General features: G+C 45.2%; 108 protein-coding genes, 2 riboswitches and 1 other annotated feature (2 of these 111 only partly in view). Of the genes, 90 read left to right on the forward strand and 18 right to left on the reverse strand.

Going from position 1 to position 115,343, the window contains the following annotated elements; all coding sequences use genetic code 11:
- The 6 genes from ACSQ8O_RS08925 to ACSQ8O_RS08950 all read left to right on the forward strand — a co-directional run.
- Positions 1-17, forward strand: the 3' end of a protein-coding gene (locus tag ACSQ8O_RS08925) for a response regulator (RefSeq protein ID WP_056609356.1). It extends 358 nt beyond the left edge of the window; only the last 17 of its 375 coding nucleotides appear in the window; its start codon lies off the left edge, out of view; the stop codon is at positions 15-17.
- 59 nt (positions 18-76) lie between these two features.
- A complete protein-coding gene (locus ACSQ8O_RS08930; RefSeq protein WP_436241276.1) occupies positions 77-1,840 on the forward strand; it encodes a diguanylate cyclase in 1,764 nt (587 codons plus the stop codon).
- 113 nt (positions 1,841-1,953) lie between these two features.
- A complete protein-coding gene (nikR, locus tag ACSQ8O_RS08935; RefSeq protein WP_436241277.1) occupies positions 1,954-2,478 on the forward strand; it encodes a nickel-responsive transcriptional regulator NikR in 525 nt (174 codons plus the stop codon).
- A 55-nt stretch (positions 2,479-2,533) separates the two neighbouring features.
- Complete coding sequence (locus ACSQ8O_RS08940; protein ID WP_436241278.1) at positions 2,534-2,938, forward strand: DUF2203 domain-containing protein; 405 nt, start codon at positions 2,534-2,536, stop codon at positions 2,936-2,938.
- Between the two features lie 10 nt (positions 2,939-2,948).
- Positions 2,949-4,604, forward strand: coding sequence for a copper resistance CopC/CopD family protein (locus ACSQ8O_RS08945; protein WP_436241279.1), 1,656 nt, complete (start codon positions 2,949-2,951; stop codon positions 4,602-4,604).
- A 38-nt stretch (positions 4,605-4,642) separates the two neighbouring features.
- Positions 4,643-4,828, forward strand: a complete 186-nt coding sequence (locus tag ACSQ8O_RS08950) for a hypothetical protein (protein WP_436241280.1) — start codon at positions 4,643-4,645, stop codon at positions 4,826-4,828.
- A 93-nt stretch (positions 4,829-4,921) separates the two neighbouring features.
- On the opposite strand, the gene glsA is transcribed toward ACSQ8O_RS08950, so the two are convergent.
- Together glsA and ACSQ8O_RS08960 are read right to left on the reverse strand one after the other, a co-directional pair.
- Positions 4,922-5,875, reverse strand: a complete 954-nt coding sequence (gene glsA, locus ACSQ8O_RS08955; protein WP_436241281.1) for a glutaminase A — start codon at positions 5,873-5,875, stop codon at positions 4,922-4,924.
- Between the two features lie 24 nt (positions 5,876-5,899).
- Positions 5,900-6,820, reverse strand: coding sequence for an aldo/keto reductase (locus ACSQ8O_RS08960; protein ID WP_436241282.1), 921 nt, complete (start codon positions 6,818-6,820; stop codon positions 5,900-5,902).
- Positions 6,821-6,941: 121 nt separating this feature from the next.
- Between ACSQ8O_RS08960 and lepB the strand changes: the two genes are divergently transcribed.
- Entirely contained in the window at positions 6,942-7,484 is a 543-nt protein-coding gene (lepB, locus tag ACSQ8O_RS08965) for a signal peptidase I (protein WP_436241283.1), read from the forward strand.
- Between the two features lie 44 nt (positions 7,485-7,528).
- On the opposite strand, the gene ACSQ8O_RS08970 is transcribed toward lepB, so the two are convergent.
- Positions 7,529-9,076 carry an MDR family MFS transporter gene (locus ACSQ8O_RS08970; RefSeq protein ID WP_436241981.1) on the reverse strand — a complete coding sequence of 516 codons (1,548 nt, stop codon included), beginning with the start codon at positions 9,074-9,076 and terminating at the stop codon, positions 7,529-7,531.
- Between the two features lie 126 nt (positions 9,077-9,202).
- Positions 9,203-9,631, reverse strand: a complete 429-nt coding sequence (locus ACSQ8O_RS08975) for a MarR family winged helix-turn-helix transcriptional regulator (protein WP_056609374.1) — start codon at positions 9,629-9,631, stop codon at positions 9,203-9,205.
- A 531-nt stretch (positions 9,632-10,162) separates the two neighbouring features.
- Here ACSQ8O_RS08975 and pheS point away from each other — a divergent pair.
- From pheS to ACSQ8O_RS08995, 4 genes are all read left to right on the forward strand, one after another.
- A complete protein-coding gene (gene pheS, locus ACSQ8O_RS08980; RefSeq protein ID WP_436241284.1) occupies positions 10,163-11,197 on the forward strand; it encodes a phenylalanine--tRNA ligase subunit alpha in 1,035 nt (344 codons plus the stop codon).
- A 25-nt stretch (positions 11,198-11,222) separates the two neighbouring features.
- On the forward strand, positions 11,223-13,715 hold the full coding sequence (gene pheT / locus ACSQ8O_RS08985; protein WP_436241285.1) for a phenylalanine--tRNA ligase subunit beta: 2,493 nt from the start codon (positions 11,223-11,225) through the stop codon (positions 13,713-13,715).
- Between the two features lie 94 nt (positions 13,716-13,809).
- Complete coding sequence (gene zapA, locus ACSQ8O_RS08990) at positions 13,810-15,933, forward strand: cell division protein ZapA (protein WP_436241286.1); 2,124 nt, start codon at positions 13,810-13,812, stop codon at positions 15,931-15,933.
- 12 nt (positions 15,934-15,945) lie between these two features.
- The gene (locus ACSQ8O_RS08995) at positions 15,946-16,494 is read left to right on the forward strand and encodes a CvpA family protein (RefSeq protein WP_436241287.1); all 549 of its coding nucleotides are present in this window, start codon (positions 15,946-15,948) and stop codon (positions 16,492-16,494) included.
- Between the two features lie 209 nt (positions 16,495-16,703).
- Here ACSQ8O_RS08995 and ACSQ8O_RS09000 read toward each other — a convergent pair whose 3' ends face one another.
- Positions 16,704-17,129: a hypothetical protein gene (locus ACSQ8O_RS09000; protein ID WP_436241288.1), complete on the reverse strand. Its 426-nt coding sequence runs from the start codon at positions 17,127-17,129 to the stop codon at positions 16,704-16,706.
- Between the two features lie 174 nt (positions 17,130-17,303).
- The gene (locus ACSQ8O_RS09005; RefSeq protein WP_056609386.1) at positions 17,304-17,672 is read right to left on the reverse strand and encodes a phage holin family protein; all 369 of its coding nucleotides are present in this window, start codon (positions 17,670-17,672) and stop codon (positions 17,304-17,306) included.
- Positions 17,673-17,913: 241 nt separating this feature from the next.
- Here ACSQ8O_RS09005 and ACSQ8O_RS09010 point away from each other — a divergent pair, with 241 nt between their 5' ends.
- The 34 genes from ACSQ8O_RS09010 (at position 17,914) to ACSQ8O_RS09175 (ending at position 51,823) form a co-directional block, all read left to right on the forward strand.
- The gene (locus ACSQ8O_RS09010; protein WP_436241289.1) at positions 17,914-20,274 is read left to right on the forward strand and encodes an endonuclease MutS2; all 2,361 of its coding nucleotides are present in this window, start codon (positions 17,914-17,916) and stop codon (positions 20,272-20,274) included.
- A gap of 92 nt (positions 20,275-20,366) precedes the next feature.
- Positions 20,367-21,047, forward strand: coding sequence for a PspA/IM30 family protein (locus ACSQ8O_RS09015; protein ID WP_056609392.1), 681 nt, complete (start codon positions 20,367-20,369; stop codon positions 21,045-21,047).
- Between the two features lie 118 nt (positions 21,048-21,165).
- The gene (locus ACSQ8O_RS09020) at positions 21,166-21,585 is read left to right on the forward strand and encodes a DUF350 domain-containing protein (protein ID WP_056609395.1); all 420 of its coding nucleotides are present in this window, start codon (positions 21,166-21,168) and stop codon (positions 21,583-21,585) included.
- A gap of 138 nt (positions 21,586-21,723) precedes the next feature.
- On the forward strand, positions 21,724-22,224 hold the full coding sequence (locus ACSQ8O_RS09025) for a hypothetical protein (RefSeq protein ID WP_056609397.1): 501 nt from the start codon (positions 21,724-21,726) through the stop codon (positions 22,222-22,224).
- A 124-nt stretch (positions 22,225-22,348) separates the two neighbouring features.
- Positions 22,349-23,575, forward strand: coding sequence for an MFS transporter (locus tag ACSQ8O_RS09030; RefSeq protein WP_436241290.1), 1,227 nt, complete (start codon positions 22,349-22,351; stop codon positions 23,573-23,575).
- Positions 23,576-23,638: 63 nt separating this feature from the next.
- Positions 23,639-24,559: a cysteine synthase A gene (gene cysK / locus ACSQ8O_RS09035; protein ID WP_436241291.1), complete on the forward strand. Its 921-nt coding sequence runs from the start codon at positions 23,639-23,641 to the stop codon at positions 24,557-24,559.
- 199 nt (positions 24,560-24,758) lie between these two features.
- The gene (locus ACSQ8O_RS09040; RefSeq protein ID WP_056609404.1) at positions 24,759-25,250 is read left to right on the forward strand and encodes an Lrp/AsnC family transcriptional regulator; all 492 of its coding nucleotides are present in this window, start codon (positions 24,759-24,761) and stop codon (positions 25,248-25,250) included.
- 15 nt (positions 25,251-25,265) lie between these two features.
- Positions 25,266-26,468 carry an aminotransferase class I/II-fold pyridoxal phosphate-dependent enzyme gene (locus ACSQ8O_RS09045; protein ID WP_056609406.1) on the forward strand — a complete coding sequence of 401 codons (1,203 nt, stop codon included), beginning with the start codon at positions 25,266-25,268 and terminating at the stop codon, positions 26,466-26,468.
- 68 nt (positions 26,469-26,536) lie between these two features.
- Positions 26,537-26,803, forward strand: a complete 267-nt coding sequence (locus ACSQ8O_RS09050; protein WP_436241292.1) for an aspartyl-phosphate phosphatase Spo0E family protein — start codon at positions 26,537-26,539, stop codon at positions 26,801-26,803.
- 63 nt (positions 26,804-26,866) lie between these two features.
- Entirely contained in the window at positions 26,867-27,394 is a 528-nt protein-coding gene (locus tag ACSQ8O_RS09055) for a hypothetical protein (RefSeq protein WP_173110834.1), read from the forward strand.
- 24 nt (positions 27,395-27,418) lie between these two features.
- Positions 27,419-27,571, forward strand: a riboswitch (cobalamin riboswitch).
- Between the two features lie 154 nt (positions 27,572-27,725).
- Positions 27,726-28,742, forward strand: a complete 1,017-nt coding sequence (locus ACSQ8O_RS09060) for an ABC transporter substrate-binding protein (RefSeq protein WP_436241293.1) — start codon at positions 27,726-27,728, stop codon at positions 28,740-28,742.
- Positions 28,742-29,779, forward strand: coding sequence for a FecCD family ABC transporter permease (locus tag ACSQ8O_RS09065; protein WP_436241294.1), 1,038 nt, complete (start codon positions 28,742-28,744; stop codon positions 29,777-29,779). Before ACSQ8O_RS09060 ends, ACSQ8O_RS09065 begins: the two co-directional genes overlap by 1 nt.
- A 5-nt stretch (positions 29,780-29,784) precedes the next feature.
- Positions 29,785-30,561 (forward strand): ABC transporter ATP-binding protein, encoded by a 777-nt coding sequence (locus ACSQ8O_RS09070; protein ID WP_436241295.1) that lies wholly within the window; start codon positions 29,785-29,787, stop codon positions 30,559-30,561.
- A gap of 23 nt (positions 30,562-30,584) precedes the next feature.
- Positions 30,585-31,721 carry a nicotinate-nucleotide--dimethylbenzimidazole phosphoribosyltransferase gene (locus tag ACSQ8O_RS09075; protein ID WP_436241296.1) on the forward strand — a complete coding sequence of 379 codons (1,137 nt, stop codon included), beginning with the start codon at positions 30,585-30,587 and terminating at the stop codon, positions 31,719-31,721.
- Between the two features lie 26 nt (positions 31,722-31,747).
- Positions 31,748-32,308, forward strand: a complete 561-nt coding sequence (cobU, locus tag ACSQ8O_RS09080) for a bifunctional adenosylcobinamide kinase/adenosylcobinamide-phosphate guanylyltransferase (RefSeq protein WP_436241297.1) — start codon at positions 31,748-31,750, stop codon at positions 32,306-32,308.
- A gap of 32 nt (positions 32,309-32,340) precedes the next feature.
- Entirely contained in the window at positions 32,341-33,339 is a 999-nt protein-coding gene (cbiB, locus tag ACSQ8O_RS09085) for an adenosylcobinamide-phosphate synthase CbiB (protein ID WP_436241298.1), read from the forward strand.
- On the forward strand, positions 33,315-34,136 hold the full coding sequence (cobS, locus tag ACSQ8O_RS09090; protein ID WP_436241299.1) for an adenosylcobinamide-GDP ribazoletransferase: 822 nt from the start codon (positions 33,315-33,317) through the stop codon (positions 34,134-34,136). The genes cbiB and cobS overlap by 25 nt, the downstream gene beginning before the upstream one ends.
- A 39-nt stretch (positions 34,137-34,175) precedes the next feature.
- Complete coding sequence (gene cobD, locus ACSQ8O_RS09095) at positions 34,176-35,282, forward strand: threonine-phosphate decarboxylase CobD (RefSeq protein ID WP_436241300.1); 1,107 nt, start codon at positions 34,176-34,178, stop codon at positions 35,280-35,282.
- Positions 35,275-36,867 carry a cobyric acid synthase gene (locus ACSQ8O_RS09100; RefSeq protein WP_436241301.1) on the forward strand — a complete coding sequence of 531 codons (1,593 nt, stop codon included), beginning with the start codon at positions 35,275-35,277 and terminating at the stop codon, positions 36,865-36,867. The genes cobD and ACSQ8O_RS09100 overlap by 8 nt, the downstream gene beginning before the upstream one ends.
- 1 nt (position 36,868) lies before the next feature.
- Positions 36,869-37,438: a cob(I)yrinic acid a,c-diamide adenosyltransferase gene (locus ACSQ8O_RS09105; RefSeq protein ID WP_436241302.1), complete on the forward strand. Its 570-nt coding sequence runs from the start codon at positions 36,869-36,871 to the stop codon at positions 37,436-37,438.
- Positions 37,435-38,376, forward strand: a complete 942-nt coding sequence (locus ACSQ8O_RS09110) for an RluA family pseudouridine synthase (RefSeq protein WP_436241303.1) — start codon at positions 37,435-37,437, stop codon at positions 38,374-38,376. Before ACSQ8O_RS09105 ends, ACSQ8O_RS09110 begins: the two co-directional genes overlap by 4 nt.
- A gap of 127 nt (positions 38,377-38,503) precedes the next feature.
- Entirely contained in the window at positions 38,504-38,869 is a 366-nt protein-coding gene (locus tag ACSQ8O_RS09115) for an arsenate reductase family protein (RefSeq protein ID WP_436241304.1), read from the forward strand.
- A 7-nt stretch (positions 38,870-38,876) separates the two neighbouring features.
- Entirely contained in the window at positions 38,877-39,977 is a 1,101-nt protein-coding gene (locus tag ACSQ8O_RS09120) for a site-2 protease family protein (protein WP_436241305.1), read from the forward strand.
- 31 nt (positions 39,978-40,008) lie between these two features.
- Positions 40,009-41,184 carry an aminotransferase class I/II-fold pyridoxal phosphate-dependent enzyme gene (locus ACSQ8O_RS09125; protein WP_436241306.1) on the forward strand — a complete coding sequence of 392 codons (1,176 nt, stop codon included), beginning with the start codon at positions 40,009-40,011 and terminating at the stop codon, positions 41,182-41,184.
- Between the two features lie 88 nt (positions 41,185-41,272).
- Positions 41,273-42,439 (forward strand): DNA sulfur modification protein DndB, encoded by a 1,167-nt coding sequence (locus ACSQ8O_RS09130; RefSeq protein WP_056609438.1) that lies wholly within the window; start codon positions 41,273-41,275, stop codon positions 42,437-42,439.
- The gene (locus ACSQ8O_RS09135) at positions 42,439-43,614 is read left to right on the forward strand and encodes a DNA sulfur modification protein DndB (protein WP_436241307.1); all 1,176 of its coding nucleotides are present in this window, start codon (positions 42,439-42,441) and stop codon (positions 43,612-43,614) included. Before ACSQ8O_RS09130 ends, ACSQ8O_RS09135 begins: the two co-directional genes overlap by 1 nt.
- A 184-nt stretch (positions 43,615-43,798) precedes the next feature.
- Positions 43,799-43,990 (forward strand): hypothetical protein, encoded by a 192-nt coding sequence (locus ACSQ8O_RS09140; protein ID WP_056609441.1) that lies wholly within the window; start codon positions 43,799-43,801, stop codon positions 43,988-43,990.
- A gap of 173 nt (positions 43,991-44,163) precedes the next feature.
- Positions 44,164-44,394, forward strand: coding sequence for a DUF7667 family protein (locus ACSQ8O_RS09145; RefSeq protein WP_235550349.1), 231 nt, complete (start codon positions 44,164-44,166; stop codon positions 44,392-44,394).
- Positions 44,395-44,475: 81 nt separating this feature from the next.
- Complete coding sequence (locus ACSQ8O_RS09150) at positions 44,476-47,718, forward strand: phospholipid carrier-dependent glycosyltransferase (protein ID WP_436241308.1); 3,243 nt, start codon at positions 44,476-44,478, stop codon at positions 47,716-47,718.
- A gap of 166 nt (positions 47,719-47,884) precedes the next feature.
- A complete protein-coding gene (gene ssuE / locus ACSQ8O_RS09155) occupies positions 47,885-48,427 on the forward strand; it encodes an NADPH-dependent FMN reductase (RefSeq protein WP_436241309.1) in 543 nt (180 codons plus the stop codon).
- A gap of 134 nt (positions 48,428-48,561) precedes the next feature.
- Entirely contained in the window at positions 48,562-49,437 is an 876-nt protein-coding gene (locus tag ACSQ8O_RS09160; protein ID WP_436241310.1) for a 5'-3' exonuclease, read from the forward strand.
- 183 nt (positions 49,438-49,620) lie between these two features.
- Positions 49,621-50,961 carry an ABC transporter substrate-binding protein gene (locus tag ACSQ8O_RS09165; protein ID WP_056609450.1) on the forward strand — a complete coding sequence of 447 codons (1,341 nt, stop codon included), beginning with the start codon at positions 49,621-49,623 and terminating at the stop codon, positions 50,959-50,961.
- A 186-nt stretch (positions 50,962-51,147) separates the two neighbouring features.
- Complete coding sequence (locus ACSQ8O_RS09170) at positions 51,148-51,375, forward strand: hypothetical protein (RefSeq protein ID WP_436241311.1); 228 nt, start codon at positions 51,148-51,150, stop codon at positions 51,373-51,375.
- Positions 51,338-51,823: a GH36 C-terminal domain-containing protein gene (locus ACSQ8O_RS09175; RefSeq protein ID WP_436241312.1), complete on the forward strand. Its 486-nt coding sequence runs from the start codon at positions 51,338-51,340 to the stop codon at positions 51,821-51,823. Before ACSQ8O_RS09170 ends, ACSQ8O_RS09175 begins: the two co-directional genes overlap by 38 nt.
- 80 nt (positions 51,824-51,903) lie before the next feature.
- On the opposite strand, the gene ACSQ8O_RS09180 is transcribed toward ACSQ8O_RS09175, so the two are convergent.
- The gene (locus ACSQ8O_RS09180) at positions 51,904-52,752 is read right to left on the reverse strand and encodes an AraC family transcriptional regulator (protein WP_056609465.1); all 849 of its coding nucleotides are present in this window, start codon (positions 52,750-52,752) and stop codon (positions 51,904-51,906) included.
- 176 nt (positions 52,753-52,928) lie between these two features.
- Between ACSQ8O_RS09180 and ACSQ8O_RS09185 the strand changes: the two genes are divergently transcribed.
- Positions 52,929-54,413 (forward strand): tagaturonate epimerase family protein, encoded by a 1,485-nt coding sequence (locus ACSQ8O_RS09185; RefSeq protein WP_436241313.1) that lies wholly within the window; start codon positions 52,929-52,931, stop codon positions 54,411-54,413.
- 61 nt (positions 54,414-54,474) lie between these two features.
- Here the strand turns inward: ACSQ8O_RS09185 and ACSQ8O_RS09190 are convergent, their stop codons facing one another.
- Both ACSQ8O_RS09190 and ACSQ8O_RS09195 read right to left on the reverse strand, forming a co-directional pair.
- Positions 54,475-54,786 (reverse strand): hypothetical protein, encoded by a 312-nt coding sequence (locus ACSQ8O_RS09190; protein WP_436241314.1) that lies wholly within the window; start codon positions 54,784-54,786, stop codon positions 54,475-54,477.
- Positions 54,787-54,838: 52 nt separating this feature from the next.
- Entirely contained in the window at positions 54,839-55,132 is a 294-nt protein-coding gene (locus ACSQ8O_RS09195) for a DUF3055 domain-containing protein (RefSeq protein ID WP_056609472.1), read from the reverse strand.
- Between the two features lie 204 nt (positions 55,133-55,336).
- On the opposite strand from ACSQ8O_RS09195, the gene ACSQ8O_RS09200 reads away from it, so the two are divergent.
- Entirely contained in the window at positions 55,337-56,350 is a 1,014-nt protein-coding gene (locus tag ACSQ8O_RS09200; protein ID WP_436241315.1) for an HRDC domain-containing protein, read from the forward strand.
- A 65-nt stretch (positions 56,351-56,415) separates the two neighbouring features.
- Positions 56,416-56,677: a binding site (T-box leader), on the forward strand.
- 61 nt (positions 56,678-56,738) lie between these two features.
- The gene (gene tyrS / locus ACSQ8O_RS09205) at positions 56,739-57,995 is read left to right on the forward strand and encodes a tyrosine--tRNA ligase (RefSeq protein ID WP_436241982.1); all 1,257 of its coding nucleotides are present in this window, start codon (positions 56,739-56,741) and stop codon (positions 57,993-57,995) included.
- Between the two features lie 87 nt (positions 57,996-58,082).
- Here tyrS and corA read toward each other — a convergent pair whose 3' ends face one another.
- Together corA and ACSQ8O_RS09215 are read right to left on the reverse strand one after the other, a co-directional pair.
- Positions 58,083-59,021 (reverse strand): magnesium/cobalt transporter CorA, encoded by a 939-nt coding sequence (gene corA, locus ACSQ8O_RS09210; protein WP_171630035.1) that lies wholly within the window; start codon positions 59,019-59,021, stop codon positions 58,083-58,085.
- 303 nt (positions 59,022-59,324) lie between these two features.
- Complete coding sequence (locus ACSQ8O_RS09215) at positions 59,325-59,552, reverse strand: hypothetical protein (protein ID WP_056609479.1); 228 nt, start codon at positions 59,550-59,552, stop codon at positions 59,325-59,327.
- Positions 59,553-59,794: 242 nt separating this feature from the next.
- A riboswitch (SAM riboswitch) is annotated at positions 59,795-59,921 on the forward strand.
- 114 nt (positions 59,922-60,035) lie between these two features.
- Between ACSQ8O_RS09215 and metA the strand changes: the two genes are divergently transcribed.
- The 9 genes from metA to ACSQ8O_RS09260 all read left to right on the forward strand — a co-directional run bounded on the left by metA (position 60,036) and on the right by ACSQ8O_RS09260 (position 71,470).
- Positions 60,036-60,980 (forward strand): homoserine O-acetyltransferase MetA, encoded by a 945-nt coding sequence (gene metA / locus ACSQ8O_RS09220; RefSeq protein ID WP_056609483.1) that lies wholly within the window; start codon positions 60,036-60,038, stop codon positions 60,978-60,980.
- A gap of 36 nt (positions 60,981-61,016) precedes the next feature.
- Positions 61,017-62,186 (forward strand): aminotransferase class I/II-fold pyridoxal phosphate-dependent enzyme, encoded by a 1,170-nt coding sequence (locus ACSQ8O_RS09225; RefSeq protein WP_436241983.1) that lies wholly within the window; start codon positions 61,017-61,019, stop codon positions 62,184-62,186.
- Positions 62,183-63,361, forward strand: coding sequence for a trans-sulfuration enzyme family protein (locus ACSQ8O_RS09230; RefSeq protein ID WP_056609485.1), 1,179 nt, complete (start codon positions 62,183-62,185; stop codon positions 63,359-63,361). The genes ACSQ8O_RS09225 and ACSQ8O_RS09230 overlap by 4 nt, the downstream gene beginning before the upstream one ends.
- A gap of 136 nt (positions 63,362-63,497) precedes the next feature.
- Complete coding sequence (gene mqnC / locus ACSQ8O_RS09235; RefSeq protein ID WP_056609487.1) at positions 63,498-64,634, forward strand: cyclic dehypoxanthinyl futalosine synthase; 1,137 nt, start codon at positions 63,498-63,500, stop codon at positions 64,632-64,634.
- 439 nt (positions 64,635-65,073) lie between these two features.
- Positions 65,074-66,021: a putative sporulation protein YtxC gene (locus tag ACSQ8O_RS09240; protein ID WP_436241316.1), complete on the forward strand. Its 948-nt coding sequence runs from the start codon at positions 65,074-65,076 to the stop codon at positions 66,019-66,021.
- A 357-nt stretch (positions 66,022-66,378) separates the two neighbouring features.
- On the forward strand, positions 66,379-68,313 hold the full coding sequence (gene thrS, locus ACSQ8O_RS09245; RefSeq protein ID WP_056609491.1) for a threonine--tRNA ligase: 1,935 nt from the start codon (positions 66,379-66,381) through the stop codon (positions 68,311-68,313).
- A gap of 207 nt (positions 68,314-68,520) precedes the next feature.
- Positions 68,521-69,171, forward strand: coding sequence for a 3D domain-containing protein (locus ACSQ8O_RS09250; RefSeq protein WP_436241317.1), 651 nt, complete (start codon positions 68,521-68,523; stop codon positions 69,169-69,171).
- A 316-nt stretch (positions 69,172-69,487) separates the two neighbouring features.
- Positions 69,488-71,011 (forward strand): methyl-accepting chemotaxis protein, encoded by a 1,524-nt coding sequence (locus ACSQ8O_RS09255; RefSeq protein ID WP_436241318.1) that lies wholly within the window; start codon positions 69,488-69,490, stop codon positions 71,009-71,011.
- Positions 71,012-71,089: 78 nt separating this feature from the next.
- Complete coding sequence (locus ACSQ8O_RS09260) at positions 71,090-71,470, forward strand: hypothetical protein (RefSeq protein WP_436241319.1); 381 nt, start codon at positions 71,090-71,092, stop codon at positions 71,468-71,470.
- A gap of 45 nt (positions 71,471-71,515) precedes the next feature.
- On the opposite strand, the gene ACSQ8O_RS09265 is transcribed toward ACSQ8O_RS09260, so the two are convergent.
- A complete protein-coding gene (locus ACSQ8O_RS09265) occupies positions 71,516-72,805 on the reverse strand; it encodes an ammonium transporter (protein ID WP_436241320.1) in 1,290 nt (429 codons plus the stop codon).
- A gap of 282 nt (positions 72,806-73,087) precedes the next feature.
- Here ACSQ8O_RS09265 and liaF point away from each other — a divergent pair, with 282 nt between their 5' ends.
- From liaF to ACSQ8O_RS09380, 23 genes are all read left to right on the forward strand, one after another.
- The gene (gene liaF / locus ACSQ8O_RS09270) at positions 73,088-74,131 is read left to right on the forward strand and encodes a cell wall-active antibiotics response protein LiaF (RefSeq protein ID WP_436241321.1); all 1,044 of its coding nucleotides are present in this window, start codon (positions 73,088-73,090) and stop codon (positions 74,129-74,131) included.
- Positions 74,132-74,140: 9 nt separating this feature from the next.
- Positions 74,141-75,181 carry a HAMP domain-containing sensor histidine kinase gene (locus ACSQ8O_RS09275; RefSeq protein ID WP_436241322.1) on the forward strand — a complete coding sequence of 347 codons (1,041 nt, stop codon included), beginning with the start codon at positions 74,141-74,143 and terminating at the stop codon, positions 75,179-75,181.
- Positions 75,178-75,828: a response regulator transcription factor gene (locus tag ACSQ8O_RS09280; RefSeq protein WP_436241323.1), complete on the forward strand. Its 651-nt coding sequence runs from the start codon at positions 75,178-75,180 to the stop codon at positions 75,826-75,828. Before ACSQ8O_RS09275 ends, ACSQ8O_RS09280 begins: the two co-directional genes overlap by 4 nt.
- Positions 75,829-75,930: 102 nt before the next feature.
- Entirely contained in the window at positions 75,931-76,344 is a 414-nt protein-coding gene (locus tag ACSQ8O_RS09285; protein WP_436241324.1) for a YugN family protein, read from the forward strand.
- Positions 76,345-76,482: 138 nt separating this feature from the next.
- The gene (locus ACSQ8O_RS09290; protein ID WP_436241325.1) at positions 76,483-78,069 is read left to right on the forward strand and encodes a S1C family serine protease; all 1,587 of its coding nucleotides are present in this window, start codon (positions 76,483-76,485) and stop codon (positions 78,067-78,069) included.
- A 115-nt stretch (positions 78,070-78,184) separates the two neighbouring features.
- Entirely contained in the window at positions 78,185-78,874 is a 690-nt protein-coding gene (locus ACSQ8O_RS09295; RefSeq protein ID WP_056609510.1) for a response regulator transcription factor, read from the forward strand.
- Between the two features lies 1 nt (position 78,875).
- Positions 78,876-80,366 carry a sensor histidine kinase gene (locus ACSQ8O_RS09300; RefSeq protein ID WP_436241326.1) on the forward strand — a complete coding sequence of 497 codons (1,491 nt, stop codon included), beginning with the start codon at positions 78,876-78,878 and terminating at the stop codon, positions 80,364-80,366.
- 46 nt (positions 80,367-80,412) lie between these two features.
- A complete protein-coding gene (locus ACSQ8O_RS09305; protein WP_436241327.1) occupies positions 80,413-81,369 on the forward strand; it encodes a 4-hydroxy-3-methylbut-2-enyl diphosphate reductase in 957 nt (318 codons plus the stop codon).
- A gap of 36 nt (positions 81,370-81,405) precedes the next feature.
- Positions 81,406-81,945: a DUF2062 domain-containing protein gene (locus ACSQ8O_RS09310; protein ID WP_436241328.1), complete on the forward strand. Its 540-nt coding sequence runs from the start codon at positions 81,406-81,408 to the stop codon at positions 81,943-81,945.
- A 154-nt stretch (positions 81,946-82,099) separates the two neighbouring features.
- The gene (aroF, locus tag ACSQ8O_RS09315; RefSeq protein ID WP_173110941.1) at positions 82,100-83,143 is read left to right on the forward strand and encodes a 3-deoxy-7-phosphoheptulonate synthase; all 1,044 of its coding nucleotides are present in this window, start codon (positions 82,100-82,102) and stop codon (positions 83,141-83,143) included.
- Between the two features lie 239 nt (positions 83,144-83,382).
- Positions 83,383-84,807, forward strand: coding sequence for a type I glutamate--ammonia ligase (glnA, locus tag ACSQ8O_RS09320; RefSeq protein WP_236289511.1), 1,425 nt, complete (start codon positions 83,383-83,385; stop codon positions 84,805-84,807).
- A 94-nt stretch (positions 84,808-84,901) separates the two neighbouring features.
- On the forward strand, positions 84,902-85,459 hold the full coding sequence (locus ACSQ8O_RS09325) for an NADPH-dependent FMN reductase (protein WP_436241329.1): 558 nt from the start codon (positions 84,902-84,904) through the stop codon (positions 85,457-85,459).
- A 125-nt stretch (positions 85,460-85,584) separates the two neighbouring features.
- On the forward strand, positions 85,585-86,913 hold the full coding sequence (locus ACSQ8O_RS09330) for a DUF1800 domain-containing protein (RefSeq protein ID WP_436241330.1): 1,329 nt from the start codon (positions 85,585-85,587) through the stop codon (positions 86,911-86,913).
- 11 nt (positions 86,914-86,924) lie between these two features.
- Complete coding sequence (locus ACSQ8O_RS09335) at positions 86,925-88,157, forward strand: DUF1501 domain-containing protein (protein ID WP_436241331.1); 1,233 nt, start codon at positions 86,925-86,927, stop codon at positions 88,155-88,157.
- 45 nt (positions 88,158-88,202) lie between these two features.
- Entirely contained in the window at positions 88,203-88,694 is a 492-nt protein-coding gene (locus ACSQ8O_RS09340) for a mismatch-specific DNA-glycosylase (RefSeq protein ID WP_436241984.1), read from the forward strand.
- A gap of 71 nt (positions 88,695-88,765) precedes the next feature.
- On the forward strand, positions 88,766-89,854 hold the full coding sequence (gene serC / locus ACSQ8O_RS09345; RefSeq protein WP_436241332.1) for a 3-phosphoserine/phosphohydroxythreonine transaminase: 1,089 nt from the start codon (positions 88,766-88,768) through the stop codon (positions 89,852-89,854).
- Between the two features lie 592 nt (positions 89,855-90,446).
- A complete protein-coding gene (nrdI, locus tag ACSQ8O_RS09350) occupies positions 90,447-90,806 on the forward strand; it encodes a class Ib ribonucleoside-diphosphate reductase assembly flavoprotein NrdI (protein ID WP_056609533.1) in 360 nt (119 codons plus the stop codon).
- Positions 90,793-92,877, forward strand: a complete 2,085-nt coding sequence (gene nrdE / locus ACSQ8O_RS09355) for a class 1b ribonucleoside-diphosphate reductase subunit alpha (protein WP_436241333.1) — start codon at positions 90,793-90,795, stop codon at positions 92,875-92,877. The genes nrdI and nrdE overlap by 14 nt, the downstream gene beginning before the upstream one ends.
- Positions 92,878-92,898: 21 nt before the next feature.
- Positions 92,899-93,885: a class 1b ribonucleoside-diphosphate reductase subunit beta gene (gene nrdF / locus ACSQ8O_RS09360; RefSeq protein WP_171630010.1), complete on the forward strand. Its 987-nt coding sequence runs from the start codon at positions 92,899-92,901 to the stop codon at positions 93,883-93,885.
- A 132-nt stretch (positions 93,886-94,017) separates the two neighbouring features.
- Positions 94,018-94,647, forward strand: coding sequence for a YhbD family protein (locus ACSQ8O_RS09365; protein ID WP_436241334.1), 630 nt, complete (start codon positions 94,018-94,020; stop codon positions 94,645-94,647).
- Positions 94,648-94,659: 12 nt separating this feature from the next.
- Positions 94,660-95,340: a polymer-forming cytoskeletal protein gene (locus tag ACSQ8O_RS09370; RefSeq protein WP_436241335.1), complete on the forward strand. Its 681-nt coding sequence runs from the start codon at positions 94,660-94,662 to the stop codon at positions 95,338-95,340.
- 25 nt (positions 95,341-95,365) lie between these two features.
- Positions 95,366-96,106 (forward strand): hypothetical protein, encoded by a 741-nt coding sequence (locus ACSQ8O_RS09375; RefSeq protein ID WP_436241336.1) that lies wholly within the window; start codon positions 95,366-95,368, stop codon positions 96,104-96,106.
- A 56-nt stretch (positions 96,107-96,162) separates the two neighbouring features.
- Positions 96,163-97,713 (forward strand): MDR family MFS transporter, encoded by a 1,551-nt coding sequence (locus tag ACSQ8O_RS09380; protein ID WP_436241337.1) that lies wholly within the window; start codon positions 96,163-96,165, stop codon positions 97,711-97,713.
- Positions 97,714-97,781: 68 nt separating this feature from the next.
- On the opposite strand, the gene ACSQ8O_RS09385 is transcribed toward ACSQ8O_RS09380, so the two are convergent.
- Positions 97,782-98,495, reverse strand: coding sequence for a response regulator transcription factor (locus ACSQ8O_RS09385; RefSeq protein WP_056624673.1), 714 nt, complete (start codon positions 98,493-98,495; stop codon positions 97,782-97,784).
- Between the two features lie 144 nt (positions 98,496-98,639).
- On the opposite strand from ACSQ8O_RS09385, the gene trmL reads away from it, so the two are divergent.
- Both trmL and ACSQ8O_RS09395 read left to right on the forward strand, forming a co-directional pair.
- Positions 98,640-99,104: a tRNA (uridine(34)/cytosine(34)/5-carboxymethylaminomethyluridine(34)-2'-O)-methyltransferase TrmL gene (gene trmL, locus ACSQ8O_RS09390; protein ID WP_436241338.1), complete on the forward strand. Its 465-nt coding sequence runs from the start codon at positions 98,640-98,642 to the stop codon at positions 99,102-99,104.
- A gap of 194 nt (positions 99,105-99,298) precedes the next feature.
- Positions 99,299-99,553, forward strand: a complete 255-nt coding sequence (locus tag ACSQ8O_RS09395; RefSeq protein ID WP_056624765.1) for an AbrB/MazE/SpoVT family DNA-binding domain-containing protein — start codon at positions 99,299-99,301, stop codon at positions 99,551-99,553.
- A 410-nt stretch (positions 99,554-99,963) separates the two neighbouring features.
- Here ACSQ8O_RS09395 and ACSQ8O_RS09400 read toward each other — a convergent pair whose 3' ends face one another.
- Genes ACSQ8O_RS09400 through ACSQ8O_RS09415 form a run of 4 tightly spaced genes read right to left on the reverse strand, consistent with a single transcriptional unit; the run spans position 99,964 to position 104,977 of the window.
- Positions 99,964-101,037, reverse strand: coding sequence for a phosphodiester glycosidase family protein (locus ACSQ8O_RS09400; protein ID WP_436241339.1), 1,074 nt, complete (start codon positions 101,035-101,037; stop codon positions 99,964-99,966).
- The gene (locus ACSQ8O_RS09405; RefSeq protein ID WP_056624663.1) at positions 101,037-101,468 is read right to left on the reverse strand and encodes a hypothetical protein; all 432 of its coding nucleotides are present in this window, start codon (positions 101,466-101,468) and stop codon (positions 101,037-101,039) included. The genes ACSQ8O_RS09400 and ACSQ8O_RS09405 overlap by 1 nt, the downstream gene beginning before the upstream one ends.
- Before the next feature lie 52 nt (positions 101,469-101,520).
- Positions 101,521-103,149: a response regulator gene (locus ACSQ8O_RS09410; protein WP_436241340.1), complete on the reverse strand. Its 1,629-nt coding sequence runs from the start codon at positions 103,147-103,149 to the stop codon at positions 101,521-101,523.
- 1 nt (position 103,150) lies between these two features.
- Complete coding sequence (locus tag ACSQ8O_RS09415; protein WP_436241341.1) at positions 103,151-104,977, reverse strand: cache domain-containing sensor histidine kinase; 1,827 nt, start codon at positions 104,975-104,977, stop codon at positions 103,151-103,153.
- Between the two features lie 172 nt (positions 104,978-105,149).
- Between ACSQ8O_RS09415 and ACSQ8O_RS09420 the strand changes: the two genes are divergently transcribed.
- The 5 genes from ACSQ8O_RS09420 to ACSQ8O_RS09440 all read left to right on the forward strand — a co-directional run bounded on the left by ACSQ8O_RS09420 (position 105,150) and on the right by ACSQ8O_RS09440 (position 110,863).
- Positions 105,150-106,019: a carbohydrate ABC transporter permease gene (locus tag ACSQ8O_RS09420; protein WP_056624762.1), complete on the forward strand. Its 870-nt coding sequence runs from the start codon at positions 105,150-105,152 to the stop codon at positions 106,017-106,019.
- Positions 106,019-106,855 (forward strand): carbohydrate ABC transporter permease, encoded by an 837-nt coding sequence (locus tag ACSQ8O_RS09425; protein WP_171629999.1) that lies wholly within the window; start codon positions 106,019-106,021, stop codon positions 106,853-106,855. Before ACSQ8O_RS09420 ends, ACSQ8O_RS09425 begins: the two co-directional genes overlap by 1 nt.
- 159 nt (positions 106,856-107,014) lie before the next feature.
- A complete protein-coding gene (locus ACSQ8O_RS09430; protein ID WP_436241342.1) occupies positions 107,015-108,337 on the forward strand; it encodes an ABC transporter substrate-binding protein in 1,323 nt (440 codons plus the stop codon).
- 104 nt (positions 108,338-108,441) lie between these two features.
- Positions 108,442-109,671 carry an MFS transporter gene (locus ACSQ8O_RS09435; RefSeq protein ID WP_436241343.1) on the forward strand — a complete coding sequence of 410 codons (1,230 nt, stop codon included), beginning with the start codon at positions 108,442-108,444 and terminating at the stop codon, positions 109,669-109,671.
- Positions 109,672-109,912: 241 nt separating this feature from the next.
- Entirely contained in the window at positions 109,913-110,863 is a 951-nt protein-coding gene (locus ACSQ8O_RS09440) for an NAD(P)/FAD-dependent oxidoreductase (RefSeq protein ID WP_436241985.1), read from the forward strand.
- 239 nt (positions 110,864-111,102) lie between these two features.
- On the opposite strand, the gene ACSQ8O_RS09445 is transcribed toward ACSQ8O_RS09440, so the two are convergent.
- Complete coding sequence (locus ACSQ8O_RS09445; RefSeq protein ID WP_436241344.1) at positions 111,103-111,816, reverse strand: DUF2161 domain-containing phosphodiesterase; 714 nt, start codon at positions 111,814-111,816, stop codon at positions 111,103-111,105.
- 120 nt (positions 111,817-111,936) lie between these two features.
- Between ACSQ8O_RS09445 and ACSQ8O_RS09450 the strand changes: the two genes are divergently transcribed.
- The 3 genes from ACSQ8O_RS09450 to ACSQ8O_RS09460 form a co-directional block, all read left to right on the forward strand.
- The gene (locus ACSQ8O_RS09450) at positions 111,937-113,235 is read left to right on the forward strand and encodes a sn-glycerol-1-phosphate dehydrogenase (protein ID WP_436241345.1); all 1,299 of its coding nucleotides are present in this window, start codon (positions 111,937-111,939) and stop codon (positions 113,233-113,235) included.
- A 413-nt stretch (positions 113,236-113,648) separates the two neighbouring features.
- Positions 113,649-115,034 carry an alpha-glucosidase/alpha-galactosidase gene (locus ACSQ8O_RS09455; RefSeq protein ID WP_436241346.1) on the forward strand — a complete coding sequence of 462 codons (1,386 nt, stop codon included), beginning with the start codon at positions 113,649-113,651 and terminating at the stop codon, positions 115,032-115,034.
- Positions 115,035-115,047: 13 nt separating this feature from the next.
- On the forward strand, positions 115,048-115,343 hold the 5' end (the start) of the coding sequence (locus tag ACSQ8O_RS09460) for an MATE family efflux transporter (protein ID WP_436241347.1). Its footprint extends 1,087 nt past the window's final position; the window shows 296 of its 1,383 coding nt (coding positions 1-296); it begins with the start codon at positions 115,048-115,050; its stop codon lies off the right edge, out of view.

The raw sequence follows: 115,343 nt of genomic DNA on the forward strand, positions 1-115,343 counted from the left end.
AGCTCTTGCAACGCTAGGTTGGATATAGATTCGCTAGGATCAGTTAGATTAAGCTTATAAAGGGTGATTGTCTGCTATGAGCCACAGAAATATAGAGAGATCCAAAGATTCAGCTTCTGAATCCGATCGTGATGCAAGAATCCTTAAACAAGGAAGAAAGCTGTTTATTCGTGAATATGATAAGCAACTGCAGCAGTTGCAGTCCTTGCTGACAGCGGTTCAGATGAAGCCAATCCTTGAGGATTTGCAACAATGCTATCGGATTGCACATACTCTCAAAGGTAGTGCGCCAGTCTTTGGTTATTTAAGAATTGGTAAATTAGCAGAAGACATCGTGCGGAAATGGGAATGGACCCTAGCCATTGAGAAGCAGGACAATGAGTTGCTTCTTTCGACGAGTCCTGTACATGAAAGCATTGAACGAACGGTTGAATTATTGCTTGAGTTGAAAATGGAATTGGATATCGGTTTAACGGAAATTCAGATGGATGAGGAAAAGGATCCTGTTACAGGCTCCATGCTTCGAACGCTCAAAAGTCGTATTTTACTTGTTGATGATGACGATGCGCTTCGATCTTATTTGACTAGACGATTGCAACTTGATGATTGTGTCGTTGATGAAGCTGCTGATGTGGAGTCAGCGAAAAGATTACTGCGTGAGCATACGTATGATCTTGTTACCTTAGACCTTATGATGCACCCTCAGTCAGGCTATGAGCTATTTGACTTTCTCAAAGAAGATCCTACTCTGAAATGGCTGCCGCTTATCGTACTATCCGGTCGTGATGATATCAGCGATAAAGTTCGTTGTTTCCATTTAGGGGCGGATGATTATGTGACGAAGCCATTTCAATATGAAGAATTGGCGGCGCGCATCTATGGACTCCTCAAGCGGACACGGAATTTCGAACAGTTGGCCTTCCGAGACCCGCTGACAGGTGTGTTTAATCGCCGTTATTTTGATCTGCAGATTGGATTAGAGTTACAGCGTATCGAGCGCTATCCAGCGCCAATTTCTCTCGTGTTTATCGATATTGACAGCTTCAAAAACGTCAATGATACGTATGGACATCACGTAGGGGATTTGGTGCTCCAAGGCTTGGCTCATTTGATGCAAGTCAATCTGCGTTCGACAGATTTATTGGCACGTTTTGGTGGCGAAGAGTTTGTAATCGCACTTCCGAATACGACGGTGGATCAAGCTAGGTCTATCATGCAAGACGTTTTGGATAAAGTTCGTGTGAAGCCTGTAGCACAGAATGAGGGTCAAACGTTCTCCATTACGTTCTCAGCTGGGGTAGCGGAATGGCAGGCAGGGATCACAATTGCAGAGTGGGTAGCGAAAGCAGACGATGCGATGTATCAAGCGAAGCAGCAAGGCAAGAATCGCATTGTTCTGGCTGATCTAGAAGATGAGGGTGCACAATTCACGAAGTTGGTTGCCCATGCGAATGCCCAGCTGCAGAAGAAAAAGCTCTTGATCGTAGACGATGATCCGATTCTCAGAGCGATCCTGATTTCGCAGTTGGAGCACTTGCCGATTGTTATTACGCAGGTTTCTGATGGTGAAGCCGCATGGCAGCTATTGAGTGATCAAGTTTTCGATGCTTGTATTTTGGATGGCATCTTGCCTGGACTTGATGGTTTTACGATCTTAGAGAAGCTCAAGTCGGATACGAATGCGCGATCCAAGGATCTGAAGGTACTGATGCTTTCTGGTAAGAAGAAGGAAGCGGACGTCGCGAAAGGTCTGCTAATGGGAGCCGATGATTATATGACGAAGCCATTCTCACTCGTGGAGCTGGAGAATCGCGTCAAACAGTTAATGAAACTTGTCTAGGAAAGGAGGGGCTATGTCCTCTCCTTTTTTGCATTTTCGCCACATGAACGTTGTCTAGGGTTCAATTTCCCTTGAAGGAGGTTTGCGACTTCAGCACTTTCTGATACAGTAGAATGATAGACGAAGATACACATGAAGGAGCAAGATCAATGTCGGATAAAGACAATCTGGTACGTTTTGGAATTTCGATGCCGCAATCTCTAATCGAGCAATTCGACCGGTTGATTGCTTTACAAGGGTATGATAATCGCTCGGAGGCGATTCGTGATCTGGCACGCAAGGCGCTTTTGACCTCAAGCAGTATGCAGCCAACAGAAATGGTCGCGGGCACAATTGTTATGGTATACGACCACGATAGCCGTGATTTGCCGATCACACTAATGGATCTTCAGCATGACTATCATCATGCCATTATTTCAACGATGCATATCCATTTAAACCATCAGCAATGCTTGGAAATACTCGTTGTTCGCGGTGAAGTGCAGAAGCTTCGAGAGCTGCAGCAACGCATACAAGTGTTAAAAGGTGTTGCCTACGCGGAGCTGTCTGTTACACATGTGGACGAGCATAGTCAAAGTCATGGACATAGTCATCATCATGGGCATCATCACGTTCATGATAAGGCGGAGACGGAGTAGTGGAATTCGTAGTTCGTCTGTTTTTTTGCTAAAATAAAGGATATGGAGGTGCGTTATGTCGGAGAAGAGATGGTTCTCTTTGGAAGAAGCCAATGATTTATTGCCGTTTGTTGATCAGGAATTGAAGAAGATGCAAGCCTTGAAGCGTGAATTTGAGGACAAATATATGGAGTTACGCCATAAGAAGAATGAATATGCTTCGATGGCCAGCACGGAAAAGGATCCCTTTTTCGTCATGGAAGCCGCGTTGGAATTTCTTCAAATTGAAGCGCGTGGACTCATTCAAAGCTTTCAGAAAACAGGAATTGAGCTGAAGGATATCGATACAGGACTTGTTGATTTCCCGGCTGTCATGAATGGACAAGAAGTGTTGCTGTGTTGGAAGCAAGGAGAGGATCAGATTCGTTATTATCACGGAGAGCAAGATGGGTTTGCTGGACGTAGACCGATAGCGGATTAGAGGGATACTAATGATGGGATTATTACAACGACGAACCAAAATGTGGTTCCTGCGACTGCCGGTAAGCTTGATTGCTGTGTTAGCGATCATGCTTATAAGTGCTGTCTTTGCACCTCAATCAGTCTCTGCGCATGCTTCATTAGTTGAAGCGACACCAGAAGCGGGAGCCAAGCTTGAAAGCTCGCCAGCTGTGGTGTCCGTCACGTTCAATGAACAATTAGACAGCGGACTCTTTTATATTAAGGTTTATGATCATAGCGGAGCTGAGATAACAAATCGCAAAGCGACGATGAATAAGGATCAAATGGGGATCAAGCTGGATGTGCCGAAGTTGGCAGAAGGCGTGTATTTGATTAGTTATCACGTCATCTCAGCAGATGGTCATCCTGTTGGTGGAAGTTATCCGATCACGGTCGGGAATCCGCCGCAGGAGGATCTACTTGATGTACCATCCGCTCATACGGGACACGATCACAGCACAGGGCCGCTGACGACTAAAGGGTTGCTGCAATACGCGTCCCGCGGCTTATGGTTTCTGATGTTGTTGGCCTTGACGGGTTGGGCATTCTGGTTACGATTGGTGAAAACCCAAGGTGAAGAAGTTCAGAAATCGCTCTCTACTTGGTCGCTCAATCTGCAGCGCGGACATATTGTTGCCTTATTACTGCTCATTTTCACGCATATTGAGGATCTGTTGGGCGGCGGCGGTGTAGATGAAATATGGCAGCTGCTAAGCGCGACGAATATAGGGATTTCTTGGGTACTGCTTCTTGTCTTATCATTCATAGGCTTTGTAATACTGGGCAGGGCAGCATGGTTGGATGTCAGTTGGGCCTTGGCTCTTCTGGCAGTCAAAAGCTTCAGCGGCCACGCAGCTTCCTTCTCACCTCTGTGGGCGACGATTGGGCTCGATTTTATTCATCTTGTAGCGGCAGCTTGTTGGGTTGGCGGACTAATTCTCCTGTATGTGAAATGGCGCCATAATAAGATGGGGCTAGGTAGTTACATGCAGAAGTTTTCCAAATTCGCACTGATCTCGATCCTTGTTTTAACCGTTTCAGGGATCTTATCTGTTTGGCTATTCTTACCGAATCTCCGTTACTTAACATACACAACGTGGGGAATTCTCCTGCTTGTGAAGGTAGGCGTGGTGGTGCTTGTCGCCGTGCTGGGGTTTGTGATTCGACTATTCCTACGCAAAAAGCAAGTCAATCAATCGATCGTTTGGGTCAAGCTAGATCTATCGCTTATGGTCATCATTGTTGTGCTTGTCGGACTGCTGACCTATATGGCACCCATTCCTGCTAATGAGCCGCTTCAGTGGCATCAGATGGGAGAGAAGGTCCATGTTTCGGTCGATATTACGCCTAAAATTCCAGGCAATAACAGCTTCGTCGCCAAAGTATGGCTGCCTGAAAAGTCAGGTCAACCTAAGCAGGTTCTCTTGATTTTGCATAATAAGGATGATAAAGAGATTGCACCGATTTCTATCCCATTAGCGATCTATACAGATAATAAGGAAGAGGAATCCTACGGTTTTGCTAAATTTAGTTACAAATCGGAAGGGCCTTACCTACCTTTTAGAGGCAATTGGGAGTTAGAAATGCGCGTCATGGATACGGAAGATAATGAGACGGTGTATACGAAAGACTTCATTGTGTATTAAGTTTGAAAAGGCAGATTGGCGATGCGAGGAGGATAACCATGGCTTGGGTTCAAATCTTAGATAAAGACCATCTTTCCGTTAAACTCGATGATCAAGATGATTCCGCTCTAATTGAAGTCAATGATGGCGGCATTTCACCGAACTATGTGACGATTCGATTGAATGAGCAAGAAGTGGATGAATTGATAGAAGCCCTCCAACGCATCAAACAATCGATGCAATGATGGTATAAACATACACATAAGAAAGAACCTTCCCCAAGACTTAACGAAAGTCGGATGGGAAGGTTCTTTTTTGTACGCATGGAGGAAGCCGGGCTAAAACATGCTCCAGTCGAACTCCTGCGACAGAATGCCAAGCAGATGCACACCTGCCGTGCTGTTGCCTTTACGGTTCAGTGCGGGTCCAACGATGCCAATGCCGTATTGTCCTGGCACCATCGTCAGGATGCTGCCGGAAACACCGCTTTTCGCAGGCAGCCCGACATTCATGGCGAATTCACCAGAGGCATTGTACATCCCACAGGTAAACATGAAGGTCTTAGCAATTTGCACGAAGCGCCGCGGGATGAGACGTTGCTTGCGGATCGGATCCACACCGTTATGAGCGAGTACGAGCGCCATTCTGGCTAGATCCGTGCAATTGACCTCGATGGAGCAGTGGCTGAAGTACACACGAAGGACATCGTCAACTTCCTTGTCCAAGACACCGTTATCCTTGAGGAAATAAGCTAAAGAACGATTGCGGTGAGCCGTATCTGACTCGGATTTGAACACATTTTGATTAATGGAGAGCGAAGGGTTATCTGCAATATCCCGGAAGAAATGCAGGATACGTTCGACCTGCTCATCCGTACTATTCCCCGTGATTAGCGAAGAAATCGCAATCGCTCCGGCGTTAATAAGCGGATTGAATGGGATGCCTGGCTCGATAAGCTCGAGCTTCAACATCGAGTTGAAGTCATCGCCAGTCGGCTCCATTCCAACTTTGGAGAATACAACGTCTTCGCCATTATCCATGAGTGCAAGAATGAGTGAGAAAACTTTCGAAATACTTTGCAAGGTGAAGCGAAAGTTAGAATCACCGGATAGGATCGTTTGCCCTTCGCTATCCATGATGCATAAACCGAGAATATCCTCAGAAGCGTTAGCTAGCTCAGGAATATAGGAAGCGACATGACCTTCTGACGTATGCGTTTTGCTAACAGCAACCCATTCGTCGATGTGGCTATGAAGCTTCTTCCAGGTTTCATCGTGCTGTTGGTGAGGCATGGCGAAGTCAGTCCTTCCTCTTCTCTAGGCTTTCCAAGCTTGCGGATGATTGTCGCTAATCAGCTCTGTTGCTGCTGCATTCGCAATGACTTGCTCTGGGTTTTTGCAGCCTGGAATAACGGATGTAACCGCGTCATGCTTCAAGCACCAAGCCAATGCCCACTTGGCCATATCCATGCCTTCTGGCACTTCGTTTTGCTGAATACGTTGAACTTCCTCTAGCTTCTGTCTCACGCTGTCAGCATCGTGGCGATGCCGAACGTCCGTGTTACTAAATACGGCGCCTGGTTTGTATTTACCGCTTAGATAGCCACTGGCTAACGGTACACGTGCGAGTACGCCAAGGTCTTGATCGATACAAGATTGGAAAACCTGATCTTCTGGCGCACGATCCAGACGGTTGTAGACAACTTGAATCGCTTTGGAATTCACCTTCGTGGATGCGGCAGTTTGATGAATATTGGCATTGCTGCCGATCGACGTGCCTAGGTGACGGATTTTGCCAGCTTGTACTTGTTTATCAAGGGTCGTCCAAAGATCATCATTATCGAATAAAGCATTAGGTCCGGAATGGAATTGGTATAAGTCAATATAATCCGTATGTAAAGCTTTAAGAGATGCGTCAAGCTGTTTAATGACGGCTTCTGCGCTAAATTCATCAGTTCGTGTGAATAAGTCATGGAAATGATGACCGAATTTTGTCGCTACAACCCACTTAGAGCGATCGCGGCGGGATAAATAATTACCGATAAATGACTCGGATAGGTGATCACCATAGCATTCTGCCGTATCAATTAAGTTAATACCAAGCTCTGCAGCTTGATCCAAAATTGCGTCCGCTTCTGCTTGTGTATAGGTTAATCCCCACTCACCGCCGAATTGCCAAGTACCAACACCTACGATGGAAACTTTCAGATCTGTTTTACCAAGTCTACGATATTTCATGTTAACCACTCTCCTTATTTAAGGTATCCAAATTCATTATACAACAACATTTTATTTTAGTTTAATGTAAGCTTTTCATAAATGGGTTACTGTGTAAATAAGAGTAATTTAAGGAGAAAGGATGTTGTTTCTATTGTTCAAAAAATATGTGCTAGGCCTATTGAAAGAATGGGTGCCTACTATAGCGTTTGCAATTATTATCGCGCTTGTCGTTAATACCTATGTTGCGCAAGCAATGACAGTTCCAACCGGTTCGATGCTGCCTACTATTCAATTACAAGACGAGCTGATTGTTGAGAAAATGAAGCCTTTAACTGACTTTGAATTCGGGGATATCGTTGTGTTTTGGCCCCCAATAGAGGGGAATGAGGATCGCTATGTGAAGCGTTTGATTGGATTGCCTGGCGACACGATTGAGGTCAGAGATGGAGCTTTATATAGGAACGGAGCTAAAGTAGACGAGCCCTATATCCAAGCGCCTATGACATATACTTTTCACGAAGTGACTGTGCCCGAAAGGAAATACTTCTTCTTAGGCGATAATCGTAACGACAGCTATGATTCTCATTTGTGGCCGGCAACACCTTTTGTAGCTGAAAAAGATATTATCGGCAAAGCCGTATTTCGCATTTTCCCTCTCAGTCAAATGGGGACCATTGATTAACATGAAAGAAGCTCCCAACCTCAAGTAGAGGAAGGGAGCTTTTTTTAGTGAGCAAGATGAGGGGAAACTTGGTTATCATCTTCACCATCTTCTTTTTTCTTCGATTTACGGTCCGAAAGTTTAATGTTCCCAACGAATAGCGTAAGGATCGCGCCGAGTAGCACGAATACTAGACCGTAGATAAACACTTGATGAAGCGAGGAAACAAGTGCATCTTTAATGATTGGCAACTTATCCACTAATTCTTTTGGCAATTTGGCCAACGCCTCAGGACTTAAAAGGGAGGAGTAGAGCGACTGCGGGTTCTTATGAATCATGTCAATTAACGGACTGCCTACTTCCGCGGGGAACTGCTTCACTACTGGCTCTAAATTTTGTTCAAGCAAAATCGTTGATTTATGATTCATAATAGCGCCGAGAATCGTCATCCCGAAGGTACCGCCGATTTGACGGAAAAATTGGCTGGAAGACGTTACCACACCAAGCTCCGATTTCGGGAAGCTTTCTTGCAAAGCGAGGGTCAGAATTGGCATGACAAGCCCCATTCCTAAACCAAGTAGAACCATGTAGCTAGAAGCGATCAACTTCGTCGTAGAAATACCCATTGTGCTAAGGAAAATAAAGCCAACAGCCATGACAATCATACCGATGAGCATTTGTCTTCGAACACCAATCTTATCAATCAATTGGCCCGAAACAACGCTGGCAGCAATCATTGTAATCATGAGTGGTGTCATAACGGTACCAGAAGCGGACGCGCTAATTCCGACAATCCCTTGCATGAACAAAGGAACGAACATTATAGCACCGAACATACCAACCGCCATCAGGAAGCCTACGCCGTTAATGGTGGAGAAGGTTCTATTTTTGAACAAACGCACAGGAAGGATTGGCTCTTGTGCTTTGCTTTCAATGAATACGAAGGCAACTAAGGACACGACAGCTAGTACGAACAGACCAATAATCTGCCAAGAGCCCCAAGCATACTCACTACCGCCAAACGTAAGCGCAAGAAGTAAACTCACTACACCGACAATCATGGTGACGATACCTGGGATATCGAACTTAACTTTTCCTACTGATTTATGCTTCGGTAAGGCAATAGAGATCAGAATAACAGCTAGAATACCAACAGGAAGGTTGATATAAAACACCCAACGCCAGTCCCAAGCATCTACGATCCAGCCACCAACTTGCGGCCCGATAACGGAAGATAAACCAAATATTGCTCCAAAAACACCTTGCCATTTGGCACGCTGTTTACCTGTGAATAAATCCCCGATAATAATCATAGCCATTGGCATCATGATACCACCGCCAAGACCTTGCAGACCGCGGAACAAGATAAGTTCCGTCATGTTCTGAGACATTCCGCAGAGGGCTGAAGCAACGATGAAGATGATGAGTCCTGTTACATAGATGACGCGGCGGCCCATTAAATCAGCCAGTTTACCAGCGATGGGTACGATAACCGTGGAAGTCAGCATGTAAGCTGTCGTTAACCAGGTCATCAGTCCGAGTCCGCCGAACTCACCAACGATACGCGGCATTGCTGTTCCTACGATCGTACCGTCCAAAGCTCCGAACAGCATGGCAATGATCAAGCCAGTAAGGAGGAGTCCCCTGTTTTTGAGCTCAGGTGCAGCTGCTTCGGAGACATCCTTAGGCGCTGCTTTTTGAATATTTTCCATCTGTATCACTCCTTTGATGTAATGAAATTAATAAAATGAAGTAAATTTTTCGAATGCATTTACGAAAATATGAAGTTCATCCGGGGGAAGCTGCGATAATCCGCGAGCAATTACTTTCTTCTGAATTTCGGTGGCTTCAGCGAGAATTTCATTTCCCTTAGGCGTATTTTCAACGAGTACAATACGGCGATCAGTCTCATGATGCTTACGTATAACATGACCACTTTGGACAAGTCGATCAATCATGACGGTTATTGCACTTGGCTTTACACCTAGCTTCTCTGCAAGCTGAGATTGTTTCGGTGATTGTTCCTTTGAGATCATCGCTAACATAAATAAATGCCGTGGTGTTAGCTCTGAGTCTATTTCAGCAATTACTACGTGAGCTAATCTGCGATGCGCCGTCTCAAATGCTGTGCGGAAGCGATTGGTATAGTCAGTCAATTCATCTTCCAAGTTATGACCTCCTTGTGAATTGTTAGAATTGTCTAATAATTAAATAATATAATAATTAAATTGAATAATAGTTAAATTGTTTAAGTAAAATATAAACCTGTCGATGATTGAAGTCAATAGGATATTTCTGAAAATTTCAGAAAACCAAGGAGTGATGTACTTGCATATCCTTTGTATCTTGCATATAATAACTGGTACATATACGTGGAAATGCTTTGACGGAGAAGAGTACGCAGTGCTTCTTGACAGGGAGGGAAAGCCAATGATTGAGAGCTGGCCCCGAGAATCAGGCTGTGGAAGTTCACTCCCGAGCAGTCCTTTGAACAGAAGCGCTAAGCAGCTTCTCAATAGAGGGAACCGGACACATCGTCCGTTATCTGGAATGAAGTGAGACTCGTTTATTTGTCAACTGGACATAGACGAATCTAATTAGGGTGGTACCACGGCTTTTCGTCCCTTGCGAGGGAGCGGAAAGTCTTTTTTGTGTTTTCATAAAGGGCGATTCAGAGGCCTAAATCAGGAGGGATTTCGATGAAAGAGCGGTTAGAGGCTTTGAAGCAGGAAGCGCTGCAGGAGCTAAGCGGCGTAGGAAGTCAGCAGGAATTGAACGATTTAAGAGTAAAATATTTGGGCAAAAAAGGACCATTAACCGAGGTTCTTCGCGGCATGGGCGCGTTAAGTGCTGAAGAAAGACCGGTCATCGGCCAAGTGGCGAATGATGTTCGCGCAGCGATTGAGGCTGTTATTGAAGAGAAACAAGCAGCGTACACGAAGGAAGAAACTGAAAACAGACTTCGTTCTGAAATGATCGACGTTACGTTACCAGGACGTCCTTCCCAGCAAGGTGCTGTACATCCTCTAAGCAAAGTTATTCAAGAGATTGAAGATATTTTCATCGGAATGGGCTACACCGTTGCAGAGGGTCCAGAGGTTGAGCAAGACTATTACAACTTCGAAGCTTTGAACCTGCCGAAGGATCATCCGGCTCGTGATATGCAGGATTCGTTCTATATTACGGAAGAAATTTTGATGCGCACGCAAACATCCCCTGTTCAAGTAAGAACAATGGAGAAGCGCAAAGGTGAAGTTCCGATTAAAATCATCTGTCCGGGCAAAGTATACCGCCGCGATGACGACGACGCGACTCACTCTCACATGTTTCAACAAATTGAAGGTCTGGTCATTGACCGCAATGTGCGGATGAGTGATCTCAAAGGGACATTGCTTCAGTTCGTACAAGAAATGTATGGCCCAGCGACCAAAATTCGCATGCGTCCAAGTTTCTTCCCGTTCACAGAGCCGAGTGTTGAAGTCGATGTGAGCTGTGCAATGTGTGGTGGTGAAGGCTGCCGTACGTGTAAACAAACAGGTTGGTTGGAGATTCTCGGAGCGGGCATGGTTCATCCGCGAGTTCTTGAAATGGGTGGCTATGATCCGAAGGAATACACAGGCTTCGCATTCGGTATGGGTGTTGAGCGTATCGCTATGTTGAAATATGGTATCGAAGATATTCGCCATTTCTATACGAATGATTTACGTTTCTTAAAACAATTTTTACATGTGTAAGCAATAGGAAAAGGAGGGTATAAGCATGAACGTTTCATATCAATGGTTATCCGAATATGTGGATGTAACAGGCTTCACAGCCGAGGAATTAGCTGAAAAATTAACCCGCAGCGGTATCGAAGTGGATATCGTCGAGGATCGCAATAAAGGTGTTTCCAACGTCGTTGTTGGATTTGTAAAATCCCGTGAGAAGCATCCAGATGCAGACAAACTAAGCGTTTGTGTGATTGATGCCGGGCAAGGCGAAGACTTACAAATCGTTTGCGGCGCCAAAAATATTGATGCTGGTCAAAAAGTTCCTGTCGCGATGATCGGCGCTGTTCTTCCGGGTGGACTGGAAATCAAGCGCGCTAAGCTGCGCGGCGTAGAATCCCAAGGAATGATCTGCTCGGCAAAAGAGCTTGGATTGAACGATAAATTGCTTCCGAAGGAAATCCAAGAGGGTATCTTGGTATTGCCGGAGGATACGGAAATTGGTCAATCGATTCTAGATGTATTGGCGATTAGCGATAAAGTCATGGAGCTTGATTTGACGCCAAACCGCTCCGATTGCTTGAGCATGCTCGGAGCGGCTTACGAGATCGCGGCGATCCTTGGCCGCGAAGTAAAACTGCCTGATGCGGAAGCTGCGCTTCAAGCGGCAGGAACTGCCGGTGTGAAGGCTGCGGACCGCATCAGCGTGAAGATCACAGCGACGGAGCAGTGCACGCACTACGCGGCTCGCCTGATCGAAGGCGTGCGCGTGGGCACTTCTCCGCTATGGATCCAGAACCGCTTGATGGCTGCGGGCATCCGCCCCATCAACAACATCGTCGACATCACCAACTTCGTGATGTTGGAGTACGGCCAGCCGCTTCACGCGTTTGACGCGGAGCAGCTGAACAACGGACACATCGATGTACGACTCGCTGAAGCTGGCGAGAAGCTCGTTACACTTGATGATGTGGAGCGTACCCTTGAACCGCACATGCTTCTCGTGACGGACGGCACAAAGCCTGTGGCAATTGCCGGAGTTATGGGTGGCGCCAACTCCGAAGTGACGGATGGAACTTCGCGGATTCTTCTGGAATCCGCAAAGTTCGCTGGCAGCTCTGTGCGCCGCACATCGCGCCAGCTAGGTCTTCGCTCAGAAGCGAGCCTTCGCTTCGAGAAAGAAGTGAACCCGGAATCGGTGATTCCGGCACTGAATCGTGCTGCTGCGCTGATTGCGCAATACGCAGGAGGTAAAGTCGCTGACGGCATCGTAGAAGCTGCTAGCGGAACGCACAAGGCGGTCAGCATCGAGCTTGCTGCTGACCGCGTGAACAACTATCTCGGCACATCGCTTTCCTTGACCGAGATGGGACAAATCCTTTCACGCTTGCATTTCACATTCGAGCAAGCTGGCGAAGGCAAGCTGCTCGTGCATGTGCCGAGCCGCCGCGGAGACATTACGCGTGATGTCGATTTGATCGAAGAAGTAGCACGTCTCTTCGGCTACGATAACATCCCGACAACCTTGATGACCGGTGTTACGACGCCAGGGTCACTGTCCAAAGAGCAATCCATCCGCCGGATTACACGCAATATCTTGACGCAAAGTGGATTGAATGAAGTGATTACTTATTCCTTCACCAACCCGCGGTCACACGGTGTCGCAGATGCTGAGGTGAATCCACAAGCGCAAATAGATGCTATTCCTGGTCTTTACCGGGCAGCGAAGCCAATTTCACTCGCGATGCCGATGAGCGAAGACCGCAGTCAGCTGCGAACTAGCCTAGTACCACATTTGCTTGATGTTGTTAGCTATAATCGCAATCGTACGATGGATGATGTCGCTATTTTTGAAATTGGCAAAGCATTCATTACTGACGAAGCAGCGCTTACGGTTCTACCGCAAGAAAAGCTGTTACTATCGATCGTATTGACAGGTAAACGTCGCCAAGCTCACTGGGCTCAGAAGGCAGAGGCTGTTGATTTCTACGACATCAAAGGGATTTTTGATCGTTTAATCGGGTACCTTGGAATTAAGGGACTAACATATACGTCAGCAGCACCAGAAGGCTTCCACCCAGGTCGTACAGCTGAAATCTCACTGGCTTCCGCTGAAGGTCCAAAAGTCATTGGTCGTATAGGCCAGCTACATCCGACTGCACAACAACAGCGTGATCTGGACGATACGTATGTGCTTGAAGTTGAACTAGCGCCTATCTTGGAAGCTGCTGGCGAGGAGATTGTTTATAAGCTGTTACCTCGTTATCCGTCTATCGGGCGTGATATTGCAGTAGTGGTGAATACAAGCGTCCCAGTTGGACTTATGGAGCAAGCGATTTCCGAGGTTGCAGGGGAATTGTTGGAGTCCATTCAGGTATTTGATATCTATACGGGAGAGCGCCTTGGTGCTAATCGTAAAAGCGTAGCAATCGCACTTGTGTACCGTCATGCAGACAGAACTTTGCTTGATGAAGAAGTAACTGAACTCCACGCCAAAGTTGTGGCAATACTTGAACAACAATTTGAGGCAGAGTTAAGAAAATAGTGTAACTTTCCTTCTAGGTTGCAGGAATATAGGCTGGTCTTATCGAAATTATTCTCGATAGGGCCAGCCTTTCATCTTAAGGGAGGATTTTAATTTGACTACTGAAGATAAAACAAGAATTACTGTTGATATATATGGACACCAATACAAGCTCAAAGCAGATACAAGCACCAATCATATGAAGGCCGTTGCTGAATATGTGAATGACCAAATGTTCCGCATTGCCAAAGGTTACCCCCGTTTGGATTCGCAGCGGATCGCTGTTTTAGCCGCAGTAAACATGGCTGATGAGTGCTTCCGAATGAATGAGATTTTGGAAGAGCTTAGCAAAATTCAGAAAGAGCAGGAAGCGACAAAAATCGCCTACGAGAAGCTCACAACACGGTATCACGAATTAAAGCAAGAGGATGACAAGAACCAAGCTTTACTCGCTGAGCAAAACGGGAAGCTGCAACAAATCCCAGAACTAGAAAAGCAATATAAGCAAGAAATGATAAAAGTAAGACAAGAACAAGAACAATCGAATCAGCAAATGCTGCAAATGAAACAGAAGTATGAACTTAGTAATCAACAGTTAGAGCAGGCCAAGCAACAACTTGAACAAGCGAAGCAACAGCAGGTTCAAGCCAAACAACAGATTGATCAAACGAAACAACAGATCGAACAAGCCAAACAACAGAATGATCAAGTGAAACAACAACAAGAGCAAACAAATAAACAAATAGAGCAGCTCAAGCAACAGCTTGACCAGGAGAAACGCCAAGGCTTACAAGTCAAACAGCAACTTGACCAAGAAAAACAACAGCATCAACAAAGCAAGCAGCAGCTTGATCAAGAAAAACAACAGCATCAACAAAGCAAGCAGCAGCTTGAGCAAGCGCAGCAACATAAATCGCAACAGCTTCTTAAGTTAACTGAACAGCATAAAGTTGAGTTGGATGTCATCGCGGAAGCACATCGCAAAGAAAATGAAAGTTTGCACCAACAGCTGCAAGAAGAGAAACAATCACTTATCCAGTTACATCTGCAAGATAAAGAAAACGCAGAACTTCAGCACCAAGAAGCGTTGGCATTACTATCCAAGCAAAGCGGTTCTGATATCGATGTCATCCATAAGCAGTACCAAGCACAAATCAAATCTATAACCGTGCAGCACCAGGAAGTACAAGCTTCCATGGCTCGGGAGCATCAATCTCAATTAGCGTCTTTGAGACAAGAGCATCAATCCGCTATTGGGACACTTACAGACGGGCATCAAGCTGCAATAGCACTTTTGGTTGAGGAGCATCAAGTTGCAACCGCGATCTTAACTGAAGAACATCAAGCGGCAATCGCACTCATGTCAGAAGAACATCAAGCAGAATTAGTAGCTATTTCAGATAGTCATCTCAATGAAATTGAAACAATTTCAGAAGAATACCAAACGGAGTTAACAGTAATTACGGATAAACTCCGAAGTGAATTAGCCAATCAAATTGATGAGCACCATTTCGAAATTGCTTCTCTGACAGAAAATCATCAAAATGAGATTAATTCTTTAACAGAAAATCATCAAAATGAGATTGCTATTCTCACAAATCAACACCAAAATGAATTGAGTGCAATTTCAGAGAAGCATCACAATGAATTGGAATCGCTCTCTAAGCAGCACCGAGATGAGTTAACCTTGAACAATACGAAAAATCATAACGAAATAGCAGCCATCGTACGCGGTCACCATGCTGAGATTCATGTGATTAAACAGAAACACCAAGCTGAGTTAGAAGTAGCAGCAAGCGCTCATAAAGAAGATATCGACTCGCTCGCGTCGTTATATCAGGAAGAAGAAGAGGCGAAAACCCGCCGTTTTGAAGAGGCGCAAGGTAATCTAGTAGGTCGCTATCAAAAACAACAAGCATCGTTCCAGCAACAGCTTGAGGAGCAAAAAGCAACGATCATTCAGCATTATCAAGGGAAAATTGAGGAATTACTTGCACAAATGCAGATAGAACGAGATACACGAGCTCAAGAATTTGAAGAGCAGAAAGAACTTATTTGGGCTCAAGCTCAGCAGGAAAAAGAAGAGCTCCTACAACTGAGTATGAACGACGAAGCTCAACAAGAAGAACTTCATGCAGTCAAAGAGGAATACCGAAAATTGCGTGAAGAATATGCTAAACTTCAAATCGAATACAACGAATGGATTGAGCTTGTAGAAGCTGATAGTCCAATTGGGTAGCCCTAAGTGACAGTGAACCTACTTGATTACGTCTTAATGTCGGTCATTGCCTTAGGACTGTTGATTGGCTACTTTAGAGGATTTATTTCACAAATCGTATCTATTTCGGGTATGATTCTCGCTTATCTAGTTGCCTTTTATTTTTACAAGGATCTTGCTCCGTTACTCAAGAGTGCGATCTCATTACCAACCTATCAGAATTATCATAAATATGAGTTCATCGTAAAAGGACTCAATCTAGATACTTATATTCTAAATGCCATTGCCTTCGCGCTCCTGTTTTTTGGTGTTAAACTTGCACTCATGGTCATTGGCAGAGCCTTGAATGTTCTTGCCAAAACTCCAGGACTAAGCACCATTAACCGTTGGAGCGGCGCATTACTGGGGTTAGCAGAAGCACTGCTCATCATTGTAATTGCTGTAAATGTGATGACTATCATTCCATCAGATGGCCCCCAGAAGCTGCTAGCAAGCTCATCTATAGCTCCGTATTTAATTAACGAGCTGCCGCAGGTTGCGGGGAAACTTCATGACCTGTGGAAACAAGGAATCTCCCTATAGAAACTACTGCCTTTTGAAAAAAGCAGTAGTTTCTATTTGTTTTTGGGGAGATACCATTTAGTAGGCTAGGGATAGGGCTTATCTACAACTTCCAAATAGTCATTATCCCCCCATTTTTTGAGAGATGATCAAGTCGTCTGAAAATAAAGAAAAAACCTGATCACAGAAGTCGTGAAAAGGTTTAATTGAGCAAGAACTGGTAAGTGTAATTATTCAACGATAAGTGTCGTTTTCATATTCGCATGGCCAGATCCGCACATGATGGAGCAAGTGATAGGGAATGATCCTGCTTTATCTGGTGTAAAGGTAACGGATTTATTTCCATTGTTGAGGTTAATGCTAAACTCCTTAATCGATGCTCCGTGAATACCTTGAGAATTGTCTAGTGTGATTGTGACCGACTCGCCTTTTTTGATACGATATTCGGTTTTATCAAATTGAAAATTTGTAGCTTTTAATACAACTTCTTGTCCACCTGCAGCAGCTTTCGTAGTAGCTGCTGGGGAAGCTGTGGCTGTCGTAGTTGTAGCTGGTGTTGTTGTAGCTTCTGTTGCTGTTTTGGAGTCTTTGTTTCCGCATGCTGTGATGGCAATAAGTACTGCTAGTCCCATCATAAGAATTGTAAGTTTTTTCATGGGTACCCCTCCGTATACATAATGATAACCTCATTATTGTACACGACCTTTTTCCAAATTACAGTGACAAACTGGTGAAACCACAAAGAAAAGATCGGCCCGGCGAGTGAGAACGCTGCAGGCCGATCTTTTTTTTGGCTTTACTTTAGCTATCAGTTATGGAAACTGACAAGTTTATCGACGATCTTCTCTACCTGTGATCCCCTGTTCGAACGGGGTTTTCACTGGAATGAATAGGTCGATGATCCCAATGACTAAAGCAGCTAAAATGGCACCTATCATGCTCGTAGACACATTGGTCACAATAAATTGAGCGGCCCAAATGACTAATGCGCTCACAATAAAACCTACGAGTCCTCTGCCAAATGGGGTGATTTGCTTGCCGAAGATTCCTTCAATGATCCAAGCCGCGATTGCGATAACGAGTGCCAAGAAAAATGCACTCCAAAATCCGCCGACTGAGAACCCTGGAACTAACCAGCTTACAAACATTAAAACCAAAGCTGAAACAATAAACCTTACCAGATGTCCAAGAAGATGCATGTCGTGAACCTCCTTCTTTCTGTCATGGAATAGGACCATTGACAAAAAAACGATTTTTTGAGCAGAAAGCTTTGATTGTGAGGATTTGCAATTCCTTTTGGCAGAGGATTAGATGCACGACTTAGTGTAACCAACTTTGTAATAATTATGGCGGGCAGTATCTTCCATATAATCATTGTCTCCGTAGCTAATCAGGATCTATTTGGTTTATAATATAGGGTAGAGAAAAGAGGTTGGAACATTGAATCCAAAAATAATAAAAACATTAGAATATCAGAAGATTTTACATAAAGTAGCTCATCATGCTTCGACATCATTAGGAAAAGAGACAGCGGAGAAGCTGGAACCTAAAGGAGATTTCGAACTCGTTAAGCTTCGCTTACAAGCTACTGATGAGGCGGTAAATGTAGAGAGGTTAAAAGGGAATGCACCTTTCGGAGGCATCCGAGATATTCGTGCGCCTCTGCATAGAGCTAGAATTGGTGGCATGCTGAATCCGACAGAGCTGTTGGAAATCTCAACTACGATGTTTGGATCGCGTAGATTGAAGCGATTTGTGCTTGCTGCTCATGAGGAATATGCGATCCCAATGTTAAAGGCGCAAGTGGAATTGTTGACAGAAAATAAACAACTAGAAGATAAAATCAATAGCTGCATCGACGAAAATGCAGTAGTTGTTGATGGAGCTAGCCCTGAATTAGGGCGAGTTCGAAGTGAGCTTCGCACAGGTGAAGGTAGAGTGCGCGAAAGATTGGAACAAATGATTCGTAATTCTTCTGTCCAGAAGATGCTGCAGGATGTGCTCATAACGATTCGGAATGACCGATTCGTTATTCCTGTGAAATCAGAGTATCGTTCCAGCTTTGGCGGAATGATTCATGATCAGTCAGCTTCGGGTGCGACACTATATATAGAACCAGATGCTATCGTGCAATTAAATAATAAAATTCGTGAACTCAAATTTAAAGAAGAGGCTGAAATTGAGAAAATTCTGCGGGCATTGACTGAGCTAGTTGCTGAACAAGTGGAAGTGCTTGTTTTGGATGTGGATCAGTTAGCAGAGCTTGATTTTACTTTTGCCAAAGCAGGTTTAGCTAGAGAATTAAAGGCTACAATGCCAAGATTGAATGATAGAGGCTTTATTAAGATTAAAAGAGGAAGACACCCGTTGATCGCGGCGGATGCCGTTGTGCCACTCGATCTGGAGTTGGGCAACGATTACTCACAAATTATCGTCACTGGCCCAAATACAGGCGGTAAGACGGTTTCTCTTAAAACGGTTGGACTTCTGAGTCTGATGGCGATGTCTGGACTGTTTGTACCCGCTGAAGAAGGGACGCAGCTCTGCGTATTTGATGCCATCTATGCGGATATTGGCGATGAACAAAGTATTGAGCAAAACTTAAGTACGTTTTCGAGTCATATGACGAATATCATTAGCATTTTGCGCGATATGACACCGAAAAGCTTAGTATTGCTAGATGAGTTAGGCGCGGGTACTGATCCTGCTGAAGGATCCGCACTGGCGATTTCAATTTTGGACTATATTCATCAAATTGGCTGCCGCATTATTGCAACAACGCATTACTCGGAATTGAAGGCATACGCTTATCAGAAACAAGGTACGATTAACGCTAGCATGGAGTTTGATATTCAAACGCTTAGTCCGACATATCGCTTGTTAGTCGGTGTTCCTGGGCGAAGTAATGCTTTTGCTATTGCTGAGCGGCTTGGATTGTCTCGTCGCATTATTGAACATGCGCGAACACAGGTAGGAGAGGAAGATCAGCGCGTAGAGTCGATGATTGCGTCCCTCGAGGAAAATCGCCTGATCGCAGAATCTGAACGTTATGCTGTGGAAGAGTTGCGTAAAGAAGCTGAAGCGATGCGCAAATCGTTGGAGGCTCAGCAGCTCAAATTCGATGAGCAACGTGATAAGCTGCTCGAAAAAGCGGAGCGCGATGCTCGCGAAGCTGTTGTCAAAGCTCGCCGCGAAGCTGACGAGGTCATTGCGGACCTGCGTCGCATGGCACTGGAAGAAGCCGGTGGTGTCAAGGACCACAAGCTAGTTGAGGCGAAGCGACGTCTGGATCAAGCGACACCTGAACTGCGCAGCAAGCAAGTGCGTGCATTGAAGAAGCGTCCTGAGCGTATTGAAGCAGGGGATGAAGTCAGAGTCATTTCATTAGGACAAAAAGGGCACGTTGTTGAGCTTGTCGGAACAACCGAAGCCAACGTTCAATTGGGTATTATGAAAATGAAAGTTCAGTTATCCAACCTTGAGAAAACTGGCAATGCGCCACAGTCGAAGCAACCGCAGAAAGTGGCTACGACACTTAAGCGAACCCGCGATGATAATGTCAAAATGGAATTGGATATGCGCGGCATGAATATGGAAGAAGCTTTGATTGAGGCAGACCGCTTCTTAGATGAATCCTTCTTGAGTAATTTTGGCCAAGTGTATTTGATTCATGGTAAAGGAACAGGTGTCCTTAGAACGGGAATGCAAGAATATTTGCGTCGACATCGACACGTGAAGAGCTATCGGATGGGCAATTACAATGAAGGCGGAGCTGGGGTTACGGTTGTCGAATTGAAATAACTTTTAAATTTTTGATCCTTTTTGAAACTCATTCTTCGGTAATGCGTATGAAATAGATATAAAAGAGTATTAAACCTTAGGAGGAATTTTAGATGGGAATTTTCAAAAGACTTCGTGATATGACAATGGCTTCAGTTAATGATTTATTGGATAAGGCAGAAGATCCTGTCAAAATGTTAAATCAGTTTTTACGCGATATGGAAGAAGATATTTTGGAAGCTGAAACGGCAGTTGCGAAACAAATTGCTATTGAAAAGAAATTTAAATTGCAATTTGAAGAGTCCGAAGAGATGGTTACAAAACGTACAGAGCAGGCTATGAAAGCCCTGGAAGCAGGGAATGAAGATTTGGCCCGCCGCGCACTGGAAGATAAGAAAGAGCACCAAGGTCGTTATGATGAACTGAAACGTCAATATGATCTAGCCAAAACAAATGCGGATCAGCTTCGTGGGCAGTTGGCGGAGATGAAAGACGAGTTTAATAAAATGAAAAACAAAAAAGATTTGTTAATTGCTCGCGCAGAAACAGCGAAAGCACAAAAACAAATCAACCAAGCAATGTCTGGGTTTGGTACAGACAATGCTGCTAAAGGCTTTGATCGTATGAGTGAAAAGGTTCTTCAAATGGAAGCTGAAGCACAAGCAAGTGGAGAGATTCGCTCCAAAAACCGCAGCTTAGATGATGAGATTGCTGGTTTGGGTGGAAGCAGCAGTGAGATCAATGATGAATTGGCTGCAATGAAAGCTAAGCTTGCTGAAAAAAAACAATCCTAATGATATACTAGTTGTACCTGCGAGAGACTGAGTCATACTCAGTCTCTACTACCATATATAGGGAATAAGGGATTTCGTTAAAATCTCTCTACTTGTGTAAAGGAAGGCAGGAGATGATATGAACGAAGAGGTGGATGTCTTGTTAAGTAATCCGTATTTAGCTACGCTTGCTTTTTTTGCTGTAGCAGTGGTCGCGCTTGTTGTTTTCCTTACTATCTTCGAAATGGTTACGAAGTATGATGATTGGGCTGAAATTAAAAAAGGAAATCTATCGGTCGCCATGGCTACTGGTGGGAAAATTTTTGGGATTTGCAACTTGTTCCGTTTCGCCATTTTAAACAATGACACCATGATTCACTCTCTCGTTTGGGCCGGATATGGCTTCGTGCTGTTGTTGGTTGCATACTTTATCTTTGAGTTCCTAACGCCTTATTTTAAAATTGATGAGGAAATTAAGAAGGATAATCGTGCGGTAGGTTTCTTATCCTTAACGTTGTCTGTCTCCTTATCCTATGTGGTTGGAGCATGTGTAACTTAGTATCATACATAGTCTTGGAGGCTTGAACAATGAAATACCTGTGGGGAACCTTGTTTGCTATCGCGCTTGTGTTTGTAGCGGCAGGGGTTTATTATGTATGGAAATATGCCTAGATGCAATTAGCTGGAGGATTTCGCAATGAGTAGCAATGAAGAAGTTGTATGTCCGTGGTGCCAAACCGAGATCGTTTGGGATCCCGAAATTGGACCAGAAGATGAGTGTCCACACTGTTTTAATGAATTGAATGATTACCGCAGCATTGATTTGAAGGTTAAGCAAACAGGGCAGAAGCTTCGTTTCAATGAACAAGAATATGCCGAATCCGATGAGGATTTATCATTGGCTTGGGATGATTCCGATGAGCCACTTGATAAGTATGGCGAGAAGGTCCAACAATTAACGGATGAGCAGGAAGAAGCACCTGAGTGCTCAAGTTGTCATGAATTCTTGCTCCTAGCTGGAACTGAAGTGACAAGCGGAGCTTCCTTCACCCCCACGATTCCCAAAACGTTAGGGAGTGCGTTCTTAACAGGCCCTTTCACAACGGATGTTTATGTGTGTCCATCTTGTTTCCGAGTTGAGAAGGTGCTTTCAGACACGGACCGATTACTGATGGTTGAACGCATCAAATCAGAATAAGATCGTTGGAAATGAAACCGAGTCCTCGTGGATTCGGTTTTTTTGCGTGCATTCGCCTCATAATTTCACTCCAAAGGGGAAGGTTAACAAAAGCCTATAATCGGTCTCAATTAGGAGGAGGAGTATGCAAACGAATCAAACGAATGTGAAAAGTAAAGGGAAACTGGATGCTCAAGCGATCCTTTTGCTCGTTGTTCATGCACTATTCGGCGGAGCAAATGCCTTATCGGGTACATTCGTCGGTGTTTATTTGTGGAAAGCCAAAAATGACTTTACGTTAATCGGCTGGTTTACCTTAACAACCCATTTGACGATGGCTATTACCTTTTGGTTGGCTGGAAAGTGGGTAAAAGAACACAATAAAATGAATTGCTTACGTATTGGTGTATCCATATCAGCGTGTTTTTACATGCTGGTGCTCTGGATGGGGACTAGCAGTGTCCATTACTTCGTTTGGTTAGGTATGGTCCAAGGGATCTCAGTAGGCTTGTTCTGGATTGCTTTCAACGTTGTATACTTTGAAGTGACAGATCCAGATAATCGAGATCGATTCAATGGTTGGGTTGGCTTATTGGGTGCTTGTGCAGGGATTATCGCTCCTTGGATTTCAGGTTTACTCATCGTTACGTTAGGGGATGGAGCGGGATATCGTCTTATCTTTTCCATCTCGTTAGGCATATTTCTATTAGGCGTTGTGGTCAGTTTTTTTCTGAAGAAGAGGAAATTGAGTGGCACCTACGAATGGCTCTTGCCTCTGCGAATCCTTAGGCAACCTCAAACACCTTGGAAGCGAGTAAGTCTGGCTTTACTTTTTCAAGGCGTACGTGAGGGTGTATTTGGATTTATGATTGGATTGCTCGTGTACATATCGACTTCAAGTGAAGCCAGTCTAGGTAATTTCGCTCTAATTACTTCATCCGTAGCGTTAGTTAGCTTCTGGGCAGCAGGGCGTTTCATTCGTCCTTCTTTTCGAAAAATGAGTATGTTCATTGGCTCGGTGATGGTTGTTCTTGTGATCTTGCCATTTTTTTGGAAAATGTCTTTCAGCACCCTGCTGATATTCGGGATCGGTTCTGCACTTTTTTTCCCCATGTACTCCATTCCAATGGTGTCCGTTGTGTTTGACTTAATTGGATCGGATGATGAAAGTGCCAAACAACGAGAAGAGTATATTGTTCTGCGTGAGTTATCACTGAATGTAGGGCGCGTATGTGGCGTACTTTTATTTATATGTGTTATTTCTTGGAGTAAAGAGCCGCTTGTCATCAATGTGCTGTTACTCGTCATCGGAAGCTCAACATTCTTCTCTTGGGTATTCATTCGAAACCAGTTACCTGCAGCCAAGTCTTGACAGCGGCTAGGTTTCAGCGTGAAAATGTGAGTAGCATGAGTAAGGGATGAGGAGGGGGCACCAATGCCGCCAAAAATGGTGAATAGCATCACAGAGCTGATCGGAGATACCCCCGCGGTGCGCGTAAATCGCTTATTGGAACCGGAAGCTGCTGAGTTGTATGTGAAATTGGAGTATTTCAATCCGAGCGGAAGCGTGAAGGACCGGGCTGCATGGAATCTCATTGATCAGGCTGAGAAGTCAGGACAACTTCAGCCAGGTGCGACAATTATTGAGCCTACAAGCGGAAATACGGGGATCGGACTCGCGATGAACGCCGCGGCCAAGGGCTACAAGGCCATCTTGATTATGCCGGACAATATGAGCAAGGAACGCATTAATATCCTGAAAGCCTATGGTGCTGAAGTCGTTCTAACACCAGCCGCTTTGCGGATGCCAGGTGCCATTGCGAAAGCTGTGGAGTTACGGGATCAATTCCCTGGCAGCTTTATTCCACAGCAGTTTGAAAATCCAGCGAATCCGGGTATTCATCGCGTAACGACTGCACCTGAAATTTTGCAGCAAATGGAGGGCAAACTGGATGCTTTTGTTGCTACCTCAGGAACTGGAGGTACGATTACGGGGACTGGTGAAGTGCTTCGGGAGCATTTGCCGAATATCCAGATTTATGTAGTGGAGCCGAAGGGATCACCTGTACTTTCTGGTGGAGTCCCTGGGCCACATAAGCTCGTGGGGACAAGTCCAGGTTTTGTTCCGGCTATTTTGAACACAAGCGTTTATGATGAGATTGTGCAAGTGGCGGATGAGGATGCCATCCAAACGATGAAGGATTTGGCGAGCATGGAAGGCATCCTTGTAGGTCCTTCGGCTGGAGCCTCGGTATGGACGGGGATGCAGGTTGCAAGAAAGCTCGGGGCAGGAAAGCGAGTGCTTTGTATTGCACCAGATACAGGCGAGCGATATTTAAGTATGGATCTCTTTTAACCCTTTTACGAGGTGAATTGGGAGCATTGAGCCACTCGGATGGTTATCCAGTGGCTTTTTATTTTGCCAATCCTAGAGGAATTTTCAAATATATATAAATATTCTGCCTTTCTTCCGCGATCAGTAATTGAATTAGGACAGCAATTCATTGTAAGATGAATGGATGAATGAAACATATCTCAGAAAGGTAGGTTTAACCATGGATACTTTGAAGCTTAAAATTCTCGATTTACTAAAGGAAGACGCCCGCAGGAGCGCGGATCTGATCGCCACCATGTTAGGAACGGCGGAGGCCGAAGTTGCGCGAGCGATAAGCGAGATGGAAGCGGATAAGGTCATTGTCAAATACGCGACAGTCGTGAACTGGAGCAAAGTAGATGACGAAAAGGTTACCGCCCTAATTGAAGTACAAATTACGCCGGAGCGCGGGCGCGGGTTTGATGCGATTGCGGAACGGATCTATTTATATCCGGAAGTCAAATCGGTTTATCTCATGTCTGGCGCGTATGATTTGCTCGTTGAAATTGAGGGGAGCTCGCTCAAACAGGTGGCTTCATTCGTTTCCAACAAGTTGTCGCCAATCGACCGTGTGCTTTCTACGAAAACGAATTTTATTTTGAAAAAATACAAACAAGACGGCATTATTTTCGAAGATCAAGAAGATGATCACCGAATGCTTGTTTCGCCGTAAGGGAGAGGTAGCGCTATGATCAAGGATGAGACTACGATTCAAACTAGCAAAAAATCAATGAAGGACTACCTCGCTCCTGCGGTACGTGAAATGAAGCCTTCTGGGATTCGGAAGTTTTTTGATCTCGTAAGCAATAGTAAAGAGGACATCATCTCACTAGGTGTTGGCGAACCTGACTTTTCCACACCGTGGCACGTTCGTGAAGCAGCTGTACATTCCTTGGAGCGCGGCAGAACGAAGTATACGCCAAACTCCGGTATTCCTGAGCTCCGCGAAGCAATTGCGAACTATTTGTATACCTCTTTTAAAGTGAAATATGAGCCTTCGAACGAAGTGCTTGTAACGGTAGGCGGCAGCGAAGCTATTGATCTAGCACTGCGTTCACTGATTACACCTGGGGATGAGATTCTGATTCCTGAGCCTTGTTATATTTCATACTCACCGATCACTGCCATTAGTGGTGGTGTGCCAGTGGGTATCGAAACTTTTGCAAAGGATCAGTTTAAATTGACGGAAAAGGCACTTCGCGATGCGATTACGCCAAAATCCAAAATATTAATTCTATGCTATCCTAGTAATCCAACTGGCGGCATTATGACGTATGAAGACTGGCTGCCGATTGCGAAAGTTGTTGAAGAACATGATCTGATTGTCATTTCTGATGAAATTTATGCGGAATTGACGTACGGTCAGAAGCATGTGAGCTTCGCAGCAGTTCCTGGGATGCAGGACCGGACGATTCTCGTTAGCGGATTCTCCAAAGCTTTCGCAATGACAGGCTGGCGGATGGGGTATGCTTGCGGTCACAGAGAGCTAATCTCGGCAATGACCAAGATTCACCAATATACGGTCATGTGTGCACCTGTCATGGGGCAAGTAGCCGCTCATGAAGCGTTGACGAATGGATTGGAAGAGAAAGACCGGATGATTGAATCCTATAATCAACGGAGACGATTAGTTGTCAAAGGCTTCCGTGAAGTCGGACTTGAATGTCATGAACCACAGGGCGCATTCTATGCGTTCCCAAGCATTGTGGCAACAGGATTAACCTCAGACGAATTCGCACAGCGACTTTTGTATGAGTCTAAGGTAGCTGCAGTACCTGGTGATGTATTTGGTTTAGGTGGAGAAGGATTTCTACGGTGCTCTTATGCCTATAGTGTTTCCCAACTGAATGAAGCATTAGAGAGAATCGGTAATTTCTTGAGGAAATTATAATATTCTTTATAAATTCATATGTTCATAGGAGACGAAAACTGGTATTCTAAGAGTAAGGAGGGATGAGCATGGCTTTTATGGAATATCAGCTTACTAACTTTCAGAAGCAATTTCAAATTCGCGAGCAAGAGTTCGGACAGCGTTGGCTGACCAGAAATGCCAAGAAGCAAAATTCCCTAGTTTTACTTGAAGAAGAGATCAATACCTTGAGACGTAAAATGGAACAGATGGTCATGGAAGGTAGAGAAATGACATCTGATGCGGTTGTTGAATTAAGTACGATGCTGGATCAAAAAATAAATGAATATATGACATCTGGAAAGAAAAGTCGGTGAAAACCGACTTTTCTGGCGATTATCGATAAAGAGAGAGTACTTGACGGAGGGAATTACATACACATGAAAGCAAAATGGTTATTCGTTGTCATGCTAGGAATGATGTTAATGCTTACAGCTTGTGGTGGACCGAAGGCAGATGTATCGGTATTTATGATGGGACCTAACGGGTTTCCAAGTGAAGCGGCGGAGAAGTTGGAAGTATCTTTGAAATCCAAGGTAGGTGAAATTCCTACTGTGAAGCTGAATACATCACCTATTTTTTCATTGGAAAAAATGATTGTTGAGCTAGCTGCTGGTGGTAACGGGATCTTCATCTTGGGAGAAGAGCAGTTCAAAGGCTTGAGCAACCAGGCGGGATTCGTTTCATTGGATAACATAATCAACCCTAAAGATTACCCAGATGGGGTTATCGAGATCAAAGAAGAAGGTAAGGCAGCGGAGAAGCATCTGTACGGCATTCCGCTTACTGGAAACAAATGGATGAAAGAGCAAGGCTTTGAAGGTAAAGGGTTATATGCGTTCATTCCACAGAATGCTCCGAAAATGGACGAGGCGTTGAAAGTCATCCAAATTATTGCGCAAAAATAAGAGAACGTCTATAATCGACAAATAGCTTAATTTGCAACTATAGGTACTGGTAATGCTCCAAATGGAACATTATTAGTTAAGGGGAAGCCGGTTTGAATCCGGCACGGTCCCGCCACTGTAATTCAGTCTTGTATAAGTCTGAAGAGTCAGGATACCTGCCTATGGTGCCGATACAACATCCTTCGAGGAAAAGGATCGCGTTAAATCAGGAAGCAGCGCACGTAAGTTCGTTGCCATATACCGCGATTTATCGTCTCCTCCGTTCCTAGTGAACAAGGGGACTTTTTTATTTTAGACTATGAATTGAAAATAAGGAAAGAGGGTTTAAGCGATGAAACAGAGCAATTTCAAAAGGGGTCTTATTCTTACACTAGCGGTAGCAACCGCGATCTCGTTAGCGGCTTGTGCGAAGAAGGAAACAGAAATAACGGATCCATCGAAACTAGGCGGTGTGGGGACGAAGGCGCCAACTACGACATCGTCGGCAGCACCTGCTGCAGCAAAGAAAACGACTTATCCTTTGAAAGTAAAAGATGCGACAGGCAAAGAGTTTACGTTCGATAAAGCGCCAGAGCGAATCGCTTCCGTGTCGCCATCAGAGACAGAAACGCTGTTTGCCATTGGACTAGAAGCCAATATTGTTGGTGTCTCGGATTTCGATGATTATCCCGAAGCGGCTAAATCGAAGCCGAAGCTAGGCAGCATTACAAAGCCAAACGTGGAGGCTGTCATTGCTACGAATGCGAATGTTGTTTTCACTGGCGTTTCGATGGATACTACATCCGTTGAGAAACTTCGTACGATGAACATTAACGTATTTAAAGTAGATCCCAAAACGTTAGATGATGCCATGAACAATATTCTAACATTCGGACAGATTACGGATCATCAAGAGCAAGCGGAAAAAGTTGTTGCCAAAATGAAAACGGATCGTCAAAAGGTTGTTGATGCCGTGAAAGACGTGAAGCAGGAGAACAAGAAAAAAGTATACATCGAGTTTGCCCCAGGTTGGACCGTGGGCAGCGGCGTGTTCATGGATGAATTGATTACCCTATCTGGGGGAATTAACGTTGCTGCGGATAAAGCTGGCTGGTACGAGATCAGTGAAGAGAAGATCATTCAGCAAAATCCGAATGTCATCTTGTTCGCGAATGGAATTGTCGATTTCAAAAGTAAAAAGCCGTTAGAAGAAATCATTCGTTCACGCGGTGGGTGGGATGCCATTGATGCCGTGAAAAATAAACGTGTGGTAGGTCTCGACCAGAACTCCGTAAGTCGTCCAGGTCCGAGATTGACGGAGGGACTGTTGGAAATAGCGAAAGGGATCTATCCTGAATTGGTGAAATAATGAAAAGAAAATTGATGCTTGGAGGAGGAGTAGGCGTTATACTCCTTCTTCTTTCTATTGTGGTGAGTTTATCCATCGGCTCAGCTCAGCTTCCAATTTCGCATATTGTGGGGATTCTGGCGAAACATCTTCCTTGGATAGGAAGTCATATTGAGGTGAACTGGCCGCAATCGTCGGAACAAATTATTAATAAAGTACGAATCCCTCGCCTGCTTCTGGGTATCCTTGTTGGGGCAGTACTCTCCATAGCCGGTGCTGGTTTTCAAGGGGTTCTGCGCAACCCTCTCGCCGATCCATACTCGCTCGGTGTATCTTCAGGGGCTTCTGTCGGGGCTGCTTTTCTTATTTATTTCGGACTGCAATATGCTTGGTTCGGACAATGGTCGATTCCGATTGTGGCTTTCGTGACAGGCCTTATTTCCCTATTCTTAGTCTTGAAGCTAGCAATGATTGATGGGAAGCTGAAGATGGAAACGTTGATATTATCCGGCGTTGTTATGCAAGCATTTCTAGGTGCGATTGTATCCTTTTTGGTAGCGATATCGGATCAAACGATTAATGAAATTCTTTTCTGGCTTATGGGTAGTCTATCGATGCGCGGATGGTCATATACGTATATGATTTTACCTTATCTCGTAATAGGCATTGTGATTCTGCTAAGCTATGCGAGATCTTTAAATCTGCTGGCATTGGGAGAGCGCCAAGCTGCTCATCTTGGTGTTCATGTCGAGCGTACGAAACTGATCGTACTGATCGCTTCCACGTTGATCACGGCGGCTGCTGTGTCTGTAGCTGGGGTGATTGGCTTTGTTGGGCTGATCGTACCGCACTTGGTGCGACTGTTGGTTGGTCCGGACTATCGACTAATCATTCCTTTGTCTGCGATCGGCGGTGGGATTTATGTGTTATGGGCAGATACGTTGGCCCGAACTCTCCTTAGTCCTACGGAAATTCCTCTCGGAGTGGTTACGGCGTTTCTGGGTGCACCATTTTTTGCCTATCTGCTCCATAAAGATAAGAAAACGTTAAGAGGTTGATCACGATGATTCAAGTGGAGGGGCTCATTCAGAGCTTTCGAGAACAACAAGTGCTAGATAATATGAGCTTTGAGGTCGGGCATGGGGAGTTTTTTGGGATTATTGGTCCTAATGGCAGCGGCAAATCTACGTTGCTGCGACTCCTATCCGGCATGGATCCGGTCATGCATGGTAATGTGCTTTTAAAAGGAAAGAAGGTATCCTCGTATTCGCGAAAAGAGCTTGCCAAATGGCTCGCTGTACTTCAGCAAGATGCGTTGCCTCCGGTTGGTTTCACGGTTCGGGAAGTTGTAGAGATGGGACGCTACCCGTTCCAAAATTGGCTAGGTGAAGATAAGGTTGAATCGGATGGACTCATTGATGCTATTATCACAAAGCTTGAGTTGGAAGGGCTTGTAGACCGTACGATTGAACGTCTGAGTGGTGGGGAGCGGCAGCGCGTTGCGTTGGCCAAGGTGATGGCCCAGCAACCAAGCTTGCTCATGCTCGATGAGCCAACTACTTTTCTAGATATCGGTTATCAAATACAGATGATGGATTATATTCGTTCTTGGCAGCAGGAGTCGGAACTAACGGTTATAGCTGTTCTGCATGATTTGAATTTGGCAGCGCAGTATTGCACGAGATTGATGATCGTACATGAGGGGCGAGTAACCGCCATTGGAACGCCTGCAGAAATTATTACAAGTACACAAATAGCTGAAGTATACGGAACAGAGCCGATTGTTCTTAAGCATCCTATTAGTGAGGTACCGCAGATATTATTACAACCTGGGAAATAATGAGAGTCCGGAGGAAGATGATAATGAACAATTTACATAACTTGATTAACGTGATTGAACCGATCCATCAAGAGGTGGCTGTTCAAGCCAATGACCATTTGAATCAATTGACGAAGCCGCAAGGAAGCTTGGGAAAGCTTGAGGATATCGCACGCCAAGTCGCTGGGATTACAGGTGAAGTGATACCGACTTTTGAGAAAAAAGCGGTTATTGTCATGGCTGGTGATCATGGTGTTTGTGAGGAAGGCATCAGTGCCTTCCCAGCGGCAGTGACACCTCAAATGGTGCTCAATTTCCTATATGGCGGGGCTGCTGTTAATGTTCTTGCTAGACATGCTGGAGCTGATGTGGTTTGTGTGGATATGGGGGTTAATGCAGATTTGGAGCATCCGAATCTTGTCTCTCGCAAAGTTAGAAAAGGCACGCGCAATATGGCGAAGGAAGCGGCTCTTACCTTGGAGGAGACAATTGAAGCTATTCTAGCAGGTAGTGAGGTCGTGGACGATTTGGTGGCAAAAGGCTACCGACTTTTCGCTACGGGTGAAATGGGAATTGGCAATACGACGGCGAGCGCAGCGATCTTGTGTGCGTTGACGGGAGTAGACACTTACGTTGCTGTAGGTCGTGGAACTGGCATTGACGATGCGACTTGGCTGCACAAGCAGTCGGTTGTGAATAGGGCGTTGCGCGTTAATGGGCTGCGTGGGCGTGGGGAAGATGCGGGTACGGGTGTAGGTGCGAGTGAGGGTGCGAGTGAGAGTGCAAGTGCAAAAGCAGGTGCTGGCTCAAGCAGTGATTATGCGCTTGAGGTGTTGAGTAAGGTCGGCGGATTGGAGATCGCCGGACTAGTTGGGGTGATCCTGGGCGCAGCGAAGCATCGCTGCCCGGTTGTTGTCGACGGCTTCATCTCGTCGACCGCAGCGCTTGTGGCGAGCCGATTAGCTCCGCTAAGCGCGTCCTACATGCTCGCCTCGCACTTATCGCAGGAGCAGGGGCATGCGAAGGTGCTTGAGTCGGTTGGCCTCGCAGCGATGCTGCAGATGGATATGCGACTTGGCGAAGGTACAGGCGCAGTGCTTGTATTCAACTTGATCGATGCCGCAGGCAAGATCATGAAGGAAATGGCGACCTTCGAAAGCGCAGGCGTTTCGAGGGAGTAACAAGCAGAGAGAAGGAGGCGAACACGATGGCGGTTCTGGTAACGGGCGGCGCGCGCAGCGGCAAGAGCTCCTTCGCGGAGAAGCTGGCGATGCATCGCTGCGAGCGTGGGGTTTACATCGCGACCTCCTACATCTACGATGAGGAAATGAGGGAGCGGGTTGGTCTGCACCAGCAGACGAGGCTTCACTCGGGTTTCCCTTGGGAAACCCGGGAGGAGCCGTATGCGCTGCGAGACTGTCTCACGCAGCTTCAGGAGAGCGGTGAGGATGCCGTGGTGTTAGTGGACTGCCTGACACTCTGGCTGACCAACTGGCTGCTCTATTACGAGCAGGAGAGCCATGCAGTTCAACTCGTATCCAATCAAATTGACGAGCTCGTGGATGTCGTGTCCTCCTACAGTGGACAACTTATTTTAGTTACGAATGAAGTGGGCGACGGTATTGTGCCGGAATACCCGCTTGGCCGTCAATTCAGAGATTTGGCTGGACGGATGAATCAGCGTATAGCTGAAGTCTGTCAGCAGGTTTTTCTGGTTACGGTCGGTATCCCGATCGAATTAAAAAGTAATGCCTATATTTTAGACTAATAGGGAAGTAAGTACGGAATGGTGAAGCCCTTATGTGGATATATACATGGCAGGAAATCGTCTGGATGACGGCTGCTGCAATAGCATTAGATTGGTTGATTGGTGACCCCAAATGGCCTACGCATCCCGTCATACTCATTGGACGCTGGATCCGCTGGGTAGAAGACAGACTGCATCCGAGAGAAGATATATTGAGCCCCATAGAAGGTAACCATCCAAAGTGGCTGCGCCTGAAGGGCTTCCTACTCATGCTGTCCACAATTACACTGAGTTTTATTGTGGTACTTATGCTGGTACATTTCGCAAATGATATTCATCCGTGGCTAGGGTACGCAGTATCAACCTGGCTCATCTCCACGACGGTGGCGATCAAAGGCTTAAAGGATGCTGCGTATCTGGTCTACAATCCGCTGCGTGAGGGCAATCTCGTGGATGCTCGCAAGTACACCGGCTACATCGTTGGCCGGGATACTGATGCGCTCCACGAGGAGGAGCTCACGCGAGCCGTCGTGGAGACGGTCGCGGAGAACATCGTGGACGCGGTCATCGCGCCCTTGTTCTATGCGCTCATCGGCGGTGCGCCGCTGGCGATGTTATACCGTGCATCGAATACGCTGGATTCGATGGTGGGCTACCGAAATGACAGATACCGTCATTTCGGCACCGCGTCGGCCCGCTGGGACGACGCCCTGAACTGGATCCCGGCGCGGCTCACCGGGATCCTGCTGATCCTCGTGGCCCTGGCGAAGCCGGGCCTCTCAGCTCCGCGCGCGGCGGCGGCGATTCGCCGCTTCGCGCATCTACACCCCAGCCCGAACAGCGGGATCCCGGAGTCGGCGGTAGCCGGGGCACTCGGGATCGAGCTCGGCGGGCTGAACGTCTATGGCGGCGCTGCTAGTGAGCGCGCCCGCTTGGGCTGGCCGCTGCGTCCGCGAACACAGCGGGATATCGTGAACGCCGTGAGCATGCTCTACGGCGTCAGTTTTGTAGTGATGGGAGGACTCCTGTGCGTCGTACTCATGCTTTGGTAGACTGGCTGCGAGCCTGTGTAGCCGCCTTTCAATTCCTAACGCGTCTGCCGATTCCGGTGCAGATTGATTATACCGAGCGCGTATTCCAGCGCAGCTCATTGTTTTACCCGCTTGTTGGCTTCATAATCGGACTGCTTCTCCTGTTGGCAGGAGCTGGGCTCTCCTATGTACTGCCAACTTTGCCTGCAGCCGTCTTGCTCCTTACGATCTGGGTCATTCTTACAGGCGGACTGCATCTGGATGGCCTAATGGATACCGCAGATGGGATCCTCAGTCACCGTCCTCGCGAGCAAATGCTTGAGATTATGAAAGATAGCCGCGTGGGTGCAATGGGCGTTATTGTGTGCGTCCTGCATCTTTTACTAAAATTTTCCTTGCTCTATACCATTCTGGATGCCAACCAAGCAGGGGAACGAGGTAACATGCTGCTCTTACTGGCCATCGTGCCGATTTGGAGTCGTTGGTTCATGGTTGCAGCCATTCGAATGTGGCCTTATGCAAGGCCACATTCGGGGTTAGGCAGTCTGTTTCGTGGCGTTAACAGCAAGCATGTTACGGTATCTCTTTTAGTAGCCCTATTAACGACTACGCTATGCATTTACAATAACTACACAATTTTATTACCGAATTGGAGTATCGTTATAAGCTTTATGGCCATCACCATGTTAGTTGGAAGCGGAATTGCAGCTTATATCAGCAGCAAGCTTGGCGGACTTACAGGAGATACATATGGTGCTTTAAATGAGCTGCTGGAGAGCGTGCTATTGTTAGCCGTCATTATCATCTTTGGCATGTAGGATAAGATCTGTCATCTTTTCGTGAAAGGAATGACCATTATGTTAGAGCGTTATGGACATGGAGGTGATCTGTGGACAGCGGAAGAAGCTTTTAATCTGCCTAAGGAACAGTTTCTGGATTACAGCTCGAATATGAACCCTCTTGGGCCTCCAGAGGTGGTCAAGGAGATTCTATCAGCGAGCTGGCGCGATATCGTCAAATATCCAGATCCTGCGGTGCGTGAGCTTCGCCGAAAACTAGCTCAGAAATATGAGATTGATCCAGAGAGTATTTTAGTTGGCAATGGTGCCGCAGAGCTGATCGATTTGATTATCCGGGTAGTGAAGCCAAACATGACGGGGCTTGCTAGGCCATCTTTTAGCGAGTATGAGGAAGCCGTTCACAAAACGGGTGGCAAGCTAACGAATATCCCCTTACTTCCTGAGCATCAATTCGAACTACAATGGCAAGATGTCGAAGCAGCGCTGCCAATCGTTGATTTGTTTTTCCTCGGGCATCCCAATAATCCGACAGGTAAACTAATTCCTCGCAACGTGCTAAGCAATCTGCTTCAGAGTGGGCGTAAGCTTGTGCTCGACGAGGCTTTTATGGATTTTGTTCCACAGGAGTCTGAGCATTCGCTGCTGAAACTTGCCTCAACAAGCCAAGACCTGATTGTGATCCGTTCAATGACGAAATTTTATTCAATCCCAGGCATTCGTCTAGGTTTTATGGTAGCTCACCCTGATCTTATTCGGCAACTGCGACAGCAGCAGGTACAATGGAGTGTGAATTATCTCGCTCAAAAGATGGGGGTTGCGGTGCTGGGAGATGAAGCGTTCGAACAGTCCACAAGGGAGTGGCTGAACGTCGAGAAGCCTTGGCTGATAGAGCAACTGCGTCATATCGGCTTGGAAGTAGTACCAAGTGATGTGAACTTCTTGTTGTTTTCATTTCCTGTGTCGAGCGGGATTAGTGTAAAACAGGCTCAAAAGTATATAGGGTGCCAAGGAATTCTAATTCGGGATGCTTCATTATTCGAAGGGTTGAATGAACGTTATTGTCGCGTAGCCATTCGTCTTCGTGAGGATAATGAGCGTTTACTACAAGCCTTACGCAGGATGATGAACGATTTAACAAGGAGCGGAGGTACAGGCCATGCGTGAATCAAAGTCAGCAGTTCTCATGATTCAAGGCACAGCTTCCGATGTTGGCAAAAGTATTCTTTCGGCGGCCTTATGCCGTATTTTCGTGGGGGACGGTTGGCAGACAGCGCCTTTTAAATCGCAAAATATGTCCCTCAACTCTTACATTACATTCGATGGTAAAGAAATAGGCAGGGCGCAAGGTGTGCAAGCTGATGCTTGCCGAATTGTCGCTACGACAGATATGAACCCGATTCTGCTCAAACCTAAACAAGACATGGTCGCTCAAGTTGTTGTTCATGGGAAGCCTTATGCAGATTTGGATGCAAGGGCGTATAGAGAGTCTTATTTGCCAAAAGCGGAGGCGATCGTGAAAGATGCTTTAGAACGCTTGCGAAGCGAATATGACATTGTCGTTCTAGAAGGGGCAGGAAGTCCAGCGGAAGTCAATCTGAAAGATCGCGACATCGTCAATATGAGGCTGGCTGGTTGGGCAGATTCACCGGTGCTGCTGGTTGCTGATATTGATCGTGGCGGGGTGTTCGCTTCGATTGTGGGTACGCTTGAAATCTTGACTCCAGAGGAACGAGACCGGGTGAAAGGCTTTATTATTAATAAATTTCGCGGGGATGTCAGCTTGCTGAAGCCTGGTTTGGATTGGCTGGAAGAGCGCACAGGGAAGCCAGTGCTTGGCGTTATTCCTTATTTGCAGCAGCTTGGAATTGAGGACGAGGACTCAGCATCACTCGATTCCAAACGTACGCTAAGCAGAAGGTCTTCGAACCATCAAGGAAAAAATTCAGATCAATTGGACGTTGCCGTCATTCGTTTGCCTCGTCTTTCGAACTTCACAGATTTTGATCCGCTGCAAGAAGAATCCGATATTCATTTCAGATATATTGATTCCTTAGCTGAATGGGGAGAGCCGGACGTCGTCTTGCTTCCAGGAAGTAAGAATACGATGGAAGACTTGCGCTATCTGAAGGAGTCAGGTCTGGCTGCGCAATTAGTTTCTTTTGCTCATGAGGACAAAGGTTGGATCGTTGGTATTTGTGCAGGGTATCAAATGCTAGGTGTCACACTCTCGGATCCTGGCAGGTACGAATCGGAGCATGCTAGGCTTGAAGGCTTAGGGCTACTTCCGACAGAAACGGTGTTCACGCCGGATAAACGAACGGTAAGGGTACAAGGTGTCAGCACGCTTTTCGCATCGAACTTTGTGATCGACGGCTATGAAATTCACATGGGTAGGACGCAATATGTGCATGATAACGTACCTCCTTTTCAAATAGCTCCTCAATTAAGCACGGATTTAGAGGAACCTCATGAAACTTCCCTGCATCCTGACGGAGCCGTTTCGCTAGATGGCCGTGTGTGGGGAACCTATATCCATGGTATTTTGCACAATGATGATTTCCGTAGAGCTTGGTTGAACCAGATTCGATTACAAAAGGGTTTATCCCCAATCTTACAAGGGCTACGTTATAAGGAGCGCCGGGAAGCTGCGTTTGATCGATTGGCTGACCATGTACGAGCTCACTTGGATATGAAGCGCGTTTATGAGATGATGGATGTAACACATCCTAAGAAACGGGAGGGGTTTTAAGATGAAAATATATACGCGTACGGGAGATGCTGGCCAAACCGGTGTGATTGGTGGTCGTGTGGACAAAGATGATGATCGCGTCGAGGCCTATGGAACGACGGATGAGCTGAATAGCTTTCTAGGTCAAGCGATGAGCTTCATGGATCCGCAGAAATACCCGGATTTATTGCCTGATTTGCTGCAGGTTCAGCATGAGTTGTTCGATTGCGGTTCAGATCTTGCGCTGCTGAAGCAGGATTTGCGTCCTTATAAAGTAACGGCAGATATGGTAGATGCGTTAGAAGTTTGGATTGATAAATATGATGCTGAGACGCCAGATATCACTCGCTTTATTTTGCCTGGAGGCGGGACTGTGTCATCAACGTTACATGTTTGTCGTACAGTTTGCCGTAGAGCCGAACGGCTTGTCGTTACACTAGCCCGCACACAGGAGATTAATCCCGAGGTGCGCCGCTATTTGAACCGATTGTCAGACTTTTTCTTCACGATTGCTCGCACAGCGAATTTCCGTGAAGGGATTGCAGATGTGGAATATATACGCAGTGCTGAGGTGTTTAAACGTAAATCATGAGCTACTATGAACCATTAGTATACATTGTCCCGCCAGAGGAAGAAGGCTTCATCCTCAAAACAGTGCTCCAAAAAAGATTGATGGTCTCACGAAAATTGTTATCCCGCATCAAGCTTACCGAGCGTGGGATTACGGTTAATGGGGAAAGGCAGTACATCAATATCAAAGTGAAGGCTGGCGATCGTGTAGAAATTCGGATGGAGGAAGAGCAATCGGAGGATATTCTGCCTCAGGAGCTTCCGCTGCACATTCTGCATGAAGATGAGCATCTGCTCATCCTCGCTAAGGATGCGGGCGTCATCGTCCATCCGACGCATGGTCATTATGTGAATACAATTGCGAATGGCGTTGTTTTCCACTGGCAGCAAGCAGGGATTACGTGCCGTTTCCGCCCGGTGCATCGATTGGATCAAGAAACTTCGGGTGTCCTAGCCATTGCGAAAACACCGTATGTTCATCAGCAAATTTCCGAGCAAATGATTCAGCATCTCGTGAAAAAAGAGTACCTCGCATTCGTTTGGGGCACGGTTGCTGAGCCTACAGGAACGATCGATGAGCCCATTGATCGTGATGACGAGCAGCCGCATGTGCGTATTGTTAGGCCTGACGGATACCGTGCGGTGACCCACTATGAGGTCGTGAAACAATTCGAGAAGGCGGCTCTTGTCCGAATTTGGCTCGAAACGGGACGTACGCATCAAATTCGTGTGCATATGCGCCATCTGGGCCATCCGCTGTTGGGGGATAAGATGTACACATTGCCTCAGTACGGGGAGCATGCAGCTGAACTAGAAGCTAGCGAAAGCTTGAATCGTCAAGCACTTCATGCGTATAAACTGGGCTTTGTGCACCCAGGTACAAGGGAATGGACCGAATTTAACGCGCCATTACCTGCCGATTTATCTGAACTTGAGCAATGGTTAGTTGAAAAAAGGTAATAAAACCGAAACCATGCCAATTTTTGGATGGTTTTTCTTTGCAATTACTTGACTTTCCTTAACAATTAGCCCAAAATTTTAAGTAGTGCTATTTGATCAACATACAGCATAAAGGAGTTATTACAACGTGGGAATTAAAGTGTATGGTTACGATAAATGTGGGACGTGCCGGAGTACCGTAAAGTGGCTGAAAGCACATGATATTGAGATTACAGATCAGATCGCTTTATTTGAAACGCCGCCTTCTGCGAAGGAACTAGCGGATTTACTTCAGCTCAGTGGTTTTGAGATTAAGAAGTTTTTCAATACATCAGGTGATGTCTACAAAGAGATGAATTTGAAAGACAAACTGCCAGGTATGTCACAAGAACAAATGCTTGATTTGCTAGCCTCGAATGGGCGATTAATTAAGCGACCTATTGTAACGGATGGACATAAAGTGACCGTAGGCTTCAAAGAAGATGTGTTTGAGGATGTTTGGGCGAAAGGGTGATAGGGACGTGGGAGACAACCAGAAACCAACACGTAAGAAGTCACCACTAGCCATTGGCGGATTTATCGCTGTCCTCTTATCACAAGGCAAGCTGCTGCTTGCCGCTTTGAAGTTTGGGAAAATTGGCGGCGCTGTCATCTCGATGTTTATCACAATCTGGGCTTACGCTTACTTGGCGCCATTGCCGTTTGCGATTGGTCTGGTACTTATGATCCTCATCCATGAGTTAGGTCATGTGCTTGCAGCGAAGCTGAAGGGGTTACCCGTCTCGGCACCAGTCTTCATCCCATTCCTCGGTGCGTTGATCACAATGAAAAAGAATCCAACTGATGCAGCAACGGAAGCCTTTATAGGTATAGGAGGTCCTGTTCTGGGGACTCTTGGAGGCGTAGCTGCTTTTGGTGTAGGTGTTTATTTTGATTCAGCAGTGATCGTTTCCGTTGCCTACGCTGCTTTTTATCTGAATCTGATCAACTTGCTGCCAATACATCCCTTGGACGGCGGACGAATCTCAACAGCCGTAACACGCTGGTTATGGTTGGTTGGCTTAGTTGGCGGGCTCATCCTTATTGTGTATCTCGATAGTTACTTTTCGAGTAAGATTATTTTCTTGATCATCTGGGCGATGTTTGCCTGGGATTTATACAAGAAATATGTGCGGTATCGCCATAAAGAAGAACGCGTAACGGTCGCTACACGATTCGAATTTCCGGCCAATCATTTGCTGCAGCAAGGCTATATGATCCCAGGTGAAAGTCATACACGTGACTTGGATTATATCACCTATTCGGAGCTGCATGGACCAGGTGCGGGCCGACAAACTTTGATTATGTCATGGCATGCGATTGGATTCGAAGGGCACGCATATTTGCCTGTGCAGGCGACTGTTAAGCGAGTGCAATTAGTAAAAGCAGAACGCATGAATAAAGAGGATGGCTTGCACCTTGGCCTCCAGGTTCAAGTGGAATACTCCCCACTTGGGATGCAAGAAAGTTATTATGACGTACCCGTTAAGACCCGCTGGAAGTTTGGGATCTCTTATTTGGTATTAATCTTATTTTTGCTCTATATGATAAGACTCGTTCATCAGGTCGGCATCATTTCCTAACATCACATTTCACATAATGAGGAAGCTATCTATGACATTTAAAGGATCCAAACGGCTGCAGAAACTAGGCTCGGCTATTTTTTCGGAAGTTGCTGAATGGAAGAGAGAGGTTATGAACCAAGGGGTAGACGTCATAGATTTAGGTATAGGAAGTCCTGACCAGCCTCCTTCAGATCGCATTTTGGAAGCAATGGCAGAGGCAGTTCGTAATCCTGCACATTACGGTTACCCAACATCCGAAGGGAGTTTGGCCTTTCGCGAAGCGGTGGCTAAATGGTATAATTATCGATTCGGTGTGCAGCTAGATGCTGAAACTGAGATCTTAACCTTAATGGGCTCACAAGATGGGCTTGCTCACTTAGCGCTTTCTCTCTGTGATCCTGGGGATATGGCCATTGTCCCTGATCCAGGTTATCCCATATATTCGGCAAGCCTTGTCTTGGCAGGGGTTGAACCCTATTTACTACCGCTGCGTGCAGCAAATCATTTTTTACCCCAACTAGAGGACATCCCAGATGACGTGGCTGCTAAGGCGAAATTCATCTTGCTAAACTACCCAAGCAATCCGTTGTCTGCTGTTGCAGATCATGCTTTCTTTGAGTATTTGATTTCGTATGCGAAGAAGCACGATTTGCTTATAGTACATGATCTTGCCTATTCCGAAATGGCTTTTGACGGCTATAAGCCCATGAGCATTTTGGAGATTGAAGGTGCTAAGGAGGTTGCTATTGAATTCCATTCTTTATCGAAAAGCTTCAATATGGCAGGTTGTCGCATCGCATTTCTAACTGGTCATGCAGATGCAGTTAAGGCACTGAAGACGCTGAAATCGAATATTGATTACGGGGTATTTGGGGCTATACAAACAGCAGGTATTGCAGCATTAGAAGAAGATATGGAAAGCGATCATTCTGTCTCAAGTATGTATGAGAAAAGACGAAATTCATTTATTTCGGCATTAAATGATGCGGGTTGGATCATTCCACCACCAAAAGCAACGATGTTTATTTGGGCTCCAATCCCTAAGGGGTGGACGTCTCGACAAATTTCCCGGGAAATGTTGTTTCAGACAGGTGTTGTTGTTATTCCTGGCTATGCATTTGGCGCTGAAGGAGAAGGATTTGTCCGTATTGCTTTAGTGCAAGAAGAAGCTCGATTACTTGAGGCAGCAAGGCGAATAGGAGATTGGCTTCGGACCTTAGAATGAAAGTTAGAGATTTTGGTAAAAATAGGAGAATGAGAGACATATTTAGGTATAAGATTGAGAAAATTTATACGTTGAAAGGGGTAAGTATATGGATGCCATTTCTTCACTATCGGAGCTGTTAGCTGAACAGAAGCCGTCATCGTACGTAGAGATTCCCGGAATTTTAGGACAGACGTTCGGTCAAGCGACAATCGCTGCTACATTACCTATTAGCAAACTATTTTCTATTTTTGAGGTGGATTTAGAAGTACAACGTGCGATTATTCCGCGGAACCTCTCAAAGTTAATTGACTATGTGAATTTATATTTGGAAGATCGCCAGCCAATCTATTTCCCTGGCATCATTTTCTCAGCAAGAGGCGCAGGACATTACGATGAGGACCACCAAGCCCTTCGCTTACAGCCGATTGAGAAATTGTATGTCGTTGACGGTCAGCATCGCTTGGCGGCATTCCAACGGATTATGGAAACGTTGCAAAGTCAAATGGCACGTGCCAAAGATCGTCGTGAATACGACAAGATGGATGAGATTACGGAAAAGCTGCGTCGTTTATATGCGTTCCCAATCTCAACAATGACCTATCTAGACATTAATGCACGTCAAGAACGTCAATTATTCTCTGATATTAACAAGCTTCCTCGTAAGCTTGGAGGCAACTTGGCTGTCCTTCGTGATCAACGCCGGTTCTACCATGTGGCAGCTACAGAGCTAGCAGCGAAAGCGCCTGCGATGCAGAAGCTAACTGTCGATATGTTCTCAGAGCGTGGCAAATCGCCGGAGTATTTATTCTCCTACCACTTGTTGATTGAGATTCTAGTGGGATTGTTTGAAGGGCGAATGAAATCTGCTGCTCGTAATAACAACTATCAATATGCGGATAAAGATTTGCAAGAGCTTATTTCGCTGGCAGGCGGCTATTTTAACGGATTATTGACACACTTGCCATCACCAACCAAAGGTGAAATCGTGTGGTCTGAGAATATTCAAATTGCGTTAGCTCTCTTCATGCATGAAGAAGCGACGAAAACAGGCAGCTTTAATCGCTATGCACTAGAACATGCTTTGAAAATATTGCCGCATGTCAACTGGAATAGTATTTATGCTGGAGAAGAGAAAGATCGTCTACCAAGACGTACACGTATCATGAAAGCTTACAACCACATTAAGAGCTTTTATCAAGATCAGAATGCATTCCTAATCAGTGATGCAGAAGACTATAAAGCTAGTTTTGCGAATAAGGAGGACGTGAGCTAATGGAAGGATTACGCCTGAAAATGACTATCCATCCTTTCTGCGAAAAGTTCGGTCTCGCGACTGTGGCTTTGCGCGTTCAGGATCTGCTGAACTATACGATGATCGATCCCATGGTTCAACGGAAGCTGAGTAATATGCAGCGCCGGAAGATTTCGACTTATTTGCAAGAACGCGAATTGGATCATGTGTTCTTCGGTCCTGTAACCTTATCGCTTCGCGAGGTGAACCAACTCTCCAAGGGAGCGAAGGAGTTCCTCTTGCGACACGGCTCTAAGCTTTCCATCCTAGATGGTCAGCATCGGATTCTAGCACTTGGTTACGTGAATGATCAGATGCAGAAAGAAGTACGACGCTTCGAGAAGAAGCTGGCTCTGCTGAAGATTAAGCAACGGAAGTTTAGTGACGATGCGGAGATTAAGCAAGAGGTTGAGGAAACAGAAGGCACGATTAATCAACTTGAGGGTAGACGTTTGGACCTGATGGAAACACAGCTTGCTGTGCAAATTTATATCGGCTTAACGGAGGAAGAAGAGCAGCAGTTATTTGGTGACATCAACTCCAAAGTGCAGCTGGTTAGCAAAGAACTGGGTCACTCTTTTGATTCGATTGATCCGCTGAACCTGGTTATTCAACAGGTCGTGGACCACAATGTGTATTTGAAGGCAGCGGGTGTAGAGAGACGCAGTAACTTGACCTCTTTTAACCGTAACTTTACATGTTTCAGCTGGTTGTATGCAACGGCAACGATGCTGTTCTCAGGTAGAATGCAGCCTTCTTATGAACTGCAACGTAAAATTCGACATGATCCATCGACGTATGTTGAAATCTTGCATCAATTTTTCAATACGATTCTACCAATGATGCCTGAACAGCCAGGTTTGGCACAATACACATCCGCGAACCGTGTGATTCAGGAAAGTATTGCTCTGTATGCGAATCGTTTCTTATTCCCGAATGGTGAATATAACGATGAGTGGACGCAGTCCTTACAATTGCTAGAAGGCTTCGATTGGTCACATGACAATGAAGAGTTAATCTATGTATTTGGCTCGTTGGATAATGGCAAAATCAACCTCATTCACGAGAAGTCGTTAAAAAAACATGCGAAGCTCGTGCAATTCTTCCTAGAAGGTACGGATTCTGCAAGTGATTCCGAAGAAGTATCCTCTGCATAGCTAGAAACCCAAGAACCCTTTCGATCTCAATGAGAATTGAGATTGAAGGGGTTCTTTTTTTGTTCATATCCCCTATGTGAGATCAATAGTCTCAAAAAATACGAATCCTAGTAATCATTTGTCTATATCAAAAATAAAGAACTAGCATACGATATCATATAAAGGTTGAAGGGAGGAAAACACAATGAGTTGCTCCGTATATGCTACTTTGGCTCATGTTGGACTTGGTACGGTTATTACGATTCATGCTGGCACTACACCAAATCATCAAGGTAGATTTCTAGGTATCCAAAATGGCAATGTTGTTATTGCTAATGGTGCTGGTACTGTATTCTATTTCCCAATTGATAAAATTGCTGTTGTTCATATTCCTTAATGATCGTACCCAATTGAGAGTAAGAAGGAGCAAGAGAGTAGACGAGCTCTCTTGCTTTCTTCCTTTTTCACATAAAAAGCAATGACCACAAAGAGAGTAGGACACTGTTTCGAGTCTTCTAAGTTTGTCTATACTAGCTAATGAAAGCGACTCCACCCGGCAGGGGGCTAAGAATGATGTTAGCCGTTCATCAACGTATGGCGGAATTATGGACACTACGCAGAGCCCGAGAGCTAACTCGAGGCGAGCAAGAGGAATTAATGCTATGCATGGAAGCAAACGCGACTTATGTATGGAATCGATTAAAACTAGAAAATTTATCGCTCTGTGCCTCACTGACAGGGGATTATGATTGGTTGCATGACATTTGTGAGCGTATCGAAAAGATTGAACCCAAGCACTGACTAACCGTCGGTGCTTTTTTCCTTTTCTGCAAGAGTGTGGACAGGTATAATGAGGATAGTTCATAGCTAAGGAGATGTCGCATGGTCAGCTGGTTCAAGCACCGGGGAGTAGCTCCCTATACATTTTTTCTTTTAGGATTCATGCTTCTGATTGCCCTCATACTTAGACTGGTTTTGGCCCCCACATGGGTAGGCTATGATACGGACGTGCGAACGTTCATGGCGTGGGCAGATCGCGCTTATACGGTAGGATTAAGGGACTTATATAAGAATGCCAAAGATTATTTCCTAGATTATCCCCCTGGCTACATGTATGTCCTATACGTTGTGGGCTTTGTACATCATAAGCTGTCTATTCCTTGGGAAAGCGGCAGCTCTTTACTTATCCTTAAGCTTCCAGCAATCCTTGCAGATCTTGGGACTGTTTATCTGTTATTTCGACTAGCGATGAGTAAACATGAGGGAGCACGTACCTGGAAACAGGCGCTCTGGATTGCTGCCCTATTTGCCTTCAACCCTGCCATTTGGGCGAATTCCGCGGTATGGGGACAGGTAGATTCTTTTTTCATGTTATTTATTGTGGCTACATTATTGATGCAGATGAAAGGCAAACTGCCGCAAGCCGCGTTCTTTATCGCACTTGCTCTGTTACTTAAACCTCAAGCGCTGCTGTTCGGTATTTTCCTATTGATAGATGTAATAAGGGCACGCAAGTTGATGGTTTGGCTGCTTAGCGTGTTGACAGGCGTAGCAACAATGGCTGTTCTTTCACTTCCTTTTGCAATGGGCAGAGGCTATGGCTGGATGATCGAATTGTACTCTGGCACGTTAGCTTCCTATCCATATGCATCACTTAACGCGTTTAATCTGTTCGCACTTCTTGGCGGGAACTTCGTGGACATCAACAGTGGTTTCTGGCATTTGTCTTATAAATGGATTGGAGTCGTATTAATGATTCTGTCCATCGGATACGTCTGTCTACTTTATTGGCTAGGTAAAAATAAGCGCGGTGCCGTCTTATACATCTCGTTCTTATTTATCACGGCAATGTTTATGTGTATGACCAAAATGCATGAGCGCTACTTGCACTACGGCCTATTGTTAGCATTGACGAGCTTCATATACTTAAAGGATCGCCGAATTCTATGGCTGTTTATCGGCTTTAGTATTACGCATTTTATCAATATTGGTGATGTACTCCTGCGGAGCTTTCATCAGGACTATCACATTCCGCGATATAATCCTTTGATGCTGACGGTTTCGGCGATCAATGTTATGATGTTTGTCTATGCTTGTATATTGGGATGGAGGCTTTTCGTGAAATCAGATGGGGATGTAACTGTGGAGGAGACTATGCCTCTAGTTGACAACAAGGTCGAAGTTCTTCCAATGGAAGATGACCTGGAAGAGAAAGCAACGAATCTCAGAGAAACCTCACTATGGAAGGCACTTTTCCATAAGGGAGAGGATCATATAGAAAGAGGGAAGCGCGGGCGCTTTTTCTCGCGTAAAGATGTCTTATATTTAGGTGTTCTTATGGTGGTTTATGCGATCATTGCGCTATTCCATCTAGGCGGACATAAGGATCCCACGACGTTCTGGCAGCCAACACATGGAGGAGAGACGGTCATTGCTGATCTCGGCAGCACGCATCAGATTACACGAATAAATAGTTTTGCTGGCGTTGGGGAAGGTGCTTACTCCTATTGGTTTTCGAAGGATGGTGAACAATGGCAGGATGCCACGGCGGTTAAATCCGACCACACGAAGGTGTTCACCTGGCATACCGTAGAAGCGAATAAAGAAGCTCGCTATGTAAAAATTGTGATCGATACACAAGAGAGTGCGAAGCTGCATCTTCATGAAATCGGAATTTTCGGAGATGGGGGAACGACGCCATTACAGATCGCTAGTCTGAAGGAAGTAGATGTTGACGCTGCCGATAATGGGAAAACAGCTCATTTATTTGATGAGGCAAGTGTCGTCCCCTATACACCTACATACATGAATGGCACGTATTTCGATGAGATTTATCATGCAAGAACGGCTTATGAGCATCTCAACAAAATCGAGCCGTATGAAAGCACGCATCCGCCGCTGGGCAAGATTTTCATTTCCATCGGTATTTACGTGTTCGGTTTAAATCCATTCGGCTGGCGTATTATCGGTACGCTATTCGGAGTAGGCATGATTCCAATTATGTATGTGTTCGCGAAGCGGATGTTTGGCCGTTCCGAATATGCCCTTATTGCTGCCTTTTTACTCAGCTTTGATTTCATGCATTTTGCCCAAACAAGAATTTCCACGATTGATGTGTACGGTGTGTTTTTCATCATGCTCATGTTCTATTTCATGTACCGGTATACAACGTTGAGCTTCTTCCGTGAAAAGCTGTGGACGACGCTAATCCCATTGGGACTTTCAGGTTTATTCTTCGGGATCGGTGCTGCTTCCAAATGGATTGTCATCTATGGTGGTGCCGGCTTGGCCGTCCTATTATTCATCTCGTTATGGGAGCGGTACAGAGAGTACCAATTTGCCAAGCGAGTATTGCGGGAGAATAGCCGTGACGATTCTGAAATAGAGGAGAGCGAAGGCGTATATGAAGATCTTCTCTCTGTAGAAGAATCTACGAAGCTCCTACAGGTACAAAAGACTTTCGTAAGAAACACACTGCTTACGATCCTGTGGTGCGTACTCATGTTTGTTATTGTACCGTTAGGCGTCTACACACTATCTTATATCCCTTTCATGATGGTACCCGGTCCTGGACATCAGTTGAAGGATGTTGTCACTTATCAGGTTCATATGTACAAATACCACAAGGATCTCGTCGCTACGCATCCGTTCTCCTCACCATGGTGGGAATGGCCGATGATGATACGCCCGATCTGGTATTATCAAGCGAAGCTGATGCCGCAGGGCATGCTTTCGAGCATCGTTTCCTTCGGTAATCCGTTGGTGTGGTGGCCAGGTTTTATTGCCGTGCTGATGTCCTTCTATCTCGCATTCAAACGCAAGGATAAATTGCTGCGCATGCTGCTCATTGCTTACTGCTCACAGTACCTGCCGTGGATGTTGGTACCGCGACTAACGTTTATTTATCACTATTTTGCAATGGTACCGTTCTTGGTACTGATCTTGACCTATTACATCAAGGACTATTTGGAGCAAGGACCGCTGCACCGAAGAAGATGGGTCTACGGCTACTTAGCTGCCGTCTTCGTGCTATTCGCACTGTTCTATCCGATTCTATCGGGGATGATTATACCGGCGAAATACTCGTTCTTTTTAAGATGGTTGCCGGGCTGGAATTTCTTTTAAGATGATGGATTGACGTCACTTAGAAGCCATGGTAATATAATTCCAAGTGAATTACTATGAATTGAAATAAGTCGACCGAACAGCAGGAGACTCCCACTATGTACACGAAAACATGGAGGCGGAGTCTCTTTTTTCACCCACAAATTGCTAATGGAGCGTGAATCAAATGGCTAAAGTAGTAATTATTTCTGGAAGTCCAACCCCAACCTCCCGATTACATGGAGTAATTGAAGTTGCCAAGAGCGAGCTTCTGCAAGCAGGTATAGAAGTAGATTGGATCAAGGTTCGCGACCTGCCTGCTGAGGATTTGTTATATGCAAAGTTCGACAGTGAAGCCATTGTGGATGCGAGTAAGCGTGTGGCTGAAGCGGATGCCGTTTTCGTAGCTACGCCTGTCTACAAAGCTTCTTACACAGGCGTGTTGAAAGCATTCTTGGATCTGCTGCCGCAAAAAGGACTCGAGCGTAAAATCGTGCTACCATTAGCGGTTGGAGGAACCTACGCGCACTTGCTTGCGATCGATTATGCACTCAAACCGGTGTTGTCTGTCCTAGGTGCACAGAATATTTTACAAGGCGTGTACGTGCTTGATAAACAAGTGACGTGGGGAGATCAAGGACAAGCGATCCTCGATGATGAAATCACTTCGCGTTTGAAAGAGTCCGTATCGGAATTCATTCAGGAAATTAAATGGCATACGAGCCGCTAATTACATAGCACACGCTAACCCGTCCTTGGTAACTTTTGCTGATGGCGGGTTTTTGCGTGTCGGGAACCTGTATGGCGTGCTATACTACTTGTAATGAATAATTCATATTTTCACAGGAATGGGAGCTATTATCAATGTCACAAAATTCATCCGAATCTGTGCTGCTCGTAGACGGCATGGCCTTATTATTTCGCGGTTATTATGCAACATCATCAAGTGGTTATATCATGAGAACTGATCATGGCGTGCCGATCAATGGTGTGTACGGATTTCTGAAATATTTGCTTGATGCGATCGGCACGTTCAAACCGACTCACGTCGTGTGTTGTTGGGATATGGGAAGTAAGACCTTCCGTACGGAGAAATTTGAAGCCTACAAAGCGAATCGTGGACCTGCTCCCGAAGAGTTAATCCCACAATTTGATCTGGTCAAAGAAGTGACAGCCAGCTTCAATATTCCGAATGTCGGCGTCCCAGGTTATGAAGCAGATGATTGTATCGGAACCTTGGCTCGTTTCTATAGCCCCCACACGAAAGTCCAGATCTTAACCGGCGATCATGATATGCTACAGCTCGTGGATGAGAATACCGAAGTTATTATTATGAAAAAAGGGCAATCCAACTACATGGTGTACACACTAGAAACACTCATGCAAGAGAAAAGTCTTACCCCAGCCCAAATTATTGATCTGAAGGGGTTAACGGGTGATACCGCAGATAATTATCCAGGGGTTAAAGGGATTGGAGAGAAAACGGCAACCAAGCTGCTTAACGAATATGTGAACATTGCTGGTATCCTCGAGAACTTAGCTGCACTTCCGAAAGGCGTGCGTGCGAAGATCGAAGCGGAGCTGGATATGCTGCATCTTTCGCTTGATCTGGCAACGATTCGCTTGGATGCGCCGGTCGCTTGCGCACTTGAAGATTGCGCGTGGGCGATGGATCGGGAGAAGGTCATTAGCAAATTCGATGAAATTGCGTATAAAGGATTAGCGAGATTGATCGGATAATTCATCAAATAGGGACAGTGCCTGTACTCAGGTGCTGTCTTTTTTTCTTTGCAACGCGTAGCGGAAACTGAAAATTGAACAAAGATGACGGTTTTTTTGATTACCGAATGTTAATTTTTAGCAGATAATAGAAATGTAAGCGATTACGTATACCGAAACGTATGTACAAAGGGGAGAAAAACCATGAAAAAGGCAGTAGTCACATTAATGTCATTATCCATGATTTTCACAGCAACCGCTTGTTCTTCAGGTACTTCTAGTAACCAAAGTGGAGGAGCTACAACAGCGCCAACAACAACAACGACTCCTAGTGCAACAGTAAGTGCAAGTAAGGACCCAGTAAAGCTTCGCATGGCCTGGTGGGGCGGTCAAGCGCGTCACGATTATACGCTGAAAGTTATTGAAATGTATGAGAAAGCACATCCGAACGTGAAAATTGAAGCTGAATATGCAGCTTTCGATGATTATTGGAAGAAGCTTGCTCCTCAAGCTGCTGCGAATCAACTGCCAGATATTATACAGATGGACATCTCTTATTTGACACAATACGGTGGAAGAAACCAATTGGCGGATTTGACGACTTTTACGAAGAGCAAAATTCTTAACGTGGATGACGTTAGTCCAAATGCTGTCTCAGGTGGTCAAGTAGGCGGGAAGCTCGTAGCTATGAACATAGGGGTTAATGCTTTGACCAGCATTATGGACTTCGAGATGTTGAAAAAAGCAAATATTACGCCTCCTGAAAAGAACTGGACATGGAATGATTTGGATGCGATTACTGAAAAAGCGAAAGCCGCAGGCAAAATCACGGGCGGATTCAGAGATGACGTTTTCTTCCCATATTACCTGCGTACTCTTGGGCAAAAAATGTATAACGCAGAAGGCACAGCCCTAGGTTATACCGACGATAAGCTGTTTGTTGATTATTTCACTCGCTCTAAGAAATATTATGACGCTGGAAGCGTGCTGGCGCTTGATAAGGCTGCACAAAAGAAAGGCACACCAGAAGATGACGAGTTGACATTGGGTAATTCCATTTCCTCCAATGGTTGGTCTAATCAATTTATTGGTCTAGCTACAGCTTCGAAACGTGAGCTTGTTCTGCAGCCAATGCCAGGGCCTGATGCAAACAAAGGGTTATTCTTGAAACCAAGTATGTACTGGTCTATATCAAGTAGTTCCAAAGTACAAGAGGAAGCTGCTAAATTTATTGATTTCTGGATCAATGATATTGAAGCGAATAAAATCATTAAAGGCGAGCGTGGAGTACCAGTAGCATCCAAAGTGAAAGAATCTTTGAAGCCGCTGTTAAGCCCGAATGAAATCAAAGTATTTGACTATGTCGCTTGGGCTGAGAAAAACAGTGCGCCAATGGATCCTCCGAACCCAGTTGGTTCCATCGAAATCGAGAAACTGCTAAAAGATACAGCTGAGAAAATAATGTACAAGAAAATAACGGTTCAAGAAGCGGCAGTCTCTTTCCGTAAAGATGCAACAGCGATCTTGGACAAAAACAAAAAGTAACATGAGATTTTTAAAAAAACAGGTACTCATTGTTGGACACTTTGAACAAGTGTCTAGACGGTGGGTACCTGTTTAGCGTTATGCGTAAACCAAAAATTTGAACATCAAGACTACAAAAAGTTGAATTTGTAAGCAGCAAGATAGATGTTACAATGTGGTATAATCGATCCAATTTTAATTTGGATCATGATCTTCGGCAAAGAAAATAAGCTGGAAGATTCATGGTCTAGAGCGGCTAGCTACGAGTCCGTCAAAATGGATCAGAGCATTCCTCATTACAAGGAGATGCTCGATTTGCCATTTCAACAGGCGCTTATGTTTACCTATAAGGATATCACACTACAGCAGGATTTTTTTGTTTATTCCATTCCTATTTATGATCCGTTGGGTGACGGAATCACCACACGGTTTTAACGGCAGGAGCCTTCCTCTATCCTATCGATTCCATAGCGCGATGATGGGCGGTTTGGGCATCGGGGCGAACATCAGTAAATGGTCGACAGAAGAATTGGAGAAAGCGAAGAGATATGTGGAGCTATATAAGGAGATCAGGCCGGTTATTCTCAATGGTGATTTGTATCGGCTGTCATCATTGCGAGTTTCGAATGTAGCGGTTTATCAGTATAACAGCACGGATCGTAGCGAGAGCGTTGTTTTTACGTTCCTGCAATCGCAGCATTTTGGCTCTGAAGTTCGGCATTTGCTTCTACAGGGCCTAGTGTCTCATGCCTCCTATGAGGTGAATATAGATGAAGGAGAACCCTTCGTCCGTCAGGGCTCAACACTTATGAACCTTGGTGTTGCTGTAAGCCTGCGTGGTGATTATAAAAGTATAATGATCCGTATTAAACGGTTAGATTAGTTTGGAAGTGAAGCCCGCATTGTGCGGGCTTTTTAGATTGTCTCGAAACGAGCCAAGCAGCACGGTTTTGTTCTACCTACCTATTGCAAAACAGCCGACTGCCGATAACGCAGCGGTGTCATTTTCGTCATTTGACGGAACACACGTCCGAATTGCACGAGGGAACCGAAGCCGACTTGCTCAGCGATCACAATGACTTTCAACCTCGTTGTAGCCAACAGCCTCTGAGCTTCTTGCACTCGAACGAGATTCACATATTCAACTAGCGAAAATCCGGTGATTTCTTTAAACATTCGGCTTAAATAGGCGGAGCTGATTTCGAATCGCTCTGCAAGCTCCTCGAGTCTCATCGGTTCAGCGAAATGGGCGTTAATAAATCGCACGATAGTAGATATTTTTCGGTGCAGGGGAGAAACGTGTTCGGGTGAAGTGACCGGATGTATGCGAACGAAACGTGCCGTGAATAATAACAACTCGATTAAAAAGTGTGTCATGGCAAAAGTTTGCCCCATCGCAGGCTCCTTGGCTTCATGGATTAATTTACCTAGCATGTCTTCAACAAGACGCCGAGTGGGCAGATCGAGCCGTAATACAGGCGTATCATGCGTGAAGGCATCCAGTAAAAAAGGTGCCGCTTCTTTCGTATCTTCCAGAATGCTGTCGCTAAAATTAATGACGACTCTCGCATGACCGAGTTTATCTGAGTCGGAGGTGGCATGAAGTTCACGTCGATTGATGAGAACCAAATCTCCTGGAAGAATGAGATAGGAACGATCACGAATGAAATACATGCGTTCTCCTTCGTATAAATAGTAGAGTTCATACATATCATGCATGTGCTGGGTCCTCTCAAAAGAACCAGAGCGATGAATATGCTGGATGTAGAAAGGGCCTTCATCTTCATTGCCGAAGGTGACGGTACGTGACATAGGCGCTGCTCCTTGTTTGGAAATGAGGTAACTGAAGTATATCATAAAATGAAGTGAAAAATATGAACAGTTTTCGCAGAAAATAGGAATAGATGAAGAGAAAACGCTCCTTACTTGCGATAAAATGGATGTATAGATGGAATAGCAAACGCTTGCAAATTAGGAGGAAATTGAACATGAACGCACTTATAGAAGCAGTACGCGCAGGAAAAGTAAACGACTTCTCATCCGAGGTTATTAAAGTGTATACATCTTCCCTTACCCAAGTGGGAGATACAACATTGCTTATGGTACGCACAACAGAGGGAAAACGACTAATCGTCGTAGGATCTGGCGAATTGTTCGACCAACTGCAAGGTGAAATCGTAGATGGAGAGAAAGTAGCCCCACTTACACATGAAAATCGCTTGATTATCAATAAATTTTTGCCATACACAGCGCCACAAGCGTTCGGAACACAAGTAGCAACAATGGGTTTAGGCGATCGACTTGGTATCGCAAGTCCTGGTCATATCCAAACGATCCGCGGCAAAGATATTCGTCCTGTATTGGCGCAACAAAGTATTCGTGAGCTTGCTTTGACTGGTCGCACCTATGAGGATGTATTGGATGCAGCGGCTTATGCGGTTCTGCAAGAGGGCTATACAGACGGTTACGGCGCTGATGGCGACCACTTGAAGAAAGAAGAGGACATCGAGTACGCGTTGCGTCTTGGTTTTACGATGTTGACGCTAGATTGCTCCGAGAATATCGACAACACGATTGAATCCATGAGCGAAGCAGAAATCGCAGCAAAATATGAGCAACTGCCTGCTAGCCTGCGCAGCCGATATGAAGAGCGCTACCTGCAAACAGCACCAAATGTACCAGGAGCTACTCTTGCCTATACAGCGGAAGCTTTGAAGAAAGATGTGCTGATCTATGATGCAGCTATTAATTTCATGGAAGCGATCTACCGTAAGTATATCGTTACACTTGATCGTGCGGTTGATTTCGAAATTTCCATTGATGAAACAGCAACGCCAACTTCCCCAGAGGCACATTATTTGGTAGCCAATGAGCTACGTGACCGTGGTGTTACGATTTTCAGCATGGCTCCACGCTTCTGTGGTGAGTTCCAAAAAGGGATCGACTACATCGGAGATATCGCGCAATTTGAGCGTGAGCTAGCTAGTCATGCTGCGATTGCTGTTCATTTTGAATACAAGCTAAGCATCCATTCCGGCAGTGATAAATTCAGTGTGTTCCCATTGATCGGGCAATACACGAATGGTTTGTTCCACATCAAAACAGCGGGTACAAATTGGCTCGAAGCGGTACGTGTTGTTGCGAAAGTGAACCCTACGCTGTATCGCCGTATGCACCAATTTGCACTTGACCACTTTGTTGAAGCGACAGCTTACTACCACGTGACAACAGATATCAAAGCAATCGTTCCACTTAGTGATGTATCGGATGCTCAATTGCCTGATTACATGGAAGAAAATAATGCACGTCAATTGCTGCACATCACGTATGGTTTGCTTCTTCAAGCGAAAAATGAAGACGGAAGCCGCACATTTGCAGACGAGTTCTTCCAAACATTGGCTGATCAAGAAGATACCTTTGCTGAAGGACTTCGTCATCATATTGGCAGACACTTGGAGTTGCTGGGCAAATAATCAACAACTAAAAACGCCACGAACATCCCTTTAACGGGTGTTCGTGGCGTTTCTCACTTACCTAGGACAAGCCCTCGGTAGACTCTCCTATTGCATCATCTGCTCCAGGATAGTCTCTTGTAATACCTTCGTGCAGCTCACGATTCTCGTAAGCAAAACGATTGGTAGGGCGTTGATCCTCTCGCCAAGGGGTGCTTTTCCCAAGGGATTCTGACATCATACTTGTGCCATAGGGCCCTTCCGGAAACTCCTCGGGGATCATGTCATTACGCTGTGATTCTACCGACTTGAGGTCTGTGTACGCAGCGAGGCGGTCTTCTGAGAGGAAGCCTAATCCCTCTACATTGTTGATGTGTGGTGACTTCTTACGCATGGATAAGCCTCCTTTTCAGGTTTTGCTTTTTCCAGTGTCCCCCGACAATCCCTTAAATATCCGTAAAATGTATGGAACCGATAATTTGGGATAAAAATTCGGTAAGCTCTTGAGCTTGTTCTTCGTTGATCTTAAACACATGCTCGAGGTAGCCTTCTTCATTCAAATCGTCCGGTCCAATAACAGCACTGCGGCCCGATTGCAAATCGATAACCAGCTTCTTGCCATAATAACGGGTTGTGGTCATGATAGCGAGGTCAAAACGGTGTAAAGCATTGCCAACGAAACAGACAAAACGCGTTGTTGTTTCTTCTTGATGATCATATAAAAAGTCATAATCAGACATGAGGGCCCTCCATTCTCTTTCTAGTATGGGTCTATTATAACCGATAAGGGTCTGGGGGCAAAACGGTTCTTGCGCCTAACTGTCAAACATGGTATGATTTGGATATTGGAAATGGGAAGCACCTTTTCTGCCTAGCGGGCGGAAGAGGTGCTTTTTCGTTTTTCTCACACTATTTCATATAAACGTCTGGAGGCATGGAAAGAGATGAACATTGTATTTTTGAACACGTTAGAGAAGAATTCGGGGGATCAGCAAGTGATTTCCGCGCAGGTTTCGATTGTCGAAGAACAAGGGATTTGGAGTGTGTATTGGAGTGAACCTGACTTGACCGGTAAGCTTACGCAGGACGAATGGTTCCAAGGCATAAGTTGGGATGAGATGCTATTTGCATTCCGTCAAGGCTTGCGTGAGAAAATTCGAAGCGGCTTCCGGCCGTTGGTACACACGGAATTAGATCTTACGCAAGGACTGTCAGGTAAAGCGAAAATGACACAAATGCTAACGTATTACTGTGAGGAGAATCCGAATGAAGAGGTGTTCGAGTCACTGCGTGCATGGCGTCGTGAGCAGGCTGCTCGTGAGAAGAAGGCACCCTATATCCTTGCAACGAACCGTGTCCTACGGATGATTTCAGTGTTCTTGCCACAGACCAAGGAAGAGCTTCAACAAATTCCTGGGTTTGGTGAGCAGAAAACAGCACAGTACGCCGATCAATTGCTTGGACGGATAGGCGAGTGCACACGCACGAACGGTTTTCCGTTGGATTGGGTTGCCAACTATGTGGATACGATGAAGTTCGAGGGTTGGCTCCTTGCTCAGAAGGAGCAGAAGCTGCGAATCGAGCTTGATCGTGAAGTCAGCAAACGCAAGCTGTTAGAAATCGTTGCTGGAGGCGGGAGCTTGGCCGATCTTCAGGCGAATCTGACGATGCCGCGGAGAGAATTGCTGTTGTGGGTGGAAGATTTGGATCGTGAAGGCTACGATATGGATCCTCTCGTGGAAGCTGAACTATCTTCGATATCAGAGGAGGAGCAAATTAAAGCGTGGAATGCATATGAATCTGAAGGTGATCGCTATTTAAAGCCTGTTCTCAAGAGTCTCATCGGGACGGAAGAACTGAAGGGGAAAGAGCTCGACCGTGCTTATGAGTGGCTGCGTCTGCTTCGGTTACGTTTTCGCAGAGAGAAGGAAAGAAATGCGATCCAAGCAGCTAGTTAATGTGCATTGACAAAGGGATGTGGGATATGATTAAATGGTCAATAATCTAATATCCGTCAAAGCGATGACGAACATGGGCGAAGCCCGAAGTAGGAGAAATGCCGCTGCTGCAGAGAGTCGGTGGAAGGTGCAAACCGATGCAAGCATATTGTCCGAATTACAGTTCTGAGTTGGTGGAGGGAATATGCTCTATCGAGCATTAGTAGCTTACACCCGGCAAACTATTTGTCGTTAATTTTCTAAGTGAAAGAGAAGTGGCATGCTTGTAGGCGTGCAACCAATCTCTTTAATTAGGGTGGTACCGCGAGACAATCTCTCGTCCCTTTGTGGACGTTGAGGTTGTCTTTTTTGTTTTCTTTTATAACCAATCGAATGGAGGGATCGTATGTTGTCTTGGGATAAGCTTACTGTGGAACAGCAGCAACAAGTTGAGCATCAATTAAGTATCCTCAAACGAGGCGCTGCGGAAATCGTGCCGGAAGAAGCGCTGAAGATAAAGATTATGAAGGCGGTAGTGACAGGGACACCGTTGAAAGTAAAGCTAGGATTAGATCCATCTGCACCGGATATCCACATCGGACATACGGTCGTCCTGCACAAACTTCGTCAATTCCAAGACTTGGGACATGAGGTTCAGCTAATTATTGGTGATTTCACGGGACGCATCGGCGATCCAACAGGGAAATCCGAGACACGTAAACAGCTTTCGGAGGAAGACGTAAAGCATAACGCGCAAACGTACCAGACCCAGCTAGCCAAGGTGTTGGATCTAAACAAAACATCCTTCTACTATAACTCCACTTGGTTAGGTGAACTGCGCTTTGACGATGTGCTAAGACTTGCTGGTAAAGTGACGGTTGCTCGCATGCTAGAAAGAGATGACTTTGCAAAGCGGTATGCGGCGAATCAGCCGATACATGTGCACGAATTTTTCTACCCGCTTATGCAAGGCTACGACTCGGTTTCTTTAGAAAGTGATATTGAGCTCGGTGGAACCGATCAGACTTTTAATATCTTGATGGGGCGCACGCTGCAAGGGGCATATGAGATCAAAGAGGGTCAGGTGGCGATCCTGATGCCGTTGCTCGAGGGACTGGATGGCGTTCAGAAGATGAGTAAAAGCCTGCGTAACTACATCGGTATCGATGAGCAGCCGAATGACATTTTCGGTAAAACCATGTCCATTCCAGATACGCTCATGCTCAAATATTTCGAGTTAACGACAGCCTTGTCGAATGAGGAAATCGAAGAGCTGCGGCAAGGGCTCGCAGCGGGTACGATCCATCCGAGAGATGCCAAGCTTAGGCTGGCGAAATTGTATGTTGAGATGTACCACGGTGTGGAAGCGGCTGAGGAGGCGGAGCAGCATTTTATTACTGTTTTTCAAAAGCGCGGTTTGCCAGATGACATTGAGGAAGTAAACCTAGACAGCAGCGATCTGGAAGCAGGAAGCTTGTCCATTATCAAGTTGTTAGTCAGCTTATCGTTGCATGCGTCAAATGGGGAAGCTAGGCGAAGCGTAGAACAAGGAGCTGTGAAAATCAACGAACAGAAGCTGACTGATATTCATGCGCAAATTACGCCAGTAGATGGCGATATTCTGCAAGTCGGGAAACGGAAATTTGTTAGAATCAAGCTATCCTAGGTTAAATGCCAAAAAGGGTGACTTCTAGGCAGTATTCCTACGTTTCTGCTAGAAGTCACCCTTTATCTATACATCGATCCGAGTTGATCACAGCCATTCTTTCTTGCGGAACAGCACATACATGGCAATGCCGAGGACGCCCATAAAGGCTAGCACGATTTCATCCCCATGAGGGGTTAGATGCAGTCCGAGAATATTATCGAAATTCATCCCGAAAACACCGGTAATGAATGTCAAGGGCATGAAGATCGTCGTCAACGCGGTAAACACACGCATGATATCATTGGCGCGGTTCGCTAGACTGGATTGATAAGCTTCTCGTAAGTTCCCCATCAGATCGCGCAGCGTATCGAATGTATCGACGATTTTGACGGCATTTTCATAAATGTCGCCGAAATACTTCTGAAGCTGATGATCGATCAATCGGAGCTCTTTTTTACCGAGCGTCCCAATGACGTCACGTTGAGGCACGAGCACCTTTTTCAGCCATAAAATTTCAGAACGAAGACCAATAATCTCATTCAAATGCGACTTCTTCGTCGCCATCAGAATATCTTCTTCCAACTTCTCAATCTTGGCTTCAATTCGGTCACCGACCGCCACATAATTATCGACCACGAGATCGACCAAATGATATAAGAAACGATCGGCACTGTTCACTTCTTCCTCCCAGAGGAAGGGTTTGAGTGCGCGCAGCTCATTAATTTTTTGTCGTGTTACAGTAATGATCACATGTTTGCTTAGAAATAGATTAAGTGCGCGTAAGAAAATTTCTTCATCATCGAAACGAATGCTATTAATAACAATGAAATAATGAGAATCATAAAATTCAATCTTTGGACGCTGTTCTTCCTCACTAAGGCAATCTTCTACGGCCAAATCATGCAAATGGAAAAGAGGCTGAAGTAATTCCAAGTCCTCGATCCCCGCATCAATCCAGTAAAAGCCTTGGCTTGGAGGTGTCAGCGCAGCAGTAACATCATCAACTAACGTAAAAATACCATTTTGAACCAACCGTGTTTTCATCTGCCCACCCCTTTGAATGGAATCAGCCGGTTAGTACATCTAGAAGAGCAATGCCCTGGATGATGGATTAACCGACTTCATTCCTACACTTTGAAATTGTTTATTCGCCTTGCAGGTTCTACTCCTCGGTTCTCCGTCCAAGCGTATGCCCTCCTTTTCCGTCCGTGTCGAATACTTGTCTAGTATACCCGTTCATATATCCTGTTTCAAGCCAAAAAGTTTGATGAAATAAGGGGAATTGTCGTTAAGTTAGCTTATGGAGAATAGGCAAAGTCTGTGCCAAAAAAATAAAACCGCCAAAACTTACTTGGCGGCATTTAAAATCTTATTTTTAACGTCTGTGTACATTTGAATGATCTCAGGTCCGCCGCGCTTCATCAGATCATCTTCGCTCTCAGCCCCATAAACGAGGTGAAGCTGTGAGACAGCGATTTGGGCTTGCTCAAGTGTAGGTTTGTCGGTTTCAATAAAGGCAAAATAACGATGTAAGGAGGCGAATGCAGAGAAATTATCCGATGTTTGGGTTGACATTATAGCCCTCATTTCTTCAAAAATTCTTATTCGTTTAGCAACATCATCTGTAAAAAGCTAATCCTTAGTAATAACCTTAAATACCTAAACTTAAACAGCTTGCCACAATACAAATTGTATCATTTTTAAGGTGGGTTGGCTACATTTACTAATTTCTTACGATCACTGAAATTGTACAAGTCTAACCATCTTGACTTTCGTTTATTTTATAGTATGATAATGCTAATCGCATACGTTACGTTTTCTTATCAAGAGTAGGTGGAGGGACTAGCCCTATGACACCCGGCAACCGACAAACCTTTGCAAAAAGGGGAGCACGGTGCTAATTCTTGCGGAAACGCTGTTTACAGCGAATCTGGGAGATAAGAGAAGGACATTGACTTTGATTTTTCATGGCCTTTCTCTGATTCCAGAGAAGGTCATTTTTGCATTTTCACATAGAATTTCGCACTAAACCTAAATTAAAGAAGAGGAGTGAACAGGATGCCGATCAAGATTCCTGACAACCTGCCTGCCAAAGAAATTTTAAACCAAGAGAACATCTTCACCATGGATGAATCCGTCGCGTATCATCAGGATATACGTCCACTTCGCATTGCCCTGCTTAACTTAATGCCGACCAAAGAAACGACGGAGACGCAGCTGTTACGCTTGATCGGAAACACGCCACTGCAAGTGGAGTTCGTGTTGCTACATCCGAAAACTCATACTTCCAAAAATACGTCCCTCGAACATTTAGATATGTTTTACAAAACTTTTGATGATATCAAAGACGATAAGCTGGATGGTATGATTATTACGGGTGCGCCCGTAGAACAAATGGAATTCGAAGATGTGAATTACTGGGAAGAGCTGACGCAGATTCTTGAATGGAGCAAGCGGAATGTGACTTCCACCCTGCATATTTGTTGGGCGGCTCAAGCAGGCTTATACCATCATTTCGGCGTACGTAAATATGGGCTAGAGAAGAAGACATTTGGTGTATTCCCACATACGGTAAGTGTTCCGAACACGAAGTTGCTGCGCGGTTTTGATGAAGTATTCAATGTTCCGCAATCACGACACACGGATATTAATCGTGAAGATATTGAGCGATGTCCGGATTTAGAAATTTTATCAGAATCCGATGAGTCTGGTGTATATATCGTCGCAACACGCGATGGTAAGCATATTTTCGTAACAGGACATTCGGAATATGATGCTTGTTCCTTGAAATGGGAGTATGACCGCGATGTGGCCAAAGGGCTGCCGATTGATATCCCGAACAATTATTACCCGAATAACGATCCGAGTAGACTGCCTTACAACACTTGGAGAGCCCATGCGAATTTGCTGTTCTCGAACTGGCTGAACTATTATGTATATCAAGAAACACCTTTTGAGTTGACGGTAAACATAAATGAAAGCTTGGCAAGCTCGCAATTGTAAAATCGAACACATACCCCTGAGGAGGAAATTCCCTTGTTGAAAATCGAAAGTCGTCTTGCTCAAATTGGCTCTATTGAAGAACCTGTTACAGGTGCTGTTAGCTTTCCTATTTATCAATCTACTGCGTTTCGCCACCCTAAGCTGGGACAGAGCACTGGATTTGATTATGCGCGTACGAAAAGTCCAACGCGTAAAGTACTAGAAGACGCTATTGCTCAGCTCGAGTCCGGAGATGCAGGCTTTGCGTGTTCCTCAGGCATGGCGGCATTGCAAACGATTTTCGCATATTTCAGCCAAGGTGATCATTTGATTGTTTCCTTGGATTTATATGGAGGTACGTATCGTCTATTGGAAAGGATCATGTCCCGTTTCGGTGTAACGGCTACTTATGTAGATACGAATGATTTGGATGCTTTAGAAGGTGCTTATCAGTCCAATACGAAGGGGCTTGTTATTGAAACACCAACAAACCCATTGATGATGATTACAGATCTTGAGCTTGTATGTACATGGGCCCGTAAAAAGGGCATCGTCTCCATCGTCGATAACACGCTGCTTACACCGTATCTACAACGTCCAATTGAGCTTGGGGCCGATATCGTTATCCATAGTGCAACGAAATATTTGGGCGGACATAATGACGTACTAGCGGGTCTGATTGTTACAAAAGGGAAAGAGCTTTCGGAGCAAATGGCTATTCTCCATAATTCCATTGGTGCTGTGCTTGGACCGCAAGACAGCTGGCTTCTGATGAGAGGAATGAAAACCCTCGCGTTGCGTATGGAGCGTCATGAGCAGAATGCTACAGCAATTGCAAATTTCTTGCTTGAGCACAAGTTGATTTCAGACGTATACTATCCAGCGCTTGAATCACACCCTGGCTTTGCGATTCAAAATAAACAATCCAGCGGCAACACAGGGATATTCTCCTTCAAGGTGAAAGATGCACGCTTAATTGAACCGATTCTTCGACATATTAAGCTCATTGCATTCGCAGAAAGCTTAGGCGGGGTTGAATCCTTGATGACTTATCCAGCTGTACAAACACATGCGGACATTCCGCTTGAAATTAGAGAACAAATTGGTGTCGATGACCGTCTGCTTCGCTTCTCTGTTGGGATCGAACATATTGATGATTTGATCGCGGATTTGTCGAATGCCCTAGATGCAGCGCAAGCCGAGTTGGAAGGAGCACCACAATCATGAGCCATTCTTCTTCAGACAAAGAGAAACGTAAAGCACATGGCAAATTTGCCACAAGACTGATCCATTTTGGCGCTGAAATTGATGAGGCGACAGGGGCATCCAGTGTGCCTCTGTATCAGGCTTCAACCTTTCATCAGGCTGATTTGGAAGCGAACCAAGAATACGACTACACACGGTCTGGTAACCCGACGCGTCAAGCGTTAGAGGATTACATCGCATTGCTAGAAGGTGGTACGCGCGGGTTTGCGTTCGCCTCTGGGATGGCAGCTATCTCTTCTGCGTTGATGTTGTTGTCGCAAGGAGATCATGTCATTTGTACAGAAGACGTGTACGGCGGTACTTATCGTTTGCTGACTACGATTATGAACCGTATGGGCGTGGAATCTACGTTTGTAGATATGACGAACATTGCAGAAGTGAGAGCAGCTCTACGTTCCAATACGAGGGCCGTTTTCATCGAGACACCTTCGAATCCAACACTTCGTATTACGGATATTGGTGAGATTGCTGCTTTTGCGAAAGAACATGACCTACTTACGATGTTGGATAATACATTCATGACACCTTATCATCAACGTCCCATTGAGCTAGGCATTGACATCGTACTGCATAGTGCAACGAAATTCCTTGGCGGTCACAGTGATGTGTTAGCGGGACTAGCTGTTGTAGCGAATGACAGCCTCGGTCGTCGAATGAAGCAAATTCAAAATGGCATGGGGAACGTGCTCGGCATTCAAGATTCATGGCTGCTCATTCGCGGTATGAAGACATTGCAAGCACGTATGGAAATGTCCGAGAAAGGCGCTCGCAGATTAGCACAATGGCTGACCGAGCAGCCGGATATCGACGTGGTTTACTACCCAGGTTTGCCTAACCACCCAGGTAGAGAAATTCACGAGAAGCAATCACTTGGTTATGGAGCTGTCGTCTCATTTGATGTTGGCTCTGGTGAGAAAGCGAAGAAGTTGCTAAGTAAAGTGAAGATCCCGCTTGTAGCTGTGAGCTTGGGTGCTGTAGAGAGTATCTTGTCTTATCCGGCCATGATGTCGCATGCTGCTATGCCGAAGGAAGTACGTTTATTGCGCGGTATTACAGATGGTCTCGTGAGATATTCGGTTGGGCTGGAAGATATCGAAGATATTATTGAAGATTTGGAACAAGCTCTGCGCGGTTAAGTGTTACGGTATTCAGAAATTATTCATATTTACAAAGGAATAACGTCTGGAAAAAGCAGCCCTGTGCTGCTTTTTTGGCATGAGTATGGTACGATTAATGGATACGAGCCTTCAGAAAGTAAAGGAGTGAGTTGCAATGAAACCGATCGATCGCATTTTAAATAAAGCACAAGCAGGCGGACGAATTGATGTAGAAGAATGTATTACGCTTTTCGAATCCGATCAAATAGAGAAAATTGGCGACACCGCTAATCAGATTATGAAAAAATGGCACCCAGATCCGATCACGACTTTCGTGATTGGGCGGAATATCAACTACACGAACATCTGTGATGTGTATTGCCGATTCTGTGCTTTCTATCGTCCACCAGGTTCTGCGGAAGGGTATGTACTGCCGGATGAAACGATCTTCCAGAAGATTCAAGAGACCTTGGATGTGGATGGAACTGAGATACTTATGCAAGGCGGTACGAATCCGAATCTGCCTTTCAGCTACTATACGAATATTTTAAAGGAAATTAAGAAGCGCTTCGATATCACGATGCACTCCTTTTCACCCGCTGAAATTATGAAAATGAAAGACGTTTCCGGCGGCCTATCACTGGAGGAAATCGTCCGTCAATTGCATGAAGCGGGACTTGATTCCTTGCCAGGCGGTGGAGCGGAAATCCTTGATGACCGCACGCGTCGCAAGATCTCCAAGCTGAAGGGCTCATGGCGCGATTGGATGGATGTCATGCAAACGGCTCATAAGCTCGGCATGCACACGACGGGTACGATGGTAATCGGCTTCGGCGAATCCATGGAAGAGCGTGCGCTGCATATGCTGCGTATCCGCGATGCGCAAGACGATGTGCTGCTGCAGAAGCTGAACACACCAGGCTTCCTGGCATTCATTCCGTGGACGTTCCAACCGGACAACACGAATATGAAGGCGGAGAAAGTTACGCCTGAAGAGTACTTGAAAACGTTGGCGATCAGCCGCATCATGTTGGACAACGTGCCGAACTTCCAATCCTCGTGGGTCACAATGGGACCTGAGGTTGGTAAGCAGACGTTGAGCTATGGCTGTAACGACTTCGGCAGCACCATGATCGAAGAGAACGTTGTATCCGCGGCGGGCACCACGCACAAGGTCAACGTGTCCTCGACGCTGGACATCATCCGTCAAGCAGGCAAAATTCCTGCACAGCGGAATACGAAATATCAGATTCTGCGTGTGTTTGACGACGAGAATGTGAAGATTGATCGTGATTTTGTAATGCAGAACTAAACATGTACTGCGTATGAACGACAACGCTTATCTATGATGACATCCTCAAGTGGGATTTGTTATGGATAAGCGTTTCTTCATCATTTTAAGCGAAAATTAATCCAAGCTTCAGGTAACCGCGGGTCAATAAGAGTACAATGGGGGGAACACCACAAATTCGAGATTGAAGATCGGAGTGATTTTTGTGAAATTGCTTAAAAGCTTTGTACAAGGATTCCTTTTTGCTTTCATCTCCATCGGTGCTCTCCCTTTCTTACTGGTGAAAATTCTTTTAGAACAACTGTAAAACGCCATCCTTACTTTTGAGAGGGGCAGCCATGTGCTGCTCCTTTTTTGCATTGTATCCCCTTCCTCAAATGGCAAATTGTTCGTTGTATATCTCCCTCGCATCGACCATATACTCTTAAGAGGAGGATGCATAGATGGAAGGAGTGAGCACATGGAACTGTTTGCAATTGCCCTAATCAATGTCGAGGAATCCTATGTACGTTCGCTAAGCGCACAGGTGAAGCAAGCGCTGCAGCATTTACATATTGCCCAAAATGGGTTAACGGCTACCTACACTTGGTGTGAAACACGTGCTTTTATTTATGTGGAAGCGGAAGCAGGAAGTGTGATCCACGATCCACATATTCATGAGGCTGAAGTACGAGCTTGCCTAGCTGAAGTGTTGGCGAGCCACATTGTAGCGGACAAGGAATCCAGCATTTTACGTAACTTGATCACCAAGGATTTTAAATATGAAAAGCAGTCAGACATCGAAGCCATCGAAGGTTACTGTAAGCAATCCTTGATCCAAGAGAGTGAGCTGGAAGGGTTGCCGCTGATGAATAGTAGCCCAAGTAGGCTTCGTCGTATTCAATTACTCAAGGAACAGATAAACGCATTACTCGAGGAGAATCCGCAGATTAGCTTAGATGGCTTCCTCAAATTTCGCATTCAGGAGTATAGGGAAGAACTAAGGGAAATTGCGGAATATGCGATTGATGAGTTTATGATGGACCGCCAGTATCAGGAATTTATTTCGCTTCTACAATATTTCGTCTACATTCAAGAGGCTAAGATACCCGCAGCGCATCTCATTCATAAAGGCGGCCACGAATTCGTCATTCTGAATGATCGGATGGAACCCATTGATGCGAATGAATTCGATGCCAGCTTTCGAATGGAGATGTTGGAGAAGGACATCAATTTCGAGGATATGATTGTAAGCACACTGATCACGGTCTCACCGGCTAACATTTACATTCATACTCGGGATCCTGAATTAACGATTATCAAGACGATAGGGCAAATCTTCGAAGACCGCACATCGGTGTGCAGTTATTGCCGCACGTGTGACCTTTATCTTGGAGATGCCAAAAAGCAGGATCAACTATCCCCTTGACCTTGCCCCTCTCGCCATTTATAATAGTGAACGAAGGCGTTAGTATCAAAGACAAGAACTTTCTGTATGAACTGCTCAGAGAGAGGAGACCAGGCTGCAATCTCCTTCAGCGAATCGGATTGTTTACCCCTTTGTAGCCGTATTGTGGAATTCGACCTGACCTGCAGGTACGATACTATACAGTACCGGAATCATTCCCGTTAACGAATGCTGATGAGGATTCGACTTTCCCTTTGGGTTAGAGCGAATCGAACTAGGGTGGAACCACGAGCTGAGCGCACTCGTCCCTTTATGGGATGAAGTGTGCTTTTTTGCGTTCAATTCACTATTCACTTACACAATTAGGAGGCAGGGAAGATGGTTGTTCAAGTAAAATTACCAGATGGCGCAGTGAGAGAGTATGCAGTGGGGACGACGATTGAGCAAGTGGCCGAGTCCATTTCATCCGGTCTGAAGAAAAATGCAGTGGGTGGTAAAGTAAACGGGAAATCCGTAGATTTATCCTTCGCTTTGAATCATGATGTTGATGTTGAAATTTTAACGCTGGATAGCGAAGCGGGATTAGAAATGTACCGTCATAGCACAGCACATTTGATGGCACAAGCGATCAAGCGTATTTATGGCAATAAAGCAGTTAAGCTCGGAATCGGTCCTGTAATTGAGGACGGCTTCTATTATGATATCGATTTGGAAACACCATTGAATCCTGAAGATTTGATCAAAATCGAGAAGGAAATGGAGCGCATCTCAAACGAAAATTTGGCGATAACGCGCCGCGTTGTTTCCCGTGAGGAAGCGATTCGTATTTTCACAGAGATGGAAGATCCGTTTAAGCTAGAATTGATCCGTGATTTACCGGAAGATTCCGTTCTTACGATCTATGACCAAGGTGAATTCTTTGACCTCTGCCGCGGACCGCATTTGCCGTCAACAGGACGCATTAAAGCATTCAAATTGTTGAGTGTTGCTGGTGCTTACTGGCGTGGAGATGCGAAAAACAAAATGCTGCAACGCATCTACGGGACTGCGTTCCCTAAGAAAGCTCAACTGGATGAGCATTTGCACTTGCTTGAAGAGGCGAAGAAGCGTGACCACCGTAAACTAGGCCGCGAACTCAAAATGTTCGCATTCTCACGTGAAGTTGGTCAAGGTCTACCGCTTTGGCTGCCAAACGGTGCGAAACTAAGACGCACAATGGAGCGCTATATCGTTGATTTGGAAGAGCGTCTAGGCTACCAACACGTATACACACCTGTACTTGCTAATGTTGAGTTATACAAAACTTCGGGACACTGGGATCACTACAGTGAAGATATGTTCCCGAAAATGGTCATGGACAATGAAGAACTTGTCCTTCGTCCGATGAACTGTCCTCACCATATGATGGTTTATAAGAGTGATATGCGCAGCTACCGTGATCTTCCTGTTCGGATTGCTGAGCTGGGCACGATGCACCGGTATGAAATGTCAGGCGCTTTGACTGGTTTGCACCGCGTTCGTGCAATGACATTGAATGACGCCCACATCTTCTGCCGTTTGGATCAAATTAAAGAAGAGTTCTCCCGCGTTGTTACATTGATCCGTCAAGTGTACGCGGATTTCGGAATTACTGACTATCGTTTCCGTCTTTCCTATCGTGATCCGAAGGATACAGAGAAATACTTCCAGGATGATGAAATGTGGGAAACTTCCCAACGCATGCTTCGTGAGGTTGTGGAAGAGCTTGGTTTGCCTTTCTTTGAAGCAGAAGGTGAAGCAGCATTCTATGGTCCTAAATTAGATGTTCAAATCAAGACAGCGTTGAAAAAGGAAGAAACGCTTTCAACTGCGCAAATCGACTTCCTATTGCCTGAACGCTTCCAGCTTGAATACACAGGGGAAGATGGTCAGAAACACCGTCCAGTCGTGATCCATAGAGGAATCATCTCCACAATGGAGCGTATGACAGCCTTCTTGCTGGAGAATTTCGCTGGCGCGTTGCCAACATGGTTAATGCCAACCCAAGCGAAAGTTATTCCTGTATCGCCTGCATTTGAAGAATTCTCCAATCAGGTGACAGACCGACTTCGAGAAGCTGGTATTCGCGTTGAAGCGGATAATCGGAATGAGAAATTAGGCTACAAAATCAGGGAAGCCCAGCTGGAGAAAATTCCTTTCATGCTCGTTGTTGGTGAAAACGAAGTGAAGAATGACAGCTTGTCCATCCGTAAACGCGGTCAAGGGGATCTAGGTACACAGCCGATTGATCAAGTTATCAGCATGATTCAAGAAGAAATTAAAAACAAACTGTAACTCCTATTTGTTCCATAAGAAGCAGAGAAGTGCTAGTCACTTCTCTGCTTTTTTACGTTCCCAAAAATCCTTTGCGATGTGAATAAGTGGTTTAAAGTTGTGAATAAGTGGTTAAAAGAAGGACATGTTAAACAGTGAGTCTATATCTGGAGGTTTAGTGATGAAAGGAAATGGAAAGCCTACATTAGTAGGGGGAGGCTTAAAACGATGAAAATAACCGATACTTCGAAGCAATCCAAGTGGATTTTGGCATGGATGGTGCTTACCGTTATGGTCGTGCTTTTCGGAGAAGAGGCTAGCTATCAAGGGAACTATAGGGCGGCAAATACCGATACCCATATACGAGATCAGCGGGACAATCAAGCAGGTGCAGTGATGCCGGTTGCACGCCCTGTTGCACAGGAACATCAACAACAAGCGAGTTACCGCTTTATTCCCAACTTGGATTCTGATTTATCCAAATATACGGCAGTTGAAGTGACAGCGACCGGGTATTCTGCGGGTAAAGAATCAACAGGAAAGACTCCGGACCATCCTACTTATGGAATTACGTATTCTGGGATTAGAGTCATGCGTGATGATAAGGCATTATCGACGATCGCAGCAGACACTAAGGTGTTCCCGTTAGGTACCGTACTGTTTATTCCGGGTTACGGTTACGGGGTTGTTGCAGATACAGGAAGTGCGATTAAAGGGAAGAAAATTGATCTGTATTTCAATACGAAGGACCAGGTTTACAAAGAATGGGGTAAAAAGACGGTCAAAGTCTTCGTGGTGAAAAAGGGGAATGGCAAAGTCACAGAGGTTATTTGGAAGCAGCTTAAGGATGAAATACTTGCTCCAGCCAAAGCGCTGTAAGATTCGATTTTGTTAAAAAGAAATTCATAAAAAATCCTGTATGGGAAAAGATACTCATACAGGAGGTGATTGACATGGCAAAGAACAAGAACAACAAGAAAGCAGCGCAAGACGCTGAATTTGCTACTGAAGTAGCGGTACCTAATAAGCAGCAACAAAACAACACACAAAACCAAAATAAATAACAAATAGCGTTGTTGAAAAGACGGAGACCCGAAAGGGTCTCCGTTTTTAATTCTTTTCAAGGCCTTCTATATTCGATATAATGTAACAAAAACTAACATTTTGTTCCTTTTGGGAGGAGTTCCGGTTGCGCATGTGGACGGATTCAAAGCAGAGAGCTTGGTTCTACGGTTTTGTACTTATTGGTATGCTTGTAAATGTATTCGCTTTATTTTCTGCTTCGAAATGGGTTGCCGTAGTTAGTGTCGCTGTTTTTATCTTACTGGGTGTAGGTGCATTACTGAGTTCAAGAGAATCTGGTAAGGAGCAAGAACAAGGGGCACTCCATCACGAAGAACAATTCCGTACGTTTATTCAAGAATCTCAGGTCGTTGCGGATCGACTAGCAGCGGCAGTAGAAGAAGTCAATCGATCTATTGGACATCTCCTTCAAATTGCGGATGCATCCATCCAAGGAGAAGAGGAGTTGAAGGGGAGAAGCCAACATGCCGCTGGACAGCTCCAAGAAGCCTTTGCTGCAATTCAGCAAGTTGCAGCAGCTGCGGATCAGATTCTGGATTCGTCGTTACATATGCATCGTGAAAGTGAACAAACCAAAGATACGGTAGTGGACGTCTGCCGCTCCTTGAATACTACAGATGAAGTCATGAACGATTTACATGTAAATAATGATACGATGCAGAAGAAAATTCAAGATTTGACCGAGCATACATCGAAAATTGAAGAGATCAATACGTTCATAACGGAGGTCGTTGCCCAAACATCATTGCTTGCTTTGAATGCATCTATTGAAGCGGCTAGAGCCGGTGAACATGGAAGAGGCTTCTCTGTGGTAGCACAAGAGATTAAGAAGCTAGCAGCACAAAGCCATGAAGCCGTTCAGAAGTCTTCCGAGCTTCTTGCTGATATTGAAAGTGGTGTTGCTCAAGTTGTCGCCGCAGTAGCTGAAGAGAAAGCTTCTGTGACACACGGGATTGATGAGATGAAGGTGATGAAAGGCAAGATCGATACGATCTTTTCATTAATTCTGCATGTGAACAGTCTAGTGGCAAGTACGACTAGTTCAACGAAGCACCAATCCTCTCTGGTTACAGGAACGAGAACATCCCTAGGGGAAGTCGTCGATTTGATGAATGAGACAATGTCGAGTGTTGAGCATACGCTGGATCAAATGAAGAAGCAGCGGCACGAGGTTTCGAGATTGCAACATATTAATCAGAATTTAGATCGTTCTTCCGCTGAGCTGATCACGGCCATACAAGCTGTTGGCATGAAGAGCAAGCAGGGAACTATTCATGTCAACATTGAAGAAATGAAGCAATTATTGAATGCGCTTGTTCGCGTACCTGACATCAAATCGTTGGTCGAAGATAAGCATGCCTCGCATTTACATGGGATTTTGAAGAAAACAGCAGGGATAGAAGCGATATGGTCGAACCGCGGAGATGGAACCTTCATCTACTCTCAGCCAGAAGCAGGGCTAGTGAATGCAAAGGGGAGAGAATGGTGGAAGCGTGCAATGGCAGGTGAGTTCTTCATTTCGGATGAGTACGTGTCAGCTATTACGAAAAAACCATGCATTACGTTGTCGAAATCCGTTATAGATGACATGGGAACGCCTATTGGTGTCGTCGGAATTGATTTAGTGTTAAATTAATAGTTCTCAAACCACTCTTTTTAGTGTAAAATAAGATTACTGTTATAAATCTTGACACGGAGAGATAGGTGATGGAACATGCTGCAAGCATTACGATCGGATGGTATGCCCTTAAGACCAACAAGGAAAGCTGCGGAGGTACTTCCCTTCTTGGAGGCTTTTATTACGCGGAAAGAGCAGCAAGCTCGGGAAATTGAGCAGGTTGTTGAGCGATATGAAGTGAAGAGAATGAAAGAAGAACGGGCTTATCAAACCATGTCATCTTTTCGACGCATGTTATCTGGTAAGAAGCCTGATCATCATCTTGCTGTTGAATATATTCATTATGTGAAGAAACCTATGGAGCAGGTAAGAAAGCTCCGTGCCGAAATCGAGCAAGCTAGACAAATAATGAATGATTCTAAGCCTGGCGACGATATTACGTTCCCAGAGGAATTTGAAGACATATTCTCATCATAAAATAAAGAAGAGGACACTGCGTGTGCGGTGTCCTCTTCTTTATTATTATTGGTTATTCTTCAAGTGTTGTAGGTCCAAGAATCCTTCTTCTTGGCTATATGCTGGAACCCCATGCGAGCCAACATCTAGGCCAATCAACTCTTCGTCGCGACTCACGCGTAAAGGAACGATAAGCTTAATGAGCTTTAAGAAAACCCAAGTGATGAAGAAACCCCATACACAGACAGTGACAAGACCAAGTGCTTGAACACCTAGGAGGTGGAAGCCTCCGCCGTAGAATAATCCAGCTGTTCCTTCGCGGATCGCATCCGGCTTCGCACATAAGCCAACAGCGAGAGTGCCTATACTTCCGCTGATCCCATGTACAGGGAAAGCGCCAACGGGGTCATCAATCTGTCTAGCTTCCAGCATTTCCGTTGCGTAGACCATGGCAATCCCGCAGATCGCACCAATACAGATCGCTGCTGCATCACTGACGAATGAGCAACCTGCAGTTATTCCGACGAGTCCGGCGAGTGCACCATTAATCACCATGGGCGGGTCCGCTTTGCGATAACGCATCATAGTAAACAGAATGCAGGCCGCACAACCGGCTGCGGCGGATAGCATCGTGGTAACCGCGATGTGCCCGATCGATGTATTGGTAGCGCTTAACGTACTCCCAGAGTTAAAACCAAACCAACCGAACCACAAGATAAATGCGCCTACAGAGGCTAGTGGCAAATTAGACGGGGGGACAATGTTAGCTTTACCATCGGCAGAGAATTTACCAATTCGCGGACCGATGATTATGGCTGCGGCGAGTGCGGAGAAACCGCCAAGTCCGTGGATGACAGCTGATCCAGCGAAATCAACCATGCCCAGCTTGCCGAGCCAACCACCAACACCCCAAACCCAATGGCCAGCAATGGGATAGATTAATCCGGTCATGGCTATCGTGTAAAGAATATAAGCGCGAAAATTGATGCGTTCTGCTACAGCTCCGGATACAATTGAAATGACGGCGATAACAAAAGCACATTGGAATAACCAATAGGTATCATGTGAGATTGTCAACGCGATGTGTGATAAATCTCCGCCCATAAAGAAGCCAGTTGTACCTAGAATGCCTCCGATGTCTTTACCGTACATAAGTGCAAATCCAAAAAAGTAAAAAATAAGCGCACCGAATGAGATATCGACAAATACTTTCATGATAATACTTACGGCATTCTTTTGTCTGACAAACCCTGCTTCTAGTAAGGCGAAGCCACCTTCCATTAATAAAATCATGGCAGCAGTCAATACGACCCAAATTGTGTCCAGGCCAGAAGTAAGTTGTTGGATTTGATCCATTCCTGTAATCTCTCCTTATAATACTTGCGTTCTCAGCCCAATTATACGGTTCTGATGATAAGCATGTCAACGGAATGCGTAAGATTACATAACATCTCTAGTGAAATGTTCGTCTTATACGACATCCATGTTAGGTTTTCTTGTGTGGCTTTTGAAATATCGGTCTTGAGGCGGAGATCGCCTTCAATCTAACGTCTCTTTTCATTCCACCTTGTATCTTATAAACTAGAGTTATCTTAACAACGCTTTACACAAATGGAGGAAGAACGTATGAATCCGCATATGTTTCAAAGAATGATTTGGGGGCTAGTACTCGTATCCGCGGGAACACTCTTTTTACTAAATCAATTAGGAATTATTCAAATTGATATCGGTTATTTAGTGTCTACGTATTGGCCTGCGATTCTGATTTTTTATGGGCTCATTGGCTTTGTCTCACAGAGAAAGTATCATTGGGGTGGATCCATAGGCAGCTTGATGATGTGCGGCGTAGGAACCATATTTCTCTTGAAAAATCTAAATGTAACCGACCTTTCTATTGGAGAAATGTTTAAATTCCTTGCGCCGGTTGCTTTAATACTTTTTGGTTTAAATGTGATTTTTAAACCGGGTAAGAAAGAGTCGCCGGAGTGGCCTTCCATTAAAAAAGCAAAAGATGAAGAAAGACAAGCTCGGCGAGAAGCGAATCGAGCACGACATTCCCACTATAAGAAACAATGGGAGTCGGGAAATTGGAACGCGTCAGGTGATCTTTCCAGCAATTCGAAAGAACACATGGATCATACTTCAGCGGGTAGCATGAAACATGGCCTTACTGCTGAAGAAAAGGAAGTACTGAAGGATATCCATGGCACGTATCCAAAGGACGAGGAACACGGTGAATGGACGGACCCTCAACAGCACCAACAAAAATATGATGGCTTCGTTCGTAATTTTGATTCAGGTAATGTTCTACACCGTCATGGTTTTATTGGCGATGTTCACCTTGGCCAAGAGGCTTGGGAATTAAAGCCTATTCAGATCTCTCACTTTATTGGTGATTCGGTTATCGATCTTACGCGGGCTTCAATTCCACGTGGTGAAACAACGATTCATGTTACGGCTTTTATTGGCGATGTGAAGATTTTCATCCCGAACGATATGGATGTTGAGGTTCGTGTCATGGCAAGCTCCTTTATTGGAGATATGAAGGTTCTTGATCGGCGTGAAAGTGGTTTTCTGCGCAACATCAGAACGCAAACCTCACATTATGAAGAAGCGGAACATAAAATTGTCGTAACAACAAGTATGTTTATTGGCGATATTACCATTAAAAAGATAGGTTAAGGATGGAGCATGTACAAATTGCGAATGTTCAATATGAAGTGGCAGCTGCTGAATTACTTTCTAATCTCGAGCGTAGTAACGGTTTCAGGTATTTATATCGTACTTGAATATTACGAGAAGGAACTGAGTTCTTGGGAGTTCCGTTTGTGGTTCGCTTTCGCGATTCTTGTAGTGAGCTTGTCCGTAGGTTTCATTGCCACCAGAAGATGGCAGCGCAAGGTAGACGAGCTTCACGTCGCGATGCTGGAATTGTCAAAAGGGAATTTCTCTGTTCGAATTGATATGGAGCCAGTAGAGCCTTTCTTGTACTTGTATGATGCTTTTAACAGCATGGCAACTTCGATTGAAGAGCGCGTGCAGTTGATGCAAAAGTTAGGGGAAGCCGAAGCGATTCGGGATCAGGAGCTGACAGAGAGTGCTGTGATGGAGGAAAGACGCAGGCTTGCGAGAGATCTCCATGATACAGTGAGCCAAGAGCTATTCGCGATCCATATGTCGGCTTCCTCACTTCCCAAAATATTAGAAAGAAACCCAGCGGCTGCACCTGCGCTAATGAACCAGCTCATTGAGATGTCTCATCATGCTCAGAAGCAGATGAGGGGCCTCATTTCACAACTACGACCCATCGAATTAAAAGATATGAGCCTACAGGAAGCCTTGGAGAAATGGTTCCCGGAATATTGCCGGACCCATGAACTTCAGGGTCAACTTGATGTTTCACTGCCTGAAATTATTTCGGAGGCGATTGAACATCAGTTTTTCCTCATTATTCAAGAAGGACTTGCGAATGTCATTAAACATGCCTCGGCCAAACAGGTTCGATTGGCAATCTACGAAAGAGAACATCAATATGTGCTGCAATTGCAGGACGATGGTCAAGGTTTTGAACGAAGAGATATTCCTTCTGCTTCCCACGGCCTGTCAACCATGAGAGAACGAGCACAAAAGCTGGGCGGAGAAGTGGAGATTGATAGTAAATTAGGCTCAGGAACTCGCGTGCGCGTTCGTATTCCGCGATTTTCAGGGCATTCTGGGGGAAAACAAGAATGAATCCGAACATTAAAGTAATGATTGTGGACGATCACGACATGGTACGAGTGGGATTGCGTACTTACATTTCATTGGAGCCTGGTTTAGAAGTAGTGGGGGAAGCGTCAAATGGTCAATCTGCTTTTGATCAGTTGAAGGAAGAAAGCCTTCCATCACTGCCTGATGTCATTTTAATGGATTTAACGATGCCCGTGTTGGATGGGATTGGTGCTACGAAGCTAATTTGTGATGAGTTTCCACAGATAAAAGTAATTATGCTGACCTCCTTTCTGGAGGAAGCCAAGGTGCTGGAAGCTGTTGAATCCGGAGCTATCAGCTATATGTTGAAGACGGTTTCTTCCGATCAGTTGATTCATGCGATTCAGAGTGCCTACCGCGGCATGCCAGTCATGAATGCTGAAGTGTCGCAAGCCTTGACTAGAGGTATTAGACAGCGGAGTGAATTACCGGAACAGGAGGGGCTAACAGCTCGGGAACGTGAAGTACTCCTCTTAATTGCCGAAGGGAGAAGCAATAAGGATATTTCCGAAGAGCTTTTTATTAGTATCAAAACAGTTAAAACACACGTTAGCAACTTGTTGATGAAGTGTGAGCTTGACGATCGGACACAATTAGCGATATTCGCGCATCGAAAAGGATGGGTTTAACAGCACAAACAAATTGAGGGACTATCGCACATAAAAACGTCAATTTGGCACATTCTATGCGTAAGTAAAATAATATGAGCGCTTAAGGAGTGTCCAATCGCTATGAAACCACTAACTTCCTCACTGGAGCAGGTACAGGAAACATTTGATAAGGTGCGTGCCCAGCTAGAACAATTTGATTTTAACTTAGGTGGCGGTTGGGATTATGACCATGGCTACTTCGATCGTTCGCTGGATGAGGCGAATAAAGTTTGGTTGCGAATTCCCGTTCAAGTCGTCACGGGCAGAATTGAAGGCGATGTGGAAGCGACGGATGCCGTCGTTGAGGTCGGTACTCCTTTTGTTCTGAAACATGTCTATAATGAAGGATTAGATCCTGAAGCTGACGTGGAGACAGCCGGAGCTTTGGTCGATCAGTTCCAAACACCGCTGGATTCCGATGCGGGGATCGAGGATAAATGGGTAAAAGAAGCTGCAAACGTATTAAAATCAGTTGAAAAAGCATGGATTCATTAATTTATGTCCTATTTTTACCTCCATTTTATTGATTTTTAATATTCGTTTAAGGTTGTGAGTGCATGATAGACACATAGAGAACAACAAGATCCTTCAGATGAACATGCACTTATAACTTTAATTATGGAGGTAAGACCCATGGATGAAAATAAAAAAGACTACAGCGACTTTTTCAAGCCGCAGAATAATGATAACAACGAGCAGGAGCAATCCCGCGGTAATGATGGGCAAGAGCCTAACAAAGAAAGACCTTCCTACTATTACTCCTATGGGCCTTACAAATCTGCTTTTAATGAAGAAAGTGAAGGTCAATCCTTAACAACGTCTTCTACAAGTTCGGAAGGTACTTCGAATGTAGAAGTAACACCGCCTAAGACGTTACGTCCTTTCAGCTTTGGTTCAGACAATACTCCTCAAGGTCCAGCGGCATGGGATCCTAATGCGAAGAAGCGTTCTTCTGTAAAAAGTGTCTTTGCAGCATTCATGGCAGGAGCCCTCGTTGTCAGTGCGTTGATGTTTACAGCGGACAAAACGAACTTGTTTTCAGGTAACCAACCACTAGCTTCTGGATCAAGTTCAGCGACAACCGTGGCAAGCAGCTCGAATAGTAATGGCGGTGAAGTGAAGAATGCTGCTCTTGATGTTGTTCGCCCGGGTAATATTGCCGCGATCGCTCAAAATGCAGGTCCTGCCATTGTAAAGGTTGAATCACTTGTTAAGCCGAAGACAACGAGTCGCAGCAATGGAGGAAACTCGCTGTTCGATGATCCATTCTTCCGTCAGTTCTTTGGTGATAATGGTGGTGGTCAAACGACACCTAAGAGTGGTCAAAATGACACGGGGAGCGGACAGTTGCAACCTGCTGGTATGGGAACTGGCTTTATTTTCGAAAAGACAGGATATATCCTGACAAATGAGCATGTGGTTGACGGTGCGGATGAAATTCAAATCACGGTAGAAGGCTATGATAAGCCGTTTAAAGCGAAATTGCTGGGTAACAGCTATGATTTAGATTTGGCCGTACTCAAAATTGAGGGCGAGAAAGATTTCCCGATCCTTCCTCTTGGTAAAGCGGATGACGTAAACGTAGGTGATTGGGTTGTTGCGATTGGTAACCCTTACGGATTCGACCACACAGTAACCGTTGGTGTACTTAGTGCGAAAGAACGTCCAATTAGTATCCCTGATGAGAAAGGGACGCGTGAGTATAAACATTTGCTACAAACAGATGCTTCCATTAACCCTGGTAACTCAGGTGGTCCTCTCTTGAACCTTAACGGTGAAGTTATTGGGATCAACACAGCGGTAAGTTCACAAGCGCAAGGGATTGGTTTTGCGATTCCGACTAGCACAATTTCTTCTGTACTAGATAACTTGAAGAATAATGTTACGATTCCGAAAGAGCCTGTTCCTTACCTTGGTGTTGGTCTGCAAGATATCGGTCAAGATTGGGTGAGTGAATTGAAGCTTCCTAACACAGATGGCGCTTTGGTTGGAAGTGTTCAACGTAAGAGCCCCGCATTCACAGCAGGCTTGCGTCAATATGATGTGATCGTTGATTTGAATGGCACCAAAATCAAGAACTCACAAGAGTTGATTACGAAGGTTCAAGGAACGAAAGTTGGCGACAAAGTAACGCTGGGCATTATTCGTGATGGCAAGCGTACAGAAGTCCCAGTTACGGTAGGAGACAAAAATACACTTGCTGAGACACCAGCTCAGTAAGCCCTAAGCACTTAATTGAAGGGAAGTAGAGTCCGCGGCCTCAAGCTTGCAGGCTCTGCTTCTTTTTGCTAGGCAGTAATTTTGCTACAATAGAAGGTAGAATGGGGGCGGACCAATGAGAGAGAATATTATGGTTATTGATGATGATGAGAAAATCACATCCATGTTGAGACGTGGACTAGCATTTGAGGGCTATTTGGTTACGACAGCTGCTAACGGTTTAGAAGGTCTCAAGCAAATGCTGGTGACTGAGCCGCAGCTTATTATTTTGGACGTCATGATGCCGCACATCGATGGGTGGGAAGTTGTTCGTCGAATTCGTGAAAGCGGCAGCGAAGTGCCAATTCTGATGTTGACTGCTAAGGACGATATTAGTGATCGTGTCAAAGGTTTGGATTTGGGTGCTGATGATTATTTGGTCAAGCCCTTTGCTTTGGAAGAGCTGCTTGCGAGAGTGCGAGTATTACTACGTCGAAGAACGGAACGACCTGAACAGATGAACAATCGGCTCAGCTTTGAAGATGCTGTACTGGATTTAGATACACGGGAGGTTTTCCGTGGCGAGAAGCTGATTGAATTAACGACGAAAGAGTTCGATTTATTGCATCTCTTCATGCAGAATCCGAAGCGAGTGCTGTCGAGGGATATTATCATGGAGAAGATTTGGGGTTACGATTACAGCGGTGAGTCCAATGTCTTAGAGGTTTACATAGCTTTGTTACGCCAGAAAACAGAAGAATTTGGCCATAAACGTTTGATTCAAACGGTCCGAGGAGCAGGCTATGTATTGAGAGGGGAAAATTAAGATGTCGCTTCGCCTGCGGCTTACGCTATGGTATTCAGGCATATTGGCTATCACGATGCTGCTTTTTGGCATTGTTCTCTATTTCTTCTTGAACTATTTCCTTTATGATCAAATTCGTCAAGATGTGAAAAGAGAGGCTGTCAACAGCTCCACTCGTATTCAGAAAAGCATTGCTCTTTCTCAGAAAGGGCTAGTTGTTGATCTTGAATTAGAAAGCAGAGATTTCTATTCCACCAATACTTTTTTACAATTATATAATATCGCGCTAAAAAGTTTTAACCGATCACAGAATTTACAATATTATGATCAGACGCTGCCTATTGGCCAATCGACAATCGATAAACTGCAACGCCAAGTAGATAAACTTGAAGATGAGATTGGTTATTTTGAGAAGACGAAAATTCTTAATCAGGATTTTCTGATCTACCATCTAGGCCTAACAGATAATAAAGCACATCTCATTGGCATTCTGCAATCAGCTGTGCCGATCGGCAGTTACGAGAGAACGGCTGTCACGCTGCGTTATACGCTTATCATTTGGGCTATTTTAACGATTATCGTCGCTGCCTCCTTGGGTTGGTTCTTGGCACGTAAGGCATTAAAACCAATTGAGCGAGTTATAGATGCTGCGAATCAAATCGAAAGCGGAGACGATCTTGAGAAACGGATTCACTACGATGGACCTCTAGATGAAATAGGCCGATTGACGAATACAATCAATGGCATGCTTGCCCGTATTCAAATTACGTATGTGGAATTAGATGAGGCCTACCGCGCACAGCGACGATTTGTATCGGATGCTTCACATGAGCTTAGAACTCCACTAACAACGATTCGTGGCAATGTGGATTTATTGGAGAAAATGTGGAAGCAAACATCGGGGACCAAAGAATTAGCTACGCCGGATCAGGTTCAAATGTCCTTGGAAGCTATGCACGATATTGCCGGGGAAGCGCAACGAATGAGCAGATTAGTCAATGATTTACTCGCCCTTGCGAGGGCTGATGCGGGTGTTCTTATGGAGAAACATCCGATTGAGTTCAAGCCGCTAGTTCACGAAGTCGTTAGGAGAGCACAGCTGCTCGAGCATACGGCTGAATGGCAAGTGGGGAATCTGGATGCGCTCGAAGATGCCATGGTTCAAGGAAACCGAGATTACCTGCAGCAATTGTTGTTCATCTTTATTGAAAATGCTTTTAAATATACACCTATGGGTTCAGTAACCATTGAGGCGATACGCAGAAACAGCTTTATTGGCATACGGATCTCAGATACTGGCATAGGGATGGATAAAGAAGATATTCCTCATATTTTCGATCGGTTCTATCGCGCGGATTTGTCCAGAGGGGTTACGACGGGTACAGGACTTGGTTTATCTATTGCCAAATGGATCATTGATGAACATGACGGGTCTGTTGAAGTCACCACTCGGAAGGACGAGGGAAGTACCTTTTTAATCTGGCTGCCAGCAAACTTCCCTCATGCCATATAATCAGATATAATTAGAAGAAATACAACGGTTTAGGTAGGTGGAACAGATGGAAGTTGTTCGAATATCCCCCAGAGGTTACTGTTATGGGGTTGTTGATGCTATGGCGCTCGCTATGCAAACTGCTAAAAATTTAAATCTTCCCAGACCTATATATATCTTAGGCATGATTGTTCATAATGCGCATGTGACCGATTTCTTCAAAGAGGAAGGAGTCATCACGCTGGATGGCGAGAATCGCCTTGAGATTTTGCAGCAAGTGGAGACAGGGACTGTTATTTTCACTGCACATGGGGTTTCTCCTGAGGTAAGACGTTTGGCGCGTGACAAAGGACTTACTGTTGTAGACGCAACATGTCCAGATGTAACGAAGACGCATGATTTAATTCGTGAAAAAGTAGCAGACGGTTATGACATTATTTATATCGGGAAAAAGGGGCATCCAGAGCCAGAAGGAGCTATTGGCGTAGCACCAGATCATGTACATTTGATTGAGAAGCTGGAAGAGGCTGAGCTCCTTAATCTGAAGTCGAATCGAATCATCATTACGAATCAAACCACGATGAGTCAGTGGGATATTAAACATATTATGAATCGGTTATTAACGCTTTTCCCGAAAGCTGAAATTCATAATGAAATTTGCTTAGCAACGCAGGTTCGTCAAGAAGCCGTCGCGGAGCAGGCAAAAGAAGTGGATCTGGTCATTGTCGTTGGGGATCCGAAAAGCAACAATTCGAACCGCTTGGCTCAGGTTTCACAAGAGATCGCTGGTGTAATGGCTTACCGTATCTCAGACGTTTCTGAATTAAACAGAGAATGGTTGGCGAATGTACGTAAAGTAGGTGTAACATCAGGGGCTTCAACGCCCACACCGATCACTAAAGAGGTCATTACCTATTTAGAAAATTACGATGCGAAAGATGAAACCAGTTGGGAAATAAAACGTACTATTAATATGAAGAAACTAATTCCCCCTGTTAAATCCAAAGCAGCAAGTACCGTGTAATTCCTGCTTATTCCACTCGACGGGATTGAAACTAGCATGCAAAGTACTCAGAAGGTGAAAATGATGAAAGCTCGCTACGATTGGAAAAGTACTAAACGTTGGTTCAAATTCAAATATTTACTTCTTTTACGTGCCAAGGGCGGTCCTTCCATGGTAGCAAGAGGTTTTTCGATTGGTCTATTCGTTGAGATGTTCACATTACCGACTGCAGGGTTTGCGTTTGTTCTTATCTTTCCATTGGTTTACCTACTGAGAGCAAACTTGCCTGCGGCTTTAATTGGCTTTGTGTTCGGTAAAGTCATCTATATACCTTTTTCCATTCTTAATAAGCAGGTCGGGGAATATTTAGTGCCGAAGCATTTTAAGATCTATCTGATCCACCATCTACCGCATCTCCTCTCTAATATTATTCGTAGCGGATTGGATTTAATTGTCGGTGGGATGGTCGTTGGTCTTTTCCTTGGTATTATTGCTTATTTCCCAGTCGTGCTCCTGCTCAAGTACCACACGAATCGCCGTAAAGAAAAACGTAGAATACGTAAAGATCAGTTAGCTCCTAGTGAATCAAAAGAATAGGTAATAAATTAGCGCTTGACGAATTCTCGTCAAGCGTTGTATATTTACTTTAGTGGTTAAAAGCATAAAAGCGTAGAAGCGAACAAGCGTTGAAGCATGTTAGTGGACTGATAATCAATTATCCCATAATAAATGAAATAGGAGCGTGGATCACATGATCGCAATTACATCAAACAAAACTTCGGATGAGCGTATTCAGGAAATTGTGCAATTTATCGAAAAGCAAGGGGTTCAAGCGCATGTTTCCAAAGGTGAGGATCGTACAGTAATTGGGATCATTGGTCAAGCGGATCCGAAATTAGCGGAACAACTTCGCCAAATGTCTGGCGTTGAGCAAGTTGTGAAAATCTCGAAGTCTTACAAGCTGGCTAGTCGTGATTTCCATCCTGCTGATACGGTTATTTCTATTAAAGGTGTTGAAATCGGCGGTGAACAACTTGTCGTCATGGGTGGCCCTTGCGCAGTTGAAACGCCAGAGCAGATCGATGAGATTGCTCGCTTAGTGAAAGCAGCTGGCGGGCAGGTGCTCCGCGGCGGTGCTTTTAAACCAAGAACAGGTCCATACAGCTTCCAAGGTGTTGGTGTGGAAGGTCTGATCATGATGGCTGAAGCGGGTAAGAAACATGGCCTACTTACGATTACAGAAGTCATGACACCGGAGTACGTTGATGTATGTGCGGAATACGCGGACATTCTGCAAGTAGGTACACGTAATATGCAAAACTTCGATCTACTTCGCAAATTAGGAACGATTCAAACGCCAGTTTTGCTTAAACGTGGATTCAGCTCGACGTATGATGAATTCTTGAATGCTGCTGAGTACATTCTTGCTGGCGGTAATCCGAACGTTATGCTTTGTGAGCGCGGAATCCGTACATTCGAAACCTACACACGAAATACGTTAGATTTATCAGCAATCCCAGTACTTAAATCGTTGAGTCACTTGCCGGTTATCTCAGATCCAAGTCATGGAACAGGACGCAGAGAGTTGGTAGTTCCAATGACGAAAGCATCTGTTGCAGCTGGAGCGGACGGATTAATCATCGAAATGCATACAGATCCCGACAATTCAATGACAGGAGACGGCGTACAGTCGTTGTTCCCAGATCAATTTGCCCACTTGCTATCTGATCTTGAGAAGCTTGCACCACTACTTGGTAAGAAGTTTGATACGAAGAAAGAACCGATTTTGGCGTAATATACGGTTTTCATAGGAAGGGTTTCTTCAGAAATGGAGAAACTCTTTTCCTGTTTTTGGATTTATGGCAATTGTGGGGAAATAGTGTAAGAATAGCTTACACTCATTTAAAAAATACCTGACATAAGTATTGACTGTGTTAGAGGAATCACTATATAATATGTGAAAGAAAACAAGCAAAAGTTGAACATTAATCATGCAAAGTACGTTGAATGTACGGAAATGGGAGGGTTTTTTAAATGTCAGTTCAAAACGTGTTGAACCTTATCAAGGAAAAAAATATTGAGTGGGTAGATTTTCGTTTCGTTGGTCTTTCCGGTAAAGCGCAGCATATCTCTTTGCCTTCTACAGAAGTAGATGAAGAAACATTCGTAAATGGCGTAGCTTTTGACGGTTCATCTATCCCAGGATTCCGTGGTATTGAACAATCTGACATGGTAATGATGCCAGATACGGAAACTGCTTATGTGGATCCTTTCACAGCACACCCAACACTAGTAATTATGAGCAACATCCATACACCTGAAGGCGACCGTTATGACCGTGATCCACGTAGCATCGCTCAAAAGGCTGAAGAATATTTGCAAACAACTGGCGTAGGTACAACTGCATACTTCGCTCCTGAATCCGAATTCTTCATCTTTGATGATGTTCGTTTCGAGAACGGTATGAACAAATCCTACTTCGAAGTTGATTCCGAAGAAGCTGGTTGGAACACAGGCCGTAAAGAAGAAGGCGGTAACCTTGCTTATAAAGTTCCAGTTAAAGGCGGTTACGTTCCAGTAGCTCCAATCGATTCTCAACAAGATATCCGTTCTGAAATGTGTAATAAGCTTGCTGACGCAGGTCTTCGCATTGAGCGTCATCACCATGAAGTGGCAACAGCTGGTCAAGCTGAAATCAACTTCCGTTTTGACACATTGACTAAAACAGCAGACAACCTGCTTAAATACAAGTATATCGTTGCTAACACAGCGAGAGAATATGGTAAAGTAGCTACATTCATGCCGAAACCATTATTTGGTGACAACGGTAGCGGAATGCACGTTCATATGTCCATTTTCAACGAAGGTAACCCTTTGTTCTACGAAAAAGGTTCATATGCTAACCTTTCCGAAATGGCTATTAACTACATCGGTGGTATCCTGTATCACGCTCCAGCGTTGATCGCGATCACAAACCCTAGTACAAACTCCTTCAAACGTCTAGTTCCTGGTTACGAAGCTCCGGTAAACCTTGTATTCTCCAAAGGTAACCGTTCCGCAGCAGTTCGTATTCCAATCGCAGCTGTGACACCTAAGGGTTGTCGTATTGAGTTCCGTACACCAGACAGCACAGCTAACCCATACCTTGCTTTCGCAGCAATGTTGATGGCTGGTCTTGACGGTATCAAAAAGAAAATCGATCCACGTGCTCTTGGATATGGTCCTTTCGATACTAACATCTATGAAATGTCAGATGCTGAGAAAGCTGAGATCCGCAGCGTTCCTGGTACATTAGACGAAGCTTTGGATGCTCTTGCAGCTGATTCCGACTTCTTGCTTGAAGGCGGCGTATTCACACAAGATTTCATCGATAACTACATCGACTTGAAACGTGGCGAAGCGAAACAAGTTGCAATCCGTATTCACCCACACGAGTACAACCTTTACTTCGATTGCTAATCTTTAGCACTTATACGATATGATAATAGGAACTGCCCCTTCATAGGACGCTATGGAGGAGCAGTTTTCTTTTTAGAGGAAGGAAGAATTAACGATGAAAATTGCGATTGTTGCAGGAAGCAATCATGGAGCTGCTACGAGTACAAGACTTGCCACATATATTCAGCATTTGGCAACACAAGATCAACATGAAGTAACTCTAATAGATTTATACAAGACGCCGTTACCTTTCTATACACCTGAAGATGATGGAAAGGATCACCTAGCACTTGGAGCGTTTAAACAGGCGATGTTGTCCGCCGATGCAATTGTCTTGGCTACGCCTGAGTATCATAGTGGAATGTCCGGTGTGCTCAAAAATGCGCTGGATCATGTTGGACAGGATCATTTCCATAACAAAGCTGTGCTATCCGTCAGCTCCTCAGGCGGAGCGGTAGCTGTCAGCTCGCTAACCCAGATGCAGACGACCGTCCGCAATCTACATGGGATTAACAGTCCGGAGTGGATTTCGATTGGTGGCGATCAACGCAAGAGCTTCCGCGAAGACGCCCTCTTCGAAGACATTCATCCAGATGTCGATAAGCGAGTGCGACGTGTTGTTGGATCCTTCCTACAGCTAGCTGAGCAGCTCGTGGGATCAGCTAAATTATAACGTTTGACACCCATGTGAATACGAATTCAGGTAACCAAGTCACTAGACTTGGTTATTTGTATTTCTACATACTTTTGACACATTTATATGGTACAGTATGGAGAAAAATGAACGGTGGGGAGATCATGGGAGTCCATTGGACCAGCAAGGAAGTTGTTCATCTTTTACTACGTGCGGGATTTGGTGTGGCGAAGGAAGAAGTTGCAACTTGCTTGGCGCTTGGACGGGAAGAAACAGTTCGGCGCTTAGTAACGGGTGAAGCATTGATCGACAAGGCTCCGAAGCTAGCCTCCTTTGACCAGTTTCATGTGGACGGGAAGAAAGCTTTGGATCCGCTCTTGCTAGTAGATCAACAGATGTACTGGCTTTATCGGATGGTGAACTCACCTACGCCGCTCATCGAGAAGATGACGTTGTTTTGGCATGGACATTTCGCGACGGCGAATTATAAGGTGAAAGATGCGTCGCTCATGGTGAAGCAAAATGAACTGTTCCGTCAATATGCATTGGGGAATTTCAAAGAGCTGCTTATCGAAATCGGCAAGGACCCTGCCATGATGATTTGGCTGGATGTGAATCAGAATAAGAAGGGGAAGCCGAATGAGAATTACGCCCGTGAGGTGATGGAACTATTCACACTTGGCATCGGTCACTACACCGAAATGGATGTGAAGGAATCTGCGCGCGCTTTTACAGGCTGGACGTACAATAAAAATGATCATAAGGTCAACTACAATGTCAAACAGCACGATAACGATGCCAAGACATTGCTCGGGGAAAGCGGGAAATTAGATGCAGACGATGTGATCGATATCTTATTTCATCAACAAGCATTGCCAACGTTTCTAGCGACGAAGTTGTTGAACTATTTTGCAACAGACACACCGTCCGATCGTTGGATTCAGACCATAGCTGGATTAATTTCACAGAAGAATACGGTGGGGGAAGTGCTTCAGGCACTATTCCTTTCCGATGAATTCTACGCGGATACCAATCGGATGTCACTTATTAAAACACCAGCAGATTATGTAGCGGGTATCCTGAAATGCTGCAAGCTCTCCGTCGCCAAGGGGCATGCCCAAGCGATGCGAAAGATGGGGCAGGAACTATTCGTCCCTCCCGATGTTGCAGGCTGGAGAGGTGGCGCCTCTTGGCTCACAACCAACTGTTTGCTAGCAAGGTACCAGTTCGCTGAGGGAATCGCGAAGCAAATGAACGGACAACAGCTGAACACGTCAGCGTTCAAACCGAATCAAGTGGAGTCACCTATGGAGTGGGCGAAGCTCTATGCAGAGCTCATGGGCATCTCAGACTTATCCGAACAAACACAGGCGAGCTTGCGTGCTTACGCAGATGACACCATTGTACATACAAACCAAACAAAGCAAAAACTAACCGGCTTACGAGGTCTCCTGCAGCTTGTATTGATTAGTCCTGAAGCTCAAATGAAATAGGGGGGAAACTTGTGAAATTAACGAGAAGAGATTTTCTGATCAAAGGAACGGCGTTATTCGCAACCCTCGGGCTTGGCGGTGCACTTTTCACGGAAAAAGGTAAATCACTTTGGGCAGGAAGCTCTGAACCTGGCTTGGAGGACCCAGTGTTGGTTGTTGTGCAGTTAAGCGGCGGCAATGACGGGATCAATACGTTGATTCCATACGGTCAGGGCCTCTATTATGATTCACGGCCTACGCTTGCTTATGAACAGAAGGAAGTACTAGCGCTCGATTCTCACGTAGGCCTACATCCTAGTCTTACAGGATTAGCAGCGTTGTATAAATTAGGAAAAATGGCTATTATACAAGGAGTTGGATATCCGGAGCCTAATCATTCACACTTTCGCTCTATGGAAATTTGGCAAACCGCAGAGCCTGCGAAAATGAGCCGCAGCGGTTGGTTGGCACGGTATGCGGAAGCTTCGTTACAGAAAAATCCCAATCCTCTCAAAGTGATTCAAATTGGCGGATCAGGCAGCAAAGCCTTCGCCTCTGATCAATCAAGCTTTCCAGTGATTCAATCCCTGGAGTCCTATCATGTATTCGATCCTAAGACAGCGTTGATGGACAAGAATAGAATAACCAAAGCGTTCTTGGATATGTATGGGGCATCGAATTCGTTCGATCAACTGCGGGTCATTTCTGCTCGAGGATCGGAAGCCTATAAGAGCGTAGAGGCGATCCAATCTCTTGCTGCTACCTATACGAAGAAAATTGAGTATCCCAATACGAATTTTGCAAGGGACTTACAGCTTGTAACGAAGTTGCTGGCTGGAAAATCAGGGACGCGGCTCTTTAATGTAGAAGTAGGTGGATTTGACGATCATGCGGATGAGAAACTGCAGCATGCACAAATGCTGACGCAGGTCGATGAAGGGTTAACTGCGTTCTATCAGGATTTGCAGGCACAGGGGCTGCAGGATCGCGTCGCTGTCATGGTGTTCTCCGAGTTTGGACGTCGTGTTAAAGAGAACGGCAGCGGTGGAACCGACCACGGAACAGCGGCACCGATGTTTGTCATTGGCGGCAAGGTGAAGGGCGGGCTATACGGCGCCTATCCGAGCTTGAGTAACTTAGATAATGGAGATTTGAAATATGAGGTTGATTTCCGTTCTGTATATAGTACGCTAATTGACTCGTGGTTAAATGGAGATACAGCAACAGTGCTAGGTAAAACGTATGAAAATTTAAAGTTTATATAACTCGCAGGAGGTGCACGGTTGGAACTAGCGGCAATTTCAGATCATATGGCGGAGGGTTTGCAAATTCTCTTCGTTGGCTATAATCCGAGTATTCGATCAGGGGAAACCGGGCATCATTATGCGAATCCGAATAATCGATTCTATCGCATTTTGTTGCAGGCGGGATTAACGCCAAGGCTTTATAAGCCGCAAGAGGATGGTGATCTGCTTGAAATCGGTTATGGCTTCACGAATATCGTGGCACGCCCTTCTTTGACAGCAGCAGAAATTACGGCAGACGAGTATCGTGAAGGCAGACGTATTCTGAAAGCGAAAATTGAGACCTACCGACCGAAGGTTGTTTGCTTCGTGGGGAAGGGTGTCTATGAGCAGTATAGCGGCCGAAGAGGCGTCTCCTGGGGCAGTCAACCGCAGCCGATGGTAGAAGGCGTTATTGATTATGTGTGTCCGTCTTCTAGTGGACTTGTGCGAATGAAGCTGGAAGATATGGTAGCGATTTATCGAGGAATTCTGACAAGTCTCGTAGAGCCTGTTTGAGGTTTTACTTGATGCTTGCACAGAATATTGCTATCATAGCCATAATACAAAACGCAAAGGTGTGGTCACTCATGGGAAACAGGGCCTATAACTTTAACGCAGGGCCTGCGGCTTTACCTCTCGAAGTACTTCAGAGAGCACAAGAAGAGTTTGTTGATTTTAAAGGCATTGGCATGTCCATTATGGAAATTTCTCACCGTAGTTCGGAATATGAGCAAGTGCACAATGAAACACAAGCGTTATTGAAGCGTATTTTTGGTATTCCAGATGGGTACCAAATTCTCTTTTTGACAGGTGGAGCGAGCTCTCAGTTCTCCATGATCCCTATGAATTTCTTGAAGGCAGGCAAGGTTGGCAGCTATGTGCTGACAGGCGCTTGGGCCGAGAAGGCTGTGCAAGAAGCAGCACTATTCGGAGAAGTTTCGCTTGCGGCTAGTTCGAAAGAACAGAAATTTATGAAAATTCCTGCATTGAGTGACATTAACTTAGATCCGAATTCAGCTTACCTGCACATCACGTCCAATGAGACGATTGAGGGTGCGCAATTCCAAAGCTTTCCGGAAACAGGCAACATTCCTCTGATCGGTGATATGTCCAGTGATATCTTGAGCCGCCCAGTCGACGTTTCGAAGTTCAGCATGATCTATGCGGGAGCACAGAAGAACCTTGGACCATCTGGTGTGACCGTTGCGATTATTAAAGACGATCTACTCGTTGATCTGCCAAAAACAATCCCAACGATGATGCGTTATGAAACGCATAGCAAAAACAATTCCTTGTATAACACACCGCCAGCATACTCCATTTATATGGTGAATCTGGTGTTGAAATGGATTGAAGAGCAAGGCGGATTGACGGTTATTCAGAAGAATAATGTAGAAAAATCAGGCCTTATTTATAACGCAATTGATAGCAGCAATGGCTTCTACCGTGGACCTGTAGATCTAGGAAGCCGTTCTGCGATGAATATTACATTCCGCTTGCAAGATGAAGAGCTGGAGAAGAAGTTCATTAAAGAAACCGAGCAGCAAGGGTTCGTTGGATTGAAAGGTCATCGCAGTGTCGGTGGTTTACGTGCTTCCACGTATAACGCAGTTCCTTACGCATCATGTAAAGCACTTGCTGATTTCATGACGGATTTCCAACAACGCAACAGCTAGGAAAATGAATTAAGCTATTCATGGCACCCTCGTGTGCGCGTGAATAGCTTTTTTTGTGCTGAGGCATGTAGTTTCGACCGAGGGGTTTAAAAGCCTGTAGAGGGTCACTGAGCAGGTTTAAAAGCGGTAATTGGAAGATGAGTTTGGACTAGATCTAGTAGAGGAGGAATGTCCTAGTCATTTCGACATATCCGAAAAAATCAAGTAAAAATTGAAAATATTTTTTCTAAACCCATCGAGCCACGCCCCGTCTAGGATTACGTGTTTTGGAATTGTAAATAGGTCGTTTTGCTCGTTGACAAACACAATATATTGATATAAATTTGAATCTATCAACTAGATGTCGTGATAAAAAGCGCATTGCGAGATTGCTAGCAGAAGGCTCATATCGAGCCGGAAATCAAGTGAAACCGCAGGTTTCAAGCTTTTTTGACCGTTTACGGAGTCGTGAAACAAATGCAGATTCTGTCGATTAATGGGTAGATGAACTCGCGAATGACAGACGATAGAATTGGTATCTTTACTACATATAGGTTACCCGCAAGCGAAGACACAAGATAGAGAGAATTGAGAATGATAGGAGACGGAAGCTATGTTGATTGCTTACGATTCGAAGACTGGAAATGTTCGCCGTTTTATTGCGAAGCTCCAGATGCCCGCGGTACAAATTGAGGAAGCGATGACAATGGACGAGCCATTCGTACTCGTGACGTATACAACTGGTTTTGGACAAATTCCTCCCAAGGTTGCTTCTTTCCTAGAAAGTAATTCCTCTCGTCTTCAAGGCGTTGCAGCAAGCGGTAATCGCAACTGGGGAGATGGCTTCGCCAAAAGCGCAGATACGATCTCAGCACTTTATGATGTTCCCGTATTAACCAAATTCGAATTATCCGGCACGAAAAATGATGTAGAACGATTTGTTCAGGGGGTACAAGCAATTGCGGCACATTGAACTTAATAATGAATTAATGCAACGCGGTACGGATGGTTTTTTTCAATTAGAGAAGGATAAAGAAGCTGTTAAGGTGTTCATAGAAGAAGTACACAGCAGAAGCCTCACATTCCCCGATACCTCTTCGAAGGTTCGTTATATGATCGACAATAACTTCTACGAGAACGTTTATGACAAATACACCGAAGATGAAGTTAACAGCGTGTATCAAGTGGCACATGACAATCAATTCGAGTTCGCATCGTATATGGCAGCTTCGAAATTTTATACAGATTACGCTTTACGCAGTGACGATAAGACGTTATACCTCGAGCATTTCCCTGATCGCGTAGCGATCGTAGCCCTGTACTTGGGTCGCGGAAATGCAGAGACGGCACGCGTGCTGGCCCTATCCATGATGGAGCAGCGCTTGCAGCCAGCGACACCTACGTTCCTGAACGCAGGCAAGAGTCGTCGTGGCGAATTAGTATCGTGCTTCTTATTAGAAATGGATGATTCCTTAAATTCCATCAACTATGTATTAGCAACATGTATGCAGTTGTCCAAAATTGGCGGCGGTGTAGCCGTGAACTTATCAAAGCTTCGTGGGCGCGGTGAAACGATTAAAGGCGTTGAGGGTGCGGCGAAAGGTATTATTCCTGTACTTAAGCTAATGGAGGATGCGTTCTCCTATGCGGATCAAATGGGTCAACGCAAGGGCTCAGGCGCGGCGTATTACAACATTTTTGGCTGGGACGTTATGGAGTTCCTAGATAGTAAGAAAATTAATGCGGATGAGAAATCCCGTTTGAAAACACTCTCCATCGGACTTATTGTACCGAATAAGTTTTATAAGTTGGCGGAGGAGAACAAGCCTCTACATATTTTCGCTCCTTACACCGTTCTGCAAGCTTATGGCAAGCATATGGATGATCTGGATATGGATGAAATGTATGATGAACTTCTAGCGAACCCTAAAGTTAAGAAGAAAGCAATCATGAATGCACGTGATATGCTGACCAAAATTGCGACAACTCAACTGGAATCCGGTTATCCATATATGATGAATCGTACGAATGCGAATAAGGATCATGCCCTGAAGGGGATTGGGACGATCAAGATGTCCAATCTTTGTACAGAGATTTTCCAATTGCAAGAAACGTCCGAAATCAATGATTACGGTCAAGAAGACACCATTCTTCGCGATATCAGCTGTAATCTAGCTTCGATGAATATTGCCAATGTGATGGATCGTAAAAAGCTGCGCGAAACCGTGCACGAAGGTATGATTGCCCTAACCTCTGTGAGTGATATGACGACGATCCACAATGCGCCAGGTGTTGCCAAAGCGAATCGTGAACTGCATTCTGTCGGTCTTGGCGTTATGAATTTGCACGGCTATTTGTCCAAAAACAAAATTGCTTACGAGAGTGCTGAAGCAAAGGATTTCGTTCGCACCTTCTTTGCAGCGATGAATTTCTATTCCATTGAAAAAAGTATGGAGATTGCCAAAGAATCCGGGCAAACTTTCGAAGGCTTTGAGCTATCGGAATATGCGAATGGGAACTATTTTACCCGTTATACAGAAATAGATTATCGTCCACTTTCGGACAAAGTGAAAGCATTATTCGAAGGCATGCCGATTCCGTCTCCAGACGATTGGAGAGCGTTGCAAGCTGATGTTCAGAAGCACGGTCTTTATCATGCGTACCGTTTGGCAGTAGCGCCGACGCAAAGCATCTCGTATATTCAAAATTCAACATCCAGCGTTATGCCAATTGTTGAACCTATTGAGACACGTACGTATGCGAATTCGACAACGTATTATCCGATGCCATTCATGGCACGCGACAATTTCTTCTACTATAAATCCGCTTATCAAATGGATCAATTCAAGATTCTTGACCTCATCTCGGAGATTCAAACGCATGTGGATCAAGGGATCTCGACTATTTTACACGTAAACAGTGATGTTTCAACAAGACAACTTGCTAGATTATACCTGTATGCGGCACACAAAGGACTTAAATCGCTCTACTACACAAGAACCAACCAGCTATCCGTTGAGGAATGTGTAAGCTGCTCAGTATAAGTAGGAAGGGGACTACCATTCATGACAAGTGCACCAACGATCAATAAACCTATCGTCAAAAAAGCGGTGAATTGGAACCGGCCTGATGATGATTTTACTATTACATTCTGGAATCAAAATATTATGCAATTTTGGACAGATGAAGAAATTCCATTGTCTGATGATAAAATGTCCTGGATCACACTCAGCAACGTTGAGCGTGAGCTATATATGAAAGTGCTTGGCGGTCTGACGTTGCTCGATACTATGCAGGGCGGCGTCGGGATGCCGAAGATCCTTGAGCATGTGGATGGGCTGCAGCGCAAAGCTGTGCTTAGCTTCATGGGGATGATGGAGCAGATCCATGCGAAGTCTTACAGTTCGATTTTCACAACGCTGTCTACGACAGAAGAGATCAACGAGCTGTTTCAATGGGTGGAGCGGAATCCTCACTTGCAATTTAAGGCGAATAAGATTTCACATTACTATGAGAATATTAATACGACCAAAGAGCTGTATCTAGCGATGGCTTCGTCAGTCTTGCTAGAAAGCTATTTGTTCTATAGCGGTTTCTATTATCCGTTGTACTTGGCTGGCCAAGGTAAAATGACGAGCAGCGGTGAGATCATTGACTTGATTCTACGCGATGAGAGCATCCATGGGTTGTACATAGGTGTGCTGGCACAAGAAGTCTACGCGGAGCTAAGCCCTGCCGAGCAAGACGAGGCGTACGCGACGTTGTGTGCACTATTGAAAGAGTTACATGCGAATGAAGAAGGCTACACGGATAGTCTGTACGGACCGCTGGGACTGGCAGACGAAGTGAAAGCATTCCTTCGCTACAACGCGAACAAGGCGTTTATGAACCTAGGCGTTGAACCGATGTTCCCGGAAGAGGATATCAACCCGATTGTATTGAACGGACTGAGTACGAAGACGAAGCAGCATGACTTTTTCTCCAAAAAGGGCAATGGTTATGTGCGTACGATTCACGTTGAGGCTTTGACGGACGATGACTTTGTATTTTAAGTAAAATAGATGAAAGATAAACCACCTGGGATGACTGGGTGGTTTTTTTGTTTTGAGTTTAGTTCAGTCTCAAGGCTGATTTACTGCGTAACATTGTTATGTTACATTGAAATGGCAAAGGAGGGATGTACCTTGGATGAAGATTTGATATCGAAGAAAGAGCTACTCGAGCTAACAGGCATATCTTATGGGCAACTTTACCGCTGGAAACGCAAAAACTTAGTTCCAGAGGAATGGTTTATACGAAAATCAGCGTTTACGGGACAGGAAACGTTCTTTCCGAAGGGGCAGATGCTGGCGCGTATCGATAAAATTGTAAATATGAAAGATGATTTATCGTTGGATGAATTAGCGGATGTGTTTTCAATCGTGCCAAATGACATGAAAATAGACAAATTAGAGCTAATTAAACGAAACATTGTTTCTCAGCAAACAATAGATTATGCATCTCCATTGTTGGGAACGACAGCGGTATACAGCTTTGAAGAAATGTTGTTTCTGTTTCTATTAGAGGATTGCTTACAATCCGGTGAAATAAGCCTCGATGAAGGGAAATACTTGCTTCTAACCATGAAAGAGCAATATGCCAAGTTTGAAGGTAAGCCTTGTGATCTGATTTTTATACGTAAGATGGGCTTAACTTTATGTCTACTCGTTACGACAGGCAGTGAATTATTTTTCGAGCAAGGTGTCAAGGTTGTGCTCCGCGTGCAGGTGGCGAAGAAGATTGAAGAACTGAAGCTGAAAATAACAACAACGTGAGGAGGTGACACTATGCATACAGCAGAATTGAAGCGTAAATTGATGATTTCCGGAATAGGATCTTCTAATGGCGGGAGCTTCCGTACAGTTAAAATCGACGGTATTGGGCGTCTGGAAGGGGACGTTATATGCTCCGATTTTACGCTAAATGGGCGTGCAGAAGTTAATGGTAGTATTACATCTGAAACGGCAGAATTGCATGGAACGCTAACGATTCAGGGGAATCTGAAGGCCAAAAGTACCCGAATTCATGGCAAAGTTAAGATTGAGGGTAATTATACGGGTGAGAGCCTCGAAATTAATGGCTCTTCAATAATAACAGGCAACTGTGAGGCGGAGAAGTTTAATGCCAATGGTAAGCTGCAGGTGGGCACGCTTAATGCAGATACAGTCCTTGTTACCTTGCATGGGCATAGTAAAATTTCAGAGATCGGCGGAGAACGAATCCAAATACGTAAGCAGCGAGGCATTGGCTTGGCAAGTTGGTTGAAGATTCTGCCTCTGGGGATTGGTAATCATTTGACGGTTCAATCCGTCGAAGGCGACCATATTTACTTGGAATATACAACGGCTGATGTCGTAAGAGGAGCGGATATTACAATTGGACCTGGTTGTGAGATTGGACTCATCGAATATACGGCAAAGCTCGAGCAAGATAAGCAATCTAAGGTGAAACGCAGTGAAAAAGTGTAGCAAAGAGAGGAGGGTTTGAGGTACAATGGGTATAGATACAAACAAACGTTCGCTTTCTAGCAATTTGAAGATTACGGGCAGCTCTACCGCGGCAGGGGGCCAGTATGATCGAATGAAAATTGTTGGAGAAGGCATTATTGAAGGCGATACGAAATGCCGGTTTCTGAAATGCATCGGAACACTAGAGATGGAAGGTAATTTGCACGCAGGCGAAGCGGGCATTGTGGGCACTTTTTCATTGACGGGGAATGTTCGAAGCGATACAATGAAAAATTCGGGAACGGTGAGTATCAGCGGTGATGCGGAAATCGGGTCACTTGCTGGTTCAGGGACGATTGAAGTGAAAGGCCATATGCAAGGCAACAAGATCGCACTTAAAGGGCATATCGCTGCAGGAGGGGATTGCGAAGTCGATGTGTTTCATCTAAAGGGAATGTTTGATGTTGGGGGACTCCTGAACGCAGGAGAGATCGACATTAGGCTTTTCCAAGATTCAACGGCGAAAGAGATTGGCGGAGAGAAAATTAGAATTCGCAAAGCGAGTTTGCTTCATCCGTTTAGCTTGTTCTTCAGACCCTCACCGCATGCCAAGGTAACGGTATCGGTTATTGAAGGGGATGATATCTACGTGGAGCATACGAGAGCGAAAGTTGTTCGCGGCAACCAAGTTGTCATCGGTCCTGGTTGTGAAGTCGATCTAGTAGAATACAAGGTACACTTAGAGAAGAAGAAGGGTGCCATTGTGAAAGAGTCACGCAAGTTGTAATATGTCTGTAAGTTCAGGGTGTAAGGCGAAAACAAATTGTAAAGGAATGTGTACGAATGACGAGTTCAAATAATAAAGTAGGCTTCGTCTTAGCAGGTCTACTCTTGGCCATGTTAATGGCGTCAATGGATAATACAATTGTTGCCACAGCGATGGGAACCATTGTAGGAGATCTCGGTGGATTGGATAAGTTTGTTTGGGTAACATCGGCCTATATGGTCGCTGAAATGGCAGGTATGCCAATTTTTGGGAAGTTGTCCGATATGTTCGGGCGTAAACGGTTTTTCATTTTTGGATTAATAGTCTTCTTGGCCGCCTCCATCTTGTGTGGTACGGCAGAAAGCATTGTACAACTCAGTATTTATCGAGCACTGCAAGGTATTGGTGGTGGAGCGCTGATTCCAATTGCGTTCACGATCATGTTTGATACGGTCCCTGTCGAACAACGCGGGAAGTTAGGCGGTTTGTTCGGTGCAGTATTCGGTTTGTCCAGTATTTTCGGACCGTTGCTTGGCGCTTATATTACCGATTATATTAACTGGCATTGGGTTTTCTATGTCAATATTCCTCTTGGTATTTTGGCCCTTATTTTTATTGCGATCTACTACAAAGAATCACCGATTCATACGAAACAGAAGATCGACTGGTGGGGTGCCGTTACGCTGGTTGGTGCCGTGGTCAGCATGATGTTTGCCCTTGAGCTTGGTGGAAATAAATATGCATGGGATTCCAGCTTAATTATCGGACTATTTGCAGCTTTCACCGTGCTAACAATTTGCTTTATCGTCATTGAAAGAAAAGTAATCGAACCGATCATTTCATTCCCGATGTTTAAGAACCGTTTGTTTACGACGAGTAATGCGCTTGGATTATTGAGCGGGATGGGCTTTATCACGGCATCTGTGTATATTCCCATTTATATTCAAGGTGTACTTGGCGGAACAGCAACCAATTCAGGGCTCGTCCTCTTGCCGATGATGGTAGGCTCTGTATTCTCAGCGGTAGGCGGCGGTTTCTTAATGAATAAGATGCCATATCGGAACATTATGATGGTCTTTGTTGTCATTCTAGCAGCAGGTATGTACATGTTGACACAGCTTGAACCAGATACAAGCCGCTTGTATGTGACAATGTGCATGATCGTCGTTGGTGTTGGGATCGGTGCGAGCTTCTCCGTACTTTCCAATGCGGCGATTCATCACTTTGATCCGTCGCAGCGTGGTTCTGTGAATGCAACAGTCTCTTTCGTTCGTTCCTTAGGTATGACTTTAGGGATTACACTATTCGGAATCATTCAACGGAATGATTTCACGGCGAAGCTCAAGGAGATTTTTGCTGGAAGCGGGCAAGGCAACATGGCTGACAATCCAGCGTTTAGTGATCCTAGGGTACTGTTAGCACCTGAAATGCGTGCTCAAATCCCTGCACCTGTACTTGATAAAATTACAGCAGGGTTATCATCCTCGATTTCATATACATTCATGTGGGCACTGATTCCAACAGCTTTGGCTGTTGTAGCAGCGGTTCTCATGAGTAAAGAGCGCTTGACCGAATCATTGGAGCATAAGCAAGCAGAACAAGCCGCTGCAGAATTGAAAGGTCAATAGAAAGAAGCCTCATCCAAGTTGCTATGTGGATGAGGCTTTCTTATGTTCTGCTTGATGGAGTCCTAAACTTAAGCGTAAGACTCCTTAATAACAGGCTCCGTCAATTTATAGCCGACGTTGCGGATGGTCATGATATATTCAGGGTGACGGGCATTTTGCTCAATCTTATCACGGAGATGAGAGATATGGACATCAACGATGCGCGTATCCCCAAGGAAGTGGTAGTCCCACACGCCGTGAAGCAGTTGTTGTCGGCTTAACACTTTCCCACGATGCTTGCATAGGAAAAGAAGCAGTTCGAATTCTTTCGGTGTCAGTTCGATCGGTGCACCATTCATCGTCACTTCGCGTTGCTCGGCTTTGACGGAGATTTGGCCGATGGCAATCGGTGCTTCTTCCGTCGTAGAAGGCAGGGTCTGGATGCGACGATGAATCGCTTGAATGCGGGAGACGAGCTCGAGCGGTGAGAAGGGCTTCGTCATGTAGTCGTCTGCACCATTGTCCAGACCAGCTATTTTATCCGTAAGGTCTTGCATGGCCGTCAACATAATAATGGGTACGAGGTTATTCTGACTTCTCAGCTTGCGGCATACCTGTAAGCCATCCATTTTGGGCAGCATAAGATCAAGGACAATGAGGTCGGGGCGGAATGATTGAATGGCACCAAAGACAGCTTCTCCGTCGAATACGCAATGTACCTCGAAACCGGCAAGCTTCAGGTTGAATTCAATGAGCATGGAGATGGAAGGTTCGTCATCAACAATTAATATCTTTTTTTTCATTGTTAGCAAGGCTCCTTTTTAATGAAGGATAACTCTAGTATGACGTACCACTATCATCGCGATATTAAGATAAAGTTAACCCAGTGTTAAATTGCAATCGGGCACAGGTTATAATAGGATAGAGAATGAGGTGAATGAATAAAGATGGCTTTTCATATTGTATTAGTAGAACCCGAGATTCCTGCGAACACAGGCAATATTTCTCGCACATGTGCGGCAACAGGTGCTCATCTTCATTTGGTGAGACCCCTTGGCTTTGACACCGATGATAAGACCCTGAAGCGAGCTGGCTTAGATTACTGGCATTCGGTGAAGATTCACTACCACGATTCTTTCGATGAAGTTATGGCAGCATATGAGGGGCATAGATTCTTCTTTGCGTCGACGAAGGCTAGCAAACGTTACTCTGATTTTGTCTTCCAAGATGGCGATTTCTTCGTATTTGGTAAAGAGACCAAAGGACTGCCAGAGGAGCTGCTGCGTCAGCATCCGGACACCTTGATCCGGCTGCCAATGTCCGACGCGGTAAGATCATTAAATCTTTCCAACTCTGCGGCTATTATTTTATATGAGGGATTACGTCAAACGGGATTTGTAGGTCTTGAGTAGGGAGACTCATGACCTATATTTTTTGTCGCTCTACCGACATTTCTGACAAGAAAAGAAAGTTTTTGGGGCTTTAGCAGAAGGAATTTCATGATTCGCGGCGAATAGTATCGGTAAGCTCGATATGGAAATGTTGGTCGATGTGAAATTGCCGGAAGTGTAGAAAACGTCTGGGAAAAGAGAGGTGAAGTCCTATGATGAAGCCAGCTGGAGTCGTACGTAAAGTCGATCAATTGGGACGAATCGTGTTACCTAAATCGTTACGAAAGCGATACCAAATGAACGAGGGAGATCCTGTAGAAATTCTTGTACAGGGTGACCATATCATTCTCGAGAGATATCGTCCGAAATGTGTGTTCTGCGGTAGCATGGAAAGTGTCAGTGAATTCAAAGAACGTTATATCTGCGGCGTTTGCGTAACTGAAATGAACCTGCTTAAGGCGAGAGCCTAGTAGTTAAAAAAAAGAAAAAGCATCGCTTCTCCAACTGGAGAAGACGATGCTTTTTTTCTTGGCTTAAAGGCCTTTTGTTTTGTCCTCGTTATAGGAAGCCGTCAACATAGCGACGATAAATAATAGGAAAACGGAATTAACGAGCCAAAATGTTGTGGATAAACCGAACATTGCTGCACCTCCTAAAAGTTTTCGGCAGAAAACCGACTTCGTAAGTATTCCCTATAGGGTTAAAGAACATTTTTGCAAAATATAAGCATTTTTACTTGTTTCACATAATAAGTCGGCTATATTTCTCCATAAACACACTCGTCCTTTTAGGACGGCGTAGCCGTTTATTTTGCATAGTTAAGGCTTATTATACCCAACCATCCCCAAAAAAGAAACGAATATTGTGTGAATAATTTGGGTCATTTGAAAAACAAGAAGTTCGTAGCAAGCGGTCGCAGTCTGCCATCTGACGGGCGATTGATTACGCTGCCACCCCAGACAAGCGTTGTCGAGCCGCCGCCATCCAAGTTATAAGCATCCACTACGCCTAGTTGCTGCATCTTATCCTGCAATTCAGCAAGCGTAGCGCCTGAATTGCCGCTTTCATCGTAGCCATCTGTGACAAGGAATAAGAGCTGGTCATGCTTATAGTTGGCCATCACGGTTCGCGCTGCTCGTGCTGGAGAGCTTTGCCATTGATACGGAATGGATGTCTTGCTGCCATTTTTCATCAGCACAGGGACAAAGGTCGAACCCATCAGTGGGTTCAGCTTATCGAGCTCCGATTGCGAGCTGAACTTGCCGCCGATCAACTTGCGATCTTTGTTCAAGCCGATGAAGGCTGTGTCATTGTTGGTGGGGAAGAAGCCGTTCACATATTTCCCATTCATCACCGTCGTGTCGAGCGGATAGCGTTTTCCACGGTTATCATCCGCGAAGCCGCCAGCGTTAATGCCAACAACGGCGCCGTAGCGCGAAGCTGCGGCTAATGTCGTTTCACTGGAGCCGAGCTTATCATTCCCCAGTACGAGCTTGATCGCTTTATCGCTTTTGAGGTTCACTTTAAGAGCATAACCTGAATAATGTTTTTCATTCAAAGCAAATAGCTGAATATCGATATTGCCAGAAGTGGCCTGGCGGATCGGACTGCCAAGCTTAGCTGTAATCCTTGCGTCATAGATAAGTCCGGGTTTGGCGATTTGGGAAGCTGCGCTTTGGAGCATAGCGGTAACTTCTGCCGTGCTCTTCTCGTACAGCTGGAAATACTGCTGAATAACGGTTTTCGTTTGGATTGCGTCATTGTTCGCCTGTGTCAACAGGCTGTTTAAACTGGTCGTCTCTTGTGCAAGATTGATCGGTGTCGAAACAACTGGCGATTTCACTGGGATGGAAATATGAAGGGAGACGAAGAGCAGCCAAATCAGCATACCTAGAAAAGGTGCGCAGGCTAGCAACATAACACGATTGATTTGCTGAATCGAATTCACTGTCATTATTTCAACACATCCAGATTTTTGGTCAGTTCATCTAGCTTCTTCTTGACGTCTGCGAGCTGAGTATAAAGTTGATTACTATTATCGGTCTTGCTGTTAGCGCTATCCTTGGTGAATGCCAGTAATTCATTCAATGAATCTACCTTGGCTTGCAAAGTCTTCATATCGGTAGATACACTATCCTTCAACTCAGAGACTTGCTTCTGATAATCTTGCTGAACAACTTGTAATTGCTGCTGGGTTTGCTGTGCGATATCGGTCGATATTTGTTGCCTCAGATGTTCAGTGTACATCATCGTAGCTGTTACTCCGACTGCGATCAGCATGACCCAACCCACGAATAGGAAGACATACGTTTTCTTCTTGACCCGGGTTGCTTTCGACGTGCGGGGAAAAGAATTCGCCGTTGCGCTCTCAATGGGCATACTCATGAAAATCACCTCTTACTACTAGTATAGCATATTCCATTATTTTCTCGGAACTTTAGATAGAATTCGCTGTTTTTCGATATTCACCCGGGGTCATGCCCGACATTTTTTTGAAAACTTTGCTGAAATATTTCTCATCCTGATAACCAACCATCTCAGCAACTTGAGAAATGCGAAGATTAGGATTGCAGAGCAGTACCTTGGCCTTACTCATCCGAATTTGTCCTAGGTAATCAGAGAGATTGACGCTAAACTCCTGTTTGAATTTACGGGAGATGTATTCGCGGCTAAGATAGAAACGGCTGGCAATATCCGCAAGCGAAATATCTTCATGATAATGCTTTTCTAGAAAGTTAGCGATTTCGAAAATCACATTGTTATCTTTATGTTGGCTCTCCAAATGGAGCTTGGATACTTGAATGAGGCTGCGTGTCAGCTCTTGCTGCCAGAGGGAAAGGGACAGAATGCCTTTCTCGTCAAGCGTAATAATCGAGGCTGCGTTATCCTCAAGAAGCAGCGGCTGTATGTCTTCCTCACGGCTATCCGGTATTAATTGCTGGATCCAGCGGCGCATCATAACCCGATATTCTCCCCACCAATGCTCAAGCTGAGCAGGCGTAATGACATCACTACTCTTGATGGCGTCAATCCAGATCTGAACAATATCCTGAATCTGCTCGACATTTCCACTACGCAGAGCTAGATGAATTTGCTCCTCAAATTGGTGGAAAGTCAACGTTTGCTGGGATCCCTTGCTCGGGAGCAAGTTCGTATGAATCCACGTTTCTTTGGTTGTTAGGTTACGTTGCCGCAGGGCATCTCGCGCTTCTTGATAGGATAGTTTCAAATGACTAGGGAAGTTGTGGCTACTCCCAATCCCGAAATCTACACGGGCATGCAAGGCGGTGCGAATGCCGTCATTAATCGTTGCCAACAGTTCTTCTGCTATGGATGGAGCCGACCATAAGAAGAGCACAATTTCATTCGAATTATGCAAGTGTCGGAAGGCGTAGCCGCGCTTATGCGGAACAAGAAATTCATTGCAAATATTAATCAGTGAGAAGAGGAGAAGATCGATATTTTGACTGAATTTATTTTTAATACTAGCTTCCATGGTATCTAAAGAGAGAATCGCAACACGACAAGTTGCAACACTTCTGGATAAGTGAAGTTCACGCTCGAGCTGGTCAGCCACTGGTTCGTAGGTGGCAGGTTCAGCAATTAACGCGGAAAGCAGCTTATCCCAGTAAATAGGTTTAAATTGGTTAACCTCGATATTCAGTTCGCGATTGGCATGCCGCTGCTCCTCATCTTTGAGCCAGGTTTGAATCGCTTTGTCCAAAGCCTCGTTCAACTGATCCGGATCAATCGGCTTCAAAATATAATCCGTTCCACCATACTTCACGGTGTGTCGCAGTAAAGAGAAGTCATCGTGACCGCTAATGACGATCGTCTTGGCGTCAGGCGCATGGCGATGCAGCCACTCAAGAAGCTCGACTCCGTTCATGATAGGCATCATCATGTCGGTCATAATAATCTCCGGATGCTCACTACTTACCAAGGCAGTCGCTGCCTCTCCGTCGGACGCTTCTAGTATGGTATCGATCCCGTATTGCTTCCAATTCACCAGTAATCGGATGGCATCGCGTACGTGCTTCTCATCATCTACGAGTAGTACTTTCATATCAGGTAACTCCCTTTTTCATCGGAATATGGATGACAATCCGCACGCCGTGGGGATGGACATGGTCAATCTCCAAAGTTGCATCATCATTGAAATAGAGCTGGATGCGCGTCAGGACGTTGCGTAAACCGATATAGGAATCATCGGTAACGGATGGTGCTTTCAGTCGACTACGAACTTCAAGAATTCGTTGTTCCGTCATCCCGATACCATTATCCGCCACGGTAAGCTTCAAGTAGTCTCCCTCAGGGGTAGTCAGCTTCTCCGATTCGATGTGTAACAGACCGACGTCTTGCGAATGGCTAGGTTTAAAACCATGCTTGAAATAATTTTCGACAAGCGGTTGAAGAATCATTTTAGGAATAGAAATGGTCCCAGTTCCTTCTTCAATCGCATACACAATATCAAATTGGTGTTCAAAACGCTGCTTCTGCAGCTCCAAATACGCTTTAATATGATCAATTTCTTTGCGAAGAGGAACGACAGATTCATTCGTGTTCATGCTGTAATGCATCATTTTAGCTAACGAATTAATGAGGGTGTAGATCTTAGGTGCTTCATGCTGCAAGGCCAATGTTCCGATCGATTGTAAGGCATTATTCAGAAAATGCGGATTAATTTGCGCCTGCAGCGCCATCAACTGATTCGATTTATTCGCTAGTTCTAGTCGATATTCACGCATAACCATTTGATTCAAATCCTGCATAAGGCCGTGGAAGCGGTTCGCGAGGATCCCCATCTCATCAGTTCTGGTCAACTCAATGTCGCTCTGATGATCACCTAGTCCAGCTTGTCCCGTTTGAATGCGTGTAATGTAACGAATCAATTGTTTAATAGGAGCCGTAAAACGGATGCTAATATACACCGTGCCAGCCATGACAATCAACATCGAAAAAGAAAGGATTAGGGCATTAATGAAAGTCAATTGGCGAGCGTTCTTGGTGAGCTGCTCATACGGAAGACGTTTTACAATCGTCCAGTTCAAATAGTCTGTACGCATTTTCTCATACATATTAATCCCCGCAAAAGCACCTTTCGACCATTCATAGCTGCCTTTGTCAAGGGTACTGTGCACGGCTTCATCACCCCAATTACCATCTAATTGAAGTCCCCATTTGCTTGGATCTGGACCGAATACGATACGCCCCGTTTCATCTAATATGTAGAGTTCCTCTTGATCATGAGTGAATAGGCCTTGTGAAATATCTGAAACGAGATCCAAATTCAAATCAATAATTAGCTCACCAATAGATTGATTACTAGGTGAGTACATGATGTTGCGGTGCATAGAAATAACTGGCGTTGGGTTAGAATATGCAGAGAGTGACATGCCATACAAATTGTTCTGATGCTTGATTTCGAAATACACAAGCTTGCCCGCAGGGAACGGCTGCAGTCCCTCGTATTTACCAGCCATGCTTACTTGAATGTCATTATGGGTAAGGAAAGAACTGTTGCTAACGGAGGCATACAGGTAAATTTGTTTGATTTCTTTAACCGAATGTGACATGACCTGTAGACCGCTTTTGATCACTTTATCGCTCTGATAGTTGATCTCGGGCTGCGTTTGAATGATCTCATAAAATTGGCCGAGCTCAGCAATATTCCTACCTGTGTAAATGGTTGAGGAGGCTTGAACCACACCATCTAAATAGTTCACGAGATTCGTTTTACCTTGTGAGAGTAGGGCGGAATTGTTGGTCAGCGTATCTTCTGTCACTTTCTGTTTGGTGAAGAAATAGGAGACGCCAAGTGAGGTGAGGAAGGGCACAAGGGTGGCAATCAGCAGAAATAAGATCAATTTATTACGAATACTGTGTCGTATCACGCTTCATCAGCTCGGTTTCTGTATTGGGATTTTCCCCTACATTGTAGCAGGAGAGGTCAACAAATTCCACCTAATGCGTCACCATCGTCTGTGTTTTGGGGTACTGCGGCACTCTATACTTGGAGTACAGTAGCAGAATGGTAAGGGGGACTTCCCAGTGAAAACAAAAAGAATGCTTTCCGGATGGCTTCAGCAATGGGTATTTATTGGACCTGCGTTAGTCTTTTTTGGCATCGTGGTCTTGATTCCATTTCTGATGAGCATCTATTACTCGTTTACCGAATGGAATGGTGTAACAACCAAAGTAACCTTCAATGGACTTGAGAATTTCAAGCAAATCCTATTCCATGATAAGGATTATCGCAATGCTTTTAACTTTACATCACGCTTGACCGTGACGAACGTGATTCTAACCAATCTTGTAGGCTTTTTATTAGCGTTATTGCTCACGCAATCGCTGAAAACAAGGAATGTGTTGCGCACAATCTTTTTTATGCCCAACGTAATTGGTGGTTTATTGCTCGGTTTTATCTGGCAGTTTATCTTTGTAAAAGGGTTTGCAACTCTTGGAAATCTCACGCATATCGGTTTCTTCGAACTGCCGTGGTTAGGTGATTCACCGACAGCTTTCTGGGCAATCGTTATCGTTAGTGTGTGGCAGGGCGCTGGATATCTCATGATTATTTACATAGCTGCCTTGTCGAATGTTCCGAAGGATATGCTGGAAGCAGCATATATCGATGGTGCATCCCGCTTGCAAGTACTGCGGAGCATCATCGTGCCACTCATCATGCCAGCGGTCACCGTGTGCTTGTTCTTGACGATTTCGTGGTCTTTCAAAATCTTTGACTTGAACTTCTCTTTAACCAAAGGCGGGCCATTCAATTCCACGGAGTCGGTTTCCATCAATATTTATCAAGAGGCTTTCCGTAATAATCGGTATGGTTTAGGTACGGCCAAAGCTCTCGTATTCTTCATCGTGGTTGCCATCATTTCAACCATCCAAGTGATGTACACCAAGCGCAAGGAGGTTGAGGTCTAATGGCTTCCGTCAAAAAATATACAGGCCGATTATTTGCTCTTGAAGTTCTTGGCATTCTAGTTGCCTTACTGTTCTTGATTCCGTTTTACTTCGTCATCGCGAATTCATTAAAAACGTTTCCTGAATTAGCAGCGAATACGGCGAAGCTGCCAAGCTCTCTCTATCTAGATAACTACACCAAAGTGTGGAGTATTATGAAGTTCCCGAAGGCGTTCTTCAACTCTTTGTTCATTACGGTTTTGAGTAATGTAGGACTCGTGGTCATTTCCTCAATGGCAGCGTATCGCATGGTGAGAAAAGCAAGTAAGTTCAACAATCTTGTTTTCTTAGCTTTCGTTGCTGCCATGGTGATTCCATTCCAGTCGATTATGATTCCGCTTGTTCGTGTAGCAAGCCAAGTAGGCTTTATGGATAGCAAGCTAGGATTGGTTGCGTGTTATTATGGATTTGGCGTTTCCTTAAATGTGTTCTTGTATCATGGTTTCATCAAATCCATTCCACTGGAAATTGAAGAGTCAGCCAAAGTAGATGGCAGTTCAGCATATGGCGTGTTTTGGAAAATTGTATTTCCACTGCTTAAGCCAATGTCGATTACCATCATCATCTTAAACAGCTTATGGATTTGGAATGACTATCTACTTCCTTCTCTCGTACTTGGAAATCCAGAGCTGCGGACCATTCCGCTTGCTACCTTCTCGTTCTTTGGACAATATACGAAACAATGGGATTTGGCGCTTGCTGGATTAACATTAAGCGTACTGCCGATCGTAATTTTCTTCTTGTTCTTACAGAAGCACATCGTAGAAGGGATTACAGCGGGTTCAGTAAAAGGGTGACAAAATTGCAAATATGTTCAAGATATTCCACCTTTATGTTCAATATACTCGGTGTTAAGCCAGGATGTAAGTGTTTACAATGAATCATGTAAGGAAGCAAGGCAAGAACAAGTAAGTGAGATTAAAAGAAGAAACAAGTTAAAGGGAGGCATTACCTAAATGAAAAAATTAACAATGGTTTCAGTGGCAGCAGTATTATCCCTATCCGTATTAGCAGCTGGTTGCGGTAAAAAAGAAGAGACAGCAACTCCTGCTCCAACTACGGGTGCATCAACAGCGACAGCAACGCCTGCTGCTAGCGGCAAGCCAGTTACCATTAAAATGTTCCAATTTAAAGTTGAGATCGCAGATCAGCTGGGTAAAATGGTGCAAGAATATCAGAAGTTGAATCCGAATGTCAAAATTCAAGTCGACACAGTCGGCGGTGGAGCTGACTACGGTGCAGCGCTTCTTGCAAAGTTTAACGCAGGTGACAAACCGGATATCTTTAACAACGGTGGTTTCACAGATCTTGATAAATGGATCGATAACTTGGAAGATCTATCCGATCAACCATGGGTAAAAGATCTTGTAGACGTTGCGAAAGAGCCAATGACCAAAGGTGGAAAACTATACGGTCAACCACTTAACCTTGAAGGTTACGGCTTCCAATACAATAAAGATCTTTTTGCCAAAGCAGGTATCACTGAGCTTCCAAAAACGTTCTCTCAATTAGAAGCAGCAGCTAAAAAATTGAAAGATGCGGGTATCACTCCATTTGAAACAGGCTATGCCGAGTGGTGGGTACTTGGAAACCATTTCGTGAACCTTCCATTTGCTTATCAAAAGGATCCGAATGCGTTCATCGATGGCTTGAACAAAGGTACAGCGAAAATTACTGGCAACGAAGTGTTCAACCAATGGGCGAAATTGTTCGACCTTCAACTGCAATATGGCAACAAAAACCCTCTGCAAACCGACTACAATACACAAGTAACGGATTTCGCAACGGGTAAAGCAGCTATGACGCAACAAGGTAACTGGACACAAGTTCAAATTACGAAAACAAACCCAGACATCAAAATTGGCTTCTTGCCAATGCCGATCAGCGATGATGCAGCAACAAACGACAAATTGTTCGTAGGCGTACCGAATAACTGGGTTATCAACAAGAACTCTGCAGTTAAAGACGAAGCTAAGAAATTCTTGAACTGGATGGTTAGCTCCGATATCGGTAAGAAATATATCACAGATGAATTCAAGTTTATCCCTGCTTTCAAATCCATTCCTGCTGACGAGAAAGTACTTGGACCATTAGCAGCAGACATCATTGCTTACAGCAAAGCTGGTAAAACATTGAGCTGGAACTGGTTCAAATTCCCAGGTGGAGAAGCATCCAGTAAGAAATTCGGCGATATCATGCAAGGTTATGTTGCTAAGAAGTATACGAAGGATCAAATGTTGGAAGAATTCCAGAAAACATGGGATAGCCTTAAGAAGTAACCCGAATCTAGACGTACATCAAGCCTCAGCGTGAATGCTGGGGCTTTTTGCTGTTTAACAGATGTTGCAATGGCTGTTACAATGAAGAGGACTGGAGGTTTACCATGAATCTTACTATCAGAGCTTGGTTGCAGAGCAGAGGGAATACGCTTCCACATGAGAAAAGACTGTCACGCGAAGCTGTCATTTCTTTACTTATTCATTCCATTTTTCAATTCGGTGCTTCCATGTCAGGGGTGTTTCTCAATTTATATTTGTGGCGGTTAACGCATAGTGTTGTCGTGAACGGAACCTACAGCATGATCGTGTACATCTTAACACCGATCGGGTTCGCCATTGGCGGGTATATGATTAAGAAGAAGGATCGTATGGTCGCGTACCGGCTAGGTATTGTACTGATCGGTCTCTTCTATTTAAGCGTGAGTATTGCTGGGGAGCGGTTGGTCGATTATTATGTGCTTTTTGCCATATTTAATGGATTAGCTGGCGCTTTCTACTGGGTTGGCTATTTAACACTGATGTATGATGTGTCCACGGAGCATAATCGGATTCGCTATCTTGCTTTCAATATGATGTTCTTCACAGCGGCTACGCTTGCAGGGCCAGCACTTGCTGGTTTCATCATTCGATTAAAAGAAGGGTTAAGCGGATACACCATCGTCTTCTCCATTGCTTTCTTCATGTTTCTATTGGCTGCGTTAATTTCTTTGAAAATTAAGGCGTCAAGCGGGCATCATCGTGTGTATTATTTGAAATATACGGGGCTCATTATGAAGAAAAAGCAAGAGTGGTCGAATGCGCTGCTTGGCTTCTTCGGCATGGGCTTGCTGCAGGGCACGATGTTGTTTCTACCGAACATTCTCCTATTCAAAGTACTGCCGCGGGAAGACTTGGTCGGCTACCTAGGCGTCCTTTATTCGAGTCTAAGCATCGTCATGGGGGTCTTTATTTCGAAGTACGCGAATGCGGGCAGGGCAAGGATGTATTTGACCATTTCTACGGTGGGTTACCTCGTTGGGGTCTCCTGTATTATAGGAAGTTTAAATGTGTGGTCTGTGGTTGGCTTTATGATTCTGTACTCGATCTTTGCACCGCTGCAAGGGAATACCATGACGGGTTTCTATTATAGCCTCATTGCGAGACTTCCTCTTAAGGGGGAATTAAAGGTAGAAAGCGTGGTTGTCCGGGAATTTTTCTTAAATGTGGGTCGGGTTATTTCCATTCTTGTTCTCATTACCTTTGGAAGTGATTTGGATGGGGGTCTTATTCCATGGATTCTGTTGATAGCTGCTTTGACGCAGTTTGGCTTGATTTGGTCGATTAAGAATCGGTAGGGATATAAGTGCAAGTTAAACAAGTCCAGTTTTCAGCACCGAGGAGATTGAAAGAAGCTAGGAAATGAGGAGCCGAGCGTAGTGGAAGCTACGTGAGCACCGGAAGTTCCGGCTGAATTCAATATTCGATGTCGAATACACTTCTTGGATTACCTCGTGATCAAAAGTGGACAACGGATTAGAGGCTGACAATTCGGTTATCCTAGATGGTAGTGAATTGGAGAAATGGGGCATTGTGCAGATGGAGAAAGTAGATATTCTGATCGTCGGAGGAGGCATTGCAGGGCTTCAAGCGGCGATTCAATTAGGCAGATATGAGCATAAGGTACTTGTGGTTGACGCAGGCTACGGCCGTTCGACCCTATGCAAAAGCTATCATAATATTTTAGGTTGGCCAGATGGGGTATCGGGGGAAGAGCTGCGACGTGTAGGCAGGCTTCAAGCAGAGCGATTAGGGGTTGCTTTTGTCCAAGATGAAATTGTTCAGGCTGTCGCCAAAGGAAGAATCGGTGACGGCTTCGAGCTATGGGGAAAAAGTGGCCGAGGCTATGAAGCGAGAACGCTTCTACTGGCAACAGGTTTAATGGATCGGATGCCTGAACTCCCGAACCTGAAAGAATGCTTGGGGTTAACGGTATATGTATGCCCCGATTGCGACGGATATGAGATCAAAGATCGAAATACGCTAGTGATGGGTTCTGGTGATGCAGGGGCAGCGATGGCGATTAAACTCCGTCATCGAACCGAGCAAATGACGTATGTGAATCATCAGCATCGGTCCGTGAAAAGTGAGTATCTTATGGAAATGAAGAAGAAAGGCATTACTTATTTAACGGAAGATCTTGATGAGGTTCTGGTGGATTCGCCCGGACGATTCCAGGGAGTTGTGCTTAAAGATGGCAGACGCCTTGAAGCGGAACGAGGCTTTATTGCGTTTGGTGGGAATGAAGTGAAATCGGATCTGGCTCGTCAGCTTGGTGCAGAACGTATGGAGAATCGGCATGTGATGACCGATCCTCGCAGTAAAATGACGAGTGTCCCTTTCGTCTGGGCGGCCGGCGATGTCGGCGTTCATGCGGAGCAAGTGACGATTGCGATGGGAGAAGGCTCACAGGCGGCCATCTGGATCAACAAGGCGTTGCTAAGAATGAACGAAGAGGCGAATGTTCATCGGGTTGTGATTCGGTCTTAGGGTTGGAGTAGGGGATAGTCTATAAAACCGACTAACTCGGGCGCGGCAAGGGTAATGGCAGTCGAGTTAGTCGGTAAAACCGACTAATTCGGGCGCGGCAAGGGTAATGGCAGTCGAGTTAGTCGATAAAACCGACTAATTCGGGCGCAGTAGGTGTTTTGGCAGTCGAATTAGTCGGTAAAACCGACTAACTCGGGCGCAGTAGGTGTTTTGGCAGTCGAATTAGTCGGTAAAACCGACTAATTTAGGCTAAAATTTGGGAAAGCTGTAACTACGTGCGCATACTCTACTAAGGCCTTCTCGCCGTTGGGGGTAAGATGGTAAATGCCTCGGCTTTGTCGGACGAACCAACGATAGTAGTTTTGCTGCAGAAGTGAGCTCACGTTCATATTGCTGGTCATCTCGCGCAGCTTGCGTGGGCTGAGTGGACCGTGTTGCTGCATCAGATAAGCGCAGTGCAAAGATTTCTCTCGGTATGCGGTCATTAGCTTCTGCTGAGAACTGCCGCCGACATTATAGTCGCCGCTGCGCTCATGGAACTCGGTCATTAGCTTGCCGGAAGCCCTCTTGTTAGGGCGTAAAGTATAAGGAGTAGGCTCACAGACGAGATCGACTGTGGGCTGTTTGCGTTTGTAGAATTGGACTGTCAAAACGCCAAGCCCCAGCATGCGACAAAGTCGACGAATATCCTCCCATTGTAAGCGGTGGGGGGCTTTTCCTTTGTTAGGGAGCTCGAAAGCGACATATACGTCTTGCGTGAGCTTCAAACGTTCAATGCCTTGAACGAGAAGGGGGATATTAAAGCCTTTCTTTAATTCAACGATAACCGGAGGCTCATCGCCTCGAATTGCCACTAAATCACAGTGCTTAACTTCTCCACGAACGGTATAACCACGCTGCTCGAAGAAGTGTTTAATCGGTGCATACAGTTCGGTTTCGGTCTGGATCGGCATGAGGGTTTCTTTCTCCTCTTTTCGTGCAAAAAGTCTAATAGAATGGCTTTTATTATAGCATAGGTTGCGCTAGAATAGGTGGTAGATTAACTTGTACGTACAGGTTAGGAGATGAGAGCTATGAGTGAGTTATTAAATGAATGGTTAGGAAAAAGGTTTACTTGCGCCTGCGGGCAAAAGCATGAGATTCCGATTCGCCGTATTGTCATAGAACGAGATGCTTTAGCTGATGTTGTTGATTATGTGAGGGAAGCGGGCTATGAGGAAGTGACGCTCGTAGCGGACGCGAATACGTATGCGGTTGCTGGTGAGAAGCTGCGCTCTCTGTTGGAAGATGGCCAAATAAGAGTTGGCTTAAGTGTGATTCGCGAGAACGGTATGGGGGAAGTAGCTGCTGAGGAAGAAGCAATCGTTCAGTTGATGTTAGACACATCACTGACATCCAAGGTTTTGATCGCCGTGGGTTCAGGCACACTCCATGACATTGTGCGTTTCGTTAGTCATCGTACGAATCGGCCATTCCTTTCCGTTCCGACAGCCCCATCAGTTGACGGGTTTGCCTCTGTTGGCGCTCCGCTCATCGTCCGTGGCTTCAAAATGACGATACCTTGCTCATCGCCGGAGGCGATCTTCGCTGACTTGGGGCTGCTTGCTGCAGCGCCGCAAGAAATGATTGCAGCTGGCGTCGGCGACATGCTCGGCAAGCATACCTCGCTCGCGGACTGGTCACTCGGCCGCGTGCTGCTGGATGAGCACTACTGTGAGCTGAGTGCTCGCTTGACCTTGGAGGCGGTGGAGCTGTGCACCGCACATCTGGAAGAGATTGCGCAGCGCACTGAGCTGGGCATGCGTCGATTAATGGAAGGCCTGATCCTATCCGGCCTTTCCATGCTCTTGGTCGGCCACTCGCGGCCGGCCTCAGGTGCTGAGCACCATCTCTCCCATTATTGGGAGATGGTGCTTCTGCAGCAGCGCCGCCGGGCGCTGCTGCACGGCGCGAAGGTCGGCGTCGCGACCGTGCTCATGGCGCAGCGCTATCAAGCGCTGCTTGCGATCACGGCCGACGAGGCCGCTGCGCGCCTAGCGCATGGGCAGGCCCCGAGTGCGCAGACGGATACGGAACGCATCCGGGCGGCCTACGGGGCCATGGCCGAAGCCATCATCGCCGAGAACGCGTCGGCGATGGGTGGGGATGCGCGTGCGCTGCAAGCGCGCATCGCAATGCACTGGGGCGATGTGCTCAGCATCGCCCGGGCGGTTCCGCCGCCAGAGCAGCTTGCTGCGTGGCTCGCGGCGGTGCAGGGGCCGGTAGCGCCAGACCAGCTGGGCGTGGAGCCAGCGCTGGTAGAGGCGTCGCTGCAGGATGCGCTGTTCGTGCGCAACCGGTTTACGATCTTGCGCTTGCAGCGGCTGCTGTAAGCACAGAGTCAATGGGTTGAGGAGATGCATGACAAGGTTGAAGGGGAATCTAGATGCGCTATTTCATCGAAATCGATCGAAAATGACTCCAAGGGGAACGTAGGTACTCTATTGGTTCGATTTTCAAGAATTTGGCATTATTTAAACAAAATAGTGCACTGTAGTTCCCTTACGCTGTTCATTTTACGAATTTAGCCGTAATAGGGCATCCTCGTTCCCTACCAAATGTCGCCGATATTCCATCTTTCATAAAAACGTCAGTCCTCTAGTGGGGGCTGGCGTTTTTCAGTATGCTTCCGTGAAAAGTGTAAAAAATCACAACCTCACTTAATTTTTGCCATCCCGTAATGTGGAATTGTTTTCTATACTGGTAGCTAATGCTAGGCGGTTCTACATCATGAAGGAGGCGTAACATGAAATTTGCTAATGAGAAAGTCAGCGATATCCAAATCGCTTATATTGGCGGCGGCTCGATGTATTGGGCTAAAAATCTAATCGCCGATTTAGCGCTGGATGGTCAATTATCGGGCACGATTCGTTTGTATGATCTTGACTATGGGAAAGCCAGAAATAATGAAAAGCTGGGGAATTCGGTTTCTGATTATCCAGAGACGAAATCCAAGTGGACATACAAGGCGTATCCGACGCTTCAAGAAGCGCTGAATGGATGCGACTTTGTCTTTATCTCGATTCTTCCAGGTACCTTCGAGGAAATGGAATCCGATGTCCATGCACCGGAACAATACGGTATTTACCAAGCCGTTGGCGATACAACGGGACCAGGGGGACTGCTCAGAGCGCTTCGCACCATCCCGATGTATGTGGAAATTGCCCAAGCAATCGAGCGATATTCTCCGGATGCTTGGGTGTTTAATTACACGAATCCAATGACGCTCTGTACGCGAACGCTGTATGAAGTGTTTCCTAAAATCAAAGCTATTGGTTGTTGTCATGAAATCTTCGGCGTGCAAGGGTTATTGATTCGCATGCTTCGTGATATGGAAGGAATTGAAGGTGTACACCGTGATCAAGTGAAAGTGAATGTGTTGGGTATTAACCATTTTACTTGGATCGATCAAGCGACGTATCACAATATGGATCTACTTCCGATGTATCGGAAGTTTGTTGATAAATATTATGAATCTGGATTTGAACATAACAAAGATGCTTGGGTTACGAACACCTATACGGCAGCGAACCGAGTGAAGTTTGATCTATTTCGGCGCTATGGGGTAATTGCAGCAGCAGGTGACCGCCATTTGGCGGAATTCATGCCTCCTTGGTATTTGAAAGATCCAGAAACGGTGCGATCCTGGAAGTTTGGCTTAACGACGGTCCAGAGTCGTGTCGAGAAGCATGCTGCAACCGAGCTTTTTTACGGAAAGCTGCTAAGTGGTGAGGAAAAACTACCGCTCAAGACATCAGGTGAAGAGGAAGTTAGGCAGTTAAAAGGTTTGATTGGACTTGAGCAATTTGTAACCAATATTAACGTTCCTAACGTTGGCCAAATGAAGGGTATTCCACTGGGAGCAGTTGTTGAAACGAATGCTGTGTTCTCTGCGAATAGCTTGCGTCCGGTCTACGCGGGAGAGCTTCCGATGGAAGTTAATAATCTGGTCCTGCAGCATACGATGAATCAAGAGCTTATTCTGAAGGCTGCTCTTCAAAAGGACAAAGAAATAGCCTTCAAAGCGTTCGTCAACGATCCGCTTGTGACGATTGATATTCACGATGCGGAAGTATTATTCGATCAGATGCTGCACAATACAAAAGCGTACTTACCTGGATGGAATATCTAGTGGCAGGTCGGCCATGAGTGCAGATGCAGCGATATCCAGCGAATCCGCCTCTATAAATCCGCAGGATGATAAAGCTGTTCGCCGGATGATTTTCAAATTGGCAGGTCCATCTTTGACGGAAATGCTGCTCATGAATGCAACCCAAATGGTGATGATGATTCTAGTCGGACATCTCGGGGCCGTTGCCGTGGCAGCAGTTGGCTTAACAAGCCAACCCTATTCCTTATTGACCGTACTATTTGCAGCGCTGAATTCGGGTACAACGGTTATCGTTGCTCGTTCCACTGGAGCGGGGAAGATGGGGGACGC

This window comes from Paenibacillus sp. LjRoot56 (assembly GCF_964253335.1).
Taxonomy (GTDB): domain Bacteria; phylum Bacillota; class Bacilli; order Paenibacillales; family NBRC-103111; genus Paenibacillus_E; species Paenibacillus_E allorhizoplanae.

Bases quoted from the DNA above. Each gene is read 5' to 3' on its own strand.
- ACSQ8O_RS09295 (WP_056609510.1), top strand. From the start codon at position 78,185: ATGAGAGAGAATATTATGGTTATTGATGATGATGAGAAAATCACATCC.
- ACSQ8O_RS08970 (WP_436241981.1), bottom strand. From the start codon at position 9,076: ATGCTGTTCGGAGCTTTGGACGGTACGATCGTAGGAACAGCAATGCCG.
- ACSQ8O_RS09250 (WP_436241317.1), top strand. From the start codon at position 68,521: ATGAAAATAACCGATACTTCGAAGCAATCCAAGTGGATTTTGGCATGG.
- ACSQ8O_RS09305 (WP_436241327.1), top strand. From the start codon at position 80,413: ATGGAAGTTGTTCGAATATCCCCCAGAGGTTACTGTTATGGGGTTGTT.
- ACSQ8O_RS09150 (WP_436241308.1), top strand. From the start codon at position 44,476: ATGGTCAGCTGGTTCAAGCACCGGGGAGTAGCTCCCTATACATTTTTT.
- ACSQ8O_RS09190 (WP_436241314.1), bottom strand. From the start codon at position 54,786: ATGCGTAAGAAGTCACCACACATCAACAATGTAGAGGGATTAGGCTTC.
- metA (WP_056609483.1), top strand. From the start codon at position 60,036: ATGCCGATCAAGATTCCTGACAACCTGCCTGCCAAAGAAATTTTAAAC.
- ACSQ8O_RS09445 (WP_436241344.1), bottom strand. From the start codon at position 111,816: ATGCCGATCCAGACCGAAACCGAACTGTATGCACCGATTAAACACTTC.
- cysK (WP_436241291.1), top strand. From the start codon at position 23,639: ATGCCGCCAAAAATGGTGAATAGCATCACAGAGCTGATCGGAGATACC.
- ssuE (WP_436241309.1), top strand. From the start codon at position 47,885: ATGGCTAAAGTAGTAATTATTTCTGGAAGTCCAACCCCAACCTCCCGA.
- ACSQ8O_RS09290 (WP_436241325.1), top strand. From the start codon at position 76,483: ATGGATGAAAATAAAAAAGACTACAGCGACTTTTTCAAGCCGCAGAAT.
- ACSQ8O_RS09025 (WP_056609397.1), top strand. From the start codon at position 21,724: ATGAGTAGCAATGAAGAAGTTGTATGTCCGTGGTGCCAAACCGAGATC.
- ACSQ8O_RS09075 (WP_436241296.1), top strand. From the start codon at position 30,585: ATGAACAATTTACATAACTTGATTAACGTGATTGAACCGATCCATCAA.
- ACSQ8O_RS09300 (WP_436241326.1), top strand. From the start codon at position 78,876: ATGTCGCTTCGCCTGCGGCTTACGCTATGGTATTCAGGCATATTGGCT.
- ACSQ8O_RS09260 (WP_436241319.1), top strand. From the start codon at position 71,090: ATGCTGCAAGCATTACGATCGGATGGTATGCCCTTAAGACCAACAAGG.
- ACSQ8O_RS09145 (WP_235550349.1), top strand. From the start codon at position 44,164: ATGATGTTAGCCGTTCATCAACGTATGGCGGAATTATGGACACTACGC.
- ACSQ8O_RS09160 (WP_436241310.1), top strand. From the start codon at position 48,562: ATGTCACAAAATTCATCCGAATCTGTGCTGCTCGTAGACGGCATGGCC.
- ACSQ8O_RS09435 (WP_436241343.1), top strand. From the start codon at position 108,442: ATGAATCTTACTATCAGAGCTTGGTTGCAGAGCAGAGGGAATACGCTT.
- ACSQ8O_RS09105 (WP_436241302.1), top strand. From the start codon at position 36,869: ATGAAAATATATACGCGTACGGGAGATGCTGGCCAAACCGGTGTGATT.
- mqnC (WP_056609487.1), top strand. From the start codon at position 63,498: ATGAAACCGATCGATCGCATTTTAAATAAAGCACAAGCAGGCGGACGA.
- ACSQ8O_RS09135 (WP_436241307.1), top strand. From the start codon at position 42,439: ATGGAAGGATTACGCCTGAAAATGACTATCCATCCTTTCTGCGAAAAG.
- ACSQ8O_RS09030 (WP_436241290.1), top strand. From the start codon at position 22,349: ATGCAAACGAATCAAACGAATGTGAAAAGTAAAGGGAAACTGGATGCT.
- ACSQ8O_RS09140 (WP_056609441.1), top strand. From the start codon at position 43,799: ATGAGTTGCTCCGTATATGCTACTTTGGCTCATGTTGGACTTGGTACG.
- cobD (WP_436241300.1), top strand. From the start codon at position 34,176: ATGTTAGAGCGTTATGGACATGGAGGTGATCTGTGGACAGCGGAAGAA.
- ACSQ8O_RS09015 (WP_056609392.1), top strand. From the start codon at position 20,367: ATGGGAATTTTCAAAAGACTTCGTGATATGACAATGGCTTCAGTTAAT.
- ACSQ8O_RS09325 (WP_436241329.1), top strand. From the start codon at position 84,902: ATGAAAATTGCGATTGTTGCAGGAAGCAATCATGGAGCTGCTACGAGT.
- ACSQ8O_RS09455 (WP_436241346.1), top strand. From the start codon at position 113,649: ATGAAATTTGCTAATGAGAAAGTCAGCGATATCCAAATCGCTTATATT.
- ACSQ8O_RS08930 (WP_436241276.1), top strand. From the start codon at position 77: ATGAGCCACAGAAATATAGAGAGATCCAAAGATTCAGCTTCTGAATCC.
- corA (WP_171630035.1), bottom strand. From the start codon at position 59,021: ATGAAAACACGGTTGGTTCAAAATGGTATTTTTACGTTAGTTGATGAT.
- ACSQ8O_RS09020 (WP_056609395.1), top strand. From the start codon at position 21,166: ATGAACGAAGAGGTGGATGTCTTGTTAAGTAATCCGTATTTAGCTACG.
- liaF (WP_436241321.1), top strand. From the start codon at position 73,088: ATGTTTCAAAGAATGATTTGGGGGCTAGTACTCGTATCCGCGGGAACA.
- glnA (WP_236289511.1), top strand. From the start codon at position 83,383: ATGTCAGTTCAAAACGTGTTGAACCTTATCAAGGAAAAAAATATTGAG.
- pheT (WP_436241285.1), top strand. From the start codon at position 11,223: ATGAACGTTTCATATCAATGGTTATCCGAATATGTGGATGTAACAGGC.
- ACSQ8O_RS09340 (WP_436241984.1), top strand. From the start codon at position 88,203: ATGGCGGAGGGTTTGCAAATTCTCTTCGTTGGCTATAATCCGAGTATT.
- ACSQ8O_RS09005 (WP_056609386.1), bottom strand. From the start codon at position 17,672: ATGCATCTTCTTGGACATCTGGTAAGGTTTATTGTTTCAGCTTTGGTT.
- ACSQ8O_RS08960 (WP_436241282.1), bottom strand. From the start codon at position 6,820: ATGAAATATCGTAGACTTGGTAAAACAGATCTGAAAGTTTCCATCGTA.
- ACSQ8O_RS09370 (WP_436241335.1), top strand. From the start codon at position 94,660: ATGCATACAGCAGAATTGAAGCGTAAATTGATGATTTCCGGAATAGGA.
- nrdI (WP_056609533.1), top strand. From the start codon at position 90,447: ATGTTGATTGCTTACGATTCGAAGACTGGAAATGTTCGCCGTTTTATT.
- ACSQ8O_RS08940 (WP_436241278.1), top strand. From the start codon at position 2,534: ATGTCGGAGAAGAGATGGTTCTCTTTGGAAGAAGCCAATGATTTATTG.
- ACSQ8O_RS09070 (WP_436241295.1), top strand. From the start codon at position 29,785: ATGATTCAAGTGGAGGGGCTCATTCAGAGCTTTCGAGAACAACAAGTG.
- ACSQ8O_RS09040 (WP_056609404.1), top strand. From the start codon at position 24,759: ATGGATACTTTGAAGCTTAAAATTCTCGATTTACTAAAGGAAGACGCC.
- ACSQ8O_RS09110 (WP_436241303.1), top strand. From the start codon at position 37,435: ATGAGCTACTATGAACCATTAGTATACATTGTCCCGCCAGAGGAAGAA.
- ACSQ8O_RS09100 (WP_436241301.1), top strand. From the start codon at position 35,275: ATGCGTGAATCAAAGTCAGCAGTTCTCATGATTCAAGGCACAGCTTCC.
- ACSQ8O_RS09175 (WP_436241312.1), top strand. From the start codon at position 51,338: ATGATCCGTTGGGTGACGGAATCACCACACGGTTTTAACGGCAGGAGC.
- ACSQ8O_RS09265 (WP_436241320.1), bottom strand. From the start codon at position 72,805: ATGGATCAAATCCAACAACTTACTTCTGGCCTGGACACAATTTGGGTC.
- ACSQ8O_RS09375 (WP_436241336.1), top strand. From the start codon at position 95,366: ATGGGTATAGATACAAACAAACGTTCGCTTTCTAGCAATTTGAAGATT.
- ACSQ8O_RS08945 (WP_436241279.1), top strand. From the start codon at position 2,949: ATGATGGGATTATTACAACGACGAACCAAAATGTGGTTCCTGCGACTG.
- ACSQ8O_RS09280 (WP_436241323.1), top strand. From the start codon at position 75,178: ATGAATCCGAACATTAAAGTAATGATTGTGGACGATCACGACATGGTA.
- ACSQ8O_RS09450 (WP_436241345.1), top strand. From the start codon at position 111,937: ATGAGTGAGTTATTAAATGAATGGTTAGGAAAAAGGTTTACTTGCGCC.
- ACSQ8O_RS09130 (WP_056609438.1), top strand. From the start codon at position 41,273: ATGGATGCCATTTCTTCACTATCGGAGCTGTTAGCTGAACAGAAGCCG.
- ACSQ8O_RS09055 (WP_173110834.1), top strand. From the start codon at position 26,867: ATGAAAGCAAAATGGTTATTCGTTGTCATGCTAGGAATGATGTTAATG.
- ACSQ8O_RS09430 (WP_436241342.1), top strand. From the start codon at position 107,015: ATGAAAAAATTAACAATGGTTTCAGTGGCAGCAGTATTATCCCTATCC.
- cobU (WP_436241297.1), top strand. From the start codon at position 31,748: ATGGCGGTTCTGGTAACGGGCGGCGCGCGCAGCGGCAAGAGCTCCTTC.
- ACSQ8O_RS09410 (WP_436241340.1), bottom strand. From the start codon at position 103,149: ATGAAAGTACTACTCGTAGATGATGAGAAGCACGTACGCGATGCCATC.
- ACSQ8O_RS09285 (WP_436241324.1), top strand. From the start codon at position 75,931: ATGAAACCACTAACTTCCTCACTGGAGCAGGTACAGGAAACATTTGAT.
- ACSQ8O_RS09200 (WP_436241315.1), top strand. From the start codon at position 55,337: ATGAACATTGTATTTTTGAACACGTTAGAGAAGAATTCGGGGGATCAG.
- ACSQ8O_RS09230 (WP_056609485.1), top strand. From the start codon at position 62,183: ATGAGCCATTCTTCTTCAGACAAAGAGAAACGTAAAGCACATGGCAAA.
- ACSQ8O_RS09400 (WP_436241339.1), bottom strand. From the start codon at position 101,037: ATGACAGTGAATTCGATTCAGCAAATCAATCGTGTTATGTTGCTAGCC.
- aroF (WP_173110941.1), top strand. From the start codon at position 82,100: ATGATCGCAATTACATCAAACAAAACTTCGGATGAGCGTATTCAGGAA.
- pheS (WP_436241284.1), top strand. From the start codon at position 10,163: ATGAAAGAGCGGTTAGAGGCTTTGAAGCAGGAAGCGCTGCAGGAGCTA.
- ACSQ8O_RS09425 (WP_171629999.1), top strand. From the start codon at position 106,019: ATGGCTTCCGTCAAAAAATATACAGGCCGATTATTTGCTCTTGAAGTT.
- ACSQ8O_RS09170 (WP_436241311.1), top strand. From the start codon at position 51,148: ATGATCTTCGGCAAAGAAAATAAGCTGGAAGATTCATGGTCTAGAGCG.
- ACSQ8O_RS09000 (WP_436241288.1), bottom strand. From the start codon at position 17,129: ATGAAAAAACTTACAATTCTTATGATGGGACTAGCAGTACTTATTGCC.
- ACSQ8O_RS09065 (WP_436241294.1), top strand. From the start codon at position 28,742: ATGAAAAGAAAATTGATGCTTGGAGGAGGAGTAGGCGTTATACTCCTT.
- ACSQ8O_RS09165 (WP_056609450.1), top strand. From the start codon at position 49,621: ATGAAAAAGGCAGTAGTCACATTAATGTCATTATCCATGATTTTCACA.
- lepB (WP_436241283.1), top strand. From the start codon at position 6,942: ATGTTGTTTCTATTGTTCAAAAAATATGTGCTAGGCCTATTGAAAGAA.
- ACSQ8O_RS09180 (WP_056609465.1), bottom strand. From the start codon at position 52,752: ATGTCACGTACCGTCACCTTCGGCAATGAAGATGAAGGCCCTTTCTAC.
- ACSQ8O_RS09255 (WP_436241318.1), top strand. From the start codon at position 69,488: ATGTGGACGGATTCAAAGCAGAGAGCTTGGTTCTACGGTTTTGTACTT.
- ACSQ8O_RS09420 (WP_056624762.1), top strand. From the start codon at position 105,150: ATGCTTTCCGGATGGCTTCAGCAATGGGTATTTATTGGACCTGCGTTA.
- ACSQ8O_RS09330 (WP_436241330.1), top strand. From the start codon at position 85,585: ATGGGAGTCCATTGGACCAGCAAGGAAGTTGTTCATCTTTTACTACGT.
- ACSQ8O_RS09195 (WP_056609472.1), bottom strand. From the start codon at position 55,132: ATGTCTGATTATGACTTTTTATATGATCATCAAGAAGAAACAACAACG.
- ACSQ8O_RS09385 (WP_056624673.1), bottom strand. From the start codon at position 98,495: ATGAAAAAAAAGATATTAATTGTTGATGACGAACCTTCCATCTCCATG.
- ACSQ8O_RS09185 (WP_436241313.1), top strand. From the start codon at position 52,929: ATGAACGCACTTATAGAAGCAGTACGCGCAGGAAAAGTAAACGACTTC.
- ACSQ8O_RS09310 (WP_436241328.1), top strand. From the start codon at position 81,406: ATGCAAAGTACTCAGAAGGTGAAAATGATGAAAGCTCGCTACGATTGG.
- ACSQ8O_RS09215 (WP_056609479.1), bottom strand. From the start codon at position 59,552: ATGTCAACCCAAACATCGGATAATTTCTCTGCATTCGCCTCCTTACAT.
- glsA (WP_436241281.1), bottom strand. From the start codon at position 5,875: ATGCCTCACCAACAGCACGATGAAACCTGGAAGAAGCTTCATAGCCAC.
- ACSQ8O_RS09125 (WP_436241306.1), top strand. From the start codon at position 40,009: ATGACATTTAAAGGATCCAAACGGCTGCAGAAACTAGGCTCGGCTATT.
- serC (WP_436241332.1), top strand. From the start codon at position 88,766: ATGGGAAACAGGGCCTATAACTTTAACGCAGGGCCTGCGGCTTTACCT.
- thrS (WP_056609491.1), top strand. From the start codon at position 66,379: ATGGTTGTTCAAGTAAAATTACCAGATGGCGCAGTGAGAGAGTATGCA.
- ACSQ8O_RS09060 (WP_436241293.1), top strand. From the start codon at position 27,726: ATGAAACAGAGCAATTTCAAAAGGGGTCTTATTCTTACACTAGCGGTA.
- ACSQ8O_RS09275 (WP_436241322.1), top strand. From the start codon at position 74,141: ATGTACAAATTGCGAATGTTCAATATGAAGTGGCAGCTGCTGAATTAC.
- nrdF (WP_171630010.1), top strand. From the start codon at position 92,899: ATGACAAGTGCACCAACGATCAATAAACCTATCGTCAAAAAAGCGGTG.
- ACSQ8O_RS09440 (WP_436241985.1), top strand. From the start codon at position 109,913: ATGGAGAAAGTAGATATTCTGATCGTCGGAGGAGGCATTGCAGGGCTT.
- ACSQ8O_RS09050 (WP_436241292.1), top strand. From the start codon at position 26,537: ATGGCTTTTATGGAATATCAGCTTACTAACTTTCAGAAGCAATTTCAA.
- ACSQ8O_RS09395 (WP_056624765.1), top strand. From the start codon at position 99,299: ATGAAGCCAGCTGGAGTCGTACGTAAAGTCGATCAATTGGGACGAATC.
- ACSQ8O_RS09045 (WP_056609406.1), top strand. From the start codon at position 25,266: ATGATCAAGGATGAGACTACGATTCAAACTAGCAAAAAATCAATGAAG.
- trmL (WP_436241338.1), top strand. From the start codon at position 98,640: ATGGCTTTTCATATTGTATTAGTAGAACCCGAGATTCCTGCGAACACA.
- ACSQ8O_RS09380 (WP_436241337.1), top strand. From the start codon at position 96,163: ATGACGAGTTCAAATAATAAAGTAGGCTTCGTCTTAGCAGGTCTACTC.
- ACSQ8O_RS08950 (WP_436241280.1), top strand. From the start codon at position 4,643: ATGGCTTGGGTTCAAATCTTAGATAAAGACCATCTTTCCGTTAAACTC.
- nikR (WP_436241277.1), top strand. From the start codon at position 1,954: ATGATAGACGAAGATACACATGAAGGAGCAAGATCAATGTCGGATAAA.
- ACSQ8O_RS09405 (WP_056624663.1), bottom strand. From the start codon at position 101,468: ATGAGTATGCCCATTGAGAGCGCAACGGCGAATTCTTTTCCCCGCACG.
- ACSQ8O_RS09240 (WP_436241316.1), top strand. From the start codon at position 65,074: ATGGAACTGTTTGCAATTGCCCTAATCAATGTCGAGGAATCCTATGTA.
- cbiB (WP_436241298.1), top strand. From the start codon at position 32,341: ATGTGGATATATACATGGCAGGAAATCGTCTGGATGACGGCTGCTGCA.